The organism is Kribbella kalugense, from assembly GCF_004365875.1.
GTDB classification, from domain to species: Bacteria; Actinomycetota; Actinomycetes; order Propionibacteriales; family Kribbellaceae; genus Kribbella; species Kribbella kalugense.
In genome coordinates, this window is record NZ_SODF01000002.1 from 505,653 (window position 1) to 620,995 (window position 115,343).

Genomic DNA, 115,343 nt, shown 5'->3' on the forward strand with positions numbered 1-115,343 from the left:
AATCTTGCAGGACTGCAGAATTCCATCGGTGCGGTCACTGAGCGCGACGGACGAACTGCGGGAGTCGCAGGATGTTGTGGGGGTACGGCAGCGGCGCGTCGCCGGCCTCGGTCAACCGGCGTACCTGGTCGTCGTCGAGGCTCCAGCCGGACGCGCCCAGGTTGTCGGCGAGCTGCTCCGGGGTCCGTGCACCGATGATCGGCGCGGTCAGGCCCGGGCGCTGCATCACCCAGCGGAGCGCGACCTGGGCCGGCGTCTTACCGACCTCGCCCGCGACCGTCTGGAGCGCGTCGAGCACTCGCCAGGTCCGGTCGTTGTCGTGGGCATCCCAGTCCGCCTGGTTCGAACGCGATCCGGCCGGCGGACCGCCCTGGTCTTTGCGGTACTTGCCGGACAGCCATCCACCGGCCAGCGGGCTCCAGGCGATCACGCCGACACCCTCGTTCCGGCTGACCGGGATCAGGTCGAGCTCGGCGTCGCGGTCGAGCAGGTTGTAGAGCGGCTGCAGGCAGACGTACGGCTCGAGGCCGCGGTGGCGGGAGAGGTCGATCGCCTTCTGCAGTTGCCAGCCGGTCAGGTTGCTCGCGCCGATGAAGCGGACCTTTCCGCTGGTCACCAAGGTGTCGAGGGTGGTCAGCGTCTCTTCCAGCGGCGTCGCGTCGTCGTAGACGTGAATCTGGTACAGGTCGATGAAGTCGGTCTGCAGCCGTCGCAGGCTGTCCTCGACGCCGGCCATGATGTGCTTGCGCCCGGCTCCGCGGACCGGCAGTCCGGGCCCGGCTTCGCCGTACACCTTGGTGGCGATCACCAGGTCGTCGCGATTCTGGGTCTTCAGCCAGCTGCCGATGATCTCCTCGGAGACGCCGGCGGAGTACGTGTCGGCGGTGTCGATCATGGTCCCGCCGGCGGCGACGAACTCGTCCAGGATCCGGTGACCGGTCGACTCGTCGGTCTCACTGCCGAAGGTCATCGTGCCGAGGCACAGTTCGCTGACTTCCAGCCCGGTCCGACCGAGAAAGCGCTTGTCCATGGCGTCAAAGTACACGGCACGGGTGGCCCATTCATCCGATAAAATATAAGGAGCCTCCGAAGCGGATTTACGCGCTCGGAGGCTTTCTTGTATGCCGACACTTCTTTACCGGGCCGCCATCAAGAACCTCCGCGGCGCCGCCGTTCTCCCACTCAACCTGCTCCGCGAACAGCATCCCGATCTCTACGAACGTGAGGCCGCCAAGTACGTCGGTCGCCCGCAGGCGATGACCAATCCGGTGTACCCGCTCGACTGCACCTGGACCGATGTCGTCTTCCTGTCACCGGTCCACCCGGCCCCGATCTTCGACGCCATCCGCGAGTCCGGCCGGATCGGGCCGGGGGCGCTCGACTACTGGACCGTCGACGCCGACCTGCTCGATCCACGCCGTACCTGCATCCTGCTCAAGCGCTACGACCCGCAGTTCCGCCCGCAGCCGGCCGAGGACTTCATCGCGTTCAGCCCGGAGGCCGCGGCCGCGCTGTCCACACCGTCGGCGCAGGCGCTGCATCGGCTCCGCAATCTGAACGCCACCGAGCGCCTGCTCCCCTGGGCCGACATCCCGCACATCCTCCACCGCGGCCCGATTCCCCTCACGCTTTTCCGCGACTCCGACGGCCGCGCGCTCTAGGCACCCACGCGGGGACGGCTCGGCAGTACTCCTCGTACTGCCGGCCGTACCGCTCCCGCAGTACGGGCTCCTCGTAGAAGCGCACGAACGACGCCATCACAGCCCATGCGAGTACGCCGTACGCCAGCACTGCTGCGTCGAGAAAGACCAGCGCCTGGCCGAGGATCGCGGTCACCACACCGACGTACATCGGGTTGCGGACGAAGCGGTAGTCGCCGCCCACGACCAGCTCCTCGGTCGGCGCGATCGGCGCCGGCGTCCCCCGTCCTTCCCGCACGAAGCGCACAAAGGCCCGCAGTACGACGAATGCCCCGGCCGCCACGAGCACGAACCCCGGCCAGAACCGCGGCGCCGCCCACCCGCTCACCCACCACGGGAGCACCCCACCGACCACACACGGCGCCGCGAAGAAGAACGCCGTACTCCCCAGCACTGCCTTAAGCACGGTCGAGTCTCGCGATCACGCGGTCGGACAGGTCACAGAAGGTCTCGAGCTCGGCCGGGCTCAGGTCTGCGAACCAGTCGGCCACCGCGGCGTAATCACCCGCGTCACGCTCACGCCAGTACGCCGCGCTGTGATTCGTTGCTGATAGCAACTTTCGGCGGCGGTCAGTGGGATCCGGCTCGACCTGCAGCAACTCCTTGCGCTGCAGGGCCGCGACGATCTGCGCGACGTTCTGATGCGTGCTGCCCAGCGCGGCCGCAGCCTCGGCCAGGGACGGCTTCCCCATCGCCTTGACGACGGTGATCAACGCGGCCTGCTGGGTGGTGAGCCCGTCGGTGCGCAGCCGCTCGTCCATCTCGTTGCGCAGCTTCTGCGCGAGCATCAGCGTCGTCCGGAACGCCCGGATCGACGGCGCCAGCTCCGAACCCGCGCCGATCCCGAACAGCTTCTCGCTCTTGTTCCGTGGCGACATAGGCAATATATTACCTATCATTGTCGAAGGAGGCAACCATGATCTGCTTACTGCCGCACTGCGCCTACCTGTCCGAGACCTCCCGGATGCTCGAGCTGCACCGCGCCCTCACCGAGCTCGGCCTCGAGGTCCGCGTCGCCACCCACGGCGGCCCGCACGAACGCCTACTGGCCGAGGCAGGCATCGGGTACGACGTCCTCGGCCCGGGACTGTCGCCGGCCCGCGCGGCCGCCTTCGTCGGTTCGGCGGTCGGCCTCGGCGATCCCCGGCAGAGCATGTACGACGACGCCGAGATCCGCACGTACGTCGCGGCCGAGGCGGAGTACTTCCGGGCCAACGGGATCACCGTCGCGGTCACCGGATTTACCCTGACCACGTTGCTGTCCTCGCGATTGGCCGGCGTACAGGTGATCACGGAACACGCAGGCAGTTTCGTGCCGCCGGTCTTCGAGCATCGCCTCCTCCCGGCGCCGAGCCGGCCGGTGGATCCACGGTTGAAGCACGCACCGGACTGGCTCGCCCGGTTCCTCGTCAACAGGACTCCCAACCGCATCACGGCGTACTGCGGTGGCTTCAATCGCGTGGCCGCCGAGCTCGGCGTGGAAGGGATCCCGAGCCTGGCGGCACTCCTGCTCGGCGACCTCTCGTTGGTCCCGGAAGTCCCCGAAGTACTGGGCATCTCTTCTTCAGAGTTGGCTGCTTGGCAGCCCGGCAAGGGCTATCGGGCCGACTCGCGACTCAGTGCCGTCGGTCCGTTGTTCGCGCAGCTGGATCTGCCGATGCCGGTTGAGGTGCAGAGGTTCCTCGACCGGCCCGGCCCGACGATCTACCTCGCGATGACGTCGACACCACCCGACCGAGTCCGTTCGGCGATCGCGGACCTGAGCCGCCTCGACGTACGCATCCTGGTCGCCGGCACCATCCACGACCTCGGCGACCTGGCCTCCGACCGGATCCTGATCGAGGGCGTCCTACCCAGCCATCTGGTCATGCCGCAGGTCGACCTCGCTGTCACCACCGGCGGGCAGGGCAGCGTCCAAACCGCAATGGCAAGCGGTACGCCGCTCCTCGGCATCCCCCTGCACATCGAACAGGACCTCAACGTCGCCCTGGTCGAACGCCTCGGCGCCGCCCGCCGAGCCCGCCCCGGCACCCTCGCCGCCCTGGCCACCCGCATGCTCGACGACCCCGCCCACCGCGAAGCCGCCGAACGAATCCAAAAACTCTACGCAGCCGCAGACGGCCCCACCCAAGCCGCCACCACCATCGCCCGACAACTCACCGGGTGACCTGTCACACACGGTGTCACAGGGATCGGTGACCCGGCGTCTTGTGGTCGACCACTTCGCACAGAGGACGGAACGTCATCATGAGTAAGGTCTGGTTCGTCACGGGTTCGTCGCGCGGCCTCGGTCGCAGCTTCGTCGAAGCGGCGCTGGCACGCGGCGACAAGGTGGCCGCGACCGCCCGCAGTACCGAAAGCCTCGAGGACCTGGTCGTTGCCTACGGCAACGCAGTACTCCCGCTCGAGCTGGACGTGGCCGACAAGGCCGCCGTCTTCGAGACCGTCAACCGGGCGCAGGAGTACTTCGGTCGTCTCGACGTCATCGTGAACAACGCCGGCTACGCCCTGATCGGCGCGGTCGAAGAGCTGTCCGAGCAGCAACTGCGCGATCAGCTGGAAACCAACCTGTTCGGCGCGGTATGGGTGATCCAGGCCGCGCTGCCGCACCTGCGCGAGCAAGGCGGAGGACACATCATTCAGCTGTCGTCCGCCGCTGGTGTGGTCGCCATGCCGCTCGGCGCTGGGTACCACGTCTCCAAGTGGGCGCTCGAAGCCCTGAACGACTCCCTTGCCCAGGAGGTCGCCGACTTCGGCATCAAGGTGACAATCGTCGAGCCCGCCGGCTTCGCCACCAGGTCCGGCAAGAACCCGGACCCGCTCGCCAACGGCCACCTGGCCGAGCCCAACCCGGCGTACAACGGTCTCCGCGCGCGCCTGGCCACGATGATGGGCAACCAGCCCGCCGGCGACCCGGCCGCAGCGGCCCAGGCCCTACTCAAGATCGTCGACTCCGACAACCCACCGCTCCGAGTCCTCTTCGGCCTCGGCTTCTACCAGGTCCTCCAGCAGGTATACGCCGACCGCCTAAAAACCTGGTCCGACTGGCAAGACCTCTCCCTCGAAGCCCAAGGCAACCAACCCCAAGCCCCCCGCTAACCAGACCTGTTCGACTTTGTGCACCGGAGCCGCATGGTCAGCGCCCGCCGGTACGGCATTGGTGCACAAAGAGACACGAGCCGAGCCCTCCGCCTCGGCCGTCGGGAGTTTCGCCAGTTATCCACAACCAGCTGTCCTGAATCGCCTTAAAATTAAGGGGTTCTGGGTTTGAGAACTGTCGGTGGGGTGTCTACTGTTGTGGGTATGGAACTCCTGGGAGAGCGACCGGTGTGGTCGTTGAGCGGCGGCGAACTGCTGTCCGAGCTCGACGCACTGGACGCCGAGCTCGCCCAGCGAGAGTCTCGCCGACTGCAGGTGGTCGCGCGGATCGAGGAGAGCGGGTACGCCGAAGAGCTCGGTGCCCGCGACGCCGTCGAGCTGCTGTCGTTCCGCTACCGCCGCGACCGCGCCGAAGCCTGGCGCGACGTACGCCTGGCCCGAGCCCTCCCGAAGTACACAACTGTCGCCGACGGCCTAACCCACGGCATCCCAGTCGCGGCCGAAGACTCCACGGATGACGTCGGTGGGGTTCGGGTGATGCGTACGGCGCAGGCCGGTGTGATCGTGTCCGCGCTCGAACGAGTCCGCTCACGGGTCCCGGTCGAAGACCTCGACGTCGCCGAGCAGCAACTCGTGACGTTGGCCGGTCGCCTGTCACCGGCCGAGTTGCGCACCGCCGCCAAACAGATCTGCGACCTCCTCGACTCCGACGGCCCAGAACCCGACGAAAACAAGGCCTACGAACGCGAGAGCCTCACACTGTCGAACGCCGAGAACGGCGTGAAGTTCCGCGGCTACCTAGCCAACGAGAACGCCGAACTCCTCCGCTCCCTCACCTTCTCCGGCGCCCGCCCCCACAAAACCCCCACCGGCGACCTCGACCCCCGCCCCCGCGACAAACGCCAAGCCGACGCCCTCACCACAGCCCTCACCATCGCCGCCGCAGCCACCGACGCAGCCTTCACACCACCCACCGCGCGCCCTCCGCGCGCGGTGGATCCCGCAGACACCGCTGGTACGGCTGCCGGTGTCGACATGACTGCTCCGGTAGGCGAGAACAGGGCGGGTTGGGTGCCTGGGTTTGGGGCGAAGGCGAACATCACCGTCACCATCGATCTGAACGACCTGAAAGCCGCCACCGCCGACGCCACCGGCAATCTCGTGTACGGCGACCAACTGTCAGCAGCCGCGATCCGCCGACTCGCCTGCGACGCCAAGATCATCCCGCTGGTCCTGGGGTCGAACTCGCAACCGCTCGACGTCGGCCGCGCCGAACGCCTCGTCACCCGAGCGATGCGCCGCGCCCTGAACGCCCGCGACCGAGGCTGCGTCGTCTGCGGAGCCCCACCCGTCATGTGCGACGCCCACCACCTGACCTCCTGGATCGACGGCGGCCCAACAGCCATCTCGAACCTGGCCCTGGTCTGCCGTCGCCACCACACCGACCTCCACAACGGCCACTGGACCATCACCACCACCAACGGCCAGGTCCACGTCACCCGCCCCACCTGGGCCGACCCACCACCCCAACCCAGACCAACCCCATCAACTCACCTCCAGGCAACCCCTGCCCCGAGGCCGAACACCCGCGCCACCACAGACCCCGACCCACAGAGCCCACGTTCCAGCCCACGTCCCAGCCCGCGCTCCTGTCCGGATTCTGGTCGGCCTTCCAGTCGATGGTCGGCCGACGAACCGGCGATGCAGGAAGCCGCCCGCTTCGCCGTCTGGGGTGAGTCCGCCGACCTTCGCAGTACTCCCGTCGGCGATCCCTCGACCAATCCACCCTCGACAACGCCCCAGGACCCGGTGGTATCTGCGAGCGTCCGCGTTGGCCCCGGGTGAGGCGTGAGGGGCGAGGCGACCTACGCCCGTCGACCGCGGCCCGGTGGCGTCGGTCGGCGGCGAACTCGCCGCGAGCTCGCCGCAGGAACCCCGGGTGAGCGGTACGACGACCAGGACCCCAACCCCGTAGCTCGGTGCCTGGGACCGGCGGCGTCCTGGCGGTTTCGCCTGCCGGCGGTCGAACGCCGGTGACTCGTCGCACCGTTACGTCGCGAGCGTCTCTCGGTCGCGACCGTCTCTCCGTCTCTGGGGCGCAGTGTCTCTGGGGCGCGAGTGTCTCTCGGTCCCGAACGTCTCTCGGTCCCGAACGCCTCTCGGTCCCGAGTGTCTCGACCGCTGCGTCACTGTTTCGCGTGGTCGCCGCGAACAGCGGTGAGATCGTTTGCGGCGCGGGGGTTGAGCTGGACGCGGTGGTTACCAGGCAATGAGGCCGAGGCGGTCGATGAAGGTTCCAGTTGGGCCGTCGGGGTCCATCGTCGCTAGTTTGATGATGGAGTCGGTGCCTTCGGTGACTGTTAGTTGGCCGGTGTGGTTGTTCATGTCGGTGGCGGCGAAGGTGCGGTTGGCGACCTCTCCGGGAGTGACGGCGTTGAACTTGATGCCGGGGAGCGCCTGGGCGTACCGGACGGTGATCATGTTCAGGGCCGCCTTCGAGGAGCTGTAGGCGAGCTCGTGCATCTTCGAGACCGGCTGATCCGGATCGGTCACGACTGCGAACGAACCTCCCGCGCTAGACACCATCACCACCCGCGGATGATCCGCCGCCTGCAGCAGCGGCAGGAACGCGTGCGTGACCCGGATCGGTCCGTACACGTTGGCGTCGTACACAGGATGAATCTCCTCAACCGTCGCGTCCGCGGGCGCGACGGCGTGTCCTGGTGCGCCGGCGTTGTTGATCAACACGTCCAGCCGGTCGGTGTGCTCGCGGACGAGTCGCACGGCCGCCGCCACCGACTCGTCCGAGGTCACGTCCAGCGGGACCAGGACGACGTTCGCGCCGTCGGCTGCGAGCTTGTCGGCGGCTGCTTGTCCTCGGCCTTCATCGCGTGAGCCGAGGAAGACCGTCCAGCCCAGTTCGCCAAGCCGCCGGGCCGCTTCGTACCCGAGCCCCTTGTTCGCTCCGGTGATCAGTACTGACGTCTGCTCCGAGTTAGTCATGCCCATAAGAGGACCCGGACCTGCTCGCCTGTGACGTGTTGTGAACGACCTCACACCAAGGCACGCAGCCGGTGATTTGCAGACTTTAGTCGAAACCTTGCGCGTGAATGTCGGCGCTTGTACGGTCGGGCCACCCGGTCGCCGTACCTGCATGCCATCTGAGTACGAGCCGGGGAGCCGAGACCGCCCCCAACTTGGCAGGAGTACCCATGCACGGGATCAACCAGCTAGGCCGCGTGATCGCAGCGTCCGCGGCCGCGGCGATCGCGCTGACCGGCGCAGTATGTATGCCGTCTGCACAAGCCGCTCCCACCGCCACCACCGATGCCGGGGCGACGACGCCGTTCACCAGTTACGAGGGCGAGGCCGGCACGCTCGGCGGCGGCGCGACCGCCGTGTCGCTGACCGCCGCGCCAACGACGCAGTACTCGAGCGCGACCCTGGAAGCGTCCAGCCACGGCTACGCGCACCTGAGCGCGACCAATCAGTCCGTGCAATGGACGAACAACACCGGCCAGCCGATCAGCTACGTCAACCTGCGCGCCAGCATCCCGGACTCCCCGTCCGGCGGTGGGATCACCGCGACGCTGGACCTGTACGTCGACGGCACGTTCCGGCAGGCGCTGAACCTCAACTCCAAGCAGACCTGGGTCTACGAGGGCACCAGCTACAACACCAGCGACGACCAGAACCCGGCGGACGGCGGCGCCCGCGTCTTCTTCGACGAGTCGCACGCGTTCATCACCGGCACCCCGATCGCGGCCGGGAGCACGCTTCAGCTGAGAAAGGGTTCGACCAACACAGCGTCGTACTACGACATTGACGTGATCGATGTCGAGAACCCGCCGGCGCCGATCGCCCAGCCGGCCAACTCGATCTCCATCACCAGCTGCGGCGCGGTATCGGACCCCACTCCGACCAACGGCGCGGCCGACAGCCAGTCGGTGGACAGCCGGGCCGCGATCCAGAGCTGCATCGATCAGGCCCAGTCGCAGAACAAGGTCCTGTGGATCCCGCAGGGAATCTTTTATCTGAAGGGCACCGCCAACCTGCACGCGACCGGGATCACGATCGCCGGCGCCGGGCTTTGGTACAGCACCATCTACCGCGACGTGCCAGTCCCCAACAGCACTCCGCTCGGGGCCGTGTTCGACCTGACCTCGACCACCGTGCAGAACTTCCACATCGACGCCAACGCCATCAGCCGCAGCACCATCGGCGGCGACGGCGGGGCAATGGACACCACCGGTACGAACTGGATGGCCAACGGCATCTGGACGCAGCACACGATGTCCGGCTTCTGGGCGTCCGGCACCGGCGGCACCGTGCAGAACAGCCGGCTGACCTCGATCTGGGCCGACGGGATCAACGTCAACAACGTCTCGCTCAACGCGTCACACGGGGACAACCTGACGGTGACCAACAACTTCGTCCGCGGCACCGGCGACGACGCGATCGCGATCAACTCGGTCGCGTACAACACCAACGGCGACGGCTCCACGACTACCTACACGCCGATGTCGAACATCAAGGTCACCCACAACACGTCCATCACTCCGTGGGGCGGCAAGGGCATCGGGATCTACGGCGGCAGCGGTCACCTCGTGGACAGCAACTACATCAGCGACACGGCCCGCTACATCGGTCTGGGCGCCGGGCGGTTCGGCGTCAACGGCAGCGACCTCACGTCGGCGACGGTGTCGAACAACGTCGTCGTACGGTCAGGCGGCAACGCGTACAGCCAGGGTCAGCCCGCACTGCACGTCGGCAATGGCGGCGACGGCCAGAACACCGGCATCGTCAACAACGTCACCGTGACAGGCAACACCGTGTCCAACTCCCTGTACGACGCGATCGGCTTCTCCACGTCGACGAACACGCAACTGCAGAACAACACGATCACGTCGCCCGGCCGCAACGGGGTCGTGATCTCGCCGCCGTTCTACCCGGCGCCGACCGGGTCCGCGACGATCACCGGCAACAGCTTGACCGGTCTGAAGCCGGGCATGACGCCGTACGCCAACAACTCCAGCGGTTTCACGGCCTCGGAGAGCAACAACAGCTGGGATGGCACGACCACCCCGGAGGCGCCGTACGGCGGGACGCCCGCGGCGGTGCCCGGGACCGTCCAGGCGGAGAACTACGACACCGGCGGTCAAGGCGTCGCCTACAACGTCACCTCCGTCAACGGCAACGGCACCGCCTATCGCTCCGACGGCGTCGACCTCGAGTCGACCTCAGATACCGGCGGCGGCTACAACCTCGGCTGGACGAGTGGCGGGCAATGGTTCCGCTACACCGTGAACGCTGCCTCGGCCGGCACGTACACACTCAACCTGCGAATCGCGGCCCCCTCCGCGGTGACCGGCGCACTGCACCTGTCCAACGCATCGGGTGCGAACCTCAGCGGTGCGATCAACCTCCCGGCGACCGGCGGCTGGCAGACCTGGACCACAGTCACCGCCACCGTCACACTCCCGGCCGGCCAGCAGGTCCTGACTCTGAACCAGGACACCGGCGGCTGGAACCTCAACTCCCTGGACTTCGCCACGACCAGCGGCGGCACGAGCCCCATCGACTCGTCGGCCTGGTACGAGGTGATCAACCAGAACAGCGGAAAGTGCGCGGACGCCGCCAACTCCAGCACCGCCAACGCCACCGTCGTCCAGCAGTACACCTGCAGCGGATCCCTCAACCAGCAGTGGCAGTTCGTCTCGGTCGGCAACGGGTACTACGAGGTGCTGGGCCGCAACGGCGCCACCCAGAGGCAAGCCTGGGACGTCACCGGCGGCACCTCCGCCACCTCACCCGGCACCCCACTCCAGACCTGGGCCTACGCCAGCGCGACCAATCAGCAGTGGCAGGCGGTCGCCCAGACCGCCGGTAACTACACCTTGGTAGCCCGCAACAGCGGCCTCTGCCTCGGCGTCCCGAACTCCTCGACGAGCAACGGCACCCAACTCCAGGTCCTCACCTGCGACAGCACCCCCACTCAGTCCTTCCACCTCACCAAACAGGCCTGACACCGCCCTCGCGCCGTGATCTGGTTCACTTGAGTGGAGATACATAGCATTCCTATGTATATTTGTGAGTGTGATTGCCAGGGATCTGACTCAGCTCGGTGAAGAGTTGGTGGTTGCGTCGACGCGGTTGTCGCGACTGGCCACTCGGAACGCGAGTACGTTGCCGCACGCCGCGATGCGCGTGCTCGGCCGGCTCGACGAGCTGGGCCAGGCCCGGATCAGTGAGCTGGCCAAGGCCGACCGGTGTTCCCAGCCGACCATGTCCAACCTGGTGCAGCGGCTGGAGGAGCAGGGCTCGGTACGCCGAAGCACCGACCCGGCCGACTCCCGCGCCAGCCTGATCGCCCTCACCGACAAGGGTCTCGCCGAGTTGCGCGATGCGCGCCGGCAGGCCGGGACCGCGCTCGCGGCCCACCTCGGTCAGCTCCCCGCGTCCGACCTCACCACCTTGGAGGCCGCCGCCGCCATCATCCACAAACTCCTCACCCTCGAGCCTTTGGAGGACACGCCCCGGTGAGCAACTCGTCATTTCTCAAGCAACCCAAGTCCGTCTGGGCGGTCGCGTTCGCCTGCGTGATCGCGTTCATGGGCATCGGCCTGGTGGACCCCATCCTCAAGCCGATCGCCGAGCAGTTGCACGCGAGCCCGTCCCAGGTCTCGCTGCTGTTCACCAGCTACATGGCGGTCATCGGCGTCGCGATGCTGATCACCGGCGCGGTCTCGAGCCGGATCGGCGCCAAGCGCACCCTGCTGATCGGCCTGGCCATCATCGTCGTGTTCAGCGCATTGGCCGGCCTGTCCAACAGCATCGGCATGATCGTCGCCTTCCGGGCCGGCTGGGGTCTCGGCAACGCACTCTTCATCGCGACCGCGCTCGCCACCATCGTGAACTCGGCCTCCGGCTCGGTCGCCCAGGCGATCATCCTGTACGAGGCCGCTCTCGGTGTCGGCATCGCGGCCGGCCCCCTGGTCGGCGGTGAGCTCGGCACGATCTCCTGGCGCGGCCCGTTCTTCGGTGTCGCCGTACTGATGACGATCGCGCTCGCCGCGACCGCGTTCCTGCTGCCGGCTTCGCCGCCGGAAGCTCGTCGTACGTCGATCATCGAACCGCTGAAGGCACTCCGTCACCGGTCGCTAGCAACTGTCGCGGTCACCGCGCTGCTGTACAACTTCGGCTTCTTCACGCTGCTCGCGTTCACCCCGTTCCCGCTGGCGATGTCGGCGCGGCAGATCGGGCTGATCTTCTTCGGCTGGGGTCTGTGTCTCGCATTCAGCTCGGTGTTCGTGGCGCCGCGGCTGCAGCGCCGGTTCGGCACGCTGCCGGTTGCGATGACGGTGCTGCTGCTGTTCAGTGCGGACCTCGCGATGATGGGCCTGTTCGCGCACAACAAGGCGGTCCTCGCGACCGGCGTGGTCGTGGCCGGCCTGTTCCTCGGCATCAACAACACGCTGATCACCGAGGCTGTCATGGCAGCCGCTCCGGTCGAGCGCGGTACGGCGTCCGCGGCGTACTCCTTCGTGCGGTTCTCGGGTGGCGCGGTCGCTCCGTGGCTGGCCGGGAAGCTCGGTGAGGAGTTCAACATCCAGCTGCCGTTCTACGTCGGCGCCTTCGCGGTGCTGCTCGCGGTCGGCGTGCTGGCCACCGGCTGGAAGCCGCTGTCGCACCTGCGGGTCCCCGCGAACCACACCGAGGTCGAGGCCGAGGCGCTCACCGTCGCCGAGGCCTGATTGGTCTACCCGACCCGCCGGAGATCGATTTCTCCGGCGGGTCCTCGCGTTTAGGGTCAGTAAGTATGTGGCCCATTCTGCGCACTTACACCGGACGCAACCTCCGCCGGATCGCTCTGCCGCTCGGCGGCATCGGCACCGGAACGGTCAGCCTCGGCGGCCGTGGCAACCTCCGCGACTGGGAGATCGTGAACCGCCCGGCCAAAGGCTTCCACCCTGGTACGGCGTTCTTCGCGATCCGCACCGAATCTCCGGACGGCGCCGTGACGACTCGCGCCGTCGAAGGTCCCCTGGATCTGAGTGAGTACGAAGGTGCTCACGGGAGTGGCGCCCAGAACCACGGTCTGCCTCGGTTCCGCGAGGCGACCTTCGCCACCACCTATCCCTTTGCACGGCTTGAGCTCCGCGATGACGACGTACCGGTCGATGTTGCGCTGGAAGCCTTCAATCCCTTCGTCCCCACGGACGTCGAGGCGAGCTCGTGGCCGGTCGCGGTACTGCGCTTCGTGGTCACTAACCGCAGTGACCAGGCTTTGACTGTTTCGCTGGCCGGGGCGTTGGAGAACTTCATCGGCCGGGACGGAACCATTGATGTTGCTGCGGGCAACTACAACACGACGATGGACGGCGGCGTACTGCTGCGCAGTCGCGGTGTCGACCCCGGCGCGGAGCAGTACGGCTCGATCGCGCTCGCCGTACTCGATGGGCAGGACGTGACCCGCCGTACCGGCTGGGCCGATCGGACCTGGGGTGACAGCCTGCTCGACTTCTGGGACGACTTCACCGCGGACGGGCGCCTCGACGAACGCAGCAGCAAGTCCGAGACGCCGGTCGCCTCGGTCGCCGACCGCCGTACCGTGGCCGCGGGAGCGACCGAGTCCTTCACGTTCCTGCTCGCCTGGCACTTCCCGAACCGGCGCGCCTGGGAGAAATCCGATGTCGTCGGCAACCACTACACGACGCTCACCGACGATGCCTGGACCGCGCTCTGCCGGTTCGCGCCGCAGCTCGACGACCTGGAACGCCGTACCATCGCCTTCGTCACCGACTTCCTCGGCGCCGACCTACCGGACGTCGTCAAGGAGGCAGCACTCTTCAACCTCAGCACGCTGCGGACGCAGACCGTCTTCCGTACGCCGGACGGACGATTCTTCGGCTGGGAAGGCTGTTCCGATCACGTGGGCAGCTGCTTCGGGAGTTGCACGCATGTGTGGAACTACGAGCAGGCGACACCGTTCCTGTTCGGCGAGATCGCGCGGTCGTTGCGTGAGGTGGAGTTCGCCCACGCGACCGATGATCAAGGTCTGATGAGCTTCCGGGTCGGCCTACCGCTGGAGACGAGTGCCCGCGATTGGCGGGTCGCTGCGGCGGACGGTCAGCTTGGTTGCCTGGTGAAGCTATACCGCGATTGGCGACTCAGTGGGGACGACGAGTTGCTGCGTTCGTTGTGGCCGGCGGCTCGGCGGGCGCTGGAGTTCTGCTGGATCCCCGGTGGATGGGATGCGGACCGCGACGGCGTGATGGAGGGTTGCCAGCACAACACGATGGACGTCGAGTACTACGGCCCCAATCCGCAGATGCAGTCGTGGTACCTCGCCGCATTGCGAGCGTGCGAGGAGATGGCGACGTACCTCGGTGATGATCTGGCGGTTGAGTGCCGGAAGCTGTTCGAGTACGGCAGCGCGTGGATGGACGAGCAGCTGTTCAACGGCGAGTACTACCGGCACGAGATCCGGCCGCCGGCGTCCGCGGATGACGTGGCCGCCGGACTGCGCGAGACAATGGGCGCCGCCGATCCGACGCATCCGGTGCTGCAGTTGGGCGACGGCTGCCTTGTCGACCAGCTGGTCGGCCAGCACCTCGCTCGCCTGACACAGCTGGGCACGCTGCTCGACGAGGATCGGGTGGCCACCACACTGCGCAGCATCCTGGCCTACAACGGGCTGTCGGGATTCGCCGGGCACTTCAACCACATGCGCAGCTACGTACTCGGTGACGACGAGTCCGCAGTACTGATGTGCAGCTACCCGCGCGGCAACCGGCCCGAGCGCCCGTTCCCGTACTTCACCGAGGTGATGACCGGCTTCGAACACATCCTCGCGGTCGGCCTCATCACCGAACGCCTGGTCGACGAGGGCCTGCAGGTCATCACCAACATCCGCCAGCGGTACGACGGCGAACGCCGCAACCCGTACGACGAAGCCGAATGCGGTCACCACTACGCCCGAGCCATGGCGAGCTGGGGCGCGGTCATAGCGCTGACCGGCTTCGACTACAACGCTCACACCGGGGAAATGAGCTTCACCCCAACCCTCCCCGACACGCGACAGATCTTCTGGTCCACCGGCAACGCCTACGGCACCTTCAACACCGCCACCAACGAACTACAAGTCCGAGAAGGCCAACTCCACCTCACCAAACTCACCCTCAACGGCACCCAGATCCCGCTCTGACCATACCAAACGGTATGGTATGGTCAGCCGCATGGTGACTCGGGTGGAGTGGTTGGAGGCTGGGCTCGAGTTGCTGGCGACCGAGGGGGCGCCGGCGATCACGATCGAGCGGTTGACCGATCAGCTCGGCGTGACCAAAGGGTCGTATTACCACCACTTCGGGAGTGCGGGTGGTTTCAAGACCGCGCTCTTGGAGCACTTCGAGGCGCAGTACACGACGCGTCTGATCGACACCATCGAAGGCGAGACCGCCAAGCCGGAAGAGAAGCTCCAGCACCTGCTGCGGCTCGTGCTGGCCGACCCGGATGTTGCCGCGTTGGAGATCGCGGTGCGGGCGTGGGCTTTGCAGGATCCCGACGTACGGGCTGCGCAGGAGCGGGTGGACGAGGCACGTACGGCGTACCTGAAGGAGCTGTGCCGTGGGATCGGTGCGGACGTCGATCCGGATCGGTTCGCGCAGTTGCTGTATCTGATTCTGATCGGGGCCGAGCAGGTGCTCCCCTCGATCGACCGGGCGGAGCTGCGGGAGATCTACGACCTCACGCTCCGCCTCATCGACTAGGGAGCGGCAGATGCCGACCACATTGCACGAACTCGACGATCTGGTGCCCGTCGTGGACGAGATCGATGTGAAGACGGCGCGCGGCGAGGTGACGCTGCGGGAGTTCATCGCCGGCGCGCTGGGCCACAGTCCGTTGTGGGTCAAGGGATTGTTCGCCGTACGGATCGCTGTCGCGGCGGTGCTGCGGCTTGAGACCACCGGCATACCCGATACCCGCCGGCTGCGGCCGGAGACGGTCAGCTTCACGCCGGGCGAGAAGGACGCGTTCTTCACGGTCGTGCGCGGCGAAGAGGACCACTATCTGCTGCTGAAGGTCTCCGACAACCACCTGATCGGGTACCTCGCGTTCTTCACCGACAACGAGCACCCGGCCACGTTCAAGGTGGTCACCCTCGTGCAGTACCTGCGGCCGGCGGGCCGGTTCTACTACAACCTGATCCGCCCGTTCCATCACCTCGTCCTGCTCAGCATGTGCCGAGCCGGCGAGGCGTCGCGCGACAAGCGGTAAGCGCTGCCGCCGCCCCGACGACCACCAGCGCCGACGCGAAGATCAGCCCGAGCAATCGCCACGGGATCGCCAACGCAGCAAGGCCATAGGGACCCGCAGCGATGCCGGCCAGCGCGGCCGCAGCGACGAGAGACCCCAGCAGTACGCCGACAACAACAACGGTCGCGGACTCCACCAGGGCGACGGTCACGACCTGCCCGCGAGTCAACCCGGCCATTCGCGCGAGAGTGAACTCGCGACGCCGATCGGCAGTCGACATGACCACCGCGTTCACGACGGCAACGGCAGTGAAGATGCCGGCCAGGCCCATCAGCGCGGCGAAGAGCCCCGAGTTGCTCCGCTGCTGCACCTCGCCGCGGCCCTTTGCCCACTCCTCGACCGTCTGACCGTCCATCGTCGTACCGGGCGCCAGCTTGACCAGCGTCTCGGTCCGCCCACCGGCGGGTAGCAGGCTGCGTGGGATGAAGAAGTTCTCACTCACGTCGAGCGTTTCAGGCATGATCGCCACAACCTTGACCGCGATCCTTCTGTTGCCAAGCGCAACTTTCAACACAGACCCGAGCTTGTAGCCCTCCACTGCCATCCCGGGCGCGATCGCGATGGTCCGCCCGGTCAACCGGTCCAGCGAACCCTTCCGCGGCCGCAACTTGTGCGTCTGTTCGTACGCCGCCGGATCGATCCCGATCGCCTCCGAATACACCGTGTTCTTCCCCCGCGTGACGGCGATCGGTACGACGGTCTGCGTCGACGCGGCAACGATCCCAGGCCCCGGGCCGACCGCGTGATCGACGACGACATCAGCCGTGATCAATTGTTCCTGCTCGACACCGACTGCCTTCGCCAGCGAACCGAACGTTCCCCACAAACCGACGACCAGTCCGACCAGCACGATCAACGGCGCCGCGGTCGCCGCACTTCGCCGTACCGCATGCAAGACGCCGGCCCGGGCGAGGTCCGCAATCAAGTTGCCCCGGACAACCAACGTGGGAACGCGACCGACGAGCGGTACGACGACCGGACTCAGCTGGCTCAGCGCCACGGACCCGCTGATCATCACGACCAGCCCGATCGTCAACCCAGCAACGAGATCCCGCGCCGCCTGCGCCGCGATCACCAGCACCACCGTGCCAAACGCGGCCGACAGCCCCCAGAACCACCGCCACCCAGTCATCACCTGTCGCGCAGCCTGACCCTCGACGACTGCTTCGAGCGCGTTGACCCGCGACGCCCGCCAGGCCGCCGCGAGCACCCCGGCCAACGCAGTACTCACCCCGACGATCATCGCGGCCCACACCGCACCCTGGTCCCACGGCGCCGCGAACCAGCTCGGCAACATCCCCAGTTTGATCAGCAGCCATGACTGAGCCCAGGTCGCCAGCACCCCGAGCGGTACGCCGACCACGCTGCCCACCAGCCCGAGCAGTCCGGCCTCCGTCACCACCATCATGCACAAGTAGCCCCGCTGCGCCCCCACCAACCGCAGCAGCCCGAACTCCCGACGCCGCTGCACAGTCATGAAGCCGAACGTCGTAATGACGATGAACACGCTCAAGAAGACGGCCAGCATCACCGACATCCCGAGCAGCGTCGCAGCACCGACGTACCCTTCCCGCACCTGTGCCCGCTGGTACGCCGACATGCCGGCAGGCAGCGTGGGTCGGTCCGTCGCGGCGACCAGCTGCAGACCGGACTGCACCAGGCCGACGCCCAGCGCGACAGCGACCACCGCGCCGGCGAACAACTGCCACCTGGTCCGCAGCGCTCCGACAGACAACCTCAGCATGCGTCAAGCCAACCCGCTGGGACTCCAACGGGCTCTGGCCTCAGCACCCTGCCACAGGTAGCTCGCGCGCTACCTCACTGCTGCGAGCGGGCCGACAGCAGCAGGTTGACGGTGCTGTGGGTGGCGAGACCACCGAGCGCACCGAGAGCGCGGAAGGTCAGAGTCACGTCGACGACGGTAGGCGCGTCCAGGCGGACCCGGAACGCAGTCTCCTGGCGATGCTCACCGGTCAGCTCGTGAGCCGGCGGCTCGACTTCGAGCCCGCGGACCGGTTCGGCCTCGATAGCCAGCGGTCCGGTGACGAAGCCGTCGTTGACGACCGTTACGGCGAGCGTGTGCCATTCGCCCGGCTTCAAGGTGCCGATCGGGGCGCCGCTGCGGGCAACGTTCACCCGCGCCTCCGGGTTGATGGTCACCGCGAGCGGCGCGTCGGTCTCGACCGGTCCGCAACAGCCGACAGCAGGTGCGTGGTGAACCATCAGTCGACCTCACATTCGTCGAGCCTCGACAGGTAGATGGCCTGCGCCTCGTCGTACGCCTGCCGCGCGGCATCCCGCTCGGTCTCCCGCATGAAGCCTGACTTCGCCTTCCACAGTTGGTCGACGGAGTCATGCAGCCACTGGCCGCTGCGGCGAGAAGCCCGGATCGGCCGGCCGCCGACCTCGAGGAAGATCGGCTGGGTGTGCACGCTGCGCAGGATCCGTAGCGCGAGCCAGGACGAGCGCTCGACCGTCACGTCGAATGCGAGCTCCTGTTCGGTGCCATCGGCAACCACTTCCTGCGTCGCCACCACGACACCGTTCAGCACGACCTCCACCTCAACGGCTCGCGACGTACCGATCCGCGACCGCTCGAGGTGCCAGCCCACCGGCGCGCTGTACGCCGGACGGCCCGCCTGCGGCGCCGGTGGCTCCTCAGGCAGCCAGGCGGCGACGGTCGCGCTGACCCGCACCGAGCCGGGCGCGTCCAGAGACTGCTCCCGGCTGACGTCACCGTCGACCGCCAGATCGAACACGTGACTCCGGCCGTCACCGAAGTACGACGCACTCTCTCGCAGACCGCCGATCCAGGCTTCGATCGCCTGCGGACCGGTCGGCGGTTCGGCCAGTCGGACGTACGTACGGCCGACTCCAGGGCCCTCGTCGTACATGCAGGGGTAGTCGGTCTCGCCGAGCATGAGGGTGCGGTAGCCGACGCTGAGCAGGTGGTACCAGATGTTCAGCTCGGCCGCGGGCGCGAGTTGGGCGCCGCACTGGAAGTCAGCGGCACCGAGCGGTACGTCGACGATGATCTCGTTGGAGCCGATGCCCTGGAACGACGGCACGATGTAGTTGGGCAGTTCCTCGGTGCCGACAGCCAGACCGATTCCACAGTGCGCGTACCCGACCAGTGCGTTCTGTTCCTTGGCCCAGCGCAGTACCGGCAGGTTCCACGACGGCCAGTCCTCGATCAGCTTGGTGTCGGGATAGTCCTGGTCGGTGAGCCCGAGCAGGATCAGGTGACCGGAGTGACTCGACGGGAATCCGGACACCTCGACGTCGTACCGCAACGCGCTCTCGGCATCGCGATCCGTTGGACGCGGACTCCAAGTCATGCCCTGTGCGGCCTGCATCGCTGGGTACTCCAGGTCGGCCGGCGGGCTGATCGACTCCCCACTGAAGAACTGCTTCTGGTGGTAGTAGCAAGGCGCCCAGGTGAGCACGCTGCCGAGCCACAGGCCTTCGCCGCGGACGTGCCGGATCATCGTTTCCGGCGTGACGCCTTCGCTCGGGACGTTGTAGTGCGAGCAACCGCCGGCATGGATGTGCGGGTCGCCCGAGTAGTAGCCGTGGGCGGCCGGATCGACCCACCGGTCGAGGGTGATCGGAATCCGTTCCGTTCCCGCGTCGACATCGGTCTCCAACAGCACCGGCCGGTACTCCGGCCCGCGGATCGCGGAGACCTGGTAGCGCCCTTCGGGCAGCCGGATCATCTCGCCGGTCGCCCGGTAGACGTGCTCGTGGAAGAACATGTCCGGAGCGAGTCGCATCGCCTTCGAGGGGTACGAGCGTCCCTGGCCATCCTGGACCGTGATCGCGGCCATGCAGCTGCGTCCGTCCGGCTCCCGGATGTCGAGCTGGATCTCGCCTGCCGGTGCACAGTCGAAGTCGAACGAAGCGCCGTACTCGCGCAGCTCGAAGTTCGTCCGGAAGCCGGCGAGTCCCAGCGGCGACCGACTCAGACTCTGATGGTTGTGCTCGTCCGCGGCGAAGATCGTCAGCCCGCCCGGCCGGACGCCACCCTCGCGGCTGTACAGACTGATGACCCTGTACTCGACCTCGAGACCGGACAGGTCGCCGGCTGCGGCGATCTTCGTTTCCAGCCAGGCGTCCTTGATCCGCGGAACGATAGTGAGCGTGTCGGGCAACGCGATCCGGGCGGAGTGACTGTGGGAGTCGATCAAGCCGAACACACCACTGGGCGACGCGAACAGCCTGGCCTCGATCCGGTGCGGGTTGGCCACCCGTACGAGGAAGCTGCGCCAGCCATGCTGCACCAGTCGCGGCGGCGCCGCGCCCGGTGCAGACAGAGCTCTGCCCTGCTCGTCGATCGACACATCCACCAGAACGAATGGGCTCAACAGAGACTCGAGCTGGTCACGCCGCTCGGCCTGGCTCAGCGAGCTGTTCTCGAGCTTGGACAATTGAGAGACAACATCGGCGGGCAGCGGATCGCCGAGATCTTGCAGTTTTCGCACCCCGCGGATGGCGGACGCGAACAAGGGCTGCACTGCGGGCTCAGACACCGGGAACCTCCCTGATGGCGAGTAGCTCCGCGACCATACCCGGCGCCGTCTACCTCAGCACCTCTATTAACGCGGCAACGTCCGCCTGGTCCAGCTCGCGCACACCGGCCAGCGCCTGCATCAGCAAACCGTCGAGGGCCGCGACCAGCAGCCGCGCCCGCTGTGGATCCGCGGTGAACGTCCGGGCGATCTCCGTCAGCGGCTCAAGCCAGGCCCCGGCCGACTCGCGGAGCTCCGGCCGGCGAGCGGCGTACAAGTAGAGCTCGTAGAGCGCCAGCGTCCGGCCACGCCGCCGTACGACGCTGTGCTCGATCAACCGGGCCAGCTCGTCGGCTGGGCGGGCGCCGAGTTCGCTTCCCCGGCCATGGAGCTCGACGGCGAGATCCTCCGCGGCGGACCGGAGGGCGGCGACGAGGAGATCGTCGAGGGTCGGGAAGTGATAGGTGATCGAGGCGACCGAGACATCCGCGGCCGTGGCCACCGCACGATGGCTCACACCTGCGACTCCGTCGCGTTCGATCACGACCAGCGTCGCGGCCAGCAGTTCGCTCCGGCGCTGCTCACCGCGGACTCGACGGCCGTCGACACCCCGTCTGACCTGCATGAACAGCAAACTATCAGGACGTCTGTACGGATTGATTTTTCCTGCCGGAATCGCGGGATCGGCCGGATTTCCCGACTTAGGCTCGGATTTCGTGGCCCCCTCAGAATCCAACACAGCAGAATTCAGTACGGCGATGCGCCGCGCCCTCAAGCGCGCGGACGACGGCAAGACACTCGACCCGGTCGAGGCGGAGATCCTGCTCGGTGCGAGCGGCGATGCTCTGACCGCCTTGATGGCGACCGCCGCGCGCGTCCGCGACCAGGGTCTGGCGGACGCCGGCCGGTCCGGCATCATCACGTACTCGAAGAAGGTCTTCATCCCGCTGACCCGGCTGTGCCGGGATCGGTGCCACTACTGCACGTTCGCGACCACGCCGGGCCGGGTGCACGCGCCGTACCTCTCGCCGGACGAGGTGCTGGAGATCGCGCGGCAGGGGGCGGCGCTGGGTTGCAAGGAGGCGCTCTTCACGCTGGGCGATGCGCCGGAGGACCGGTGGGACGCGGCGCGGCAGTGGCTTGAGGAGGCCGGGTACGACAGCACGCTCGACTACGTGCGGGCGATGGCGATTCGGGTTCTCGAGGAGACGGGTCTGCTGCCGCACCTGAACCCGGGCGTGATGTCGTGGCAGGACCTGCAGCGGCTGAAGCCGGTCGCACCGAGCATGGGGATGATGCTCGAGACCACGTCGCGACGGCTGTTCGAGGAGAAGGGTCAGCCGCACTTCGGGTCGCCGGACAAGGACCCGGCGATTCGGCTGCGGGTGCTGGAGGATGCCGGGCGGTCGAACGTGCCGTTCACGACCGGGTTGCTGATCGGGATCGGCGAGAACTTGGTCGAGCGGGCGGACTCGATCTTCGCGTTGCGTCGCGTTGCTCGGCAGTACAACGGGATCCAGGAAGTCATCATCCAGGGGTTCCGGGTGAAGCCGGATACGGCGATGCGCAACGACGCCGACGTACCGCTGGACGAATGGCTCGCCGCGATCGCTGTCACCCGGATCGTGCTCGGGCCCCGGGTACGGGTTCAGGCGCCGCCGAACCTGGTTGACCTGGCCGAGTGTCGTGCGTTGCTGGACGCCGGTGTTGACGACTTCGGCGGGGTGTCGCCGCTGACTCCCGACCACGTGAACCCCGAACGGCCGTGGCCGCAGATCGACGATCTGGCCAAGGTGACGGCGGATGCCGGGTTCGTACTGCGCGAGCGGCTGACCGCGCATCCGGAGTACCTGCGTGAGCCCTGGCTGGACCCGCGGCTGATCTCGCACGTCGAGGCTTTGCTCGATCCTGCGACCGGGTTGGCTGATGAGAGTGCGATGCCGGCCGGGCTGCCGTGGCAGGAGCCGGATGGCGGCTGGGACAGCGTGGGTCGGACCGATCTGCATACCGCGATCGACACCGAGGGGCGACGTACCGAGACGCGGTCGGACTTCGACGCGGCGTACGGCGACTGGGACGTGCTGCGCGAAGACGTCGCGGCACGCCGGGCCGCTGAAGCGGCAGCCGCCGAAGGTGCAGCAGCTGCAGGCGACGCCCTGACTCCTCCCGGCGCCACCTCGCCCGAACGGATTTCGGCTGAGGTGAAGGCGGCGCTCGCCGCTGCCGAACGCGACCCCGCCGGGCTCTCCGACGCGCAGGCGCTGACCTTGATGACGGTCACCGGTCCGGCCCTCGACCAGCTGGCGCGGATCGCCGACAACTTGCGCAAGGCAACGGTCGGGGACGACGTCACCTACGTGGTGAACCGGAACATCAACTTCACCAACGTCTGCTACACCGGCTGCCGGTTCTGCGCGTTCGCCCAGCGCCGGACCGACGCCGACGCGTACTCGCTGTCGATGGACGAGGTCGGCCAGCGCGCCGAGGAAGCTTGGGTGATCGGCGCGACCGAGGTCTGCATGCAGGGCGGTATCCACCCCGACCTCCCGGGTACGGCGTACGCCGATCTCGTCCGCGCGGTCAAGGACCGGGTCCCGGAGATGCACGTCCACGCGTACTCGCCGATGGAGATCGTGAACGGCTCGGTCCGCACCGGCCTGTCGATCGAGGAGTTCCTGATCTCGGTAAAGGAAGCCGGGCTGGACAGCATCCCGGGCACCGCGGCCGAGATCCTCGACGACGACGTCCGCTGGATCCTCACCAAGGGAAAGTTGCCCACGGCAAGTTGGATCGAGGTGATCAGCACCGCGCACAAGGTCGGCCTGCCGTCCAGCTCGACGATGATGTACGGCCACGTGGACGCGCCGCACCACTGGGTACAGCACCTGCGGACGATCGCCGCCGTACAGGACCAGACCGGTGGGTTCACCGAGTTCGTGCTGCTGCCGTTCATCCACCAGAACTCGCCGATCTACCTGGCGGGAGTCGCCCGGCCGGGGCCGACGTACGACGAGAACCGTGCGGTGCACGCGATGTCGCGGATCATGCTGCACGGGCGGATCGACAACATCCAGTGCTCCTGGGTGAAGCTCGGCGTCGACGGGTGTGTGGCCGTCCTCAACGGCGGCGTCAACGACATCGGCGGCACGCTGATGGAGGAGACGATCAGCCGGATGGCCGGCTCCAAGCACGGCAGCCGCAAGTCGATCGCCGAACTCACCGCGATGGCGACCGCCGCCGGACGGCCGGCCAGACAGCGCACCACGACGTACGGCGACGTTCCGGCCCGCCCGTCGCTGGAACTCGCCTGATCACTCCCCGCAGCCGAGATCGACGGCCGGTAAGAGTCTTGACGAGTGGTTAGTTGTTGCAGAAGGCAACATCTGTACGGAAAGTGAGCGAAGGTCTACTAAGCGTTGCTTACTTCAAAGGCAATGCAAATGTTTGAACCGGACGATTCCCGGTAGTGCCACCCACATGACAACGTTCTCTTGTCGGCGACGGACGGGTCGCCGGCAACAGGGTCCAGGTGAACCCGACGTGCTCCCGTCCGCGACCGGAAATGTTCCTCCCCTGCCGGCCACGGAATGAGCTTCGGGCCCACCCTCCTTCGGGCCACTGCCCTCTCGGGGCAACAGCAGGACGCCGGCCGTGCCGGTCGGGCGTTGGTCGCCAGTGAGGTGGCGACCAACGTCCGGTGCGGTCGGCGTTTCTTTGTGGAGACTTCCCCGATGTACTGGTGCTGCTGGGGACCAGTACACCGGGGAAGTTCTACGTCTAGAGCCTTAGTACGTCTGCGGTCAGTACGGGTAGGTGTCGTCGCGGCGGGTCGGGTCGAGGTCCCAGAGCGAGAACTCGACGATCTTGTGGGACTCCTCGCCGCCGCCCGGGACCAGGCCGAACGACTCGTACTCCTTCGATCCCAGCCCGTCCAGGTAGCAGAGCAGCTCGAACGCGGACTGCGCGTCCTCGACGTCGTTTATCACCTCGTCGTGCAGTGCTTCATCCGGGGCCTCGGCCGCACGGCTCCGCACGTACTCCACGAAGGCCTCGGGGTCGGTCACCACATAGTCGTACCGCGCCTGGTAGCTGAGCCTGACTCCGTCCTCCGGCATCAACGGCTCCCCGAGCTCCTCGAGGTCGTCGAGACCACCGCCCTCGACGATCTCCCGGTAGTCCGCCGGGTCGTCGAAGTCGTCCGGCCCGAGGGGCAGGTCGTCCAGCTCGTCGGGGTCGTAGGAGTCGATCCCTAGGAAGATGTCGCCCCAGCCACGTTCGTGGACGGCGTCCGCGAGCGCCCGGGCCTGGACCCGGACGTTCTCGATCGCGCTGGTGGCCCGCAGGTCGTGCAGGTCCAGAGCGTCAGCCTGCTCCAGCAGCACCCGGGCGAGTTCTCGGGCGGCGTCGGCAGCCGACGCGGGTTCGATCGGCTCACTCATGCTGTGACGGTACAACCATCGGCACCTCCACTGCCGAGCCCGGTACTCCGAACGCGTCGACGAGCTCCACCGCCGCGGGCCGGACAGCCGCGCACAACTCGTTGACCAGCGCCGTGATCGCCTTCGACCGACCCGGCGACAACCGCCCGTGCTCGAGGTACCAGGCGCGCTCGGCCTCGATCGTCGCCAGCGCATGCAGGTCGTACAGGTCGTGCAGCCTGGCCCGGATCTCCTCCGGAGCATCCCGCACCGCCGCCTGGAACGCCTCGAGGACGACACGGTCCACATGCGCCCGACCGGCGGCGATCACGTGGTCCTGGCACCGGTTGAACACCTCGAACGGCTCATCGCCCGCATCGATCCCGGCCTTCAACCGCCGCGCGACTCCGGAAAGCATGTGCTCCTCCCGGAACCGCACCAGCCCCGAGTGATACGCGTCGTCCCGCAGTCCCGCATCCGGATCCGCGGCATCACTCCGATTCGGTACGACGTCCCGCAGCCGCTCGATCATCGGTCGCAGCGCGGTCTTCTCGACCGCGATCTCGACCGCCTGCGCCGCGACGAATCGCGCCGTACCGAGTGGGTCGAGCTTCCCGAACGACTCCCGGTAGTCCGTCAGCAGACCCTTCGCCACCAGCTGCAGCAGGACCGTGTTGTCACCCTCGAACGTGGTGAAGACGTCGGTGTCCGCCTTCAACGTGGCCAGCCGGTTCTCTGCCAGATAGCCGGCGCCACCGCACGCCTCACGGCACACCTGGATCGTCTCGGTCGCATGCCACGTCCCGAGCGCCTTCGTCCCGGCCGCCTGGGCCTCCAACGCCCGCCGGTCGTGCTCGTCACGATCGTCGTTGAAGACCCGTGCGAACTCCTCGACCAGCTCGGCCTGCGCGAAGTGCAACGCATACGTCCGGGCGAGCAACGGCAGCAACCGTCGCTGGTGCATCCGATAGTCGAGCAGCAGCGTCTCCTCGGAGCTCCCCGGCGCACCGAACTGTCGCCGCTGAGCGCCATACCTGATCGCGATGGTCAACGCCACCTTGCTCGCGTTGATCGCCGCGCCACCCACCGACACCCGACCCTGCACCAGCGTCCCGAGCATGGTGAAGAACCGGCGGTCCGGGCTCTCGATCGCGCTGGTGTAGTTGCCGTCAGCATCGACCTGGGCATACCTGTCAAGCAGCGCCTCGCGCGGCACCCGGACCTGGTCGAACACGATCCGCCCGTTGTCGACCCCATTGAGGCCGAGCTTGGGTCCGCAATCGGTCAGCGTCACGCCAGGCAGCGCCGTACCGTCCTCGGCCCGGATCGGCACCAGCAGGCAGTGCACCCCATGACTCTCCCCACCGACCACAAGTTGCGCGAACACCGCTGCCATCCGCCCATGCCGCGCCGCGTTGCCGATGTAGTCCTTGCGCGCGGCCGGCGTCGGCGTGTGTACGACGAACTCTCCCGTTGACTCGTCGTACGTCGCCGTCGTGCCGAGCGCCTGGACGTTGGACCCGTGACCGGTCTCGGTCATCGCGAAGCAGCCGAGCAGCCGTCCACTGACCGCATCCGCCAGATACCGCTCGTGGTGCCGCTCCGTCCCGAGATGCTGGATCGCGCCGGCGAACAGGCCGAACTGCACCCCCGCCTTGACCATCAACGAGAGGTCGCCGAACGCCAGCGTCTCGAACCCGGCGATGAACCCGCCGAGATCACCCTCACCGCCGTACTCCTTCGGATACCCGCGCGCGGGCAGCCCGTCCGCGGCCGACTCCAGCAGCAGCTCGAGCACCTTGTCGCGGTACTCGTCCCGCGGCAGGCGCACTGCCAGGTCGGCCATCTCCCCGTGCGCCGCCAACGCGGCCCGCACGACATCCCGCGCCGCCTTGTGCGGCCCGTCCAAGTAGTCCCGCATCCCCGATGTGCTCATGTCTTTAACTTATGCGGATTGCCCATCCCGATCCGTCAGCAATCCGTAACTGTGGAAAACCTGGCATCAATCCGCAGGTGCGGCAGTATGCTGTCTACCGTGCCGAACTTGCGGGTGAGTGAGGCGGCCGCGCTCCTGGGGGTCAGCGACGACACGGTTCGGCGCTGGATCGATCAGGGCCGGCTGCCGTCGAAGCAGGAGAACGGCCGGATGGCCGTTGACGGGCAAGCGCTCGCCACCTTCGCCCAGGAGCTGGCGGACACGCCGGAGCTGGGCCACACCACTGCCGCGTCCGCGCGCAACCGGATGCGGGGGATCGTCACCCGCGTGCTGAAGGACGGTGTGATGGCTCAGGTCGAGATGCAGGCCGGGCCGTTCCGCGTCGTGTCGCTGATGAGTCGTGAGGCCGCCGACGAGCTCGGTCTGGAGCCCGGTGTGGTGGCCGTCGCGTCGATCAAGTCCACCCATGTCGTCGTCGAAATACCGGAGGCCTGATGTTCCGCCGTACCGCGCTCGCCGCCCTCGCCGCTGTCGCCGCGCTGACCCTCGCCGGATGTGGTGACGACACCCCGGCCGCGTCGTCCTCGCCGTCGAGCAGCAGCTCCAGCAGCAGCACTCCGGCATTGAGCGGCAACATCAGCGTGTTCGCGGCGGCGTCGCTGACCGGGACGTTTACCCAGCTGGGCAAGGGCTTCGAGGCCGCGAACCCGGGCACGAAGGTGACCTTCAACTTCGCCGGCAGCTCGGCGCTCGCGCAGCAGATCAACCAGGGTGCGCCCGCGGACGTGTTCGCCTCGGCGGCGCCGAAGAACATGGACCAGGTGACGGACAAGGGCACTCCGACGAACTTCGTCAAGAACACGTTGGAGATCGCCGTACCGAAGGGCAACCCGGCCAAGATCACCGGCCTGAAGGACTTCGCGGACAAGAACAAGAAGATCGTGTTGTGCGCCGTCCAGGTGCCGTGCGGAGCGGCGGCCGACAAGGTGTTCAAGGCAACCGGCATCACCGCGCAGCCGGACAGCCTCGAGCAGGACGTGAAGGCCGCGCTCACCAAGGTCAGCCTGGGCGAGGCGGACGCGGCGCTCGTCTACAAGACCGACGTACTGTCCGCGAAGGACAAGGTCGAGGGGATCCAGTTCCCTGAGGCGAGCAAGGCGGTCAACGAGTACCCGATCGCCACGCTGACCAAGTCGAAGAATCCTGATCTGGCCAAGGCATTCGTCGACTACGTCCTGTCCGACAAGGGCAAGGCGGTCCTGAGCGCCGCGGGCTTCGACGCACCGTGAGTCGTCGTGGCAGGAGTACGAGCGGGCGACTGCCTCTCGTACTCCTGCTGCCTGCTCTGCTCGGACTGGCGTTCCTGCTCGTCCCACTGATCGGCCTGCTCGCTAAGGCGCCGTGGTCGACACTGCCGGGTCGCCTGTTCAGTGCGGATGTCTGGCAAGCACTGCGGCTGTCGCTGGTGTGCGCTACGTCTGCCACTGTGTTGTGCTTGCTGCTGGGTGTCCCGCTGGCGTGGTTGCTCGCACGAGGCGGGTTGCCGGGGCGGAGCCTCATCCGCGCGTTCGTGACGGTGCCTCTGGTGCTGCCGCCCGTAGTTGGTGGGGTTGCGCTCCTGCTGGTGCTCGGGCGACGCGGTCTGGTCGGTGAGCACCTCGATGCGTGGTTCGGCATCTCCTTGCCGTTCACAACTGCCGGTGTGATCGTGGCGGAGGCCTTTGTGGCTATGCCGTTCCTGGTGATCTCTGTGGAGGGTGCACTGCGTGCGGCTGACCCGCGGTACGAGGAGGCGGCAGCAACACTCGGTGCGGGACGCTGGCTGACGTTCCGGCGGGTGACGCTGCCGTCGATCGCGCCAGGGGTCGTTGCGGGGACAGTACTGTGCTGGGCGCGTGCATTGGGTGAGTTCGGCGCGACGATCACGTTCGCGGGCAACTTTCCCGGCCGCACGACGACTATGCCGCTGGCTGTCTATCTGGCGTTGGAGACCGATCCCGATGTGGCCGTCGTACTGAGTCTGGTGCTCCTGCTGGTGTCTGTCGTCGTACTGGCGTCTCTGCGCGAGCGCTGGATCAGTGGGCTGCGATGACTCTGTACGCCGACCTGCAGGTGAGCCGTGGTTCGTTCAACCTGTCCTTGGACCTGACTGTCGAGCCAGGTGAGGTCGTCGCCCTCCTCGGCCCTAATGGAGCCGGCAAGACCACTGCGCTCCGTGCGATCGCCGGACTGCTCGCCCTGAACGGCGGACGCATCGCACTGGACGGATCTGTCTGGGACGAACCCCCACGGACCTTTCGTACGCCGGACCGCCGGCCGATCGGCGTGGTCTTCCAGGACTACCTGCTCTTCAACCACCTCAGCTGTTTGGAGAACGTAGCCTTCGGACTCCGAGCCCGCGGCGTCGACAAACAGATTGCCCGATCGGAGGCCGCCCGCTGGCTCGAAACGGTCGGGTTGTCGGAGTACGCCCGTACTCGCCCTCGCGCCCTGTCCGGCGGCCAAGCCCAACGCGTCGCCCTGGCCCGCGCCCTCGCCACCGACCCCTCGCTCCTCCTGCTCGACGAGCCGCTCGCCGCACTCGACGCCAGCACCACCCTGCACGTACGGGCCGAACTCGGCCAACACCTCCAGCGCTTCGAAGGCCGCACCCTCCTGGTCACCCACGACCCACTAGACGCCATGGTCCTCGCCGACCGCATCGTCATCGTCGAAGACGGCCAGATCGTCCAAGAAGGCAAGCCCACAGAGGTAGCCCACCGCCCCCGCACCGACTACGTAGCCCAGCTGGTAGGCCTGAACCTCTACCAGGGCACAGCTTCAGGCACCACGGTCACACTGACCGAAGGCGGCACCATCACCCTCGCCGAGCCCACAACCGGGCCGGTCCACGTGGCCTTCCCACCAACCGCCGTCAGCCTCTACCCCACACCGCCATCCGGCAGCCCCCGCAACACGTGGCCGGCGGTCGTAACCGGCATCGAACAGCACGCCCACACAGTCAGAGTCCGCCTCGATGCCTCCCCCACCGGCCCCTCGACCCTCCTGGCCGACATAACCCCCGCCGCCGTAGCCGACCTCCACCTAACCCCCGGCCAACCCCTCCACACCACCCTCAAAGCCACCGAGGTCCACACCTACCCGGTGTGAGCCCGCTGCCCACGACACATCCACGACTGAGTTACGGGCCGTGACGTTGTTGTCGTGGATTGACATGTTGTTACGGGGGGATTCACGCTCAGGTTGCGCGGTCTGGTAACGAAGAGTGTTTAGTTACTCACTCGTAGTGTGTGGGTTCTTCATACGAGAGTGATGACATCGTGCACTACGCCTGGCCCTGGTGGGGCGCCCAAGATGTGGCGGGGCGCCACGAAAGGGGGTCGGACAGTCATGTACGAGAGTTACGAGTTCTACTGCCTTGCGGATCGGCGGTTCTACGAGACGCCGGCCAATCGTGGTGCCCAGCACCCGGACTTCGCGATCACTCAGCGGCCGGTGCTGACCGGGTGGCGGCATGTCCCCGGTGAGCAGTGGATGCACTACGCGCCGGACGATCTCCGGCTGCCGCAGCAGGGCTGGAAGATTCACGTCTCGGCGCGACTCCAGGATGTCCAGCGGACGCTCGAGGCGGTGTGGGAGTACTGCGTTCCGCGCGGCATCGCGTTCAAGTTCCTGCGCAACGAGGCCGTCCTGGTGATGGTCAACTCGAAGGCCGCTCCCCGTGGGTCGAGCGGCAAGCTGGTGACGATCTACCCGACCGACGACGCGCAGTGCGAGCTGATCCTCAAGGAGCTCAACGAGGTCCTCGCCGGCGTCGAAGGCCCTTATATCCTGAGCGATCTGCGGTACGCCGAGGGTCCGCTCTTCGTGCGGTACGGCGCCTTTGTCAGCAGGCACTGCCTGTCCCCGGCCGGCGAGCGGGTCCTCGCGATCGAGGATGCCCACGGCAACCTGGTGCCGGACCACCGCGGCCCGACGTTCGTCACGCCGCCGTGGGTGCCGCTGCCGGACTTCCTACAGCCGCATCTGGACGCGCGCAACGCGGTCACCACCAATGACCTCGCGTACACGATCGACGGCGTCATCCAGTTCTCCAACGGCGGCGGTGTGTACGTCGGCCACCACAACGAGACCGGTGACCGCGTCGTCCTCAAAGAAGGTCGCCCGTACGCCGGTCTCGACATGGCCGGCCGGGACGCGGTCACGCGGATCGCCCACGAGCGCGACATCCTCGAGCAGCTCGACGGCCTCGACGCCGTGCCGAAGCTGCACGACTATCTGCAACTGGGCGAGCACCACTTCCTCGTGCAGGAGCACATCGACTCGGTGTCGCTGCAGCGCGAGCTGGTACGCCGATATCCGCTGACGCACCCCGATGCGACCGAGGCGGACAAGGCGGCGTACGCCGAATGGGCGAGCGCGATGATTGCCAAGGTCGGCGAGGCAGTCGGGCAGCTGCACGAGCGTGGTGTCGTGTTCTGCGACCTGCACCCGGACAACTTGCTGCTCGGCGTGGACGGCGAGCTGACCCTGATCGACTTCGAGGTCGCGACCAAGGCCGAGGACCAGGCCCGCTCGACGCTCGCCCATCCCGGGTACGCAGCGCCGCAGGACCGGCAGGGCGTGGACGTCGACCGGTACGCGCTGGCCTGCATCGCGCTCGGCGTTTATGCGCCGCAGGCAACGATCTTGCTGAATCTCCATCCCGGCAAGGCGTTCCAGCTCGCGGACATGATCGCCGACACCTTCCCGGTGCCGCGCACCACGCTCGACGACGCTGTCAAGACGATCGTCGGTCCCGGCAAGACCCACGACCCGGACATGGTCGACCTGGCGCTGCCGGGCAAGGCGGAGTGGACCGAGGTCCGCGACGCGCTCACCAAGGCCATCGTCGCCAGCGCGACACCCGAACGCACCGACCGGCTGTTCCCCGGCGACATCGCCCAGTTCCGCGACGGCGGCGGCATTGACCTCGCGACCGGTGCTGCCGGTGTGCTCTACGCGCTGAGCAAGACCGGGTCCCGATTCCCGCAGTACGACGAATGGCTGCGCAAGCGGGCCGTGGACACCGAGACCGGACCGGGCCTGTACGACGGTCTGCACGGGGTCGCGCATGTCCTAGACGAGCTCGGTTACCAGCAGGACGCACTCGATCTGGTGGACCGTACGCTCGCAGACGACTGGAGCTCCCGCGAGCTCGGGCTGCACTCCGGTCTGGCCGGCATCGGTCTGAACCTCCTGCGCTTCGACACCGAGCCGGCGCTCCGGGCACAGGCGGTCCACGTACTCGACCTGGTCGCCGATCGCCTGCAGACCGACGTACCGGAGATCAGCGGCGGGCAACATGCACGAGCCGGGCTGATGTACGGATCCTCCGGGCCAGCGCTGCTGTTCCTCAACGCGTTCGAGCAGCTCGGCGACACCGGGCTGCTGGATCTGGCCGAGATCGCGATCCGGCAGGACCTGAAGCGGACCGTGCTCACCGAGGACGGGATGCGTCAGGTCAACCAGGGCTGGCGGACCCTGCCGTACCTCGAAGAAGGTTCGGCCGGCGTCGCACTGGTCCTGGAGCGCTACCTGCGGCACCGCCCGTCCGAAGAGCTCGCCGCGACGCTGCAGGAGCTGAAGCGAGTCACGCACTGCGATTACTACGTCCAGCCCGGCCTGTTCATGGGTCGCGCCGGCCTCGTCCTCACCGCCGCGGCACTCGGCGAGGACCAGGCGACGGTCGACGACCTGGTGCACGGCCTCGGCTGGCACGCGATGCCGTTCGAGGGCGGCCTCGCGTACCCGGGCAACCAGCTGCTCCGTCTTTCGATGGACCTGGCTACCGGATCGGCCGGCGTCCTGCTGGCTCTGGGCACGGCGCTGCACGACGCGCCGGTTGCCCTCCCGTTCCTCGGACCTCCCCAGTGGTCCGAGTCTCCATCCCGACGATCTGCACCGAAGGAGGTGTAAACACATGGCACTTCTCGACCTTCAGGGTCTCGAGACCCCGGGTTACGGCCACGGCGGCCACCACCACGGCGGCTCCACGCTGACCGTGCTGGGCTGCGCATCGCAGACCCCGAGCAACCTGAGCCTGCTGCTCTGCCACTGATACGGCACCTGTATTGCCAGGTAGTGAGGCCCTGGGTGGGCGGTGTGCTCACCCAGGGCCGACCTGTTTCCTCCCGGTGACCGACTCGCCTCGGTCGCCGGGTGGTAGCTCGGCGGCGGTGCGCTCGTTGTCTTGGTGGGACACAAGGAGAAGTGAGGTGATCTACTCCGTGCAGTCTTATCCATGCGCCGAGCGCCTGTCGCTCGTGGAGCAGGTGCACGGTCGTACCGTCGCTGACCCGTACCGCCGGCTCGAGGACCCCTCGGCCGCCGAGACGCAGCGATGGCAACAGACCCAAGACGAGCTTTGGCTGACGTACGCCAGTTCGCTGACGACCCGGTTCCGCTGGAAGAACCGTGTGCGGCAACTGTCCGACGTCAGCAGCATCTCCACCCCAGTCTGGCGAGGCGGCCGCTGCTTCACGCTCCGCCGCGACGCCGGCCAACACCCAGTTCTCTTCGTCGACGAGACTCCACTCCTCGACCCGAAGCGACTCGACCAGCTCGACCAGACCGGTCTGACCACGCTCGACGCCTGGCAGCCCTCGCCCGACGGCACCAAACTCGCGTTCCAGCTCTCCCGCGGCGGCGACGAGCGCTCGACCCTCAGCGTCCTCGACGTGACGACGGGCGAGCTGATCGACGGCCCACTCGACGGCTGCCGCTACTCCCCCGTCGCCTGGCTCCCGGATGGGAACGCGTTCTACTACGTGCGTTTCCGTCAGGTACGACGCCACGAGCTGGGCAACCCCGACGACACCACGATCCTAGCCAGCGAAGCGTCGTACGGTCTGGAGATCAGCGCCGACGGCCGCTGGCTGACGATCTGCACGACAAACGACCTGTGGTTCACGGACCTGACAACGGGCGAGCCGCCAACTCACCTCCCGCAAGACGCCACCACGATCATGTCGGTCGGCCCTGACGAGCGTTTGTACGTCGTCACCACACAGGACGCCCCCACCGGGCGGATCTGCATCGGCGACCCTGCCGAGCCGACCGTCTGGCAGGACTACATCCGGCCGGACGCGCCGCTGACCGGTCTCGCCATCCTCGACGACGTCGTCCTGGTCAGCACCGCGACCGAGATCACCGTGCACGACCGCGAGACGGGCCGCCTGCAAGGCACAGTCCAGTTGCCCGCCGCCGGGTCGGTCGGATCCTTGAGCGCAGATCAAAATCGAGCCTGGTTCACGTACGCCGACAGCGTGACCCCACCGACGGTCTACTGCTACGACCCGACTACGCGCCAGACAGCACCATGGCACCAGCAGCCCGGCACCAAGGCGGAGGTCGAGACTCACACACTGACTTGCAGCCCGGACGTCGAGCTGCGAGTGATCGGCAAACCCGGGCCGCGTCCCACGATTCTCTACGGGTACGGCGGGTTCGGGCAGTCGCTCACGCCGACGTACTCCGCGTTCGCGCTCGCCTGGGTCGAGGCCGGCGGCACGTTCGTCACCGCGACCGTCCGCGGCGACGCCACGCGTGGTGACGGACGAAGGCACAACAAGCAGAACGTCTTCGACGACTTCATCACCGCGGCCGAGCACCTGATCGCGGAAGGCTGGACCACCGCCGACCAACTCGCCATCTGCGGTGAGTCCAACGGCGGCCTCCTCGTCGCAGCTGCCCTCACGCAACGACCCGAGCTGTTCGCCGCCGCGGTCTGCTCGGCGCCGCTGACGGACATGGTCCGCTACGAGCTGTCGGGTCTCGGCGAGCGCTGGACGACCGAGTACGGGTCCGTGAAGGACCCCGACGACTTCCACACTCTGCTGTCCTACTCGCCGTACCACCGCGTCACCGAAGGCGTGAAGTACCCGGCCGTCCTGCTGACCGCCTTCGGGAACGACACCCGCGTGGATCCCCTGCACGCAAGGAAGATGTGCGCCGCGCTCCAGCACGCGACCGCGAGCCAACGGCCCGTGCTGCTGAGATTCGAGGCAGACGCAGGTCACACGACCGGCGGCATCAATCTCGCCGCGGACATGCTCGCGTTCCTCGCCGACCAGACAGGCCTGGACCGATGATCACCTTTGGCGAGGTGGCGAAACGGGGCCGTGGTTGGTTGCCGCTGATTGGGTTCAACGCGTTGATCGGTAGTGGGGTGACGCTCGCGCTGCCGACCATTCTGGGTCGCTCGGTCGACGCCATCGTGGCCGGTAGCGGCTACACCCGCTGGCTGATTGTCGCGGCCGCGCTGATCGGGCTCGGGATCGCGGCGAGCATCGTCGACGCGTTCGCCGGTGCAGCCTGTGTTGCGGAGACAACCGCCTGGTTGCGCCACCGCCTGGTCCGGCACGTGGTCCGCGGCGGCCCCGAAGGTACGCGCGACTTCGAGACCGGCGACCTGGTCACCCGGGTCTCGGCCAACGCCACCGACGCCGCCCAGGCCGGACCGGCCGCGGTGACAGCCATCGCCGCGATCGCGCCCCCGGTCGGCAGCCTCGTCCTTCTGGCGATCATCGACCCGTGGCTCGCCGCCGCGTTCTTCGGTGGCGTGCTGCTCGTCGTCCTAGTCCTCTGGACGTTCGCCAAGCGGACCGCCGACATCAGCCTCAACTACCAAGAGACCCAGGGTCGCATCGCCGCCCTCCTGTCCGAGTCACTCACCGGCATCCGCACGATCACCGCCGCCGGTACGACGGAACGCGAAGAGGGCCGCATACTCGGCCTGCTCCCCGAGCTGCACCGGCACGGCGTCGTCACCTGGCGGATCCTGGCTCGCTCCGGCGCCCAGGCCGCAGTCGTCGGCCCGCTCGTACTCGTCGCAGTCCTCGCCGTCGGCGGACTGCAGCTCGTCTCCGGCCGGATCACCGCCGGCGAGCTGTTCGCCGCCTCGCAGTACGCCGTCCTCGGCGCCGGACTCGGCAACCTGACCGGCGTCCTCGGCGAGCTCGCGCGCGCGAAGGCGGGCGTCCACCGGTCCGCCGAGGTGATCGCGATCGAGTCCATCCCTCACGGCACGTTGACGATCCCGGCCGGCCCCGGGCAGCTCAGCTTCGACGGGGTCAGCGTCATCGCCGACGGGAATGTCCTGCTGGACAACGTGAATCTCGACCTTCCCGGCGGCGTCACCGTTGCGGTCGTCGGCCCGAGCGGCGCCGGCAAGTCCGTACTCGCGGCGGTCGCGGCCCGACTGCGCGACCCCTCGACCGGCCAGGTCTCGCTGGACGGCGTACCGCTGCAGGCTGTGAGCCGGCATACGTTGCGGAGTGCGGTCGGCTGTGCGTTCGAGCGCCCGCAACTGGTCGGCCGGACCGTCGGCGAGGCGATCGATCCGCACGCGGTCAGCCCGGTCCGCACGCTGGCCGCAGCCCGCGCCACGCATGCCCACGACTTCGTCAGCCGACTGCCCGACGGCTACTTCACTTCGTTACGCAAGGCACCAATGTCCGGCGGCGAACGTCAGCGCCTCGGCCTCGCCCGGGCCTGGTCCGCCCGCCGTCTCCTGGTCCTCGACGACGCCACGTCGAGCCTCGACACGGCCACCGAACGCCAGATCACCCGCACCCTGACCGAGGACCGTCACCACCGCACCCGCCTCATTGTCACCCATCGCCCCGCGACCGCAGCCCGCGCCGACCTGGTCATCTGGCTCGACCACGGCCAGATCCGCGCCATCGCCCCGCACGCCGACCTCTGGCACAACCCGTCGTACCGAGACATCTTCGGATGAGGCGAGAGCTGTCGTACGGCGCCACCGCGCTGAAGAAGCGGGCCACGGTCAAGTTGATCGCGTGGTCCGTTCCGGAGATCCTGCCGACTGCGGTGTACGGGATCGCGGTGGCGCGAGCGACGGACAGCTTTCTCGGCGGGCACGCGTGGCAAGGGATCGCGTGGCTGGGCGGCCTGGTCGCGACGGCCTGTCTGGGCTCCGCCGGAGCGCGGCAGGTGTACGGCCGGCTCGGCGAACTGGTCGAGCCGGTCCGAGACGATCTGGTACGCCGGGTTGTCGGTGGCGCACTGCGATCCGGGGACGACGGTGCGGTCGCGCGGTTGAACCGGCAGGTGGAGATCGTCCGGGACACGTTCGCGGGGCTGGTCCTGGTGCTGCGGAGTTTCGCGGTCACGCTGTTCGGCGTACTGACCGGGTTGTTATCGCTGGCTCCGATCGTCGCGGCGTTCGTCGTACCGCCGTTCCTGGTGGGATTCGCGTTGTCGCTGGCAGTGTTGGGGATGGCAGCAGATCGGGTGCGCGCGTCGTTGACTGCCGACGAGGACCTGGCGGCGTCGGCGGGCATGGTGTTCGGCGGGGTGCGCGACGTCACCGCGGCCGGGACCGAGGAGTACGCCGAGTGGCTGGTCGGTCAGCCGATCGAGGCGCACGCGTCGGCAGAGCGTGCATTGGCAAAGGTGGCGGCGCTGCGGACGTTGTGCTTCGCGGTCGGCGGATGGCTGCCGCTGTTGATCCTGCTCGCGGCTGGGCCGTGGTTGGTCGGGCGTGGGGTGAGCACAGGCACGTTGCTCGGCGGGCTGACGTACGTGCTGATCGGCTTGCAGCCCGCGCTGAACACAGTAATGAACGCCCTGGGCGACAGCGGCCTGCGATACGTGATCACACTCGGGCGGATCCTCGATGCATCGACACGAGTTGAGCGGCCGCGGCGGATCGATGAGCTGAAGGGCTACCAGGTCCGGCTGCGCGGGCTGACGTTCGCCTATGGCCCGAAGGCCGATCCCGTGCTCGACAAGCTCGAGCTGACGATCCCCGAAGGTGAACACCTCGCCGTCGTCGGTCCGAGCGGCATCGGGAAGTCGACGTTGGCCGGTCTGATGTGCGGGATGCTGAGGCCGACCGGCGGTCGGCTGCTGCTCGGTGGATCACCACCGACCGAGGTGACGGTTGATCGGCTGGCCCGGACCCGGGTGCTGATTCCACAGGAGGCATACGTCTTCACCGGGACCGTGCGCGACAACCTCAACTATTTGTTGCCCGACGCAACAGACGACCAGCTCGAGCAGGCTGTGCACACGGTCGGCGCCGCGAAGCTGATCGACCAGATCGGCGGCCTGTACGCCGAGGTGAAGCCGGGTGAGCTGTCCGCCGGCGAGAAGCAGTTGATCGCGTTGGTGCGTGCGTACCTGTCCCCCGCGCCGCTCGTCGTACTCGACGAGGCGACCTGCTTCCTCGACCCCGAGGCCGAGCGGCAAGCCGAGGAAGCGTTCGCGAAACGTGACGGGACGCTCATCGTGATCGCGCACCGGATCAGCTCAGCTCTGCGTGCGCGCCGCATCCTCGTCCTGGACGGCAACCAGGCGACACTCGGCACCCACGCCAGTCTGATGCGCACGTCGCGCCTCTACCGCGACCTGCACGGCAGCTGGACGCCCAGCGCTCAGATCCAGCCTGCGTCCTGAGCCTTCCGGATCGCCTCGATCCGGCTACGGGAGCCGGTTTTCGCGAGGATCCGGGACAGGTAGTTGCGGACCGTCCCCGCGCTCAGACTGAGCGTTCGCGCGACCTCCTGCGCCGTCGCCCCGGTGGTGACCTGGCGCAGCACTTCGCACTCGCGATCGGTGAGCGGATTGTCACCCGCTTTCAGCGCAGCGACGGCGAGCCGTACGTCGACCACCGGCAAGCCCTTCGCTACGTCGCGCACTGCCTGCACGAGCTGGTCGGTCGTCGCGTCGGTCGCGATCAGACCGATCCGCGGCGCCTGCTTCACCAGCGCCAGACTGGTCGCCCCGATCGTCTCGTGATCGATCAGCACCAGCACGCCGCGGCCGACGAGCTTTCGGCAGAGCTCCTCGATCCGGATCCGGCCAGGCAGCTGTGGATCGAGCAGGAACACGTCCGGGCGCCGTCCCGCCACCTGCAGCACGTCCTCCGAGCGGTCCAGCTCGGCCACCAGGTCGAGATCGTTCTCCCTGGCGAGCACCGCAGCCAGTGCACCACGCACCAACGTCCCGCCATGGCCGAGAGCCACTCGGATCACCGCTTCTGCCCCCATCACATCTGTCGCCTCATCTGCGGGCCGCCGCGACAAAGCCGCGATAAACCAGCTGCCCGACAGCGGTGGCCCGTGCTTCGATCAACGAGTGAACGCGCCGGATGACACGCACGAATCAACGGTTTGTCCAGGCTGCCGCGCCGTACTTCCACGGTCAGACTGGCCGGAGACACCGAAGTACAACGCGACGCCGGAGTGTGCGGAGGTCGCCGGTGAGCTGCTCGGCTTCGAGGTCGAGAACCTGGCCCGGCTCGGGTACCTGCACCAGCTCCGGATCGACGCGTACGGCGGACAGCACGTTAACCCAGACGCTCCGCGAATCGGCCCGGTGTTCGCACTGAACGGTCTCTACATGTTCTTCGAACGCGGCTCCGGCAACCTCGACGTACGCACCGCCCACGGCATCATGGCGAACTCGTACGACGACTGGCCGCGGCTGGTCCCACCGGCTGAGGTCGGCGAGCTCACGGCGTACGACGTACTGACCGCAGGGACCGTGGACGACGTTGAGTCAGCCCTGCTCAAGTGGGCCCGCGAGGTGTGGGAATCGTGGCCGGACGAGGATCGTGAGCTGATCCGGAAACTCACCGTGGAACTGGTTCCGGAACGCTGTTTCGAGCGGTGATAAACCGATCGGTTCCGACCTCGGCCCGATCGGCGTGTCGAGCCGGAAACCGTTCTGTTGTTGGGGTTTCGGAACGTCAGACCCTGGAAAAAGTTCGGGGCAGATCGGGATCTGGACTTGCGTTTCCAGCGAACCTCGCACAGGATGACTCAGGTCGCGCCGTTACCGGGGCGTGACCATTCGGACGCTGTCCTGTGACCTGCTGTGGGGATGTGTCCGATTGCCCCTCCCCTCCCCTGCACGGGGGGCCTGGTGTGTCCCACCATGCCCAAGCTCACAAGGAGCACCTTTCAGATGTCCAAGGCTCGACATGCGCGCGCCTCGCGAAGTACTCGCCGGGTAGCCCGAACCCTCTCCATCGCCGGTCTGGGAGCCGGTATCACCGCAGCCGGCGCCGGAGCGGCGTTCGCGACCGACTACAACGTCAAGGCCGGTGACACCCTCTCCGAGATCGCGCAGGCCAACGGTGCCGACTGGCACGAGCTGGCCCGGATCAACCACCTGAAGGATCCGAACCTGATCCTGATCGGGCAGACGCTGACGCTCGACGGTGCGAAGAAGGCGGCTCCGGCTCGCAACGTCACGAAGAAGGCCGAGACCCGGAAGTCGGACACCAAGAAGTCCGAGCCGAAGAAGGCCAACCGCGACGTCCGGTCCAGCCGGTCCGAGGACCGCCCGAAGGCGAGCAGCGGCAAGGCGACCCTGAGCGGCGCCTGGGCCAAGGTCGCGAACTGCGAGTCCAGCGGCAACCCGCGCGCGGTGAACGGCGCCGGCTACTACGGCCTGTTCCAGTTCGACCTGCAGACCTGGCGCAGCGTCGGTGGCTCCGGCAACCCGACCCAGGCCTCCGCGGCCGAGCAGCTGATGCGCGCGAAGAAGCTCTACGCGCAGCGCGGCGCCTCCCCGTGGCCCGTCTGCGGCCGATTCCTCCGCTGACCCGGCACCACCCCTGGACGCTTCCTGCTCGTCGTTGGCGGGTAGGCGCAAACTCATCCGTAATCGCGATGAGCGGGAAGCACCAGAGGATCAGGTTCGGGTGATGACGAGCATCTCGTCGGCGCCGACCTGGAACTCGTAGGGGACCTTGCGGATCTCGCTGGTCACACCCTCGAGCGAGTCCAGCAACTCCGGCAGCCACGGGATCGGATCGCCGGCACCCTGCGTCACCAGCGGGAAGATCCGTACTTCGGCATTGCTGACCCGGATCAGTTCCCGCAGTGCGGCCGCGTGCCAGTCCCGGTCGTACTTGTCGGACCAGGTGAACAGCAGATGCGAGCAGAGCACCAGCTCGAACCGCCTGTCACCGAACGGCAAATCCGGCAGACCGGCAGCGACGTACCGCTGCGGTGCGGTCGTGATGTCTTGCAGAAACCGGTCGGCCGCCTCGATCCGATACTGGTCCTTCCGGTCCGGTGATCCGTACCAGGTCCAGACGAAGCTCCCCTGGTGCTCGTCGACGATCCCCGACGTCGCCGGCAGGCTCTGCCGGACGCTGTCCACGAGCTCGGGCGTCTCCAGCTCGTACGCCGGATCGACGGCGATCGCATCGACGCCGCGTTCGGCTGCCTCGGCGGTGAAGCTCGCGCCGCCCGCACAGCAGTCGAGGACGGAATCCGGGAGTTCCTTCAGGTCGAACATCGCTTCGTACTCGGCGTACGAGCGCGAGGTCACCAGCACGGTTCTACCTTTCGACGGTTCGCTTCCGCTGCAACCGACGGTCGAGACTGGTCGCCCCAGCCGCCAGAGCCAGGAAGAGTACCGCCACCAGGAGACAGTTCAGTAGCACCCGTCCGTAACCGTGCAGGCCGACGTCCACGAACGGGTACGGGTAGAACCCGACGAACTCGCCCCGGATCAGCGTGAACGCGAGCCACAACAGCGGGTACACGATCGACCAGCCGACGATCCTCCAACCGGTCAGATCGCGCGGTCCGAACAGCAGCCAGCCCAGCACGCCGACCACCGGAGCGACGGTGTGCAGCAGGAAGTTCGCCACCCACCCCCAGCCGTGGAAGTCAGCGTCCTGCGCGAGCACCGCGTGGTACACGATTCCTGTCACCGCGATACAGAGCACGCCGTTCAGCCGCAGCGTCTTGAACAGCGCGCCGCCGGATCGGTCCGGCTGCAGCGCCAGCATCAGCGCGGTCCCGCCGAGCAGCAGGTTCGACTGGATCGTGAAGTACGCGAACACGTTGAACACCCGCTCTGGGTTGTCCGGGTAGAACCCCTCATGCCCGTTGGCCGTCACGAAGAGCTGGATGACAATCCCGCACAACACCACCAGCCCGGTCATCGCAGCCCAGATCCGCCCAACCATCGTCATGCCGGAAATGTACGACGAGTAACCGCGCAAGCCCGGGAGGTCAGACGGACTGCTTCTCTCGCGGCGCACTCTTGCTGTCGCCGCCCAACGAGTAGCTGAACGAGACGATCGCGTCGATCACGAGCACGAGGGTCCAGGTCCCGGCCGGCGCGAGCACCGCGTCGTACCCACGGCCCGACAGCAGGCCGAGGCCGATCATGATGCCGACACCGACGACGTACGAGAGCAAGTGGCGGTACCAGCCGGCGCGCTCGTGACGAGCCCGCTCCGGACCCTTCTTCGGCAGCTTCGCCGGACGCGGCGCACCGCCCAGGTAATGCGCGGCCCACTTGTCCGCCCACTTCAGCGTCTGGTGACCGAAGCCGACGCTGACCCCGATGAAGATCGCGGCCAACGAGTGCTTGAACGCCGGCTCCGCACCGCGGTGGATGTCCAGCACGCTCGCGACCAGCATCACCACATCGACCAGCGGTACGGCGGCCAGCAGGACCAGACCGGCCTTCGGCAGCCGGAGCAGATAGCGGGTCACCATGCCGCCGGCGAGCAGAACCCAGAAGCCGATCTCACATCCGGCGATCACAGCGAGCAGCACAGTTGTTCACCCCTCCGAGGTTTTTCAGTACGACTGTGTTGTAAAACCAACGCTAACACAACCGTGCTAAAAAGGACCACATGCCGAAGATCGTCGACCACACCACTCGTCGCGAAGAGATCGCCGAGGCGCTGTGGCGAGTGGTCCGCCGGGACGGGATCCGGGCGGCCTCGGTTCGAACCATCGCCGCCGAGGCGGGCTGGTCGGCGGGCGCGGTCCGCTACTACTTCCCGGACCAGGACGGTCTGCTCAAGTTCGCGATGGACCTGGTCTCCCGCCGGGTGACCGAACGAGTCAGCGCGATCGAGCCCAAGGGCACCGTGCCGGCCATCGTGCTGCGCTACCTCGACGAGGTGCTCCCGCTGGACGCCGAGCGCCGCGCGGAGTTCGACGTCTGGCTGGCGTTCATGGCACAGGCCCGGGCCGAGTCCGGGGCCGGCACGTTGCAGGAGCACCTCGATACGGTGCACAACAGCCTGCGCCACCTCTGCGAGTCGCTGCTGCGTTCGCTCGCCGACGCGGGCGCACTGAAGGACGGTCTCGATCTGCGCAGCGAGGTCGAACGCTTGCACGCGTTGCTCGACGGCCTCGCACTACACGCGGCGATCCAGCCGGAACGCACGACGCCGACTCGGGTCCGGCAGCTGATGCGGCACCATCTGGGCACGCTGATGGCCGAAAACCCCTGACAAACTGGGGGTTTTCGAAGAAGAATCGCCGCGACCGGTTCAAACCCTTGCGCCACGTGGCACGATCACCGCATGGAGTCCGAGGGGGTGATCGTCGTCAGTGGAATCATGGCGGCGGGGAAGTCGTCGGTGTCCCAGATGCTGGCCGAAAGATTCCAGTACGGCGTGCATCTGCGCGGGGACGTTTTCCGCCGGATGATCGTCAGCGGACAAGCCTCGATGGCCGACGACGTGCTCGAGGCACAACGTCAACTTCAGCTGCGCTATCGGCTCGCCTGCATGGCCGCCGACCAGTACGCGAACGCCGGTTTCACCGTGGTTCTGCAGGACGTGGTGATCGGTGAGTTGCTGCGCGAGTTCATCGACGGCATCCAGACCAGACCGCGGTATCTCGTCGTACTGACGCCGCGACCCGAGGTGATCAGCGGCCGGCTCGGCGGGGCGCATCATCTGGTCGACGAGCTCGACTATGAGCTGCACGCGTTCAGTCCGCGGCGGGGGCTGTGGCTGGACAACTCGGACCTGTCGGTCGGCGAGACGGTCGACGCGATTCTCGGCCGGCTCGACGAGGCCAGCTTCGACTGATGGCGGGTCTTACTACCCGAAGGTAGTTTGAGTGGATGACCGTACGGCGGACCTCGTGCAACCTGTGTGAAGCAATCTGCGGCGTGCTCGTGACCGTCGAGAACGGCCGCGTCACCGACATCCGCGGCGACGAATCCGATCCGCTCTCCCGCGGTCACATCTGCCCGAAAGCGGTCGCGCTGCGTGATCTCCAGGAGGACCCCGACCGGCTGACCACGCCGGTACGACGGACTTCCGACGGCTGGGAGGAGATCGACTGGGACGCGGCGTACAAACTGGTCGTCGACAAGCTGACCGGCATCCAGAAGGAGCACGGGCGGAACTCGATCGGGGTCTACCTCGGCAACCCGAACGTGCACAGTCTTGGTGCACTCACGCACATGCCGACGATGGTCAGGCAGTTGCGGACCCGGAACAAGTTCAGCGCGACGTCGATCGACCAGTTGCCGCAGATGCTGTCGTCGTACCTGCTGTACGGGCATCAGTTGATGGTGGCGGTGCCGGATATCGACAGGACGTCGTACCTGCTGATCCTCGGGGCGAACCCGCTGGCGTCGAACGGGAGCATGATGACCGCGCCCGGATTCGGGCGGCGGTTGAAGGACGTGCGGAAGCGGGGCGGGAAGGTCGTCGTCATCGACCCGCGGCGGACCGAGACGGCGGCGGTGGCCGATGAGCATCACTTCGTCCGGCCGGGGACGGATGCGGCGTTCCTGCTCGCGTTGATCCATGAGGTGATCTCGCTAGGCGCTGCGCGGCCGGCCGAGTACATCGATGGGTTTGCGGCGGTCGAAGAAGCAGTGGAGGCGTGGACGCCGGAGCGGGCGGCGGCGATCACCGGGATCCCTGCGGACGTGATTCGGCGGGTGGCTGGCGAGTTTGCGACAGCCGACCGGGCGGCTTGTTACGGGCGGGTCGGGGTGTCGACGCAGCAGTTCGGGGCGATCTGCCAGTGGGCGATCCAGGTGCTGAACATCATCACCGGCAACCTCGATCGGCCCGGCGGCACGATGTTCCCGCGGCCGGCGGTGAACACGTTGCTCGGGATGGGTCGCGGGCATGTCGGGGTGTGGAAGAGCCGGGTGCGCGGGTTGCCGGAGTTCGGCGGTGAGCTGCCGGTGTCGACGCTGGCGGAGGAGATCCTGACGCCGGGCGACGGTCAGATCCGGGCGATGGTGACGGTGGCCGGCAACCCGGTGCTGTCGACGCCGAACGGGCGGAAGGTGGACGAGGCGCTCGGGTCGCTGGAGTTCATGGTCGCGATCGATCCGTACATCAACGAGACCACTCGGCACGCCGACGTGATCCTGCCGCCGGCGCCGCCGCTCGAGCGCGATCACTATGACGTGGTCTTCCACCAGCTCGCCGTACGGAACACGGCACGGTGGAACGACGCAGTACTGCCCAAGCCGGCGGACGCTCGGCACGACTGGGAGATCTTCCGCGATCTGGGGTTGGCGCTGGTACGGCGTACTCCGTGGAGCCGGCGCCGGGTCGAAGTGATGGCGCGACTGCGATTGTCGCCGCGACGAATCGTGGACGCCGGACTGCGGATCGGGCCGTATCGGTTGTCGGTAGCCAAGCTCCGGAAGTCGCCGGGCGGAATCGATCTCGGACCACTGCAGCCCGCCTTGCCTGGCGCGCTGCTGCACAAGTCGAAGCGGATCGACCTGGCGCAGCGGATGATCCTGGACGATCTGCCTCGACTCGATTCATTGGCCGCCGTTTCGGCTGACGAGCTTCTGTTGATCGGACGCCGGCATCTGCGGAGCAACAACTCCTGGATGCACAACTCCGCGCGACTGGTGAAGGGCAAGCCTCGCCATCAGCTGCTGATGCATCCGCACGACCTGGCCGAGCGTGCGCTCATCGACGGTCAGCTGGTCACGGTCACGTCAGCCGCCGGCGCTATCTCCGTAGAAGTTGCCTCCAGCAACGACATCATGCCCGGCGTGGTCAGCCTCCCGCACGGCTTCGGTCACAACCGCGCCGGCGCCCGCCTGACCATCGCCAACCAGGTCGCCGGCCAGAGCGCCAACGACATCACCGACGCCGGCCTGACCGACGCCGTAGCCGGCACCGCCGCAGTCAACGGCGTCCCGGTCACAGTCACAGCCTCCTGACCCCCGCACCCGGACGCCGATCCCCGCCCCCCGGACGCTGATCCCCGGCCCCGGACGTCTCAGGGGTCAACCCCGCACCTGGTCGGTTGCGGACCCGAAATCCGGTGGTGCAACCGACCAACTCAGGGGTTAACCCCTCAAACGGACAGTGGGTGGAGGGCCGGAGCTGTCGCGGATGATGAGGAGGGGGGTGGAGTAGAGGTGGGACTGCGGGGTTGCGCCGGCGAGGAGGTCGAGGAGGCGGTGGGTCACCTCGGCGCCGTAGCCGACGATGTTGTGGCTGAGGGCGGTGAGGGTCGGGTGGGTGATTCGGCAGAGGGCCGAGTCGTCCCAGGCGACCAGGGTGATGTCGTCGGGAGTGCGCAGGCCGAGGCCTTGGACGACGGACAGTCCGGCGACCGCCATCAGGTCGTTGTCGTAGATGATCGCGGTGGCGCGCGGGTTGCTGGTGAGTACGTCGCGGGTCGCGGTGGCGCCTTGGGTGGCGGAGTAATCGGTGTGGTGGGTGCTAGCGCTGAGGGCGAGCCGGCGGGTGGCGAGCTCGTAGGCCTGGTCGCGGATCCAGACATCGCCGAACTCGGGCGGACCAGCCACCCGCGCGACCACCCGGTGGCCGAGGGAGGCCACGTGATCGAGGGCCGCGTTCATCGCCGCGGCGCCGTCGGTCCAGGCGCACGGCATGCCATCGGCCAGCGCCGGGTCCCCGACCAGAACGGCCGGCAGACCGAGCTTCCGCAGTACCGGGATGCGTGGATCGGCGACCCGGAGGTCGACGACGATGACACCGTCGACCCGGCGCTCCGCGGCCCACTTCCGGTACGTCGCCAGCTCCTCGTCGAGATCGGCGACGACCTGGAGCGCCAACGCGTACGACTTCTCCCCGAGAACCGACTCGATCCCGCCGACGAAGCCCATGAAGTACGGCTCCTCGATCAGCGTCTGCGCGGTCCTGGCGAGTACCAGCCCGAACGTCTCGCTGCGCGCCGCGGACAGCTGACGAGCGGCCCGGTTCGGCACCCACTCCAGCTCGGCGGCGACTTTCAGCACCCTGGCCCGGGTCGCCTCAGACACTCCGGGCTGGTTGTTCAGGGCGTACGAGACCGCACCTTGGGAGACGCCACAGCGACGGGCGATCTCTTTGATGGTCACACGGGACACAACAACTCACTCCTCACGGGCGGCCGGACCGCTGACGGTCGGTCCGGAATCCCCCAGTGTGCGCCCGATCTCAACCCTCTGTCATCACCTGAGCACATAAAGTGACCGTTTGATCAAACCCACAATCGGGGGATGTTCTCTCAGGTGACCGACCAGTCGTTGGGCGGAGGGTGGTGTGGGCGGGGGCCGGTGGGATACGGTTGCCGTCGTTACTTAACCGGTTCGGCTTACCAGTCGGCGTGCAGCCCCAGGGCAGCGGGTGAAGCGCCGCCAACAAGGAGAAACCATGGTCGCAAAGGACCACCTGTCCCTCCAGTTGTACACGGTCCGGGGCAAGCTCGAGGAAGACTTCGACGGCACTCTGGCCCGCATCGCGGAGATCGGCTACACGCTGGTCGAGCCCTTCGGGGTGACCGCTTTCGCGGACCGTCTGGCCGAGGCGCTGCCCAAGCACGGACTCTCGGCCCCTACTACCCACGCCGGCCTGCTCCGTGAGGACAGCGCCCCGATCTACGCCGCCGCCAAGCGGCTCGGCATCACCACGGTGATCGACCCGCACACCGACCCGGCGCGCTGGCAGTCGGCCGACGAGATCAAGGTGATCGCGGACGGGCTGAACAAGGCAGCGGTCGAGGCCGCCGATCACGGCATCACGGTCGGCTACCACAACCACCAGTTCGAGCTGGAGTCGAAGATCGGCGGCGCGCACGGCCTGGAGATCCTGGCCGACAACCTGTCCGACGACGTGATCCTCGAGGTCGACACCTACTGGGCCGCGGTCGGCGGTGCCGACGTACCGGCGCTGCTGAAGAAGTTCGGTGACCGGGTCAAGGCGATCCACGTCAAGGACGGCGACGGCACGCTGAACAACAAGGCCCAGGTCGCGGTCGGCGACGGCGTCATCGCGGTCGCGGACATCCTGGCGGCGGCCCCGGCCGCGCTGCGGGTCGTCGAGCTGGACGACTTCACCGGTGAGATCCTCGACGCGGTCGCGGGCAGCTACAAGTTCCTGACCGGAGAGGGTGCGCCTGCATGAGCTCTGTAGGAGTAGGTGTGATCGGCGCCGGAGTCATCTCCGACGCCTACATCAAGAGTATGCAGAGCTTCCCGGACCTGAAGGTGGTCGCGATCGGCGACCTCCGGCCGGAAGCCGCCGAGGAGAAGGCCAAGCAGTACGGGATCGAGGCCCACGGCGGCCCCGAGGTCGTGCTCAACCACCCCGACGTAGAGATCGTGGTCAACCTGACCATCCCGATCGCGCACGTCGAGGTCGCTCTCGCAGCGGTTGCCGCAGGCAAGCATGTCTGGAGCGAGAAGCCGTTCTCGCTGGACCAGGACAGCGGCCTCAAGCTGCTGGCCACGGCACAGGACGCCGGGGTGCGGCTGGGTTGCGCGCCCGACACCATCCTAGGCCCGGGTCTGCAGGAGTCCCGTCGCATCATCGAGCGTGGTGACATCGGTACGCCGTTGACCGCGCTGACCCTGATGCAGTCGCCCGGCCCCGAGTCGTGGCACCCGAACCCGGCGTTCCTGTTCCAGGAAGGCGCCGGTCCACTGTGGGACATCGGCCCGTACTACCTGACCACGCTGGTCCAGCTCTTCGGTCCGGTCGCCGCGGTCGCGGGAATCGGGTCGAAGTCGAAGGAGAAGCGCACGATCGGCTCCGGTCCGCTGGCGGGGACCGACTTCGACGTGACCGTGCCGACGCATGTCAGCGCGATCGCGAAGTTCGAGTCGGGGCAGTCGTCGCAGAGCATCTTCAGCTTCGACTCGCCGTTGTCGCGGGCCGGGTTCGTCGAGATCACCGGTAGCGACGCGACCCTCGCCGTACCGGACCCGAACGGGTTCGACGGGGAGATCAAGATCCGTCGTCGCGGCGCCGACGACTGGGAGACCATCGCCGACACCAAGGCGGTCGCCCAGCGCGGTACCGGCGTACTGGAGATGGCGCGGGCGATCCGGGCCGACCGGCCGCACCGGGCCACCGGGGCGCTGGCGTTCCACATCGTCGATGTGATGGCGTCCATCACCGACTCGATCGACGCCGGCGCGTTCGTCGACGTGAAGAGCACGGTCGAGGTCGCGCCGATCCTGCCGGACGACTGGGACGTGACCGCAGCCACGCTATGACCAGCATCCTTCTCGATCCCCGGCGGACCGTCGTGTTCGCCGGGGACTCGGTCACCGACTGCGGCCGCCGTACCGACCCGGACGGGTTGGGCGACGGCTATGTGCGCAAGGTGTACGACGACCTCGGTGAACGCAGGCCGACGATCGTCAACGCCGGCATCAGTGGTCACCGGGCGGCCGATCTGGCCGCCCGGTGGTCCGCCGATGTGCTGGCCCACGACCCGTCGCTGGTGTCGATCCTGATCGGGATCAACGACACCTGGCGGCGGTACGACGAGAACGACCCGACGACTGCGGAGTCCTTCGAGGCGTCGTACCGCTCGATGCTCGATGCACTGAACTGCCCGGTAGTCCTGATGGAGCCGTTCCTGCTGCCGGTGAAGGACGGGCAGGACGAATGGCGCGAGGACCTCGACCCGAAGCTCGAGGTGGTCCGGAAGCTGGCCGTCGAGTACGGCGCGATTCTGGTCCCCACCGATGTCGAGCTGACCAAGCAGGCCGCGTCCGTCGGTGCGGCGACTCTTGCGGGCGACGGCGTACATCCGAGCGCTGCTGGACATCGTGCTCTCGCCGATCTGTGGCGACGCTACGTCCTGGACGACTGACTTCCACCGCTCCTCATGCTGCTGGGGAGCGGTGCTGTTCTACTAAACCGGTTCACCTCCTGGGAGCTTGACTGTGAAGACGACTGACCTCACCACCGACGGCGGCGCCGTCTGGACCGTCCGCGCCGTCGATGGGCCGGCACCCGACGGGCTGATCGGCCGGCCGGTGGCCGCGACCGTGCCGGGCGAGGTGCACACGGACCTGCTCGCGGCGGGCGAGATCCCGGATCCGTTCGACGGCGACAACGAGTCGAAGCTGCACTGGATCGGCCGGACTCGCTGGAGCTACCAGACCACGTTCAGCTGGGTTGCGGACGGCAATGACCGGCAGGAGCTGGTGGCCGAGGGTCTCGACACGGTCGCGACGGTGACGCTGAACGGGCGGGAGATCGGGCGGACGGCGAACCAGCATCGCTCGTACCGGTTCGACGTCACCGGCGTACTAGTTGCTGGGGACAACGAGCTGGTGGTCGAGTTCGAGGGGCCGGTGGCGGCGGCCGAGGCGGTGCGGGCGAAGGTCGGTAGCTGGCCGCACACCAACCTGCACCCGTACAACGAGCTACGGAAGATGGCGTCGAACTTCGGCTGGGACTGGGGACCGGACGTCGCGACGGCCGGCATCTGGCAGCCGATACGGATCGAGTCGTGGTCCGGCGTCCGCATCGACTCGGTCCGCCCGCTGGCGAGCGCCGACGGCGTGCTGAACACCTTCGTCTCGCTGGTCTGGTCCGACACCGCCTCGGAGTACGCCACCGTCACTGTGGAGGTCGGCGGTACGACGCAGTCCGCGAGTGTGAAGCCCGGGTGGGACACCGTTGCCATTAGCAACACAGTCCCGGAGGTGGACCTCTGGTGGCCGCGCGGGCACGGCGAGCAGCCCTTGTACGACGTGGTTGTGACGCTGACCGACGAGACGTGGACCGGGCGGGTCGGCTTCCGGGACATCAGTGTGAACGTTGCCCCGGACAACGACGGTACGCCGTTCCTGCTGTCCGTGAATGGCAAGCCGATCTACGTACGTGGCGCGAACTGGATCCCTGACGACGCGTTCGTGACCCGACTGAATGCCGAGACGTACCGGACCAGCATCCAGGACGCGGTCGACGCCGGCATGAATCTGCTCCGGGTCTGGGGCGGCGGGATCTACGAGAGCGACGACTTCTACAACGTCTGCGACGAGCTCGGAATCCTTGTCTGGCAGGACTTCCTGTTCGCCTGCGCGGCGTACTCGGAGGACGAGCCGCTGTGGAGTGAGGTCGAGGCCGAGGCGCGAGAGGCCGTTACACGGCTGAGTAAACACGCCAGCCTCGCAGTGTGGAACGGCAACAACGAGAACATCTGGGGGTACGTCGAGTGGAGCTGGCGGGTCCCGCTGGCCGGCCGGCCGTGGGGCGCGGGCTACTACCTCGACCTGCTGCCGAAGATCGTCGCCGAGCTCGACCCGCGGACGCCGTACTCCGCCGGTAGCCCGTACTCGTTCGACCAGTTCATCCACCCGAACGACGAGCGGCACGGGACCATGCACATCTGGGACGTCTGGAACCAGGTGGACTACTCGACGTACCGGAAGTACAAGCCTCGGTTCGTGTCCGAGTTCGGGTTCCAGGGACCGCCGGCCTGGTCGACGCTCACGTCGGTCGTGCATGACTCGCCGCTCGACCCATACGGCGAGCAGATGCTCGTGCACCAGAAGGCGCACGAAGGCAACCTCAAACTCGAGCGTGGTCTTGGCGAGCACTTGCCGGTCTGGAAGAACATCGATGACTGGCACTGGACGACGCAGCTGAACCAGGCGCGTGCCGTTGCCTACGGCATCGAGCACTTCCGTTCGCTCTTCCCTTTGAACACAGGTGCTGTGGTCTGGCAGCTGAACGACAACTGGCCGGTGGTGTCGTGGGCCGCGGTCGACGGGCACGGGATCCGGAAACCACTGTGGTTCGCCCTCAAGCGGGTGTACGCCGAACGTCTGCTGACCGTGCAGCCGCGGGAGGACGACCTGGTCGTTGCCGCGCACAACGACACGGACGAGACCTGGACGACCGAGGTGACGGTGACCCGACGGTCGACCGGCCGCGATGGTGAGGTCCTCGCCCGGGAGACGTTCACACTCGAGGTGCCGGCGCGGTCGGCGGTGACCAGCGGTCTGCCCGAGTCGGTCGCCGTCGCGTCGAAGCCGGCCTCGGAGTACGTCGAGGTACGGGGCGCCGACGGGGTTTCCGCCTTCTGGTACTTCGTCGAGGACACGTCATTGCAGCTGGACGGGGACGCCTTCAGCACCGAGGTCGCCGCGACTGCGGACGGATATGACGTGATCGTCACGGCGACCGCGCTCGCCAAGGACCTGGCTCTCTTCCCGGACCGGTTGGACGCGGCGGCGCGGGTGGACTCGTGCCTGGTCACGCTGTCCGCGGGCGAGAGCCACACCTTCCACGTCACGGGCGCGGGAGCTCCGGAGCAGGTCGGCGTACCGGTGCTGCGTTCGGCGAACGATCTGCTGAACTGATTTACGTCGAGACCTTGACTAAAGGCGGGGCGGGACCACTACTTAAGGGTGAAACCCCTTGGTCCCGCCCCACCTTGGAGGTCTTGCCGCCATGCGCCGAGCTCTTGCCGTTGCCCTGCTCAGTCTGACTGCTTTGTTGGTGGCACCAACCACCGCGTCGGCCGCCTTGCCGGTCTGTCAGCACTTCTACACCGGTCCGATCCCCGACCGGCCGGTCTCCGGCGGTCACGGCAACGGGACGACCGCACCGCCGTACGACGTCAGCGGCCGGCTGCCCGCGCCAGGCGGGATCGACGGTGGTCTCGGTGCGGACGGGAAGGTGACGTTCACGTTCAACCGGGTGCCTGGTGCGGCGGCGTACCGGGCGTTCCGGAACGGTCAGGCGTTGCAATGGATCAGTGACTGGGGTCAGCCGACGTTGCAGGTCACGGACGCCAGCCCCTGCGACGGCGCGCACTATCAGGTCTACGCGATGTCGACTGAGGACACTTCGGCGTCGTCGATCGGCCAGATCAGTACGTCGTACCGCTTGAACTCGTCCAACCGGTTGGCGGCGTACACGATGCCGATCGGGACCACGCTGAACTACCGCGTCTCGGCGTACAACGACGTCGCCCAGACCGCGCTGGGCTACAACGCCGGCACCGGCATCTGCGCCGTGGACGCCCGCATCATCCCGTGGGGCACCCGCCTCTACGTCCCCGGCTACGGCCACTGCTACGCCGCCGACATCGGCAGCTGGATCAAAGACGACATCGTCGACGTCTGGTTCCCGCCCGGCCCAGACGCCGACAACTGGGGCATCCAAAGGCTGACCCTGACCGTGGAGTGACCGGATGCGCTTCGCCGTACCGCTGACCGAGTCGGCCGAGTTACGACCGCTCGAACCGTGGCAGGCACCCGAGTTCCTCGCCCACGTGGACAAGGCCCGCGACGCGCTCGCGCCGAACCGGGTGGAGTGGCGGTGTGCTGCGGACAACGGGCGGAGTGGTGCGACGGCTGGGCGGCTTGGGATGGTGCTTGAGGGGACGTTGCGGCAGGCGTTCGTTCATCACGGGGTGCACGACGTGCAGGTGTGGGCGATGACTCGGGCTGACTGGGAGAGGCGACCCTGGGGGTAGGCATACTGGCGGATTGTGGTGGCTTACTGGGGGAAGCGCGTTGCGGTCGGGTTGTTGGTGCTGGTGACGGTTGTTGGGTGTGGTGATACCAAGCCGACGGCGGGTGTGGTCAGTGGTACGCCGCAGACTCGTGCGCCTGGTGGTCCGATTCGGACGGTTCGGCCGACCTTGGCGCCGGTGCGGGCCAGGCCGGGTGCGTCTGCCAACGTGAAGCTGATGCCGGTGCTGGATCACGGGCCGCGGGACAGGAAGCAGGTCGCGTTGACGTTCGACGCGGATCTGACCGCGTTGATGCGCAGGCGGCTGGTGTCCGGGAAGGTCAGGTCGTACTACAACAAACCCTTGATCGACGAGCTGCAAGCGATGCATGTCCCGGCGACCATGTTCCTGACGGGCATGTGGATGGAGCAGTATCCGGACGTCACCCGGCAGTTGGCCAAGGATCCGCTGTTCGAGCTCGGCACGCACACCCACGATCACCGCGGTTTCACCAAGCACTGCTACACGTTGGGCACAGTTCCCAAGCAGGACATGCTGGCAGATGTACGCCGGGCAATCGTCGAGCTGGATCAGTTCGATCCGCATGCGACGAGGTGGTTCCGGTTCCCCGGTGGTTGCTACGACGCGACTGCACTCCACGAGCTGGCGCCGGCCGGTGTGACCGCGGTCGGACTGGACGTGCCGGGCGCGGATGGGTTCGCCAAGTCGCCGCAGCCGGTCATCAAGCAGGTGCTCGACCACGTGCAGAACGGGTCGATCGTCGTCCTGCACATGCACGGTGGCGACAATGCGCCGTACACCGCGCAGGCCGTCGGTCCGATCGTGCGGGAGCTTCGCGCTCGCGGCTACAAGCTGGTCACCGTGACTCAGCTGGTCTCAAAGTAGCCGCCGCGCGGCGTCGAGCTCAGTGAGCGAATAGAGGTCCAGGGGTCCTTTCGCCGCGTGATGCAGCGACTGGTAGTCGAGATCGGTGGCCAGGCCCTCAGCGCCTTCGCAGCTGGTGAAGTACTCCTCGAGGAAGTCGGCCACCAGCGATCCTTCCGCCTTGGCCGAGTTCGTGATCAACAGCAGCCCGTCGACTCGGGGCGTAGCCGGTCGCAGTGACGGCTGCAGGTACGGCAGCGGCAGGAGCCGCCATCCTTCGCGCTGGTAGAAGCGAACCCGACGGGCCGGATCGCCGAACGGTCCGGGGAAGTGCTGGCGTGGATCGTCGATCTCCGCCAGGACCAGCCGGCCCTCCGCGGCCGGACTGGACGGCGCGACCGTCGCGAGCAGCTCCGAGCCGAGGCCATGGCTGCGCATGGAGTCGGCGACGACGATGTAGGCGACCAGCAGCACCCGGCCGTCGAGATACGGCTCGGTGATGATGCCCCCGACCGCGATACCGTCGTCGAGCAGCAGGGTCCCGTCGGCCCCCTCGCTGTCGCGCTCCGCCCGCAATTCGTCGTACGTCATCAGCTCGGCGGGCGGGAACATCGGAACCATCAGCTCCGCGTGGAATCGCGCCAGCGTCGCGTCGTCGACGTCTCGCAGCGCCAGCGTGGTCAGGCCGGGCGGTGACATAGGTCGATCCTGCGCCACCTTCGCGTTTCTGACTAGGGCGTGCCACTGGACGGTCGGTGACTCTGGGCGCATTCTTGATCAGGGGTTCACGCATGGCAGAAGGGTGCTGCCTCGTGGACAGGGGGGTAGGGGAACTGTGTTTGTGGTGCCACGATCGGCGATCGAGGCCGAAATTCTGAAAATCGACAACGCCCGACGGATCGGCATCCTGGCGGGGGTACCAGGCGCCGGAAAGACAACGGTTCTGGCGCATCTGCTGGCCAATCCGCGGGAGAATCACCAGCCGCTGCGGGTGTCGCTGGAGAACTACGATCCCGGACATCACGGCGAGCGGGGCCCGCGGGCATCCGTCGGCGCGGTCCAGGGCAGTTTCCAGCAGTACCGCGCATTGCTGGAGAAACTACTGGTCCACTTCGCGCCGGATACGGTCGACGACTTTCTGACCGAGGCGATGAGCGCCCGGAACAGCGAAGTCACGAATGCCAGGATCTCGACGCTCGAAGACAGCATGAAAGAGCTCTACAGTCCACTCCGGCCGAACGATCTGGCCGACGCCTGGCGAGCAGCGGCCGCGGTGATCGGAGAATGCTTCCTGCGGCACTGGAACGCCAGCGCCACCGGCACCGTCCGGTTGCTGCTGCTCGACAATGCGGACGCGATCGCGGATCAGGACATCGGCGACTGGTTCGGGACGCTGCTGCCGCAGCTCGAGAAGACGATCGTCGTGGCCACGCAGCAGCCGACGACCAGCATCATCGGTGACTCCTCCGACGACGTCCTGGCCGAACGGATCAAGCAGGCCGCCGCTCCGGATCTCCGGATCAGCGCGCTGAACAACTTCGAGCGGACCACCGTCATCGACGAACTGGCCCGCAAGGGTGTCCGGGGGCAGCTCGCGCAGCGGGTCTACGACCTCAGCGCGGGCCATCCGGCAACCTTGTCGCTCGTCTACGAGTTGCTCTGGGGTGAGCGCGCCGCCCGCCCGGACAATCCCGAGTCCCTGCTGCTCGATCTGCCGGAGCCGCAGAACGAACGGATCGCCGTACTCGTGGACCGCCTGGTCGAACAGTCCGGCCGGCCGATTCTGCGTACGGCGCTGTGGGCCGCCGCCGTACCGCGGACCTTCGACGCCGAGCTGATGCGGCACCTGCTCCGGGACGAGTCGCTGACCGCCCACGAACATGCCCAGGTGTTCGACGACCTCGGAAAGCTGTATCTGCTCGTCGAAGACGTTTCGGAGGACGAGCCGGACGGAGACTCGCGACACACGCTGCGGCTCCGGTCCTATATCCGAAACGCACTGCTGGACCGGATGACCAGGCTTCACAGCGACCTCTTCGCCGACCTGAATCGCAGCGCCGCGGAGTATTACCGAGAGCAGGTCCTGCAGTACACGTCATTGACGGCCGGGTACTCCGATGCGTCGGTCTACGAGGACACCATCTGGCAGGGCTACAAGCGGGAATGGCTTTATCACAACGGACTTGCCGTCACCAGCGCCGACAAAGAAGAGGCTCTGGTCGAGTTCGCCACCGTGTTCGCGGAGGCGCATTGGTGGTGGGCGAACTACATCCATTTCGACTTCTGCGACGAATTCCTCACCGATCTCGCCCAGCTCGCCGCACACCGCGGCGATCAACGAAACAAGAAGACCTATTGGCCGGAGCTCGGCGTTCTCTACCGTTCCTTGCGCCTGGTACTGCGGGAGTACCCGCCGCGCTCGATGAAGCCGGCCGACGCCGATTGGCAAGGTATCCGGGACGCGCTGACGATGGTCGGGAAGGTCTGCGGTCTCACCAAACGGACGGCCGCCTCACTCACCGACGGACAAAAGCGGCTGGCCGGTCTGCTGGCCCTGTTCACCGCGCACACCTGGCGTTACTCCTCGAACGAGGGACCGCAGGCAGATCAGTACTACGTCCAGGCCGCCGAGCTTCTCACCGATCCATGGGACGTCGCCTGGGTCGAGTACGAGCGCTCGGATCTGCATCTGGAGCGTGGCGAGCGGAGCACGGTCCAGAAACAATGGCAGGACGCAGTCGACTTCGCACAACCTGTGGCACCTCCCGAGTCCGAACCGGACGACGAACTGGTCAGCAACCTGCACCGAGTGCGGGCCGACTATTGCTGGACCGGCGGAGACTATCCGGCGGCCGCGGCGTCGTACGGCAAGGCCGTGCTGCACGCCTATCTCTTCCATCTCGCCGGCCCAGCGCCGGACGAGTACACGCTGCAGTTCTACGTGGACGTCCGCGCGCGGGCGCTGAGCCGACTGTTCGGACTGGATCCTGATCAGCGGGCGAAGGCGCTGGAGTACGCCGCGACGATGGCCAAGGCAATGCCCGTCGTGGTCAGCAACAACCCGTCCGCGGCTCAGGTCCTGCGATCGGAGCTCGAGAAGAACGACGTACTGACGGCGGCATCGGCGGACACGATCAGCCAACTGCTCGACAGCCAGCAACCGCTGCTGCTCGCGCACGAACTGTTCCCACGTGGCCCTCAGGTCGAGGAGCTGCACCTGCTCGAGTCCGACTTCAGCGTCGAGTGCGGACGGTACGTCGAGGCTGCCCGGCATACCAAGATCCTCACCGACCTCCGCAGTGAGCCGTGGACATGAGGAGGTCGATCCCGTCGGCCTGGCGGAAGGTCACGAACGCGATCTCGCGGTACCCGCTGGTCTGGATCCTGCTGCTCACCGTGCTGGTGATCATCGCGATCTGGCCGTTCCCGAGCCTGCTGATCCACGGTGAACGGCTGACCGAGGCCGACCGTCTGAAGGCGGTGGCCGACACCCGATCCGGTGTCATCGCCACCCTCACCGCACTCGCCGGGGCCGGTGGCCTGACCTACACGATCGCCACGTTCAGACTCGGTATCGCCGACCGTCTGATCCAGCGGTTCGAGAACGCGGCCAAACAGCTGGGCAACGCGAACGAGACGATCCGGTTGTCCGGTCTGCTGGCGATGGCGCAACTCGCGGACGAGTCCAGTCATCAGCGCCAGGCCTGTATCGACGTCATCTGTGCGCATGCGCGGCTCAGCTCGTCGCAGGAAAGCTCGGAGACGTCCCGGGCGGCGGCGCTCCGGGTGATCATCGACCATCTCCAGGCCGATGCGAGAGTCAGCTGGTCCGGCAGCGACTTCGACCTGTCGAACATCGTGGTCGTGGACGCCGACTTCAGCGGGCTCGTTCTCAGCGGCGGCTCTCTCAGCTTCGACTACGCGAAGTTCGCGGTCACGAGTCAGGACCGCACGCCGTGGCGGAAGGAGACCGTCTCGTTCGCCGGTACGACGTTCGACGGCACCGACGTCACGTTCCGCGCCGCGACCTTCGGGTCGGAGTGTCATGTGAAGTTCGACGATGCGGTGTTCGCGGACGGGCGGGTCTGCTTCGACCACGCACAGTTCGAGGCCGGAGAGGTCTCGTTCCACCAGGCGAGGTTCGAGCCCGGCTGCGCGGTCACCTTCAAGCATGCGACGATCCGCGACCAGGCCGAGCTGGTCTTCACGAACGCCGACATCACAGGCCCCGGGCTGTCGTTCGTGTCGACCGACTTCGCCGAGAACCGGAGTGGCGCCGGCAACGTGACCTTCGAGCAGGCGAAGTTCCACGGACGGATCAGGTTCGACAACGCGATCGTCGATCGCGTCATCGATCTGCGCAAGGTCGATTGGCAGGACGCGACGCTGTCCCTGGACACCACCCGGTTCAACTCCGGTCGGTTGGATCTTCGGGACGCCACCGGGACAGGTGCCACGATCTCGCTGGCCGGGGCGGTGGCGGGCGCCGGGCAGATCCTGCTCTCCGAGGAGTCGGCGCAGCTGTTCCGCACCACCGGTCACGATCGGCCGGCGGACTTCTTCGGGCAGGAGAGCTGGCTGCCGACCGCACAATCGATGCCGCAGGCAACATTCAACGGCGAGGCAGTCCAGCCTCCGACGAGGTGAACGCGATGGAGATCGTACTGTTCCACATCCGAACCAAGCCCGGCATCGACCAGGACGCCTACCAGAAGGCCTTCGAGCGGATGCTCGAGCTGGTCTCGGCGATGCCGGGATTCGCCGGGATCGAGGGCTTCGCCGGCGAGGACGGCAGCGAGCTGGCGGTCGCCCGGTTCGAGTCCCGCGAGGCCGTCGAGGCGTGGCGCGTGCAGGCCGAACACGTCGAGACCCAGGAGCGCGGCCGCACCGAGTTCTTCGACGGCTACGACATCACCATCGCCACCGCCTGGAAGCAGTACAGCTGGCCCTAGTGAACTTCCGACTCAGGACACTAAAGGTTCACGGCGACGTACTTGATCTCGAGGTACTCGTCGATGCCGACGGTGCCGCCCTCGCGGCCGAGGCCGGACTGCTTCACGCCGCCGAACGGCGCGGCCGGGTTGGAGACGATGCCCTGGTTGAGCCCGATCATCCCGGCCTCGAGCCGCTCGGACACCCTTAGCGCGCGGCTGAGGTTCTCGGTGAACAGGTAGGAGACCAGACCGAACTCGGTGTCGTTCGCCATCCGCACGGCCTCGTCCTCGGTCTCGAACGCGGTCAGCGGCGCGACCGGCCCGAAGATCTCCTCCTTCTGCAGCCGCGCACTCGCCGGTACGTCGGCCAGCACGGTCGGCTGGAAGAAGTACCCGTTGCCCTCAGCAACAGATCCGCCGGTCAGGGTCCGCGCGCCCTGCGCGATCGCGTCGGCGACCAGGTCCCGCACCTTGTCCCGCTGGGTCGCGTCGATCAACGGACCCACGTTGACGCCGTCCTCGGTACCCCGGCCGACCTTGAGCCCGGCCATCTGCTCGGTCAGCCGGGATGCGAACTCGTCCATCACCGACGACTGCACGTAGATCCGGTTGGCCGCCGTACAGGCCTCGCCGCCGTTGCGCATCTTGGCCAGCATCGCGCCCTCGACCGCCTTGTCCAGGTCGGCGTCCTCGAACACCAGCAGCGGTGCGTTCCCGCCGAGCTCCATGCTGGTCCGCAGTACCTGCTCGGCGGCCTGCTCGATCAGCTTCCGGCCGACCGGGGTCGATCCGGTGAAGGACAGTTTGCGCGCACGGCCGTCGCGGATCAGCGGTTCCATCACGCCGCCCGCGTCATGGGTGGTGACCACGTTGAGCACGCCGGCCGGGAGGCCGGCCTCGGTCATCAGTTCGGCCAGCTTGAGCATCGACAGCGGAGTCTGCGCGGCCGGCTTGATCACCATCGTGCAGCCGGCCGCGACCGCGGGACCGATCTTGCGGGCGCCCATCGCCGCCGGGAAGTTCCACGGCGTGATCAGCAGGCACGGCCCGACCGGCTGGCGCATCACCAGGAACCGGCCCGAGCCGTTCGGCGCGATCTGGTACCCGCCGTCGATCCGGACCGCTTCCTCCGCGAACCAGCGGAAGAACTCGGCCGCGTAGGCGATCTCGCCCTTCGACTCGGCCACCGGCTTGCCCATCTCGAGCGTCATCAGCAGCGCGAGGTCGTCGGCCCGCTCGGTCATCAGCTCATAGGTACGGCGCAGAATCTCGCCACGTTCACGTGGTGGCGTAGCGGCCCAGTCCGCCTGCGCGGCGACCGCAGCGTCCAGTGCCGCCTTGCCGTCGGCCGGGCTGGCGTCCGCCACGTCGCAGAGCGTCGTACCGGTGGAAGGGTCCTCGACAGCGAGGGTCTTGCCGCCCTCGGACGCCACCCACTTGCCTCCGATGAACAGCTCGGTCGGACAAGCTTCGACGACTTCCCGCTCTCGTGACATGGACCCGCCCTCTCGTCTGGTTCGCAGTACCCAGATTAGGCCGTGGCTATCAGAGGGGACGTGTGTCTGGGGACGGTACGGACGACGCGGGTGAGGCCGGCTGCGACGGTTCGGAGGATCGCTGAGCGGATGATTCCGTCGAAGGCGAGTGGGACGAGCATGACCTCGTCTGCCGTCGTACTCGCGACCAGTGCACCCAGCTCGGCCGCCACGGTCGCACGGGAGCCGACGACGTGACCTGGGTCGTCCAGCAGCCGTTCGGCGCGTCCACGCTCCCGTCCTGTGATCGGTTGTTCCAGTAGCGCCATCAGCTCGGCCGAGGTCATTCGTGGTCCCGCCGCGGCCAGCCGGGTCTTCACCCGCACGTACTCCGCGAATCGAACGACTGCCTCCTCCTCGGAGTCCGCCGCGACCACGCCGACCGTCACAGCGACGTACGGCTGCACCTTGGGCCCGGTGGGCTCGAAGTGATCCCGGTACGCCGCGACCGCAGCCGGCGTGACCGAAGCCGCACAGTGGTGCGACAGGAAGACAGGCAGTCCACGTACGGCGGCAGTCACCGCAGCGCCCGGGTGGTCGGCCAGTACGAAGACTGGTGGCGGCAGTCCGGCCAGTGACAGTCGTACGTCGCCCACCTGCGCCCGGCCCGGCGTACCGTCGCGAAGGAATCCGCACAGCTCGTCCAGCCGCTGCGGGAACGAGCCGCGCGCACCACCAGCGAGTGCAGCTGCAGTACTAGGTGCGACAGTGCGCTGCTCTCCCACGCCCAGGTCGATACGACTCGGGTACGCCGCTGCAAGCGCAGCGAACTGTTCAGCCACGACGAGCGGCTGGTGGTTGGTCAGTAGAAGCCCGCCGGCTCCCAAGCGGATCCGATCCGTCCGGGAAGCCAGGATCGCTGTGAGTACGGCCGGCGCCGCACCGCCGACGCCTCGGACACCGTGCTGTTCGGCCAGCCAGAACCGGCGGTACCCAAGGTCGTCGGCGGTCAGTGCCACCTCCGCTGTCTCCCGGAGAGCGGCCGCAGCCGACTGACCGGGCAGCTGCGGTACTACGTCCAGGACTGAGTGAGCCGAGACGGGCAATCCAGGAGCCAGAGGGGTGTGCACTCACCCACCGTGACAGCGGCTGTTCGGTTCACACATGGGGATTCGCCACCCAAGTTCCCACCGCCGTGCCCCCATCTGAACCGCCGCTACCGGCGACCGAAAATGGGGGTTCGGAGCCCTTGCCGGGCTTGGTTCCGCCCAGGCATCGTTCCGGTCGTGCCGCCAGGCCTTCCACCAAAGGTCACTCGGCCCGGTCCGCTGCCGCGGGGTGATCAAACCCTTGATCGTCACCCTGCGGCAGACACCGGTCGCTCCTAGCTCCGAGCCAAGAATATGGGGGCTGAGTACCCATGCCCGGGCACTGTCCCCGATGGCAGCCTGAGCCCGTGCTCAACTCAGCGGCCCGAACCAGCCAGTGCGACAACTGGTGGTCCGCCGGCGTGCGTCCGCACGAGCTGACCCACTCCGCGCCCGCCTGGGCCGAGTACGTCGAGCGCAGTACCTCCCTCCCACCGAGCGCGCCTGCCGCCGGTCGAGGCCCTGCAGGGACCGGTGTCACCGGCGGCTACACGTCAGGTGGGGCGGCCGGGACGGCGGATGGGTCCGGCACGGACTGGCGGCAGGCGCTTATCCGTTGCCTGGAACCGCTGCTGGACTCGGCCCGCCGGGACCTGGCCGCGGCCGGGCACAGCGGCGTACTCGCCGAGCAGTTCCTGCAGCGGCTCGGACTCCGCCTGGTGAAGCTGGCCGCGCGGACGCTGGTCCTCGAGCTGGCCCGGTCGCGGGACCGCGGCGAGCTGGCCGGCGATACCCCGTCGGAGCGTTTTCTCGACTTCACCCACCGGCTCGTCGGAGGGAGCGAACTGGCGGAGTTCCTGGCCGCGTACCCAGTGCTGGCCCGGGTCCTGGGCGAGTCGTGCCGACAGGGCGTCGAGGGTCACCTCGAGCTGTTGGCGCGACTCGCTGAGGACCGTGAGTCACTCGTCGCCGAGCTGCTGGACGGCCGGGACCCTGGTGCGCTGACCGCGATCGACCCCGGTGGCGATCCCCACCGGGGCGGGCGGTGCGCCGCGATCCTCACCTTCGCGAACGGACAGCGCCTGGTCTACAAGCCCCGTTCGCTCGAGCTCCACCAGCACTTCAACGCCTTCGTGGACTGGCTGAACGCCAAGACCGCGCTCGACATCCGCACCGTCCGCCTGCTCACCCGGGACGGCTACGGCTGGCTCGGGTACGTCGTCCACGAGCCCTGCGCGGACCTGGCCGGAGTACGCCGGTTCTACCAGCGGCAGGGCGCTCTGCTGGCGCTGCTGTACGTCCTCGACGGCACCGACATGCACTTCGAGAACCTGATCGCCGCCGGTGACCAGCCGGTGCTGGTGGACGTCGAGACGCTGTTCCACCCCAGTCACCTGCCGGTGACCGCGTCCGGCCAGGATCCGGCGTACCGCGCGCTCCTCGGTTCGGTGTACCGCACTGCTCTGCTTCCGCTCCTGGTGTCGAGTGAGTACGGGGTTGCGGACGTGTCCGGGCTCGGTGGTGACGCCGGCTCGACGGCGCCGATGAGCGTGGCCGACTGGGCGGATGCAGGACTGGACTCGATGCACCTGGTCAGGCGACCGGGGCGGTCGGACAGTGCGGCCAACCGGCCGACGCTCGACGGAGTGATGATCGAGCCGCGGGAACACGAGATCGCTGTACTCACAGGGTTCCGGGCCGCGTATGAGGCGATTGCCCGGCACCGTGACGAGTTCCTCGGACCGGAGGGCCTGCTGGCGCAGTGTGCGTCGGACCAACTCCGCTTCGTGCCCCGCAGCACGAGTCTCTACAAGGGTCTGCTGGACGAGTCGACTCATCCGGACGCACTGCGTGACGCGGCCGGCCGGAGTCAACTCCTTGACCTGTTGTGGGATGCGGACGAATCGCTGCACGCGATCGTGCCGTACGAGCTGGCCGATCTGTGGGCGGGCGACGTACCGCTGTTCACCGCCAGGCCGGACAGCCGGGACGTGTGGGCATCCGACGGGACCCAGATCGCCGACGTGCTGGCCACCGACGGGCTTGGCGCGGTGGAGGCGAAGATCGCGGGCCTCAGTGATGTGGACGAGCATCGACAGGCCTGGCTGATCTCCGCGTCCCTCGCTACCAGGCCGGAGCCGATCAAGCACGTCAGCACTGCCGCGCGGCGCCACCTCGGCACGACCGACGCGGACCCCGATCAACTGCTGGCCGCGGCTGCTGACATCGCCGACGAGCTCGTCGCACAGGTGATCAGTGAACCCAGCGGTGCGGCCAACTGGCTCGGTCTGGAGTTGCTCGACGACCAGCACTGGGCTGTGCGACCCATGGGCGCCGGACTCTCCAGCGGCTACATCGGTACGGCGCTCTTCCTCGCACAGGTCGGCGTACTCACCGGTGCGGACAGGTACTGCGAGCTGGCCCGCGACGCGATCCGTCCGATCCCGCAGCTGCTCGAAGTCCTGGCCGGAGACCTGGAGTCCACCCAACTGGTCGGGCCTGGTTTCCACGGGCTCGGCGGGATCAGCTACGGCCTCAGCCGGCTGTCCACGCTCCTTGATGACTCCGACCTCACCAACTGGCTGGCATCGTCGCTGCAGCTCACCGAGCAGCTGGTGCCAGACCTCACCAAGTTCCCGTCGTACGTCGAAGGCGCGGCGGGCGGGCTGGCCGCAATGCAAGCAATAGCAGGCATTCCGGCCGCCGACCGGCTGGCCGAGCGGTACGCCGATCACCTGGTCGACACGGTCGAGAGCGGCCTCCGTGGCCGAGTAGCAGCGGACCACGGCTTCGCTCACGGCTTCCAGGGAATCGCGTGGTCGCTCGGACAGTACGGCGTACCTGGTGACCGGTACACCGACGCGGCCCGAGCCGCGGCCGATCTCGATCGGCGCAACGCTCCGGCCGGCCACGGCTGGTGCTCCGGTGATGCCGGGACCGCACTGGCCCGGGCGTCGGCCGGTGTACCCGCGGACCTCGACAGCTACCTGAGGGACGCAGCAGAACGTCCGGTGCTCGCCGATCTGAGTCTGTGTCACGGCGAGCTCGGCGCGGTGGAGTCACTCCTGTGGCTCGCCGGACGCGAGCACCCGACCACAGAGGTGGTACGGCGACGCCGTACCGGGCTGGTGCTCGCCGCAGTACAGCAGTACGGGCCGCAATGCGGCACACCCCGAGCCGTTCCGTCTCCAGGCCTGCTGACCGGTCTGGCAGGGATCGGCTACGGACTACTCCGCCTTGCGTTTCCCCAACGGATTCCTTCCGTGCTGCTGCTCCAACCAACCGCCGGGTCGAGGTGTGGCACAGCACCGGAGCCCACTGTGTGACAAGGGGTTACAGCATGACCGCCCAGCACCACGATGTTCAGCACGGAACTCCGGCAGACGAGCAGTACGCGGCGCCGGACCGCACCGACCAGCTCGGCCCGATCGCGTTGCCGAAGTGGCACAAGGTCGCCGCCCGCGCGATGGCCCTCGCCGGGGTTGTCGGCATCAGCACCATGGCCGCAGCCGTGATGGCTCCCAGCGGCCTCCCGTGGGTTGTCGGCGGATGAGCCACCCGCGGACACCAGCGAACGTTTGACGAAGTGGCCGGCCGTTCGCCTGGAGCGGCCGGCCACGAGTCGAGTGCCTGCGCCGGCAACCATCAGTCGTTACAGTTGGCAACCATGCAGACCCGTTCGCCTACGGTGGTCGGCAGAGACCGTGAGATCGACAGCCTTCACCGCCTGCTGGCCGGAGCCCGCAGCGGTCACGGTGGTGCGATCTTTCTGGTCGGCGAGCCCGGGATCGGCAAGAGCCGGCTGGCCGCGACGGCCACCACCCAGGCTCTCGACACCGGCCTGGCGATGCTGCGCGGAAGGGTCGGGGCGATCGGCACGATGGTCGCCTTCCGCCCGTTCACCGAGGCACTGCTCTCGTTGATCCGGCGCGGCGAGATGCCCACGACAGAAGGGCTCGGGCCGTACCGGCACGTGCTCGGCCGGCTGATCCCGGACTGGGACGACGGCACCGCACACGACACCGCTGCGTCACCAGTCGTACTCGGAGAGGCAGTGCTGCGGCTCCTCGCGCTGGTGGGCCGGGACCGCGGCTGTCTGCTGGTGCTCGAGGACCTGCACGGCTCCGACCCGGAGACGCTGGCCGTGATCGAGTACCTGCTCGACAACCTGGAGGACCAGCCGATCGCTCTGGTGGCGACACTGCGATCCGAGACGTGCGCGGCGTACGACCTGGCACGGCTGTCGGCGCAGCGCGGTTCTGCCGAACTGGACGAGCTGCAATCGCTGGGGCGGAGTGAGGTCGCCGAGCTCGCCGCGGGTTGCCTGGAGGTTCCGGTCGACAGCGTGCCGGAGCAGTTGGCCGACCAGCTGTGGCGCGGCAGCGCGGGAGTCCCTTTCATCGTTGAGGAACTGCTGCAGGAGGCGAACCGCAGCGGACAGCTGGTGTCCGGTCCGGACGGCAGCGTGCAGGTGGTCGACGACCTGCAGACGACCGTCCCGCCCGCGGTGGTGCGCAGTATCGGCAGCCGTACCGCACAGCTCGGGCAGGAGTCGCGGGACATCCTTGTGCTGGCGGCCGTGATCGGCCACCGGTTCCCACTGAGCGTCGTCCGCGAAGCCACCGGAACGGACGAACGGACGCTATTGGCAACGCTCCGGGCCGGCCTCGCCGCCCAGCTGGTCGGTCCGGACGAGCCGGCGCCGGACTGGTACGCGTTCCGGCATCCGCTGACCGCCGAGTCGTTGCTCGCCGGCCTGACGCCGACCGAACGCGCCACCTTGGCCCGGCGCTGCGCGGACGCCGTCGAGGTGCTGCATCCCGGACTGCCCGGCGAGTGGTGCCCGATGGTCGCAGAGCTCGCCGAGGCCGGCGGTGACACCGTCCGCGCCGGCCGGCTGTTCGCGCTGGCCGGACGACGATCGTTCGACGACGGCTCGACCGGGTCGGCGGCGAACCTACTGGACCGCGCGAACACCTTGCTGGCAGCCGATCCCGACATCGGCCACCGGGCCGACGTGCTCGGTGCCCTGCTGCTCGCACTCAGCGCGACCGGAGGCTTCGAGCATCTGGCCGTCCACGCCGCGACCGTCGACGAACTGGCCGACCGCAATCTCGACAGCCGCAAGGTCGCCGCGCTGCACGTCCAGCTCGCGAACGCGGAGATGGTGGCCGGCCGCTGGTCGGCCGCGCTCCAGCATGTCGCGACCGCCCGGTCGCTGCTCGGCAGCGACGCCGGCGACGCCGACCTCGCGCCGATCGACGTGGTCGCCGCCAACCTCGAGTTCGCCCGGACGAGTCCGGGCCGGCTGAAGGCCGCTACCGAGCTGGCCACCCGCGCCGCCGCGGCGGCCGAACGCGCCGAGCTGCCCGAGGTGGCCTGCGAAGCCCTGCAGCTGCTGGGCATTCTGGCCCGCGAGCACGATCTCGACTCCTCGATCGACTACTTCCATCGGGCCCGGCAGATCGCCGAGGACCACGGGATGACGCTCCAGCGGGTCGTCTCGCACATCCTCCAGGCGGTCAGCGTCTACCTCGCCGACGGCAGCATCGTCGAGCTGGAGCGGTCCCGGCAGCAGGCCGTTCGGATCGGCGCCATCACGCTGGTGTACGACGTGGACGGCATGCTCGGCCAGCAGCTGATCCTGCGGTCGGAGTACGCGCGGGCCGCCGAGATCATCGACGAATGCGTCGGGGTCACCCGGCGGCTGCGGCTGGGCCGGTCGGCGACGTTCTTCCTGGCCACCAAGGCGATCCTGGAGGCGCACCAGGGCCGCAGGTCCGCGATGGAGGCGACACTGGCCGAGGCCGCGAACTGGGGCGGCGAGCGGGCGTCGTACGAGCTGCCGTACTCCTACGGCCTGGCCCGGACCATCTGCGCGCTGCTGGAGGAGAACCGCGAGCTGGCCGACTCCGAGCTGGCGCAGGCGCTCGCGTACGACGCACAGAACCCGACCACGTTCCACCTCTCCGGGAAGAACGGTCTGGCGTTGCTGCTCGGCGTACTGTCCGGACGCAACGGTTGGGCCCATTTCGAGGCGGTCACCGCGACCGCTGCGAGTGGGATGCGGTGGAACAAGCAGTTCGTGCAGTTCGCAGAGGCCGTGCTGCTCGGCCGGGACGGTCAGGTCGAGGCAGCCAACGCCAAGGTGCGGGAGGCTACGGAGACCGCAGTGCTGTTCCCGCTGGCGCGGCACCTCGGTCTGCGCTTGATTGCCGAGCCTGCCTACGCCGACGGCTGGGGTGATCCGGTCGCGTGGTTGCGGCTGGCCGAGGACTACTTCCACACCGCGGGCATCCCGGCCGTGGCGAGTGCTTGCCGCGGTCTGATGCGTCAGCTCGGTGCGACCGTCTCTCAGCGCCGGAACGGATCTGAGCTGGTTCCGGCGTACCTGCGGCAGCTGGGGATCACCACCCGGGAGTACGAGGTCTGCCGGCTCTTGGTGGACCGGATCGGGAACAAGTCGATCGCGTCCCGGCTGCACATCTCGCCGAGGACGGTCGAGAAACACGTGGCCAGTCTGATGACCAAGACCCAGCAACCGGACCGGGAGGCACTGAGCAGTTTCGCCCGAACGGTTTTTCCGGACTGAACAGCTCCGATTCCGGGCAGCGATGCGTGTGCTGGGGCATCTGACACCGGTTCGGTGATAGTTGTCGACTCACGCACCGGAATCCGCCAGCCGACGCGCAATTGATCAGTATTTACGAACGCTCGCTATCTATACTGTGCGAGTGGCAAGCAAGGGGTCGGACATGAGCAAGGGAACGGTCGGCGGCGGCGGTACGACGATGCTGCGGCGGATCAATGTCGCCTCGGTCCTGGACGCGGTCCGCCGATCCGCGCCGGCACCGCTGCGGGTCGCCGAGCTGGTCGAGCGGACCGGTCTGGCCAGGCCGACCGTCGCCCAGGCCGTCGACGAGCTGCTCGACGCCGGCTGGCTGCAGCAGCACGGCCCGGACTCCGCGGACCGTTCACTCGGCCGCCCGGCGATCCGAGTCTCACTGCGTGGCCGGGCCGCACCGGTCCTCGGTCTGGACGTCGGCCCGCACCGGGTGACCGTCGGTGTCTCCGACCTGGCCGGTCGCAAGCTGTCGCTGGTACGGCGCTCTGGCCCCGGCTGGACCGCACAAGAGCTGCTCGGCGTCATCGGTGAGGTGATCACCGAGGCGCTGGCCGAGGCCGAGGTGCCGGCCGAGGACGTTGCGGCCGTGGTCGCCGCGAGCCCCGGCATCGTCGACGAGCACACCGGACGGGTCCAGCTGGTCCCGTCCGTGCCGGGCTGGTCAGCGATCGACCTGATCAAGCACGTCCGCGGCCTGCTCGACTGCCCGGTCATGCTGGACAACGACGCCAACCTGGCCGCGCTGGCGATCGCCGCCGCCCGGGGTGGCACCGGCACGCTGCTGGCGGTCCAGTGGGGCGAGCGGCTCGGTGCCGGCATCGTCATCGACGGCCGGCTGCACCGTGGCACCGGAGCGGCCGGTGAGATCGGCTTCATCGCCACTGGTCCGGATGACGTGATCAACCCCGAGGACAGCCGCGGACCGCTGGAGCGAGCGGTCGGCTCGGAAGCGATCGCCGCACTGGGTCGTCAGGCTGCCCTGGATCACCCGGAGTCGCGCCTCGCCGAGCTGGGCGGAGACCAGCTGGACACCGCGGACGTATTCGCCGCCGCGGCCGAACGTGATCCCGTGGCGCAGGCCGTCGTACAGCAGGTCGCTCGTGCGTTCGCCCGCGCGCTGGCTCCCTCAATACTGGTTCTGGACCCGACAGCAGTGGTGATCGGTGGCGGTGTCGCCCGTGCTGGCGCCGTCCTGCTGGATGCCATCTCCGACCAGCTGCGGCTGCTGACGCTCAACCACCCCAAGCTGGAGCTGTCCGCGCTGGCTGAGGACGCTGTGGTGACTGGTGCGATGCGGATGGCGTTGGACGAGGTGTGGCAGCGCAAGCTCCCCACCCCGGCGATGACCAGCACTACCTAGTTAGTAGCGGCCGCGATCGCGTCTGGTCGGTCGAGGTGGACGAGGTGTGCGGAGTCCGGCAGCACCTCGACAGTCCCGTCGAGTACATCGGCCAATCGGCGCTGACCCGCCAGCCAGCGGTTCGCGGTGAAGCGTGAGCTGCCGCCGGTCGCCACCAGCAACACGGTCGGCGCGATCTCACCGACCGGTACCGCGGTCAGCTTGCCCACCTCCGCGGCCAGCTCCCAGCTGCTCGCCAACTCGTCCCAGAACAGCAGCCAGGACGACTGCCCGCCGTACCGGGTCCTGGCGGTTGCCTTCGACAACGGGTCTCGCTTCGTGATGCTGCCGATCCGGACACTCAGCCACCGCACCGCCGGACCATAGAGCTGCGGTACGCCGATCCGCCCGAGGAACCGCACCACCGCCCGAATGGCCCGATCACCCCGTGCCCCTGGGTAGAACGCCCGCCAGCCGGTCTCCGAGGTCAGACTCGTGTCGACCAGCACCAGCCGGGTCACCTCGAGCGGCCGGGTCAACGCCCACCGCAGCACGGCCAGCCCACCGATCGAGTGACCGATCAGTCCGATCTCCGCATCGGGCGGTACGTCGGCCGCCGCCCGCAGCGCGTCCACTTCGGACGTGATCGGCGTACGCCACGGATCGATGACGCGGACGTCCTCTTCCGGCAACAGCTCGACCACCCGGGCGAACTCCTCCGGAGTCTCGGCCAGGCCGGGCACCACGATCCAGATCACGGTCATCGAGACAAAGCTTGCCTCAGACCTGGTAACAAAGTCCCCAACATTACGCAGAAAAGGACCGTCGAGACCCGCTGCAGGATGCCCGGTGCAACCACCTCGGCACCGCTCAGCGTCTCGTAGGCGACCACTGACCCGAGCCAGACCTGCGTGACCACGACCCCAGCGGACAGCGAGGCGACCACCTTGCTGAACCACGGACCGCGCCACAGTGCCAAGACCGCGAAGACACCCATGGCGATGGTTCCGGCGCCCGCGATCGTCGAGGTCGCCTCGTGCAGGACGAGTGCTGCACCTGCCTGGCCGCTCCCCTCCGAGTTCTGGCACGCCACGCTCGCCGACGGCGCGCAGTCCATCGGTGAGAACGAGTCGAAGACGGTCCCGACGGCGAAGGTCGCCGTACTGATCAGCAACCCCGCCACCAGACGGCGTCCGCGAGCCGCCTGACGGACCAGCAGGACCGCGACCAGGGTCAGCACGCTGCTGGAGAGGTCCATCGCTCGCGCGTACAGACTGGTCGCCTGGTCCCGCGCGCCGAGCTCGCTGAGGAACGAGGTCCGGACGTCCAGCGGGAAGCCGGCCGCTGCCTCCAGCAACAGGCTGCAGTAGAGCACGCCGGCGGCAATCATCAGGTTGCGGGCCAGGCGATACGGTACGGCGACCATGCTCGTCAGCGTGGCATGTCAACCAAAGTATTGGCTGTAGCGTCAGCTGTAGTGTTTGGGGTAGTGCTAGGTCGACCGAAGTCTCAGCGAACTAATGGGATGATCGGCTGGTGCGGTCGGAACAAACAGCAGTGATACCGGTGTGGCAGCACCGTGCGGCGGTCTGGGTGGGCCGCGTCGTCGTGCTCGCCTCGGTCTGGTCGTTCCTCGCCATTCCGCTGCACGTCGGTGCGCCGATCTTCGTCAAGCACGTGGACATGGCGTTCGACTTCGTCGGCATCCCGGCCGGGCACACGATCTTCTCCGCCGTCTACCTCGCGGTCGTCGGCAGCGCCTTGCTGCGCGGTAAGAGAGCCGCGCTGCTCTGGGTGCTGTGGGTCTTCGAGGCGCTGTGGCTGTTCGGCCTGACCGGGTACATCGCGTTCAGCACCGTCCGGTTGAGCAGCCCCGGGAGCGCCGACCTGCTGTCCGACCTCGACCGCACCACAGTGCAGGACCTCGAGTGGGCCATCGTCCAGTGGTTCGTGGTCGCCGCACTGATCGTGCTGCTGTGGAAGATCCGCGGCGCGTTCCCGGCCCGGCTCGCGGTCGGCACCCGCCGGCTCGCGGTCGGCGCGCTGGTATTCGGCATGCTGATCTCGATCGCGGTCAGTGTCACGCTGACGCAGATCTTCCCGCGGACGCTGAGCGGTCAGCGGCAGAAGGTCGGCTGGGCGATCATCGCCGCCCTCGGTCAGTCCCGCAGCAAGATGGGCGGCCACGAAGGGCACGGCTGGATCGGCCTGTCGGTCGGCGCGATCTCGGCGGCCTCGCTGGTGATCGCGTTCTGGATCTTCCTCCGCTCGGTCCAGCGGGTCCGGTACCTGACCCAGCCGGAGGAGCTCGAGGTACGACGGCTCCTGTTGCTGCACGGCGAGCGGGACTCGCTCGGGTACTTCGCCACCCGCCGGGACAAGGCGGTCGTGTTCGCCCCGGGCAACGACGCCGCGATCGCGTACCGCGTGGTGAACGGCGTCAGCCTGGCCAGCGGCGATCCACTCGGCGACCCGGTCGCCTGGCCAGCCGCGATCCAGCGCTGGCTCGCCGAAGCCCGAACATACGGCTGGTCCCCGGCGGTCCTGTCGGCGAGCGAGGAGGCTGCGCAGGCGTACGTCGACGCCGGCCTGCGCGCGTTGTCGATGGGTGACGAGGCGATCATCGACGTTGCGGACTTCACCCTTGAGGGCCGGACGATGCGACCGGTCCGGCAGGCGGTGACCCGCGTACAGCGGGCCGGGTACCACGCGGAGGTCGTGCGGCACGGGGACCTGTCGCCGGACGCGTTGGCGAACTACGTGCACCTGGCCGAGAAGTGGCGCGGTGCGCGGACCGAGCGTGGGTTCTCGATGGCGCTCGGGCGGCTCGGTGATCCGGCCGACGCGCGGTGCGTGATGGTGATCGCGCGGGACTCGGACGGCGTCGTACGCGGACTGCTGTCGTTCGTGCCGTGGGGTGTGCGGGGCGTCTCGCTCGACGTGATGCGGCGCGATCCGGAGTCCGCGAACGGCTTGATGGAGTTCATGGTGACCTCGTTGATCGAGGCGTCCGGCGATCTCGGCGTACACCGGATCTCGCTGAACTTCGCGATGTTCCGGGAGATCTTCAGCGACGCCGAGCGGGTCGGCGCCGGTCCGGTACTGCGCCTGACGAACGCGTTGCTCACAGGGGCCTCCCGCTTCTGGCAACTGGAGAGTCTGTATCAGTCGAACGAGAAGTATCTGCCACGCTGGTCGCCGCGGTTGATGTGTTACTCGCGGGGTGCGTCGCTCGCGCAGGTGGTGCTGGCGGCCGGTACTGCCGAAGGCTTCCTGCCGGCGCCGCGGCCGTGGACCCGGGTCGACAGCGTCGAGGCGGCCGAGCGGCACGCGATCAGGGCGGCGGACGGACGGGCGTTCGCGGCGGCCGTACGCGAGCAGGAACAGGAGCTGCTGCGGCCGGCCTTGCCGGAGCGGAAGCTGACCGAACAGGAGCAGATCCGGCGGGCCAAGCTGACCGAGCTCGTTGCTGCCGGCATCGATCCCTACCCGGTGAGTGTGCCGCGGACGGAGACGCTGGAGCGGGTGCGGGAGCTGTACCCGAACCTTCCGCCCGATCACCACACCGATCACCTGGTGTCCGTGACCGGCCGGGTGACCCGGATGCGGAACCATGGCGGGCTCTCGTTCGCGCAACTGCAGGACGGGCTGACCCAGTTGCAGGTGATGTTCACGGCCGAGGCGTGTGGCGACGTACCGCTGGAGCAGTGGCGGCGCTTGGTCGACATCGGCGACCATGTCAGCGTGACCGGCGAGGTCGTAACGAGCCGCCGAGGTGAGCTGTCGATCGCGGCGACGTCGTGGGTGATGGCGGCCAAGTGCCTGCATCCGTTGCCGGACAAGCGGAAGGGGTTCACCGACCCCGAGGCCCGGGTCCGGCAGCGGCATATCGACCTGGTGATGAACCCGGACTCGCTGCGGATGATGCAGCACCGCAGTGCCGCCGTACGGGCCCTGCGCAACGGTTTCGAGTCGCGTGGGTTCATCGAGGTGGAGACGCCGATGCTGCAGGCGGTGCACGGCGGGGCGAACGCGCGGCCGTTCATCACGCACATCAACGCCTACGACACCGAGCTGTTTCTGCGAATCGCGCCGGAGCTGTTCCTGAAGCGGCTCAGCGTCGGCGGGATGGGCAAGATCTTCGAGCTGAACCGGAACTTCCGCAACGAGGGCGCCGACGCGACCCACAACCCGGAGTTCACCTCGGTCGAGGCCTACCAGCCATACGCCGACTATCACGTGATGCGGGAGCTCACCCGCGAGCTGCTGATCGAGGCCGCGACAGCGGTCTTCGGCAAGCCGGTGGTCTGCCGGGGCGACGAGGAGATCGACATCTCCGGCGAGTGGCCGGTGGTCACGGTCCACGACGCGGTCGGTTACGCCGCCGGGGCGACGCTCGATGTGGACACGCCCGTCGAGCGACTGCGGGAGCTCTGCGCGGAGCACGGCGTACACACGACGTTCGAGATGTCCGCCGGCGAGCTGGTGCTGGAGCTGTACGACGAGCTGGTCGAGCCGAACACCTCGTTCCCGACGTTCTACACCGACTTCCCGCTGGAGACCTCGCCGCTGACCCGGACCCACCGCTCCGAGCCGCGGCTCGCCGAGCGCTGGGATCTGGTTGCCTTCGGCGCCGAGATCGGTACGGCGTACTCCGAGCTGGTCGACCCGGTCGAGCAGCGCCGCCGGCTCACCGAGCAGTCGCTGAAGGCCGCGGCCGGCGACCCGGAGGCGATGTCGCTGGACGAGGATTTCCTCTCCGCGCTCGAGTACGCGATGCCGCCGAGCGGCGGTCTGGGCATCGGCGTGGACCGGGTGATGATGATGCTGACCGGCCAGAACATCCGCAGCACGTTGGCGTTCCCGTTCGTTCGTCCCGCTGCTAGGGACTGACAGGTACTCTTGCTGCTTCAGGGGTGAGGACCTGGGGGGTAGGGGAATGAGGCGCTGGGCTGCGCTCTGCGTAGGGGTGTGTTTGGTGACGGGCTGTGGTGCAAAGGCGGACTCTTCGTCGGGCCCCGTGGCACCGTCGCCCAGTAGTGCTGCGCCGGCGCCGGCGTCCTCGGTTCCGGCAGCGGGACCCTTGGGTACGGCGGCGTACCAGGCCGAACTGACCCGGATCGACCAGGCGCTGGCCGGACCGGCGTCGCGGCTGACGCGGGTACGCACGGCCGAAGGTCTGAGTGATGCCATGAACACGCTGGCGGAAGCACTCAACACGGTCGCGGTGCGGCTGGCCGCACTCAAGGTGACGTCGCGACTGGATGCCGGGCATTCGTTGCTGCAGGTGCGGATCGGTGTGGCTGCCACCCAGCTGACCGGACTGGCCGACGAGACCGAGGACGACGCGCGGTGCGGCGGGGTCGCCTACACCTCACAGAACGTGCAGCGTCAGCTGCGCACCAACCTCAGCTCCGCACTCGTGCTCCTCCAACAGCTGAAGCTGACCTTCGGCAAGACGCTGCCCAACCCCGGTCCGGCGCCTGCGCAAAAACCTCCGGACAACGGCGACATCCTGGTACGGCGAGGTCCGAACGGAACCGGACAGGTCAAGATCACCAACGGCACGGCGAAGGACGTCGCCGTCTCGATCGTCACCGACGGTCAGCCACCGAGCAGCCCACAGGTGATGGTGTACATCCAGGCGACCAAGGCGACTACCGTGAAGCAGATCGGCGGCGCGTACCACCTCTACTTCAAGAGCGGCTCCGAGTGGGACCCTGACCGGCGCAAGTTCCGCTCGGGCTGCACGTTCAAGAAGTTCGCCCAAACCTTCGGACGCAACCAGGGCTGGCAGGTGAACCTCAAACCCATGGCCACCGGCAACGCCACCACCACCGAGGTAGAGGCCTACTAGAGCCCGAGCGTGTCCAGGAGACCACCAAGGAGACCACCTAGGAGGCCCGGGTGGTCTGGGTCGCTGGGAGTCGTGGGTGGCGCGGTGGGGGTTGCGCTGGTTGGGGGCGGGGTTGCCGGCGGGACCGTGGTCGGCGGCTTGGTCGGGGCGGTGGTGGGGACCGTGGTCCGCTCGGTCGGCGGTGCGGTCGGGATCGTCCGGGGCTTCTCGGTCACACCGGGCGTCCTGGGCGCGCTCGTCTCGACGATCTCTGGGGTCGGCGTGCCCTGGGTGAGCATCGGGTACGACGAGGTGGTGGTGACACCGACCGGCGGCTGGGTCTCGCCGGGCTTGGTTGCTGTCGGCAACTGAGCCGGTACGGCGGTGGTCGGCGTCGTACCCACTGACGGCGTCGTGGTGCGCGGGGCCGCCGGGACGTTCTGCGTCGGTCGGCCGGGCTCCAGGCCTGCGACCGGGTTGGCCGGCCGCGGACCACGGCCCTCGATGGCGAGGCCGATCAGCACCAGGCAGCCGAGCAGCAGGATTCCTGCGCCGGCGGCGGCCTGGCGGCGACGCCTCGGGTTCTGCCAGGGCGAGCGGCGGGAAGCCGCGGCAGAGATCGGTTTCACAGTGCCCGCAGATTATCGGCCCAAGAGTCGATTCAAACAGCCCTTGGAAGAAATTCCACGAAAGTACTTCACATTCTAGTAATTCAGAACATTTACGCGACCGTAGGAATGCGGTGTGTTAGCTGACCGCTCAGGTCAACGCCTGGAGACCGATGACGGAGAGCAGGCGGAGCTTCTCGGCGGCCTCGGTGTTGGGCGCGGCCGTGTACACGACGATGCGCAGATCGCTGCCCGGGACCGCGAGCACGTCGCAGTCGATGGTGAAATCGCCGACCTCGGGATGCCGGATGAGCTTGCGCTCGGTCTGGTGGAAACCGACGACCGGCTGATCCCACAGTTGCGCGAAGTCGTCGTACCGGGTGCGCAGCTCGTCGATCAACCCGCTGAGATCCGCGTCGTGCGGGTAGCGCGCGAGCGACGCGCGCAGATCCGTCACCATCGCGATCCGGAAGTCCCGCTGCTGCTCCGGTGTCTGGACCACGCGATCGCCGGGCGCCACGAAGTGCCGGTAGATGATGTTGCGCCACCACCCGCGCCACTGCGACGAATCGCCGATCATGGCAGCGAACAGCGGATTCCAGGTGATCATCGTCCAGGCGGCGTCGCACACGCACAACGGTGCGCCGTCCAACTGGTCCACGATCCGCTGCACACCGGGCGGGATGTACGCCGAGATCCGTCCGGGCGAGGGCTCGACCTCGCCCGCGAGTACGAACAAATGGTTGCGCTCGGCATCGGACAGCCGGAGCGCCCGGGCCAGCGCGGTCAGTACCTGAGCGGACGGCGAGTCCGACCGGCCCTGCTCGAGCCGGACGATGTAGTCGACCGACAACCCGGCGAGGTGGGCCAACTCCTCACGCCGCAGCCCCGGCGCGCGCCGCTGACCGCCCGCGGGCAGCCCGACCTCCTCGGGCCGCACGCGATCCCGCCACGCGTGCAGCGTCCTGCCGAGCTCACCCATATCCCCAGTATTCCGCGCCCGGTCCGTATCAGCCTGGTACTGCCAATCCCTAGGACATCGCGGGTACTACCTGCTCACCAGTCATGACTGGAGAGTGAAGGCATGACCACGACACTCATCACTGGAGCGAACAGAGGCCTCGGTTACGAGACCGCCCGCCGGCTGATCGAGGCCGGACACACCGTCTACATCGGTGCCCGCGACCCGGAGCGAGGCAAGCAGGCCGCCGCCGACCTCGGCGCGCACTACCTGACCTTGGACGTCACGAGCGACGAGTCCGTCGACGCGGCCGCCGAGCAGTTCGCGGCTGAGGCCGGCCAGCTCGACGTACTGATCAACAACGCGGGCATCCCGGGACCGCGTAAGGACGTCCGGGACTTGACCGCGGACGACTTCCACCAGGTGTTCGACCTGAACGTGTACGGCCCGGTGCGGATGATCCGCCGATTCCTGCCGCTGCTCGAGCGCAGCGACAATCCTGTCGTCGTGAACGTGTCCAGCGGGCTCGGCTCGATCGCGACCTCCGTCGACCCGGCGGCGCACTCGGACGTCGTACCCGTCTGGGTGCCAGCTCCGGCGTACGGCGCCTCCAAGGCAGCGCTCAACATGCTGACCGTGCAGTACGCGCGCCAACTGCCGGACCTGCGGATCAACACCGTCGACCCCGGCTACACCGCAACCGACTTCAACGGCCGAACCGGCTACCAGACCGTCGAGGAAGGCGCAGAGATCATCGTCCGCCTCGCCACCATCACCCCCGACGGCCCAACCGCCGAATACCTAAGCCTGCACGGCACCGTCCCCTGGTAAGGACCGAGGAAATCCAACTGGCTACTAATCTCCAGCGTGCCCCTGTCGACCGCCCGGGGCAACGATGCCGTTGATGAGTACGTCCGCGACCGCCTCGGCGTGGGCCTGGATCTGGGCCTGGTTCGGCCGGACCGGCGCCCCGAGCAGCATCGCCTCGACCGGCCGGGAGTACGGCGCTCCGCCGCCGGCCACCAGCAGGAAGTGCAAGGTCGCGTACGGAATCGGACGGATCCGTCCGGTCTCGACCAGGCGCGCCAGCAACTGCTCGACGCCCGGACGCAGCGGGCTGACGAAACGCTCGAACACGAACCGCACCCGCGGGCTGTCGATCGCGCCCTCATGCTCCATGATCCGCTGCACCTGCGGGTGCGCGGCGGTGAACAGCACCTGCCGGATGATCCCCTCGCGCAGCGCTTCGAGGTCATCGACGGCCGGAGTATGAGCGACCTGCTCCCACGACCGCTCGACCTCGGTCAGGGCATGCTCAATGGCCGCGAACCACAGCCCTTCCTTCGACCCGAAGCGCGCGGTCAGCAACGCATGGCTCACTCCCAACCGCCGGCTGAGCTCCCGCACCGACGTGCCGTCGTACCCGTTCTCGGCAAAAGCCTCGAGCGCCCCCGACAACAGCCTCGCCACGTCGAGTTCTTGGCCGGCGCGCGGACGACCCCGCCCACGCACAGGAGGTGTCGTCATCCGCCCGCCTTCCGGTCACCGGAAATGTCCAGCTGACCAATTATTTTAGGCCAGCTAGCACTCGATGACGTTGACGGCGAGCCCGCCGCGGGAGGTCTCCTTGTACTTGATCTTCATGTCGGCGCCGGTTTCGCGCATGGTCTTGATGACCTTGTCGAGGGTGACGACGTGGACGCCGTCGCCGTGCATGGCCATCCGGGTCGCGTTGATCGCCTTCACCGAGGCCATCGCGTTCCGCTCGATGCACGGGATCTGCACCAGGCCGCCGACCGGGTCGCAGGTCAGGCCGAGGTTGTGCTCCATCGCGATCTCGGCCGCGTTCTCGACCTGTTGCGGCGTACCGCCGAGGACCTCGCACAGACCGGCCGCGGCCATCGAACAGGCGGACCCGACCTCGCCCTGGCAGCCGACCTCGGCGCCGGAGATCGACGCGTTCTCCTTGTAGAGCACGCCGATCGCCCCGGCCGTCAACAGGAACCGGACCGCTCCGTCGTCGGTCGCACCCGGTACGAAGCGCCGGTAGTAGTGCAGTACGGCGGGAATGATGCCGGCGGCACCATTCGTCGGCGCGGTGACGATCCGGCCGCCGGAGGCGTTCTGCTCGTTGACCGCGAGCGCGAACAGGTTGACCCAGTCCATCACCTTCAGCGGGTCCACCGACCACGGATCGTCGCTCAGCCGACGGTGCAACGCGTGCGCCCGGCGCGGCACCTTCAGCCCGCCCGGCAGGATGCCCTCGGTCTCGCAGCCTTCGCGGACGCAGTCCTGCATGACCTGCCAGATCCGCAGCAGCCCGTCGCGGATCTCGTCCTCGGTCCGCCAGGCGAGCTCGTTCGCGAGCATCACCTCGCTGATCGACAGCTGCGACTCGCGACACCGCTCGAGCAGCTCGGCGCCGGTGGTGAACGGGTACTTCAGCGGGGTCGTGTCCAGCACGATCCGGTCCCCGGCGGCCGCGTTCTCGTCGACGACGAATCCTCCGCCGACCGAGTAGTACGTGCGCTCCCGCAGTACTGCGCCGGCTGCGTCGAGCGCGACGAACATCATCCCGTTCGGGTGGTACGGGAGCGCCTTGCGGCGATGCATCACCAGGTCGGTGTTCTCGTCGAACGCGATCTCGTGCTCGCCCGCCAGCACGAGCCGGCCGCGCTCGCGGATCGTCTCGACCCGGGCGTCGACCGAGTGGGTGGCAACGGTCTCCGGGTCGGCGCCCTCGAGGCCGAGCAGGACCGCCTTGTTGCTGCCGTGGCCGTGTCCGGTCGCCCCGAGCGAACCGAAGAGCTGGGACTGGACGGTCGCCGTCGCGGCCAGCAGACCGTCAGCGGCGAGGCCGAGTGCGAAGGTGCGGGCGGCGCGCATCGGTCCCACGGTGTGTGAGCTCGACGGGCCGATCCCGATACTGAACAGGTCGAAGACGCTGATCGCCATCGTGTGGAGGTTCCTTCCGGTCGCCGTTGACCGATTGGTGTCCTCCCCGCTCTGTTGGACCCGACGTCCTCCAGAGATGCCTCACCCGCGCGGTGAAGGTGCCTGAGAGATTCTTGGGGAGAGTTGCTCCTACGGCGCCCAGGTCACGCCTGGGGCTCTCCCGCACGGGTTCATGCGGCTGTTGAATTGAGTGACGGTCTGGACGGTACGGCGGTCTTCGGTACGCCGTCAATCCGGCCACCCCGAACGTCCCCCACGCTTCGATCGGGGTTCACGCGGGGCTCGTCCCTGATGCCCTCAGCAAGCGATTGCCGAAGGATCGAGGACATGACGTTCATCCAACGCGCCCTCACCGGCGCTGTAGTTCTCGGCGTCGCCTCCGCCGGAATCACCACCATCCCCGCATCGGCGACCACTCCGCGAGTGCACTGGACCGACTGCAAACCGGAGGGCAAGGACGACCCCGCCAAGGTGAAGGGCTCGCAGTGCGCGACGCTCCGCCTGCCGGTCGACTGGCGCGACCCCGGTGGACCCACGTTCGACCTCGCGATCGCCCGGCGTACGGCGAAGGTCCCGAGCGAACGCGTGGGCGTTCTGGTCTTCGGCCCGGGTGGTCCCGGCGACTCCGGCGTCGACCGGATCAAGACCGGGATGAGCCGGTTCAGCGCGAACCTGCAGGACCGCTTCGACATCGTCAGCTTCGACCCGCGTGGCATCGCGCGCAGCAACCCGGTGCAGTGCTCGGCCGCTCTGCTCGCCAAGCAGCCGTCGCCGATCATCACCAGCAACGCCGACTTCCGCGCGACGATCAGCTACAACCGGCAGCTCGCCGCGGACTGCCGCGAGAACACCGGCCCGCTGTACGACCACATCGACACCTGGCAGACGGTGCGCGACGTCGACGCGGTACGCCGGGCGCTCGGTGAGTCCACGATCTCGTTCCACGGCAGCTCGTACGGCACGGTGCTCGGGGCGCAGTACGCCGAGACGTACCCGCAGCGGGTTCGCGCGATGGTGCTGGAGAGTGTGAGCGACCACAGTTCGCCGTCGACCCGGGCCTTCCTCGACGACCAGGCGTCCGCGTCGCAGGACTCGTTCGACGAGTTCGTGAAGTGGTGCGACGCGACGGCGAGCTGTTCGCTGCACGGTCGCGATATCCACGCCCTGTGGGCCGATCTGCTCGCGCGTTCGGCGGATCCGTTCAAGCTGAGCTTCACGGTGTTCAGGATGCTCTACGACCCGAAGTGGTCCGCGCTCGCCGACATGCTGGAAGAGCAGGCCACTGCGTCAACTGAGGCGACGCCGACCGGACTGGCGCCGAATCCGCTGGCTGTGTTCTGCCAGGACTGGAACCTTCCGGTCAAGGACTACCGCGAGTACGCCGCCCACCTGCAGCGGCTCGCGCGCAACAACCCGGACATGCGCTACCCCGGTCAGCTGATGGCGGTCTCGATGTGTCTCGGTGCACCGAAGGCGAACAACCCGCAGCACGTGCTGAAGGTCCGCGGGCTGAAGACGCCGGTGCTGCTCGCCAACGCGATCCACGACCCGGCGACCGGCTACAACTGGGCACAGAGTGTCCAGCGTCAGCTCGGCCGGTCCGGCGTACTGCTGACGTACGAAGGCTGGGGACACGGCAGCTACAACAGCAGCCCGTGCATGCAGAGCACGATCGACAACTACCTGATCGCGCGCAACGTGCCGGAGCGTGGCAGCAGCTGTGCCGCAGTACCACCAGTCGGCTGACTCAGACCGGTACGCCGGTGATGTCGAGAACGCGGTCGAGGTGGTCGCCACGGACCAGCCGGCCGGACATCAGCCGGAGCTCGGCGCAGGCAGTCTGTAGCGCCTGCGTCTGCGTCCGGCAGTTGTCGACGTACCAGAACGGGTCGTCGGGCTGCGGATCGTCGGCGTCGTCGATGTCGGCGTACCAGCGCCGGTTTCCGCAGTGAACTACACGCACCTTGAGATTCATGCTGACTACTCCCCGTACCCGGGGATCCTGGGTCCCCCCTGGCCCCAGCCGGGGCCGCCTCGGCCTGGCGCGTGGTTCGCGGCCCCCCACAGCCACGCGCCGGGCCGAGTGCGACCCTCCCCCGCTCTGTACATCGTGCGGCAGGCGGGAATGTTACTGCTTGTGACGGGGTAACTTTGCGCTAGCGGGAGTCACCAAGGTGTGAGCGGGTCCACTGCTCCAGCCCGTCGGTAGTGATCGGCAGATCCTCGGTCAGAATCTCCAGCCGGTCCGGGTGTACGACGACGTTGTCCTCGATCCGGATGCCGATGCCGCGCAGCTCCGGCGGCACGGTCTCGTCGTTCGGGTGGAAGTACAGCCCGGGCTCGACCGCGAGCGCCATACCGGCCTCGATGGTGCCGGCGAAGTACGCCTCCGGCCGGGACGCGTCACAGTCGTGTACGTCGAGGCCGATGTAGTGACCGGTCCCGCAGACGATGTACCGGCGGTGCTGCTGACCGTCCGGGCCCAGCAGCTCGTCGAGCGACGCCTCGAGCACACCCCAGTCCCGCAGCCCTTCGGCCAACACCCGCAGCGCCTCGTACTGGAAGGCGCGGTACGGCGCTCCGACCTTGACGGCCTCGAGTGACGCGAGCTGCGCCTTGTGCACCAGGTCATGCACCTGCCGCTGCGCCGCGGTGTACTCACCGCTCGCCGGGAACGTCCGGGTCACGTCGGCGGTGTACAAGGTGCGGGTCTCGACGCCGGCGTCGAGCAGGATCACGTCGCCCTCGTTCACCGCGCCGTCGTTGCGGACCCAGTGCAGCACCGGCGCGTGGTTGCCAGCAGCAACGATCGAGGCGTACCCGACGCCGTTGCCCGCGGTCCGCGCCCGCCGGTCGAAGGTGCCCTGCAGCCAGCGCTCACCGCCACCACGGATCGCCTCCGGCAGCTCGCGGGCCACGTCGCCGAACGCGAGCACGCTGGCCGCGACCGCCTCGCGCAGCTGGTCGAGCTCCCAGTCGTCCTTGATCCGGCGGAGCTCGGCGAGCGTCTGCCGGAGTGCGTTGCCGTCGGTGGGCGACGTCCGTACCAAGGCGTCCAGCATCGGCTCCACACCGGGGACCGACAGCATGAACGGGACCGCGCCACGGACCGCCGCCGGCAGTTCCTCGATCGGGCGGCAGGCGATCTGCAGCGCGTCCGACCAGTCCTTCAGCCCCGGCACCGGACCGATCCACAACTCGCCGTCGCGCGCGTTCGCGAAGAAGTCCGCCTCGTCCGGCCCGGCGGTCTCACGCAGATACAGCGTCGCGTCGCCGTCTCCAGAGATCACCAGTACGGCGCCCTCGGCCTGGCAACCGGTCAGCCAGACGAAGTCGCTGTCGGCGCGGAACTGGTAGTCGGTGTCGTTCGACCGGACCGGCGCCCGGCCGGCCGCGAGCGCGATCCGCCGTCCTGGCAGCGCCGCGGCGAGCTTCCGCCGATGCGCCGCGGCCGCTTCGGCGAGCCCCTCCGGCACCGAGACGGAGCGGTCCACCTGCCCCCAGCCACGCGAGATGAAGTCCCGGAACCCCTTGGCGTCGATGGGGCGGTACGACTTCGGCGTCTGGTCGGCCCGGGCGTCATCGGTCATGAGCTGTGCTCCCCTTTGCAACTGACGGTTTCACTCATCAACTCAGGTTTCTGTCGGGGTTCGCAAGCCCTTATCCGGCTATCGCGCGCGGAAGGCCGCGAGGATGGCTTGCTCGGAGTGGAGCAGGTACTCGTAGAGGTCGGTCGCGGCCTCGTCGTACTTGCGAGCCTCGAGGAGCTCGAACAGCGCGCGGTTCCGCTCGATGTAGGGCTCATGTAGTTCGCGTGGCGTCGCGATCACGTGGAAAAGGAGTCGTAGCTCCGCGAGCAGTCGACCCGTCATCGCGTCCATTCGCGAGCTGTCGGCCAGACCGATCAGGTGCTGATGGAAGCGCATGTTCGCCGTACCGACCGCCGGCCATCGGTCCGCGCGAGCGGCTGCCTCGGCGGCCTCGACGTCGTCCTGCAGCGGCTCCAGGCGGCTCGCCGGCAGTTCCGGGTCGCGGTCGGCAAGACCGCGGACAACGTCCACCTCGAGGACCCGGCGGAGCCGGTACAGGTCGACCACGTCATGCTCGTCCAGCTCCGGTACGAACACTCCACGGTGCAGCTTGTAGACCAGCAGCCCTTCGTGAGTCAGCAGCCGGAAGGCCTCGCGCAACGTGTTCCGGCTGACCTCCAGGACCTCGGTCAGCTCGACTTCGGAGAGCTGGGCGCCGGGCGGCAGCGCACCTTCGGTAATACTGCGGCGCAGGATGTCCGCGGCCCGCTCGGCCGAGCTGCTGCGGTCCAGTCGCGCGACGTCGGCCGCGACGGTCCGCAGCCAGGCCTGCCGTTCGGTCTCGCCCCCACCCGTACTCATCTCCGCATCATCCCGCACCGGAGGGACGAGGAAAAGTAGAACAAGCCTCTTGCAGGATTGTTGAACAATCCTTACGCTCAAGTGCATGGATCTCAACGCGGATCTGGGTGAAGGATTCGGTTCCTGGTCGGTGGGTGACGACTCGGCGCTGCTCGACGTCGTGACGAGCGCGAACGTGGCCTGCGGGTTCCACGCCGGCGATCCGTCGATCATGCGGCGGGTGACGGCCGAGGCGGTCGAGCGCGGGGTCGCGATCGGGGCGCATGTCGGGTACGCCGACAAGGCGGGCTTCGGACGGCGATTCGTGGACATCGAGCCAGCCGCGCTGCGGGACGAGGTGGTCTACCAGATCGGTGCGCTGGACGCGTTCGCCCGGATCGCTGGTGATCGGGTGCGGTACGTGAAGCCGCACGGCGCGCTGTACAACACGATCGGCCACCATCGCGAGCAGGCCGCCGCGGTTGTCGCGGCGGTTGCGGAGTACGACAAGTCGCTTCCGGTGCTGGGGCTGCCTGGCTCTGCCTGGCTCGAGCTCGCGGCCGAGGCCGGTTTGTCCGCAGTACATGAGGCCTTTGCGGACCGTGCGTACACACCCTCTGGGACTTTGGTGTCGCGGCGCGAGGCCGGTTCCGTGCTGCACGATGCGGACGAGATCGCGGCCCGGTGTACGGCGATGGCGACCGGGCAGCCGATTCAGGACAACGCGGGTGGCTCGTTGGTGGTCGAGCCGGCGTCGATCTGCGTGCACGGCGACACCCCGGGCGCGGTCGACATCGCTCGGCGGGTGCGTGGTGCGTTGGAGGGAGCGGGCGTCATGTTGAGCCCGTTCACCGGCTGATGCGGATCCTCCCGGCGGGTGATCGGGCGCTGCTGGTCGAGCTCGACGATCTCGACGAGGTGATCGGGTACTACACCGCGCTCGCCGCGGATCCGCCGGCGGATGTGATCGACATCGTCCCGGCCGCGCGCACCGTGCTGGTCACCACAACCGGCGACCTCGCCACCTTGTCGCGAACCCTGCACGATCTGACTCCCTCCGCCGACAGCCGGACAACCGGCGATCTCATCCACATCCCGGTGATCTACGACGGTGCCGACCTGGGTGACGTCGCCGACCTCCTCGGCTGTAGCAAGGACGACGTGATCGGCCGCCACACCGCCGACGAGTGGACCGTCGCCTTCTGCGGCTTCGCCCCGGGATTCGGCTACCTGACGTCGGCCGGCGACTGGAACATCCCTCGCCGGTCATCACCCCGGACGAAGGTCCCCACCGGCGCGGTCGCGTTGGCCGGCGAGTTCAGCGGCGTCTACCCGCGCGAGTCCCCCGGTGGATGGCAGTTGATCGGCCGCACCACGGCGAAGATCTTCGACCAGGAACGCGATCCGGCCGCACTGTTCCATCCCGGCCGTAGGGTCCGATTCGTCGACGCGGGTCGTGGATGAGCAGCCTGACCGTTCTCGAACCGGGGCCGTTGGCAACGATCCAGGACCGCGGACGAGCCGGCCAGGCAGCGCTCGGCGTACCGACCTCGGGGGCTTGCGACAGGGCGGCGTACGAGCTGGCGAATCGGTTGGTCGGCAATGCCGCCGGGGCTGCGGCGATCGAGGTGACGTTCGGCGGACTGGTCGTGCACGCCGACGTCGACCTCGTCGTCGCGATCACCGGCGCCCCGTGCACCGGCGTGCCTTTGAATGCTCCCGCCACGCTGCGGGCGGGACAACTGCTGCACCTCGGTGCACCGCTCACGGGTCTGCGGACGTACGTCGCCATCCGCGGCGGCGTCGACGTACCGCCGGTCCTCGGCTCGCGCTCCACCGACCTGCTGTCCGGTCTCGGTCCTTCGCCGCTCGTCGCGAGCCAGACGGTTCCGATCGGTCGGCCGGTTGAGCCGATGCCTGGGGTCGATCTCGCTCCGGTCGCACATCCAGCCGGCGGCCAGGTCGTACTGCGGGTGACGCCGGGACCACGGCGGGACTGGTTCACCGATGCCGGATGGCAGGCCCTCGTCTCGCAGACCTACCAGGTCAGCAGCAATAGCAACCGCGTCGGCGTACGCCTCGACGGCACGCCCTTGGAACGCGCGCGGTCCGGCGAGCTGGCCAGCGAGGGCATGGCCCGCGGCGCCATCCAGATCCCACCCTCCGGCACCCCCGTCATCTTCCTGGCCGACCACCCCGTCACCGGCGGCTACCCAGTCATCGCGTACGTCGCCGACGCCGACCTGGACGCCTGCGCGCAGGTGCGGCCCGGCCAGCCGGTCCGTCTACTCGGTCTGTAGCGACTGACCGGTCGCCTGGAAGCGGCGGAGGTACTCGGTCGGCGTGATGCTGAGATGTCGGGCGAAGGCGCGGCGTAGGGTTTCGTCGCTGCCCAGGCCGCTGAGTCGGGCTGCTTTGGTGATGCTGTGGCCGTCGAGCAACAGCTGCTGCGCCCGGTCGAGTCGCACTCGCTCGACCCAGCGGCCCGGCGTGGTGCGGAACTCAGTCCGGAACAAGCGGGTCAGGTGCCGCGGACTGACCGCTGCGGATGCCGCGAGCTTCGGCAGGGTGTGGTCGCCCGCGGGATCCGCTACGACGGTTTCGGTCACCATCCGCAGCGGATCGCTGCGGGCCGGCGGCGTCTCCAGCGCGACCGAGAACTGCGACTGTCCGCCGGGCCGTTGCAGGAAGACCACCAGCTCGCGGGCGGTTGCCCGGGCCAGAGCGGCGCCGTAGTCGGCCTCGACGAGTGCGAGCGCGAGGTCGATGCCCGCGCTGATGCCGGCCGACGTCACGTAGCGCCCGTCGGTGATGTGCAGCGCGTCGGACTCGACGATCACCTTGGGGTACTGCCGTGCCATCGCGGCCGCATGCCGCCAGTGCGTCGTCGCCCGCCGTCCGTCGAGGAACCCGAGCTCTGCGAGGACAAACGCCCCGCTGCACACCGACGCAACCCGGCTCGCCCGCTCCGCGGCGGTTGCTGTCACACGCAGGAGCTCATCCGGCATGCCATCGACGAGCTGATCAGCTCCGGCCACCACAACCGTGTCGACCGGGCCGACCTCTGCCGCGGCGATCACCCCGGCCAGCACCAGACCCGACGACGTCGTCACCTGGCCTTTAGAGGCCGAGACCAGGAGCGTTTCGTAGCACCCTTTCCGGATCTGATTCGCCTGGTGCAGGACCTCGAGCGGCCCGCTCACGTCGAGCAGCGTCACGCCGTCGTACACGACGAAGGCGACCCGGTGTGTCCGAATCTGTGGTTCATCTGGCGATAGGGACATGGCGCCAGCGTAGCTCTCGCCGCGAGCCTGGAGCCATGACCGAAACCATCGCCGGGGTGAGCATCCCGGACAGCAAGCTCGCTCAGGAAGCAACCGAACTAGTGCGGGCGGCCGCGTCGCCACTTCTCTTCGACCACTCGCGCCGCGTCTACCTGTTCGGCGCCCTCCGCGGCTCGGGCCTCGGGCTCACCTTCGACGCCGAACTGCTGTACGTCGGGGCGATGTTCCACGACCTCGGTCTGACCGAGCGCTACCGCCGTACCGATCAGCGTTTCGAGATCGACGGCGCGGACGAGGCTCGGCGGTTCCTCGTCGGGCACGGCATCACGGGCGACGCCGCCGACCGGGTCTGGACCGCGATCGCCTTGCACACCACGCCGGAGATCCCGCTCCACCTGCCCGCCGAGATCGCGCTCGTCACCCGGGGCGTCGAGCTCGACGTCCTCGGCCTCGGGTACGACGCCATCTCCGAAGACCAGCGCACCGCCGTCACCGACGCCCATCCCCGCCCCGACTTCAAGAACCGGATCCTCGCGGCCTTCACCGAGGGCATCGAGCAGCGCCCGTCGACAACGTTCGGCAACGTGAAGTCCGACGTACTCGAACACTTCGTCCCCGGTTTCCACCACACCGACTTCGTCGACGTCATCAAGAACTCGCCCTGGCCCGAGTAGGACCTTGCTTGTCCGGGGACGGTGGACGGGTAAGGATGTGCGGTATGACGGAGAGTTCCGGAGCTCCAGGTATCGACAGCGCTGTCCCCCCGAGCGGCACCGGCTGCGTCGAGTGCCTGGCAGTCGACGGTTGGTGGTTCCACCTCCGCCGGTGCGCCGAGTGCGGTCACATCGGCTGCTGTGACTCCTCCCCCGCCCAGCACGCTTCCGCCCACGCGGCCGAGTCCGGGCACCCGATCGTCCGCAGCTTCGAGCCGGGCGAGGACTGGTTCTGGCACTACGGCGAGTCGGAGTACTACAACGGCCCCGAGCTCGCCCCACCAACCTCCCGCCCCGAAACCCAACCGGTCCCCGGCGGGAACGTCCCAGCAGACTGGCAGACCAAGCTCCACCGCTGAGCCGGGCCAGTGGCCGACGTGTCCGGCGATATCGTCGTCGGTGACTCCACCGCGCCTTTCGTCGTCTCGCGGCCGTACCTGAACTTCCGGATCAGCGGCGGCGACTACGAATACAAGACCTGCTTGAACGTCGTTGTGAACGGACGGATCGTCCGCACCGAGACGGGCCGTGCGACCGAACTGCCGCACGCAGCGTCCTTCGATCTGACGGAGTGGCTCGGCCAGGAGGCGTACCTGGAGATCGTCGAGGAGGCCGGTTATATCCGCGTGAGCGACGTCGTGCTCAGCTCGACACCGAGCGTCGTCACGGCTCGGTCCCCGTTGTACCAGGAAGCGCTGCGTCCGCAGCTCCACTTCACCGCCCGGCAGTGGGCGATGCACCGGCTGAACCCGGTCGAGCGTGAGGAGGGCTGGCTCAACGACCTGAACGGGCTGGTCTTCCACGACGGCGAGTACCACCTGTTCGCCCAGCGCTGGAACAAGTGCTGGATCCATGCCGTCAGCAACGACCTTCTGCACTGGACCGAATTGGAGCCGGCGTTCTTCGAGGAGTCCCTCGACACCGGCGTACAGTCGGGCAGCTGCGTGGTCGACCACGACAACACCTCGGGCCTCGGCGAGCCCGGCGCCGAACCGCCGATGGTCGCCTTCTGGTCGCGCAACGACAACCGCTCGCAGTGCGTCTCGTACAGCCTGGACCGCGGACGGACCTGGGCGCACTACGCCGGCAACCCGATCATGGACCTGCCGGAGCGCGATCCGATGGTGTTCCGCGATCACCGGCGGTCCCAGTGGGTGATGGTGCTGTACGGCGACGACCGCTACCACCTGCTGCGCTCAGACGACCTGTTGCACTGGGAGTCGCTGGACAGCTCGATCTCGAACAGCTTCGAGTGTCCGGACTTCTTCGAGCTCGGGGTGGCCGGCTCGGACCAGTCTCGTTGGGTGCTGGTCCGCGGCGACGGGCGGTACTCGATCGGCAGTTTCGACGGCCGGACCTTCGTCGAGGAGACCGGGCAGTTGCAGGTCGACGGCGGGCCGCACTTCTACGCGACCCAGAGCTGGGCGGCCGGCAGCACGGCGGAGCCCCGGCGGATCCAGGTCGCGTGGATGCGCGGCGGCCGGTACCCGAACATGCCGTTCAACCAGCAGGTGAGCCTTCCCTGCGAACTCTCCTTGCACCGCACCGATGACGGTCTGCGGATGTACCGCACGCCGGTGCCCGAACTGGAGAGCCTGGCCCGAAGTCGTCACAGCTGGTCCACCCGCGTGCTGGTTGCAGGCAGTCCGTGGCGGATCGGTACGGCGTGGCCGTTGCTCCGGATCACCTGTGCCGTCACCCTCGCGCCGGAGGGCGAACTGGCGCTCGACATCTGCGGTACGCGCGTCACGGTGACGTCGGACCGCATCGCCGTACTAGATGGCGAACAGCCGACGATCACCGCGCTCACCAAGCTCGACGTCGTCGTCGACACGACCTCCGTCGAGGTCATCGCGAACGACGGCGAGGCCTCGTTGACGGCCTGTGTCCAGCCGGGTCACTACGACCTGACACTCACCGCTTCAGTCGCCGACTGCACAGTCGGCGATCTCGAAGTCGTCGAACTCGATTCGATCTGGCCGTCCGTCTAGAGCACGAAGCCGGTCGGGAACGGGTCGTCGGGGTCCAGTAGGTAGTTGGCGGTACCGGTGATCCAGGCTCGGCCGGTGACTGTGGGGATTACGGCGGGGTACGGGCCGACGGTGGTTTCTTCGATCAGGCGGCCGGTGAAGCGGGTGCCGATGAACGATTCGTTGACGAAGTCGGTGTCGAGGGCGAGATTGCCGCGGGCGTGCAGCTGGGCCATCCGGGCCGAGGTGCCGGTGCCACACGGCGACCGATCGAACCAACCGGGGTGGATCGCCATCGCGTTGCGGGAGTCGGCGCCGTTCTCGCCAGGTGCGGTGAACTGGACGTGCTTACATCCATTGATGCCCGGGTCGAGTGGATGCACCGGACGATCCGCGGCGTTGATCGCGTCCATGATGTCCAGGCCGGCTTGCAGGATCCGGTCCTTCTCGGCGCGGTCGAACGGGATGCCGAGCTGCTCCAACGGCAGGATCGCGTAGAAGTTCCCGCCGTACGCCAGGTCGTAGGTCACCGTTCCCAACCCCGGGACCTGCACCGAGGCGTCCAGTACATGGCTGTACGACGGCACGTTGCGCAACGTCACGTGCTCCGCGCGACCGTTGCTCACAGCAACATCGACGACGACCAGGCCGGCCGGGGTGTCCAGGCGGACCTGGGTCACCGGCTCGGTCACCTCGACCATGCCAGACTCGACCAGCACGGTCGCGACGCCGATCGTGCCGTGGCCGCACATCGGCAGCAACCCGGAGACCTCGATGTACAGCACACCCCAGTCCGCGTCGGACCGGGTCGGCGGCTGCAGGATCGCGCCACTCATCGCGGCGTGACCACGCGGCTCGTTCATCAGGAACAACCGCAGGTCGTCCAGGTGCTTCTCGAAGTACTCGCGCCGCTCCGCCATTGTCGCGCCCGGGACGACGCCGACCCCGCCGGTGACGACGCGGGTCGGCATGCCCTCGGTGTGCGAGTCGATCGCGGTGATCGTCCGGACGGACCTCATGCCAGGGACTCCACTGCTTTCTTCATGTCCTGCTCCAGTTGCGCGACGTGCTCGGGGACGAGTGGCCCCCGCGGCGGTCGGCACGGTCCGCCGAACCGTCCGACGTAGTCCATGCCGTACTTGATCGCCTGGACGAACTCGGTCCGCGAGTCCCACCGGAACGCCGCGACCAGCGGCTCGTACAACGCCCGGGCCTCTTCCAGCTTGCCCTGCACGGCGAGGTCGTACAAACGGACCGATTCCTTCGGGAACACGTTCGGGAAGCCGGCGAACCAGCCGGTCGCACCCATCAGCAGCGCCTCGAGCGTCAGGTCGTCCGCGCCCGCGATCACCGCCAGGTCCGGCGCGAGCTCGCGGATCTCCAGGATCCGGCGGACATCACCAGAGAACTCCTTCACCGCAACAATGTTCTCGATCTCGGCGATCTCGGCGAGCAGGTCCGGGGTCAGGTCGACCTTCGTGTCGATCGGGTTGTTGTAGACCATCACCGGCAGTCCGGCCTTCGCGACCTCGGTGAAGTGGTTGATCACCTCGCCACGGTTCGCCCGGTACATCGTCGGCGGCAGGCAGAGCACGCCGTCCGCGCCGTCCTCGGCAGCCTTCTCCGCCCAGGCTCGCGCCTGATGCGAACCGACCCCGTGGACACCGACGACCACGACACCGTCGTCACCGACCGCCTCGATCGCGGTCCTCGCCACCGCGCGGCGCTCGTCGTCGGTGAGCGACGAGTACTCGCCCAGCGAACCGTTCGGCCCGACACCGCGGCAGCCGTTGTCGACCAGCCAGCGGCAGTGCTCGGCGTACTTGTCCAGGTCTGGACGCAACCCCGCCGGCGCCGACGCATCCTCGGCGTACGGCAGTGCGGTCGCGACGATCACGCCGTCCAACTTCTCGCTCATAAATTCTCCTCAGCTTGAGCTAGATCCCGCAGCCTCACTGGTACGGCGATCGGTCGTTTCATGCTTGGTTTCGGTACGTCGCCCGGCCCGGCCAGCAACGCGGCGACGTTGCGCGAGCAAACTCGCCCCTGACACATCCCCAGCCCCGCCCGACTGCTCAACTTCAACGCCCGCCCGTCCCCCAGCCCACGATCCCCGGCAGCCGCCTCAATCTCTCCCCGGGTGACTTCCTCACACCGACAGACAACCGTCTCCGCATCACTCCAGCTCTTCCAGCCATCCCGCACGGGATACGCACGCCCCAGAGCCCCCGCAAACCGCCGCCCCCGAACAACAGCCGCCCGAACACCATCCTCCAGAGAAGCTGAGTGTGTGCCGAGGGCGTGGTGGGCTGCGGCGAGGCCTGCGAGGGTGCCTTCGGCGGTGGAGAGGGCGGCGCCGCCGATGCCGGTTAGTTCGCCGGCGGCGTAGATGCCGGGGGTGGTGGTCTGTTGGTTGGCGTCCACGGCTACCGCTGGGCCGCCGTCGGGGCCGGTGGTGATTGCGGCACGGGCGGAGACGGCAAGCTCGAGGTTGGCGGTGAATCCGAAGCCTACGCAGACGGCATCTGCGTCGACGCGGCGTTCACTGCCGGGGATGGGCCGCCACGCAGAGTCGAGGCGAGCGACGGTGACGGCTTCGACGTGACACATGCCGTGCGCGGCGATCACAGTCGAGCCGTGGCGGAGCGGAACGCGGTGTCGCGCGAGCAGAGCGCCGTACCCGACGGCTTCACGAAGCTTGCCGGGGGCAACCAACGGATCGGTCGCCCAACCCTTGCGAACTGTTGTCAGCGAGTTGGCCTCGAGCAGCTCGACGACGTGTGCGCCGACTCCGATCAGGGACTCAGCGACAGGAAGCAGGAACGGTCCGGTGCCCGCGACCAGGACGCGTCGCCCGATCGCGATGCGTTGTCCTTTGGCGAGAGCTTGGGCCGCACCGGCCGTGTAGACACCGGGCAGATCCCAACCAGGGAAGGGAAGAACGCGGTCGTACGCACCGGTCGCCAGCACCACAGCCCCGGCATCGATCGGGAACGGCTGCCGACCGGCCGCGTCCGCCGGACCCTGCTGCGCCCACAGGCGAAGGTCCTCGATCGCCCAGATCGATGTCTCCGGGAGGTACGTGATCCGCGGGTGACTGGTCAGGCGATCCCGCTGGTCCGCGAACGTCCGCCATTCGTGCTGAATGCGCTCCGGACGACGAGCGGCGAACTCCGCCGGAAGCTGCCGGTTGTACTGACCGCCAACAGACCGCCCGTTGTCGACGAGCAGCACCTCAGCTCCAGCATCCGCCGCAGCCAGCGCAGCCGCGACCCCCGCCGGACCCGCACCCACAACGACCACCTCGGAAGCACGCGCCCGGCCCGCCGAGCCGACCCGCTGGTCCCGGCCGGCGTTCGGAGACTGCACCGCTGTGGCTTCAGGAGGTGAGGTAGCAGGTAGGACGGCGCCGGTTTGGGTTGTGATGGCGTCGCCGTTGGTGATTGTGCGTTGGCAGGCGCGTACGTCGGCGAGACCGTTGATCGTGACCAGACAGTCCTGGCAGGCGCCGATGCCGCAGAAGGTCCCCCGGGGACGGTTGTGGACGCGAGTGGTCCGCCAGGTGTCGCGACCGTTGGCAAGCAGTACGGCGGCCACCGTCTGACCGGTATGAGCCGTGACCGGGTGCCCGTCGACGCTGACGTCCACAGCAGGCGGCGTACCAACCCCAGCCGGATCGCCCGAGCGCGGGCGTAAATAAGCAGTCATCGCGCGATCACCGCCGGGCGGTCGACTCGGAAGGGTGATGGGTCCAAATGCGGGGCGAGGCCGAGGAACAGCTCCGTGATCAGACGGCCCGTCGCAGGCGCGAGCCCGATGCCGGCGCCTTCGTGACCGGTGGCGTGCCACAACCCGAGCACCCGTGGATCCGCACCGATGACCGGCAAATGATCCGGTGCGTACGGACGGAATCCGCCGTACGCACGCATCACCGGCACATCGCCCAGGAACGGGAACAAGCCGACTGCCTTCCGCGCGAGCTCCCGCAGCACCCGCACGCGGACCGCGTCGTCGAACCCGACTCGCTCCCGACTGGACCCGATCAACACCGTCCCAGCCCGAGTCGACTCGACCACCGTGGACGTCTGCAGTTCCGCGTCGCCACTCCCGACCGCGCCGACGTAGTCCGCGTCATACACCTTGTGGCGCACGCACTCCGGCAGCGGCGCAGTCACCAAAACCATCCCCCGCCGCGGCAGCACCTCGATCGGCGCACCCGCCGCTGCACCGAACGCACCGGCCCACGGCCCGCACGCATTCAGCACCGCACCACACGCGATGTCACCGTCCGACGTATCCACGCCGACCACCCGCCCACGGGACTGCCGCACGCCGATCGCGTTGACGCCGGACCGCACCTCACCACCACGCTCGCGAACCATCGCCAGCAAAGCCGTCGCCGCCAACACAGGTTGGACCTGCGCGTCATCCGGATAGTGCACCCCGACCGTCACCCGTGGCGTGATCAGCGGCTCGAGGTCGAACACCTCAGCCGGCGTGATCACCCGCGCCACGACCCCAGCCTCACGCTGCTTCACCGCGAACGCGGTCAACGGCTCCGGATCCCCGGTCGCCACCACGACGCCGCCCTTGGCCTCCCACTCCACGTCGGCCACCCGCTCCGACAACCGCCCGCGGACGACGTCCCACTCCGCACGCGAGGCGATCGCCAGGTCGAGCTCCGGCCCCGGCTCCTTGTCCGAGACGAGCACATTGCCCTCGCCGGACGCCGTCGTACCCGCGGCCGGACCGTCGCGGTCGATCACCAGCACCCGCACCCCGGCCGCCGACAACGCGTCCGCGCACGCTGCCCCGACCATGCCCGCGCCGACCACCACGACGTCGGGTGTCACGGACCGGTGCATGACGGCGCTCCTCGATGGTCGTTCGCTAAAATGAACGATATCGAGAGTACGCGCGATTCCGGCGACCGGTCAATGCACTCAACCGGCCCTCTCCCGGAACTCTTCCGGAACTATCCCGGCAGATGCGGTCCACCAGCGGCCGTCGGGTACACATCCGGCGGATACTCGAGCAGCAGCACCGACCGCACCGGCCCGTCCACCGCCTCATAGCCGTGTGCCCCGGCCGCCCGGAAGGCCAGGTAGTCGCCCGGCCCCAGTTCCTCCGTCTGCCCGTGTGTATTGATGCGCAGGCGACCAGCCAGGACGATGTGGTGCTCGGTCCCGGGATGACCGTCGGAGTGCTGTACGGCGTCCGGCCGGATCTCCTGGTTGTAGATCTCGAACAGCCCACCCGGGTGCTCCAGCCGCCGGAGCATCCGCAGGTCGATCGCGTCACCGGACAGTACGTCGACGTCCGCGGACCGCACGAGCACCACGTCGGCGGCCCGCGTCTCGGCCAGCAGAGCCGACACCGGTACACCGAGAGCGTTCGACAAACTGAACACTGTCTCGATCGTGGGGTTGCCCGCACCGGACTCGAGCTGCGACAGCGTCCCCTTCGCGATCCCGGACCGGCGAGCCAGCTCGGACAGCGAGATGCCCTGCTCGTCCCGCCGCGCCCGCAGGTTCGTCCCAAGCAGCTTTCCCGCACCCATCGTCACAGCCCGGAGCATGCCATATTCAATGGCCGCGCCTCCGGCACGGCGGGTCCCGGGGCCTTGGCTCCCGTCCTTCCCTCGTCGCTCCGGTCGCGTCGCTCCCTGCGCTCCTCAGTCCAGGACGGGAGGCCCCGTGACCAATCACGGGATGATGCCGCGTCTGCGCAGGTCGGCGAAGATCTCGTAGAACATCTGCTCGGTCTCGACGTACTCGTGGAAGCCGGCTCGCCGGGACTTCGATGCGTCGGCGAAGAAGTCGTAGTCCCAGCCGAACACGAAGTCCGCGAACGGCCATGACGACATCTCCTCGAACGATGTCGCGGCCAGCCCGTGGGTGGCCTGCATCTCCTTCCACAGCGGCTCCTTGTCCGCCATCACGTCCTGCAACGACATCTGCAACGGCGGCGCCGCCTCCAGCCCGAACCAAGCGGCCAGCCGCGGCCACAACTCGTTCCAGCGGAACAGGTCGCCGTTCGTGATGTTGAACGCCTGGTTCGCCGCCGCCGGCGCGGTCGCCGCCCATACCGTTGCCTTCGCCAACAATCCCGCATCGGTCAGCTCGAGCAGCGCGTCGTACGCACCAGGCTTGCCAGGAAACCTCAGCGGTACGCCGAGTTCCTTCGAAATCGACGCGTACACAGCAATCGCCACCGCCAGATTCATCGGGTTCCCCAACGCGGCGCCACCAACCACGGACGGCCGCAAGGCCGACCACGTCCACGCCTTGCCCTGCTGACGATCCTCCAGGAACCGTTGCTGGTCGACGTTGAACTCAGGCGGCAGGTGCGGCGGATCATCCTCCCGCGCCGGCGTCTTGAACGGCCCAAGATGTGCGCCGTAAACCTTGTAGCCCTGCATCAGACTGACGTGCTGCAGCCCACCCGCGACCGGTTCGATCGCGTCGACCACGTTCACCAGCATGGCCAGATTCGGCGCGACCAGCTCGGCCCAGGTCGGCCGGTCCTGGTACGCGACGTAGAACACGTGCGTCACCTCAGTCAGCCCGGACAACTGCCTCCGAGTGTCGTCCGGATCGAGCAGATCCACAGCGACGTGGCGAACCCGGCCAGGTACATCGACCCCGCCGCGACGGGACAGCCCGATCACCCGCCAATCCGGCAGTGACGCCAGATGCTCGACCAGATTCGTCCCGATCACTCCGCGAGCACCCACGACCAGCGCGACTTTGTCCATGCAGACAGCCTTGCCGACCTGCGGAGATAAATCCAAGGCACAGTTTTCACCGACGCCATAAACTCAGCTCATGGCAACCCTTCGGCAGCTCGAGTACTTCGTCACGGTGGTGGACCAGGCCTCGTTCACCAAGGCCGCCGAGATCATGCACGTCACGCAGCCGGCCCTCTCCCACCAGATCCGATCCCTCGAACGCTCCGCCGGCGGCCCGCTCCTGGAGCGACTGCCCCGCACCATCCGGCTCACCCCGACCGGACGCGCCATGCTCCCGCACGCCCGCGCTGCCCTCGCCGACGCCGAGCGTGCACGCTGTGCAGCGAGACAAGCCGCCGGACTCGAGGTCGGCGAGTTGCAGATCGCCACGCTCTACTCGATCACCCTCGGCGTGCTGCCCAAGGCTCTTCGCCGCTGGCGGCAGACCCACCCCGACGTCGGCATCCGACTCTTCGAGCACCGCCACACCGACGAGCTGATCGAGGCGATGTACGCCGGAGAAGCCGACCTGGCCGTCGGCCCGGAGCCGGCGAACTGGACCGGAGTCAGCCGCACGATCGGCACCGAGGAGCTAGTCGTCGTGGTCGCCTCGGACGATCCCGCCGCTACCGGCGACACCGTGAAGCTGCAAGACCTCGCCGACCGCGCCTGGGTCCACTACGCACCGGGCCACGGACTCGCCGACGTGCTCGACCGCGCGTGCGCGCAAGCGGGCTTCGAGCCGCGGATCGCCGTACGCACCGAACAGACCGCTGCCGCGCCGGCTCTTGCCGCCGCTGGTCTCGGACCCGCTCTGGTCCCCGACAACATTCTCGACAACGTCCTGCCGCGAGGCGGCCACATCCTCCGCCCGGATCCACCCGTCTGCCGCACGCTCACGGCGTACACCCGCGGCGAACCCGACCCGCTGGCAGCAGCGTTCATCGACCTCCTCGTTTGGGGTGATCATCCCGCGGGCACGCGGAGGTGATGGCTGACGAAGAATCGGACGGCACTGTCCTCCTTGCCGGTACGGCGAACCTGGCGATAGCGATCGCCAAGATCGTCGCCGGCCTGCTGTCCGGATCCACCGCGCTGCTCGCCGAGGCCGCGCACTCCGTCGCCGACACGCTCAACCAGGTCTTCCTGCTGGCCGCCCTGCACCGCAGCCGGAAACCAGCCGACAGCCGGCACCCGTTCGGGTACGGGATGGAGCGGTACTTCTGGTCGCTGCTGGCCGCGGTCAGCATCCTGGTCCTCGGCGCCGGGTTCTCGATCACCGAGGGACTGCGCTCGATCTTCGCTCCAGAGCCGATCGCGGCGCTCGCGGTGATCTACTCGGTGCTCGGGCTCTCGTTCGTCTTCGAGGGGAGTTCCTTGCTTCGCGCGATGCTGCAGATCCGCCGGGAGGCCCGCGAAGCCGGCGTACCGCTGCTCACCCAGCTGCGTGGCGCCGAGCCGGCGGTGAAGACCGTGGCCTTCGAGGACTCGGCCGCGCTGATCGGACTGCTGATCGCGGCCGCCGGCGTGACGCTGTCGGTCATTACCGGCAAGCACTTCTGGGACGGCGCCGCGTCGATCGTGATCGGCCTGCTCCTGATCATCGTCGCGTTCACCCTCGGCCGGGACAACAAGACCATGCTGATAGGCCGCGCCCTACCGGCCGACACCCAGCGCGAACTGCGTGAGCTGATCGCAAGCGCCCCAGGCATCGACGCAGTACTCGAGCTGCTCACCCTTCAGCTGGCGCCGGACCAGGTCCTGGTTGTCGCGACCGTCGACCTGGACGACTCCGAGACCACTGGCGCTGCTGTCGAACAGCTCGCCGAGAAGATCGACGTACGAGTGCGTGAGGCGTTCCCGATGGTCCGGCACCTCTATCTCGACCCGACTCCCGCGGAGGGGCGCGTCAACGCTGGTCGTGACCCCAGTTCGCCACGATGACGGCGATCGGTGGCAGTACGGCGGCGACCGCGCTCATCCCGATCGCAGCCGGTATCGAGAACAGTCGTACGACGAACCACGCCAGGCCGATCAGCGTCAGGCAGCTGCCCATCAGCCAGTAGTAGGCCTTCCGGTTGTCCCACCCGCGGGCCATGTCAGACCGTCAACGGGAGCTTCCCCAGCGCGTTCACCAGTGGGGAGAGCTCGGGTAGATCGGCAGCCTTCTGCAGTGCAGACGTCAGTACGGCGTCGTGGGTCGGCTGGGCCTGGTCCAGTAGGTCGCGGCCGGCCTCGGTGACCTCGGTGTAGATGCCACGCCGGTCGGTCGGGCACAGATACCGCTCCAGCAGCTTGCGGTCCTCCAGCCGGTTCACCAGGCGGGTAGTAGCTGACTGGCTGAGCACCACAGCGTTGGACAGCTGGTTCATCCGCAGGTGGTAGTCGTCCTGCCGCGCCAGCACGTCCAGCACGCTGTACTCACTCACGGACAGGCCGTGCTGCTTCTGCAGCGCGCGCTCCAGCTCGTCCTCGATCCGGGCGTGCAGTGCCGCCAGAGTGCGCCACCCCTGCGCCCGCGCCTCCGCGGCGTCATCCGGTAGTCCCACGACACCTCCACTTGAACTTCACCCTTGCATGCGCAATCATAGCGCTTGTGCAATAGCCCGCGTCTGCAACTATCGCGCACGCCGGTAACAGTCATAAGACTACATTCGGAGGAGCTTCATGCCAGCGGCTCTGCTCGCGCTCGCCATCGGTGCGTTCGGGATCGGTACCACCGAGTTCGTCATCATGGGCCTGTTGCCCGAGGTCGCCACCGACTTCGGCGTCAGCATCCCGTCCGCCGGCCTGCTCATCTCGGGCTACGCGCTCGGCGTCGTGGTCGGCGCGCCGCTGCTGACCGCGATCGGCTCCAAGGTCTCGCGTAAGACCGTGCTGATCGCACTGATGGGCGTCTTCATCGTCGGCAACGTGCTGTCCGCGCTCGCTCCGACGTACGGCGTTCTGATGACCGGACGGATCGTGGCCGCGCTGTCCCACGGGGCGTTCTTCGGAGTCGGCTCGGTTGTCGCGGCGTCGCTGGTGCCGAAGGCGAAGCAGGCGAGTGCGATCGCGATGATGTTCACCGGACTGACGGTGGCCAACGTGCTCGGCGTACCGGGCGGGACCGCGCTCGGACAGCACTTCGGCTGGCGGTCGACGTTCTGGGCCGTGACGGCGCTCGGTGTGGTCGGGTTGCTCGGCATCGTGTTCCTGGTGCCGCGGCAGGGCGTTGCGGAAGGGCCGGGGCTGCGCAGTGAGCTGGCTGTGTTCAAGAACGTGCAGGTGTGGCTGGCGCTCGCGATGACTGCGCTCGGCTTCGCTGGAGTGTTCGCGTCGTTCACCTACATCGCACCGATGATGACCGAGGTCGCAGGCTTCTCCGCCGGCGCGGTGACCTGGCTGCTGGTGCTGTTCGGCGGCGGCCTGGTCGTCGGCAACCTGCTGGGCGGTAAGGCGGCGGACCGGTCGCTGATGCCGAGTCTGTACCTCATTTTGACGCTGCTGGCCGCCGTACTGGTCGTCTTCGTCTTCACTGCACACGGCAAGGTCCTGTCCGCGGTGACCATCGCGGCGTTCGGTGCGGCCGGGTTCGCGACTGTGGCTCCGCTGCAGAAGCGCGTGATGGACAAGGCGAAGGGCGCACCGGCGCTGGCGTCCGCGGCTAACATCGCCGCCTTCAACCTGGGCAACGCAGCCGGTGCGTACCTCGGTGGGCTGACCATCGAGCACGGTCTCGGCTACACCGCACCCAACTGGGTCGGCGCTGCCCTCGCCGTCTCCGGCCTGGCCGTCGCCCTCCTCTCCGGGCTCCTGGACAGCCGGCCCAAGTCAGTGCGTCAGGTAGAACCGAGCGACGGACTGGAACGACTTCTTCGGTAGCCAGCGGTACGGCGACGCTGGATCGGTGTCGTCGTACCGGAGGACCTTGCACAGACTGAACGCGGCCATGTCCTCGTCGTGCGGGCGGTCGTGCGGACGGTGTGGTGCGTCCGGTGAGATGAACGTGTACGGCGACGCACCGAGGAAGCCCTCGTCCGTGAACACGTCCAGCATGTTCGCCAAGTGGTCAGCCTGCTCCTGCTCGTTGCGCACGTACTGCGGTGGGATGACCGGGACGTCACCGCTGTAGTCGACGATGTCCCACCCCATCCCGCCCAGCTCGGCCGCACCGGTGAACGTGCAGCAACCGAACTCCAGGATCAGGATCGGCTTGCCCCACCGGCGGAACGGCGCCAGCTCCATGGTGTGGTCCGCACGGTTGGCGTGGTACGAGTAGTAGTCCAGCCCGACGATGTCGAAGATCGACCAGTCCACCTGCTCCAGATCGGATGCAGCGCCGTACGTGATCCGGCCATGGAAGTTGCTGCGGGCAACCTTCGCCATCTTCGCGGTGAACGCGCGGAACTTCCGCTGCAGCTCCGCCATGTCGAAGTCGCCCTTGGTCAGGTACTCGACCCGCTCGTAGAAGGTCGCCCCCGGCACGATCCCCGGCGTGAACAGCATGAACTCACACCCCACGACCAGGATCACCTCCTGACCGAACCGCCGTCGCAGCCGCTCCGCCTCGACCGCGACCTTGCGCAGCTTCTCCAGCTCCGCCGCCTGCGGCTCGTCGAACGACCGCGGCTGGATCGACACCATCAGACCGTCCTCGAGCGCAGCGGTCGCGGTGTCGACCAGACGCCGTACGTCGCTGCCGTAGATGCTGACCCAGTTCGCATGCAACCGGTGCCGGATGGCGTGGAGCTCGCCGCGCATGGTGCTGTTCCGCCAGCGCGCCCGGCTGTCCTCGTCGGCGGGACCGCCGCCGGTGTCGTACGCGACGCCCTTCAACGCGAGCCTCCGTGGACTCGCGTACGCCGTACTGCCGATGCCGGCCGTGGTGATCAGCCCGAAGGCGGCGGCGCGGCGGAGGAACTGGGCCCGGTTGATTGCGCTCATGGTCTCGAGTGTTCGCGGGTAGGGCGCCTCGGTCGTCGTACCGAGGTCTCTGGGTGCCCGACTTTGGATGGTGAAACAGTGTCTTCGGATCTGACACACTGTTTTAGTGCGAGAAGCGGATCGACGGACGGCGCTGGGATCGGTGTGGTTGCGGGACGAGCCGGAGCCGACGCGGGCGCGGCTGAGCCGGGAGGACATCGTCAGGACGGCGATCCAGGTCCTGGACCGGGAAGGCCTGGACACGTTCTCGATGCGGAGGATGGCGGCCGAGCTGGGCGCCGCCGCGACGTCCGCGCTGTACTGGCGGATCGCGAACAAGGACGATCTGCTCGAGCTCGTGGTCGACGAGATCTTCGCTCTCTCGCCGGCCCCTGAAGGTGGTGATTGGCGGGACCAGGTCACGGTCGTCGTCCAGGCGGCGTACCACGCGTTGTGGGAACACCCGTGGGCCGCGCGGCTGCTCGCCTCGCACGCCGGTCTCGGTCCGAACTACGACGCACTCACCAACCGGGTGCAGGGCATCCTCGACTCGGCCGGCTTCAAGGGCACCCACCTGGACTCGGCGGTGTCCGCGATCTTCCACTACCTGATCGGCGCCGCAGTGACCGACTCTGCCTGGCTGTCGGTGGTACGCCGCAGTGGACTGAACGACTCCCGCTGGGCAACCGAGTCGGCTGACCGCATGGGCGTCGGCGCCACCCACCTGGCCGCCTACCTCAACCGTCAGAGTCAGGCAGGCCCGGAGGCACGATTCGCCTCCGGGCTCCGAGTCATCCTGATCGGCCTACGCCCGCGCCAACTGTCCTAAAGATCCGCGAAGGCTGAGGCCGGGTTTTCGAAGGCGTCGGCGACGAAGCGGAGGAAGGCGGCTGCGGTGCCGCCGTCGCAGACGCGATGGTCGAAGACGAGGGACAGTTGGGTGAGCTTGCGGACTGCGATCTCGCCGTCGACCACCCACGGGCGGTCGATGATCCGGCCGACGCCGAGGATCGCGACCTGTGGGTGGTTGATGATCGCCGCGCTGCCGTCGACACCGAAGCTGCCGTAGTTGTTCAGCGTGAACGTCCCGGACGTCAGCTCCTGCTGAGTCAGTCGCCCGTCGCGTGCCGATCCGGTCAGTCGGCGGATCTCGGCGTCCAGTCCGCGGGTGGTGAGTGCGTGTGCTCCGGCGACGGCCGGTACGACGAGACCGCGGTCCGTCTGCGCCGCGAGGCCGAGGTTGACGCCGTCGTACTGGACGAGTTCCTCGCGCTCGGTGTCGACGTACCCGTTGAGCTCTGGGTACTTGAGCAGTCCGGCGACTACGAAGCGCGCCATCAGGGCGAGCAGCCCCGGTCCGGGATCCGTTGCCGTTCGCAACGATTCGCGGAGGTCGAGCAGCGCGGTCGCGTCGACGTCCACCCAGGTGGTCGCCTCCGGGATCTCGGCCCGGCTGCGGGTCAACGTCGCGACCACGGCCTTGCGGAACCCGCTCATCGGCGTACGCCGCAACTCCGGAAGTCCAGTCCGCGAGGAAGTCTGAACCGCGGCCGGCTGTACTCGGGCCGGCTCCCGCTCGGTCTGGGTCGTGGGCTCGGGCTGCAGCCGGCGGGCGATCGCCAGTTCGACGTCCCGGCGGACGATCAGTCCGTCCGGGCCCGATCCGGCCAGCTCCCGCAGATCGACCTCGGCGTCCCGCGCCAACCGCCGTACCAGCGGCGAGATCACCAACGGCACCCGCCTTTGCGGAGCTTTTTCAGCAGTATCCGGCAGCAATGTTCCGGAAACCGACCGCGGCTTCCGACGACGCACGGTCGACGAGACCTCGGTCGTCCCGTAGCCAACCAGAACGTTGCCCGACCCGGCGCGCTCCTCCTCGCGGTACGCCTCCCCAGCCGGATCGGCGACCGTGATCAGCGGCTTGCCGACCGGGATCGTCGTCCCGGGCTCGCCATGGAGCTCCTCGATGACACCGGCGTACGGCGAGGGCAGCTCGACGATCGACTTCGCCGTCTCGACCTCCGCGACCGGGGTGTCGACGGCAACCACATCACCGACCTTCACCAGCCAGCGGACAACCTCGGCCTCGGTCAGTCCCTCACCGAGGTCGGGGAGAAGGAACGTATTCACGAGTCCTCCCACTGCAGGTCGTCGACCGCGTCGAGGATCCGGTCGACGCTCGGCAGCTGGTACTTCTCCAGCTTCGGCGGCGGGAACGGAATGTCGAACGCCGTCACCCGCCGAACGGGTGCGGCCAACGAATGGAAGCACTTTTCGGTGACCCGGGCAACGATCTCCGAAGACACGCTCGCGAACCCGGTCGCCTCCGCGACCACGACAGCCCTGCCGGTACGCCGTACCGCAGCGCACACCGTCTCGTCGTCGAACGGAACCACCGACCGCAGATCCACCACAGTCAGCTGCCGTCCCTCGGCCGCCGCGACCTCGGCCGCCTCCAGCGCGACCGGAACGGCCGGCCCGTACGCGATCAGAGTCGCGTCCGCGCCTTCCCGCCGTACGACGGCAGTCCCGATGCCGGGCTGCTCCTCGGTGAGATCGACCTCTTCCTTGGCCCAGTAGAGCTTCTTCGGCTCCATGAACACGACCGGGTCCGGGAACTCGATTGCCTTGCGCAACAACCCGTACGCGTCCGCGACCGTCGCCGGCGTGACCACGGTCAGGCCTGGCGTGTGCGCGTAGTAGCTCTCCGACGAGTCGCTGTGGTGCTCGACGCCACCGATGCCGCCGCCGTACGGAATGCGGATGACCATCGGCAGCGCGACCCGGCCACGGGTCCGGTTGCGCATCTTCGCGACGTGCGAGACGACCTGCTCGAACGCCGGGTACCCGAACGCGTCGAACTGCATCTCGACGACCGGGCGCATCCCGTTCATCGCCATCCCGACCGCCACGCCGACGATGCCGGCCTCGGCCAATGGGGTGTCGAAGCAACGATTCTCGCCGAACTCCGCGGTCAGCCCGTCGGTGATCCGGAAGACACCGCCCAGCGCGCCGACGTCCTCGCCGAACATCACCACACTGTCGTCCGCCTGCATCGCGTCCCGCAACGCCTGGTTGAGCGCCTGGGCCATCGAGATCTTCATGTGCGTCATGGCGTCAGGCTTCCTCTCGCGCCAGCTCGTCGCGCAGGAACGCTGCCTGCTCGCGCGTCTGCTGGGTCTGCTCCGCGTACAGATAGGCGAACAGGTCCGCCGGATCCACCTCGGGCTCCGGCATCAGACCCTCGCGAAGTTGAGCGGAGACCTGCACAGCCTGAGCCTCCGCGTTCTCCTTCACCTCGCTGGACAGCCAGCCCTCATGCTCGAGGTACGTCGTGAGCCGCTGAATCGGATCGCGGTCAAGCCACGGCGTGACCTCGTCGTCCTCGCGGTAACGGGTCGCGTCGTCGGCGTTGGTGTGCGCCTGAACGCGGTAGGTGTGCGCCTCGATCAGCTGTGGGCCTTCGCCTGCGCGAGCCTTCTCCACAGCCTGTCCGAGTACGGCGAGGAGACCGGCGAGATCGTTGCCATCGGCCCGTTCGCCGGGAACGCCGTACCCGATGCCCTTGTGCGCCAGCGACGGCGCGGCGCTCTGCTTGGCGAGCGGAACCGAGATCGCGTACTCGTTGTTCTGCACGAAGAACACGACCGGCGCGTGGAACACCGCCGCGAAGTTCAGCGCCTCGTGGAAGTCACCCTCGCTCGTCCCGCCGTCGCCGACGAGCGCCATCACCACCGTGTCCTCGCCCTTCAGCCGGGCCGCGTGCGCGACGCCGACCGCGTGCGGCAGTTGGGTCGCGAGGGGAGTGGATTGCGGCGCGACCTTGTGCTCGTACGGGTCGTAGCCCGAATGCCAGTCGCCGCGAAGCAGCGTCAGCGTCTCGATCGGGTCGACGCCGCGGCTGACGATCGAGACCGAGTCGCGGTACGTCGGGAACAGCCAGTCGCCCTCGCGCAGCACCATCGACGCGGCGACCTGGCAGGCCTCCTGACCGAAGGACGACGGATAGACCGCGAGCCGGCCCTGGCGGACCAGAGCACTCGCCTGGTCGTTGAACCGGCGCCCCCGGACCAACTGTGCGTAGCCGTCGAGTAGGGCAGCCTTAGTGGGCAGCCGGTACGACGAATGGTCACGCGGTACGCCGTTCTGATCGATCAGACAGACGGGTTCCGCAGACGGGAGCAGTCGCTCCTCGACGGTAGTCATGGACCCTCCAGCGCAGGAGACGGACGGTAGCCACATCGTCGTCCCTCCTGGCCAAGTTGTTCTATAGCTGGAAGAATTGAGAGACGTTTGGCGTGCAGCTGAGGCTGAGGAGGTCGCACTATGTCCGACGAGGTGATCGTCCACCGGGCCGGTCCTGGACAGATTGTCGTCGCTCCTGCGCTGGACGACATCGATCAGAAGATCATCGAGGCGCTCGGACGCGACGGACGGCTGTCGATCCGGGCCCTCGCCGACGAAGTGCACATCTCCCGCGCCAACGCCTACGCCCGGGTCGAACGCCTCACGAACACCGGGGTGATCACCGGATTCACAGTCACCGTCGACCCACTGAAGCTCGGCCTCGCAACCTCGGCGTACGTCACGCTCAGTCTCCGGCAAAGCTCGTGGCGGACCCTCCGCAAGCAACTTCAGGCGATCCCCGAGATCAAGCACATGGCCCTGGTCGGCGGCGACTTCGACGCCATCCTCCTGGTCCGAGCCGCCGACAACGAAGGCCTCCGCCGCCTCGTCCTGGAAAAACTCCAAGCCATCCCCGAAGTCCTAGCCACCCGCACAGCCCTCATCTTCGAAGACGTAGGAACCCTCTAACAGCCGCAGGAGCGGCGCAGGATCAGGTCTGTTGGGAAGGTCAGGGCTTCTACTGATTCTTCGCCTTCGATCAGGCGGCGGACTGCTTCTCGGGCAAGGGCTTCGAGGGGTTGGCGGATGACGGTTAGGGGCGGCCAGGCGTACTCGGTTTCGGGGGTGCCGTCGAAGGCTGCGATGGCGACGTCTTCGGGGACTCGTAGGCCGGACTCGTGGAGGGCTCGCAATACGCCGATCGCCTGAAGATCGGAGCTCGCGAAGATCGCGGTGGGGCGGGCCGGCAGCAGACTCTGCGCGGCCAGATACCCACCTTCGCGGGAGAAGGTAGTGCGGGCGATCGGCCCCTCGGGCAGACCAGCGGCCTCGAGCGCGTCACGCCAGCCGAGCTCGCGCTCCGAATGACCGTCGCCGCCAACCACCAGGTCGATAGTGCGATGACCATGACCGATCAGGTGCTCGACGCCCTGCCGCGCCCCCTCCCGGTACGCCGGCCGGACCGAGCTGATCGTCGGCAGCACCCGGTTGAGCGCGATCGCCGGCACCTCGGCGTCGGTCAGGTCCGGATCCTCGGTCGGCGCGACCAGGAGCAGTCCACTCACCTGACGGGCGAGCAGTTCGGCGATCTTGGCCCGCTCGGTCGCCGGATCCCCGTCCGCGCTCGTCTGCAGTACGACGTACCCACGCGACGCGGCCGCCTTGTCGATCGCCTTCGCGAGTTCGGCGAACAACGGGTTCCCGCCGTCGGGCGTGATCAGCCCGAACGTCCGCGTCGTCCCCATCCGCAGCGCCCGCGCGGTCGCGTTCGGCCGGTATCCGAGCACGCGGATCGCCTCGAGCACCCGGTTGCGGGTCTCCGGCGCGACCTTCCGCGGGCCTTCGTTGACCACGTAGCTGACCACGGCCGTGCTCACCCCGGCGTACTCCGCCACGTCGTTGCGCGTGACCGGTTCCTTCGGCATGCAGTGATGGTACGACGGTTGACCGCTGCGGAAAGCGATTGCTAGCGTGGTCGATCTACACGAGTAGAAGGAGTCCGTCGTGGCTAGACGCTATGCAGTCGCCGGAACCGGATCGCGGGCGCAGTCGTACATCCGCGCCATGTTTCAGGGACACCCCGAGGAAGCCCAGCTCGTCGCCCTGCTCGACCCGAACCCGGGCCGGCTCGCGTTCCACCAGCGGCTGGTGACGGAGCTCGGTGGTCCGGAGCTTCCGCAGTACGGCGCCGACGACCTGGAGCGAATGGTCAAGGAGCAGTCCGTCGACCGGGTGGTCGTGACCAGCCCCGACTACACGCACGCGTCGGTGGTGTCGCGGCTGCTGCGGGCCGGTGCGGACGTGATCGTCGAGAAGCCGCTCACGATCAACGCCGAGGGGACCCGGCAGATCGTCGACGCGATGAATGAGTCCGGCAAGTCCGTCGTCGTCACGTTCAACTACCGCTACTCGCCGCGGAACAGCGCGCTCCGGCAGTTGATCGCGGACGGCGAGATCGGGCAGGTGACCAGCGTCGAGTTCCAGTGGGTGCTCGACACCCGGCACGGCGCGGACTACTTCCGCCGCTGGCACCGCGAGAAGAAGAACTCGGGTGGTCTGCTGGTGCACAAGGCGTCCCACCACTTCGACCTGGTGAACTGGTGGATCGCCTCCTCGCCGACGCGGGTCTTCGCATCCGGCGGACTGTCGTTCTACGGCTCCGACAACGCGGCGGCCCGCGGGCTCGGCGCACGTCCGGCCCGCGGCACGATCGATGGTTCGGCCAACGATCCGTGGCTGCTCGACCTGCGGACGGACGAGACCAACCGGCAGTTGTACTACGAGAACGAGAAGTACGATGGATATCTGCGGGACCAGGACGTGTTCGGTCCGGGCATCACGATCGAGGACAACATGTCCGTCATCGCGGAGTACGCGAACGGGGCTCGGATGAGCTACTCGCTCAACGCGCACTCGCCGTGGGAGGGGTACCGCGTCTCGGTCAACGGCACCCTCGGCCGCGCTGAGCTGGAAGTGGTCGAACGGGCTGCGGTCGTCGACGACCAGATCGACCCGAGCTACCCGTCCGCCCGGGTGATCGCCGGAGACGTTCGTACCAACGGAGAGCGACTGGTCCTGCAGAAACACTGGGCCACCGCCGTCGAGGTCGATATCCCGCGCGGCGAAGGCGGCCACGGTGGCGGCGACCGCCTCCTCTACACCGACCTCTTCGTCGGTCCCGGGAACGATCCCCTGGCCCGCGCCGCCAACGTCCACGACGGAGTCCGAGCCGTAGCCGTAGGCATCGCCGCCAACCAATCGCTGTCCACCGGCAACCCCATCACGATCACCGACCTCGAGCTAGGCGCCTGGTCCTAGTCCCTCCTCGCCGACATCGGTGTTAGGCCGGTGTCGGCGAGGATTCGGTGGATGGTCGTCTCGAGGGTGCTGGTTTGGTCAATGACCGTTTCGCGGGGGTGGCCCAGGAGGTCGCGCGGGTGATACCAGTCCGCCATGTCGGCCGCCGTGAACTCTGACGCCTTGTCGCGGGTCGCGTGCCGGCGGACAGTCTCCTCGAACGGGATGTCCAAGTAGTAGAAGTACGCCGGACCTTCGTAGGAGTCGGCCAGCTCCGCGAGCATCTCGCCGTACCGGATCGTCGGCATGATCCCCTCCACCACGGCGTGGTACCCGCGGTCGAGGGCGTGCCGCGCGATCTGGCCGATCATCGCGATGTTCGCGCCGTCGGGCTGGTCCAGCTCCTTGAAGATGATCCGCCGGACGTAGTCCTGCTCGATCCAGGCGACCCCACGGCCGTACGCGGCCCGGATCCCTTGCACGATGGAGCTCTTGCCCGATCCGGAGTTCCCTCTGATGACGATGAGTCGCGGATCCACGCAGCTATTAGTACCAGTTGACTCAGGCCGCTTGCCGTTTGGCGTCGCGTTGCCGGCGGAACCAGATGGCGAGCGCGATACAGGGCACCACCAGGCCGCCGATGCCCAGCACGAGGAAGTCCCACTCGGCGTTGATGTGGTCGACCAACCAGCCGAAGTTCTGCCCGAAGAACCCGGTCAGGAAGGTCAGTGGCAGGAAGACAGTGGCCAGCTTGGTGAGCTGTTCCATCGACGCGTTCTGCCGGACGCTGATCTTGGTCTGCTCGACGCCGATCACCGCCATGTTCGCCTCCAGGACGGTCGCGAGCAGGTCACGCTGGGCGGCGACTTCCTCGTTCACCAGGACCAGGTGGTCGTGTACGTCGCGGAAGTACGGCAGGAGGGCGGTGTCGCGGGCGCCACGCTCGATCGTCGCGAGTACGGCGAGCAGCGGGTGCACGGCCCGGTAGAAGTCGGTGACCTCCCGGCGGAGGAAGTAGATCTGCTCGGTCGGCGCGACCGAACCGGCGAACACCGTCTGCTCGACCCGCTCGATGTCGCGTTCGAGCTCGGCGACGACGGGACCGTAGCTGTCCACGACCTGGTCGAGAATCGCCCAGAGCACCGAGCTGGTGCCGCACTCCAGCAACTCGGGCCGCTGCTCGAGTCGGATCCGCGCTCCGTGCAGGTCGCTGGCCACACCTTGACGGACCGTGATGACGAACGATGGCCCGACGAAGACACTCACCTCGCCGAAGTCCACTTCCTTGCGCTCGTCGTCGTACCGGGCGGTGCGGAGGATGACCAGTTCGACGTCCCCGGCGTACGGCTCGACCTTGGGCCGGAGGTGGAAGGTCTGCGCGTCCTCGACGGCCAGCTCGTGCAGGCCGAAACTCTCTCTCGCCTGGGCGAGTTCCTCGACGGTGGGGTCGTACATGCCCAGCCAGACGAACCCACCCTGCTGGCAGTGGGTGGCAGCATCCTCGACCGACATCGCCTCGACGTGCTGGCGGCGTCCGTCCCGGTAGTACGCGCAGTCAACGATCATGGTGGCCTCCTCCCCCGATCGTCGTACCGGAAGGCGATAGGAAATAGGGTTAGGCGGGAAAGCGGTGGTGAACATCCGTGAGGAGATCCCGTGGGACTGCCAGTCGTACTGATGCCCGGACCGATGCACCCGGCGGTCGCCGATGGCCTGGCGGACCACTGTGAACTGATCCGGCTCTGGGAAGAGAGCGACCCCGACGCCGTACTCACGGAGCGCCGGGACGAGATCGTTGCCGTCGCCACCGGTGGTACGACGATCGACGGGCCGTTCCTCGACGACCTCCCCGCCGTACGTCTGGTCGCCAGCTTCGGTGTCGGCTACGACCGCATCGACGCGACCGCTGCCGCCGCGCGTGGCGTCGTGGTCACGAACACACCTGGCGTCCTGGACGACGAGGTCGCCGACACCGCACTCGGTCTGCTGCTGATGACGGTTCGCGAACTGGGGCGGGCCGAGCAGTACCTCCGCGAAGGCAAGTGGGCCGGCGGTCGCCCGTACCCGTTGACTCCCGCAACGTTGCACGGCCGCCGGATGGGCATCCTCGGCCTCGGCCGCATCGGCCAGGCGATCGCCGACCGGGCCCAGCCCTTCGGCGTCTCCGTTGCCTACCACAACCGCCACCCGAAGGACGTCGACTACCAGTACTACTCGTCGCTGACCGAAATGGCCGCGGACGTAGACGTCCTAATGATCGTGATACCCGGCGGCGACAGCACGCGGCATCTGGTCGACGCTTCAGTCCTTAAGGCGCTCGGCCCCGACGGCATCCTCATCAACGTGGCCCGCGGCACGGTCGTCGACGAGCAGGCCCTGGTCGACGCCTTGCGCACCAACACGATCCTGTCCGCCGGCCTCGACGTCTTCGAACACGAACCCAAGGTCCACCCCGACCTCCTCACCCTCCCCAACGCCGTCCTCCTCCCCCACGTCGGCTCCGCCACCATCCCCACCCGCACCGCCATGGCCAACCTGGTAGTCAACAACATCCGCCACTGGCTGACGGACGGCACCGCCCTCACCCCAGTCCCCGAATCCGCCGACCTGGTGTAGCCCCCAGGCGAGCGGTGCACGCTTATCGCGCGACGACAGCCGGGCCGGCGCAGGCCGATGAGGCGACTGTGGTGGCGAGGACCGCGATCGCGAGACTGTGGCGGCCGGGATGTGTGCGGCTGAGCTTGGTGTGTCGGGCCGCCGTTAGCATCTGCGGCATGGCGACGCGGCTTGTTCAGATCAATATGAAGGCTCGGGACGACTCCGTGCTGGGCGGGTTCTGGGCGGAGGCGCTCGGCTGGAATGTCTCCAGCGAGGGACCCGGCGTGACCAACCTCGAGCCCGAGGGCTTCGTCTACCCCGACCCCGTCGCCGTTTGCCTCGACCTCGTCGTCTCTCCGGAGCCCAAGACGGTGAAGAACCGCGTCCACGTCGACCTCGCCACCACCTCGGCGGCCCATCAGGCGGAACTGGTCACGCGCCTCAAGGATCTCGGCGCAACACCCGCCGACGTAGGCCAGGGCGACGTCCCCTGGACGGTCATGGCCGACCCGGAGGGCAACGAGTTCTGCGTGCTGGACCCGCTCGACCAAGACACCGGACCGATCGCCGCGGTGGTGGTCGACTGCGCGGATCCGCGAGCCATGGCCCGCTTTTGGGGCGAGGCCACGGACTGGACTCTGGACACGGTGACCGACGACAACGCCGTACTGCGCTCCGCCAAGGGCGTCGGCCCATGCCTGAAGTTCGTCCGCACACCCGACGTGAAGACCGTCTGGAACCGAGTCCATCTCGACCTCCGCCCGTACCCAGGTGACGACGTACAGACAGAGGCGGCCAGACTGCGGACCCTCGGCGCCACCGCTATCGACGTCGATGTCCCGTGGACGGTCCTCGCGGACCCGGAAGGCAACGAGTTCTGCCTCCTCACCCCAGCCTGACCCGAACCAGCCCGGATATCCGTTTGCGTGGTCGCGGGTGGTGCAGCAAAGTCCAGGTGCGTGGATGATGCCGAGCTGGACCTGCTGCTGAGGAACGAGCGGTACCCGCGGTCTGGTGGGTACTCGGGGCGGTGGATGGTTGACGGTGGGATGGGGCCTAATCCTGTCTGGCAGGCGGAGGCGTTGGCCGAGTGCATGCGGCTCGAGCCTGGTATGCGGGTGCTCGACATGGGGTGTGGCACCGCGCTGAGCTCGATCTTCCTGGCCAAGGAGTTCGGGGTTGAGGTGTGGGCGACCGACCTGTGGGTCAAGCCCGACGAGAACCTGCGCCGCGTGGTCGAGGCGCAGGTTGAAGACCTGATTCACCCGATCCACGCGGAAGCCCATACCCTGCCGTTCGCGGAGGAGTTCTTCGACGCGTTGATCAGCATCGGCGCGTACCACTACTTCGGCACCGACGACCTCTATCTCGGCTACTACTCGCGGTTCGTGAAGCGCGGCGGTCAGCTTGGCATCAGTCAGCCCGGTCTTGCCGAGGAGTACGAGGCGCTTCCGCCACCGCATCTCGCGCCGTACTGGAAGTGGGACTTCTGCGCCTGGCACAGCCCTGACTGGTGGCGGCGGCACTGGGAGAAGACCGGCCTGGTTACCGTCGAGGTCGCGGACCGGCTGCCCGACGGGTGGCGAGACTGGCTGCAGTGGAACGAAGCATGCGACCAGGACAGCGGTACGCCGGGACGCGAAGAAGCCCAGATGCTCCAAGCCGACGCCGGCCAAACCCTCGGCCTCACCCGACTCACCGCCCACCGCAACCCCTGAATCCAAGGGGCTGCGGACGTCCACGCCATCACACTGCAGTGTTTGGGAGCCCGCCAGGCGAAGCCGTCGTCGCCTGGACCCCAGTTGTGATGGCCTGGCGGTACGTCGGCCTGCAGGACGCGAAGCGGGTCGAGTTCTGGATCGAGCCTGACCAGAGCCGGCCGGTACGCCGTACCGCCGGGGCGATGGTCGTTGGTCGTCGCGCCGATGACCGACAGCGGGCCGATGCGGTCGGCGCCGCTGGAGATCGTCGTTACGGCGTAAAACTCAGCGGGTCAGGAAGATCTCCTCGCCCAGGTGGGACAGTTTGGCCGGGTTGCGGACGGAGTACATGCCGGCGATCAGGCCGTTGTCCACGTGCAGGACGGTGACGGTGTCGATCTCGGCTCCGAAGCGGAGGATGAGGGCGGGTTGGCCGTTGATCTGGGTCACCTCGAGGGAAGCGTCCGCCAGGCGGGTGATGGCCATGGCCAGGAGACGGCCTACCTTCTCGGCGCCTACGACCGGGCGTGGGAGGGCTTGGACAACGCCGCCGCCGTCGCCCAGGAAGACCACGTCGGGGGCGAGGATGTCCACCAAGCCTTGTAGGTCGCCGGTGTTCACCGCGCGCTGAAACGCGGCCAGCGCGTTGCGGGTCTGGTCGGAGGAGACGACGCCGCGGGGGCGGCGGGCTGCCACGTGGGAGCGGGCCCGGTGGGCGATCTGGCGGACCGCGTCCGGCTTCTTGTCGACGGCTTCGGCAATCTCGTCGTACTCGAGGCCGAAGACCTCGCGGAGGACGAAGACGGCGCGTTCGGTCGGTTTGAGGGTCTCGAGGACCAGCATCATCGCCATCGAGACGCTGTCCGCGAGTTCGACGTCGTCGGCGACGTCCGGGGCGGTCAGCAGCGGTTCGGGCAGCCACGGTCCGACGTACGACTCCCTGCGGCGGCCGAGGGTGCGAAGGCGTTGCAGGGCCTGCCGGCTGGCGATCCGGACCAGGTACGCGCGGTGGTCCAGCACCGTGTCGAGGTCGACGCCGACCCAGCGCAGCCAGGTCTCCTGGAGCACGTCCTCGGCGTCCGCGGCCGAGCCGAGGAGTTCGTAGGCGACGGTGAAGAGGAGGTTGCGATGGGCAACGAAAGACTCGGTGGCTTTGTCGGTACCGGTCATGGCTGGGCTCCTTGTACGCGCGGGTCTCACCACCAGATGCCGGTCACCGGACATCTGTGACACCTCGTTCAGTATGGCGCTCGTCACGTTCTGGGACCGTCACGGCAGTGGCGCCGGCGGCATCTCGTGGTCATCCAGTAGATCTCACGAAGAGGACGAAGACGATGGAACCCCGTATCGACATGATGCAGAGCGAGTTCGGCGCCAAGGTCGCAAAGCGGCTCTTCGCGGTACACGGCCTGCTGCAGCAGACGTCGCTGCCGCACGCGACGCAGGACCTGGTGATGCTTCGGGCCAGCCAGATCAACGGCTGTGGCCACTGCATCGACATCCACTCGAAAGAGGCCGCAGCCGCGGGCGAGACCACTACTCGCATCAACCTGGTCGCCGGGTGGAGGCACTCGACGGTGTTCACCGAGGAGGAGCAGGCCGCCCTGGCGCTGACCGAGGAGGCCACCCGCCTGGCGGACGCGTCCGAGGGCGTCTCCGACGAGACCTGGTCCCGAGCGGCGAAGTACTACGACGAGGACCAGCTCATCGCGCTGGTGACACTGATCGCGATGATCAACGCGACCAACCGGATGGCCG

At 67.8% G+C, this 115,343-nt stretch carries 103 protein-coding genes and 1 riboswitch (1 of these 104 only partly in view); of the genes, 59 read left to right on the forward strand and 44 right to left on the reverse strand.

Annotated features, from left to right (window positions below; translation table 11 throughout):
• Positions 1-34: 34 nt before the first annotated feature.
• Positions 35-1,030 carry an aldo/keto reductase gene (locus tag EV650_RS20050; protein ID WP_134120578.1) on the reverse strand — a complete coding sequence of 332 codons (996 nt, stop codon included), beginning with the start codon at positions 1,028-1,030 and terminating at the stop codon, positions 35-37.
• Positions 1,031-1,121: 91 nt separating this feature from the next.
• Here EV650_RS20050 and EV650_RS20055 point away from each other — a divergent pair, with 91 nt between their 5' ends.
• Positions 1,122-1,661 (forward strand): hypothetical protein, encoded by a 540-nt coding sequence (locus EV650_RS20055; RefSeq protein ID WP_134120579.1) that lies wholly within the window; start codon positions 1,122-1,124, stop codon positions 1,659-1,661.
• Here EV650_RS20055 and EV650_RS20060 read toward each other — a convergent pair.
• Both EV650_RS20060 and EV650_RS20065 read right to left on the reverse strand, forming a co-directional pair.
• Entirely contained in the window at positions 1,624-2,106 is a 483-nt protein-coding gene (locus tag EV650_RS20060) for a methyltransferase family protein (RefSeq protein ID WP_134120580.1), read from the reverse strand. The genes EV650_RS20055 and EV650_RS20060 overlap by 38 nt on opposite strands.
• Entirely contained in the window at positions 2,099-2,578 is a 480-nt protein-coding gene (locus EV650_RS20065) for a MarR family winged helix-turn-helix transcriptional regulator (RefSeq protein WP_166678222.1), read from the reverse strand. The genes EV650_RS20060 and EV650_RS20065 overlap by 8 nt, the downstream gene beginning before the upstream one ends.
• A gap of 38 nt (positions 2,579-2,616) precedes the next feature.
• On the opposite strand from EV650_RS20065, the gene EV650_RS20070 reads away from it, so the two are divergent.
• From EV650_RS20070 to EV650_RS20080, 3 genes are all read left to right on the forward strand, one after another.
• Positions 2,617-3,867 carry a glycosyltransferase gene (locus EV650_RS20070; protein ID WP_134120582.1) on the forward strand — a complete coding sequence of 417 codons (1,251 nt, stop codon included), beginning with the start codon at positions 2,617-2,619 and terminating at the stop codon, positions 3,865-3,867.
• An 80-nt stretch (positions 3,868-3,947) separates the two neighbouring features.
• Positions 3,948-4,799 carry an SDR family NAD(P)-dependent oxidoreductase gene (locus EV650_RS20075; RefSeq protein ID WP_134120583.1) on the forward strand — a complete coding sequence of 284 codons (852 nt, stop codon included), beginning with the start codon at positions 3,948-3,950 and terminating at the stop codon, positions 4,797-4,799.
• 204 nt (positions 4,800-5,003) lie between these two features.
• Positions 5,004-6,644, forward strand: a complete 1,641-nt coding sequence (locus EV650_RS20080) for an HNH endonuclease signature motif containing protein (protein ID WP_134120584.1) — start codon at positions 5,004-5,006, stop codon at positions 6,642-6,644.
• Between the two features lie 414 nt (positions 6,645-7,058).
• Here EV650_RS20080 and EV650_RS20085 read toward each other — a convergent pair whose 3' ends face one another.
• The gene (locus EV650_RS20085; protein ID WP_134120585.1) at positions 7,059-7,802 is read right to left on the reverse strand and encodes an SDR family oxidoreductase; all 744 of its coding nucleotides are present in this window, start codon (positions 7,800-7,802) and stop codon (positions 7,059-7,061) included.
• Positions 7,803-8,011: 209 nt separating this feature from the next.
• Between EV650_RS20085 and EV650_RS20090 the strand changes: the two genes are divergently transcribed.
• From EV650_RS20090 to EV650_RS20115, 6 genes are all read left to right on the forward strand, one after another.
• Positions 8,012-10,825, forward strand: a complete 2,814-nt coding sequence (locus EV650_RS20090) for an RICIN domain-containing protein (RefSeq protein WP_166678223.1) — start codon at positions 8,012-8,014, stop codon at positions 10,823-10,825.
• A 70-nt stretch (positions 10,826-10,895) separates the two neighbouring features.
• On the forward strand, positions 10,896-11,342 hold the full coding sequence (locus tag EV650_RS20095) for a MarR family winged helix-turn-helix transcriptional regulator (RefSeq protein ID WP_134120587.1): 447 nt from the start codon (positions 10,896-10,898) through the stop codon (positions 11,340-11,342).
• A complete protein-coding gene (locus tag EV650_RS20100; RefSeq protein ID WP_238174338.1) occupies positions 11,339-12,553 on the forward strand; it encodes an MFS transporter in 1,215 nt (404 codons plus the stop codon). The genes EV650_RS20095 and EV650_RS20100 overlap by 4 nt, the downstream gene beginning before the upstream one ends.
• 65 nt (positions 12,554-12,618) lie before the next feature.
• Positions 12,619-15,006, forward strand: coding sequence for a GH116 family glycosyl-hydrolase (locus EV650_RS20105; protein ID WP_134120588.1), 2,388 nt, complete (start codon positions 12,619-12,621; stop codon positions 15,004-15,006).
• A 31-nt stretch (positions 15,007-15,037) separates the two neighbouring features.
• The gene (locus EV650_RS20110) at positions 15,038-15,568 is read left to right on the forward strand and encodes a TetR/AcrR family transcriptional regulator (protein ID WP_134120589.1); all 531 of its coding nucleotides are present in this window, start codon (positions 15,038-15,040) and stop codon (positions 15,566-15,568) included.
• A 10-nt stretch (positions 15,569-15,578) separates the two neighbouring features.
• Positions 15,579-16,076 (forward strand): DUF2867 domain-containing protein, encoded by a 498-nt coding sequence (locus EV650_RS20115; RefSeq protein WP_134120590.1) that lies wholly within the window; start codon positions 15,579-15,581, stop codon positions 16,074-16,076.
• Here EV650_RS20115 and EV650_RS20120 read toward each other — a convergent pair.
• The 4 genes from EV650_RS20120 to EV650_RS20135 form a co-directional block, all read right to left on the reverse strand.
• Complete coding sequence (locus tag EV650_RS20120) at positions 16,033-17,859, reverse strand: ABC transporter permease (protein WP_134120591.1); 1,827 nt, start codon at positions 17,857-17,859, stop codon at positions 16,033-16,035. The two genes, EV650_RS20115 and EV650_RS20120, sit on opposite strands and share 44 nt — an antisense overlap.
• Positions 17,860-17,933: 74 nt before the next feature.
• Entirely contained in the window at positions 17,934-18,338 is a 405-nt protein-coding gene (locus EV650_RS20125; protein WP_134120592.1) for a hypothetical protein, read from the reverse strand.
• Positions 18,338-20,644 (reverse strand): CehA/McbA family metallohydrolase, encoded by a 2,307-nt coding sequence (locus EV650_RS20130; RefSeq protein WP_134120593.1) that lies wholly within the window; start codon positions 20,642-20,644, stop codon positions 18,338-18,340. The genes EV650_RS20125 and EV650_RS20130 overlap by 1 nt, the downstream gene beginning before the upstream one ends.
• 49 nt (positions 20,645-20,693) lie before the next feature.
• Positions 20,694-21,248: a TetR/AcrR family transcriptional regulator gene (locus EV650_RS20135; RefSeq protein WP_134120594.1), complete on the reverse strand. Its 555-nt coding sequence runs from the start codon at positions 21,246-21,248 to the stop codon at positions 20,694-20,696.
• 91 nt (positions 21,249-21,339) lie between these two features.
• Here EV650_RS20135 and EV650_RS20140 point away from each other — a divergent pair, with 91 nt between their 5' ends.
• Positions 21,340-23,934 (forward strand): bifunctional FO biosynthesis protein CofGH, encoded by a 2,595-nt coding sequence (locus tag EV650_RS20140; protein WP_202874780.1) that lies wholly within the window; start codon positions 21,340-21,342, stop codon positions 23,932-23,934.
• Positions 23,935-24,423: 489 nt separating this feature from the next.
• Here EV650_RS20140 and EV650_RS20145 read toward each other — a convergent pair whose 3' ends face one another.
• Together EV650_RS20145 and EV650_RS20150 are read right to left on the reverse strand one after the other, a co-directional pair.
• Positions 24,424-25,062 carry a hypothetical protein gene (locus EV650_RS20145; protein WP_134120595.1) on the reverse strand — a complete coding sequence of 213 codons (639 nt, stop codon included), beginning with the start codon at positions 25,060-25,062 and terminating at the stop codon, positions 24,424-24,426.
• Entirely contained in the window at positions 25,055-26,977 is a 1,923-nt protein-coding gene (locus EV650_RS20150) for an acyl-CoA dehydrogenase family protein (protein WP_134120596.1), read from the reverse strand. Before EV650_RS20150 ends, EV650_RS20145 begins: the two co-directional genes overlap by 8 nt.
• A 99-nt stretch (positions 26,978-27,076) precedes the next feature.
• On the opposite strand from EV650_RS20150, the gene EV650_RS20155 reads away from it, so the two are divergent.
• The 9 genes from EV650_RS20155 (at position 27,077) to EV650_RS20195 (ending at position 38,440) form a co-directional block, all read left to right on the forward strand.
• Positions 27,077-27,472 (forward strand): TOBE domain-containing protein, encoded by a 396-nt coding sequence (locus EV650_RS20155; protein ID WP_134120597.1) that lies wholly within the window; start codon positions 27,077-27,079, stop codon positions 27,470-27,472.
• On the forward strand, positions 27,472-28,266 hold the full coding sequence (gene modA / locus EV650_RS20160) for a molybdate ABC transporter substrate-binding protein (protein ID WP_134120598.1): 795 nt from the start codon (positions 27,472-27,474) through the stop codon (positions 28,264-28,266). Before EV650_RS20155 ends, modA begins: the two co-directional genes overlap by 1 nt.
• A complete protein-coding gene (gene modB, locus EV650_RS20165; RefSeq protein WP_134120599.1) occupies positions 28,263-29,069 on the forward strand; it encodes a molybdate ABC transporter permease subunit in 807 nt (268 codons plus the stop codon). The genes modA and modB overlap by 4 nt, the downstream gene beginning before the upstream one ends.
• Positions 29,066-30,127 carry an ABC transporter ATP-binding protein gene (locus tag EV650_RS20170; RefSeq protein WP_134120600.1) on the forward strand — a complete coding sequence of 354 codons (1,062 nt, stop codon included), beginning with the start codon at positions 29,066-29,068 and terminating at the stop codon, positions 30,125-30,127. Before modB ends, EV650_RS20170 begins: the two co-directional genes overlap by 4 nt.
• 240 nt (positions 30,128-30,367) lie before the next feature.
• The gene (lanKC, locus tag EV650_RS20175; RefSeq protein ID WP_134120601.1) at positions 30,368-32,935 is read left to right on the forward strand and encodes a class III lanthionine synthetase LanKC; all 2,568 of its coding nucleotides are present in this window, start codon (positions 30,368-30,370) and stop codon (positions 32,933-32,935) included.
• A gap of 4 nt (positions 32,936-32,939) precedes the next feature.
• On the forward strand, positions 32,940-33,077 hold the full coding sequence (locus tag EV650_RS20180; RefSeq protein WP_130387812.1) for a SapB/AmfS family lanthipeptide: 138 nt from the start codon (positions 32,940-32,942) through the stop codon (positions 33,075-33,077).
• A 157-nt stretch (positions 33,078-33,234) separates the two neighbouring features.
• Positions 33,235-35,109: a prolyl oligopeptidase family serine peptidase gene (locus EV650_RS20185; RefSeq protein ID WP_202874781.1), complete on the forward strand. Its 1,875-nt coding sequence runs from the start codon at positions 33,235-33,237 to the stop codon at positions 35,107-35,109.
• A gap of 14 nt (positions 35,110-35,123) precedes the next feature.
• Positions 35,124-36,758, forward strand: a complete 1,635-nt coding sequence (locus EV650_RS20190) for an ABC transporter ATP-binding protein (protein ID WP_238174340.1) — start codon at positions 35,124-35,126, stop codon at positions 36,756-36,758.
• Positions 36,755-38,440 (forward strand): ABC transporter ATP-binding protein, encoded by a 1,686-nt coding sequence (locus EV650_RS20195; RefSeq protein ID WP_134120603.1) that lies wholly within the window; start codon positions 36,755-36,757, stop codon positions 38,438-38,440. The genes EV650_RS20190 and EV650_RS20195 overlap by 4 nt, the downstream gene beginning before the upstream one ends.
• Here EV650_RS20195 and EV650_RS20200 read toward each other — a convergent pair.
• A complete protein-coding gene (locus EV650_RS20200) occupies positions 38,419-39,018 on the reverse strand; it encodes a response regulator transcription factor (protein WP_238174341.1) in 600 nt (199 codons plus the stop codon). The two genes, EV650_RS20195 and EV650_RS20200, sit on opposite strands and share 22 nt — an antisense overlap.
• 103 nt (positions 39,019-39,121) lie before the next feature.
• On the opposite strand from EV650_RS20200, the gene EV650_RS20205 reads away from it, so the two are divergent.
• Both EV650_RS20205 and EV650_RS20210 read left to right on the forward strand, forming a co-directional pair.
• Positions 39,122-39,658, forward strand: coding sequence for a DUF5946 family protein (locus EV650_RS20205; RefSeq protein WP_134120605.1), 537 nt, complete (start codon positions 39,122-39,124; stop codon positions 39,656-39,658).
• 294 nt (positions 39,659-39,952) lie between these two features.
• On the forward strand, positions 39,953-40,594 hold the full coding sequence (locus EV650_RS20210) for a transglycosylase family protein (protein WP_134120606.1): 642 nt from the start codon (positions 39,953-39,955) through the stop codon (positions 40,592-40,594).
• 90 nt (positions 40,595-40,684) lie between these two features.
• Here the strand turns inward: EV650_RS20210 and EV650_RS20215 are convergent, their stop codons facing one another.
• The 3 genes from EV650_RS20215 to EV650_RS20225 are packed head-to-tail and all read right to left on the reverse strand — an operon-like array spanning position 40,685 to position 42,573.
• A complete protein-coding gene (locus tag EV650_RS20215) occupies positions 40,685-41,335 on the reverse strand; it encodes a class I SAM-dependent methyltransferase (RefSeq protein WP_134120607.1) in 651 nt (216 codons plus the stop codon).
• 4 nt (positions 41,336-41,339) lie between these two features.
• The gene (locus EV650_RS20220) at positions 41,340-41,981 is read right to left on the reverse strand and encodes a Pr6Pr family membrane protein (protein ID WP_134120608.1); all 642 of its coding nucleotides are present in this window, start codon (positions 41,979-41,981) and stop codon (positions 41,340-41,342) included.
• A 40-nt stretch (positions 41,982-42,021) separates the two neighbouring features.
• Positions 42,022-42,573: a 2TM domain-containing protein gene (locus EV650_RS20225; RefSeq protein ID WP_134120609.1), complete on the reverse strand. Its 552-nt coding sequence runs from the start codon at positions 42,571-42,573 to the stop codon at positions 42,022-42,024.
• 80 nt (positions 42,574-42,653) lie between these two features.
• Between EV650_RS20225 and EV650_RS20230 the strand changes: the two genes are divergently transcribed.
• From EV650_RS20230 to EV650_RS20240, 3 genes are all read left to right on the forward strand, one after another.
• Positions 42,654-43,262: a TetR/AcrR family transcriptional regulator gene (locus tag EV650_RS20230; RefSeq protein WP_134120610.1), complete on the forward strand. Its 609-nt coding sequence runs from the start codon at positions 42,654-42,656 to the stop codon at positions 43,260-43,262.
• 72 nt (positions 43,263-43,334) lie between these two features.
• On the forward strand, positions 43,335-43,847 hold the full coding sequence (locus EV650_RS20235) for an AAA family ATPase (protein WP_134120611.1): 513 nt from the start codon (positions 43,335-43,337) through the stop codon (positions 43,845-43,847).
• Between the two features lie 35 nt (positions 43,848-43,882).
• Positions 43,883-45,970 carry a molybdopterin-dependent oxidoreductase gene (locus tag EV650_RS20240; protein ID WP_134120612.1) on the forward strand — a complete coding sequence of 696 codons (2,088 nt, stop codon included), beginning with the start codon at positions 43,883-43,885 and terminating at the stop codon, positions 45,968-45,970.
• Between the two features lie 129 nt (positions 45,971-46,099).
• Here the strand turns inward: EV650_RS20240 and EV650_RS20245 are convergent, their stop codons facing one another.
• Complete coding sequence (locus tag EV650_RS20245; protein WP_134120613.1) at positions 46,100-47,128, reverse strand: LacI family DNA-binding transcriptional regulator; 1,029 nt, start codon at positions 47,126-47,128, stop codon at positions 46,100-46,102.
• A 286-nt stretch (positions 47,129-47,414) separates the two neighbouring features.
• On the opposite strand from EV650_RS20245, the gene EV650_RS20250 reads away from it, so the two are divergent.
• The 7 genes from EV650_RS20250 to EV650_RS20280 all read left to right on the forward strand — a co-directional run bounded on the left by EV650_RS20250 (position 47,415) and on the right by EV650_RS20280 (position 54,372).
• Entirely contained in the window at positions 47,415-48,164 is a 750-nt protein-coding gene (locus EV650_RS20250; protein ID WP_134120614.1) for a sugar phosphate isomerase/epimerase family protein, read from the forward strand.
• Positions 48,161-49,258 carry a Gfo/Idh/MocA family protein gene (locus tag EV650_RS20255; protein ID WP_134120615.1) on the forward strand — a complete coding sequence of 366 codons (1,098 nt, stop codon included), beginning with the start codon at positions 48,161-48,163 and terminating at the stop codon, positions 49,256-49,258. Before EV650_RS20250 ends, EV650_RS20255 begins: the two co-directional genes overlap by 4 nt.
• Entirely contained in the window at positions 49,255-49,863 is a 609-nt protein-coding gene (locus EV650_RS20260; RefSeq protein WP_134120616.1) for an SGNH/GDSL hydrolase family protein, read from the forward strand. Before EV650_RS20255 ends, EV650_RS20260 begins: the two co-directional genes overlap by 4 nt.
• A gap of 73 nt (positions 49,864-49,936) precedes the next feature.
• Complete coding sequence (locus EV650_RS20265) at positions 49,937-52,366, forward strand: glycoside hydrolase family 2 protein (protein ID WP_166678224.1); 2,430 nt, start codon at positions 49,937-49,939, stop codon at positions 52,364-52,366.
• A 91-nt stretch (positions 52,367-52,457) separates the two neighbouring features.
• On the forward strand, positions 52,458-53,198 hold the full coding sequence (locus EV650_RS20270) for a 3D domain-containing protein (RefSeq protein ID WP_134120618.1): 741 nt from the start codon (positions 52,458-52,460) through the stop codon (positions 53,196-53,198).
• Between the two features lie 4 nt (positions 53,199-53,202).
• Complete coding sequence (locus tag EV650_RS20275) at positions 53,203-53,487, forward strand: GNAT family N-acetyltransferase (RefSeq protein ID WP_134120619.1); 285 nt, start codon at positions 53,203-53,205, stop codon at positions 53,485-53,487.
• 15 nt (positions 53,488-53,502) lie between these two features.
• Positions 53,503-54,372 (forward strand): polysaccharide deacetylase family protein, encoded by an 870-nt coding sequence (locus EV650_RS20280; protein ID WP_238174342.1) that lies wholly within the window; start codon positions 53,503-53,505, stop codon positions 54,370-54,372.
• On the opposite strand, the gene EV650_RS20285 is transcribed toward EV650_RS20280, so the two are convergent.
• On the reverse strand, positions 54,364-55,050 hold the full coding sequence (locus EV650_RS20285) for a GNAT family N-acetyltransferase (protein ID WP_134120620.1): 687 nt from the start codon (positions 55,048-55,050) through the stop codon (positions 54,364-54,366). The genes EV650_RS20280 and EV650_RS20285 overlap by 9 nt on opposite strands.
• A 145-nt stretch (positions 55,051-55,195) precedes the next feature.
• On the opposite strand from EV650_RS20285, the gene EV650_RS20290 reads away from it, so the two are divergent.
• Genes EV650_RS20290 through EV650_RS20300 form a run of 3 tightly spaced genes read left to right on the forward strand, consistent with a single transcriptional unit; the run spans position 55,196 to position 59,303 of the window.
• The gene (locus tag EV650_RS20290) at positions 55,196-57,667 is read left to right on the forward strand and encodes an ATP-binding protein (RefSeq protein ID WP_134120621.1); all 2,472 of its coding nucleotides are present in this window, start codon (positions 55,196-55,198) and stop codon (positions 57,665-57,667) included.
• The gene (locus EV650_RS20295; protein WP_134120622.1) at positions 57,664-58,998 is read left to right on the forward strand and encodes a hypothetical protein; all 1,335 of its coding nucleotides are present in this window, start codon (positions 57,664-57,666) and stop codon (positions 58,996-58,998) included. The genes EV650_RS20290 and EV650_RS20295 overlap by 4 nt, the downstream gene beginning before the upstream one ends.
• 5 nt (positions 58,999-59,003) lie before the next feature.
• Entirely contained in the window at positions 59,004-59,303 is a 300-nt protein-coding gene (locus EV650_RS20300; RefSeq protein ID WP_134120623.1) for an antibiotic biosynthesis monooxygenase family protein, read from the forward strand.
• A gap of 20 nt (positions 59,304-59,323) precedes the next feature.
• On the opposite strand, the gene EV650_RS20305 is transcribed toward EV650_RS20300, so the two are convergent.
• Both EV650_RS20305 and EV650_RS20310 read right to left on the reverse strand, forming a co-directional pair.
• Positions 59,324-60,781: an NAD-dependent succinate-semialdehyde dehydrogenase gene (locus EV650_RS20305; protein WP_134120624.1), complete on the reverse strand. Its 1,458-nt coding sequence runs from the start codon at positions 60,779-60,781 to the stop codon at positions 59,324-59,326.
• A gap of 35 nt (positions 60,782-60,816) precedes the next feature.
• Entirely contained in the window at positions 60,817-61,890 is a 1,074-nt protein-coding gene (locus tag EV650_RS20310; protein WP_134120625.1) for an MsnO8 family LLM class oxidoreductase, read from the reverse strand.
• 326 nt (positions 61,891-62,216) lie between these two features.
• Here EV650_RS20310 and EV650_RS20315 point away from each other — a divergent pair, with 326 nt between their 5' ends.
• From EV650_RS20315 to EV650_RS20330, 4 genes are all read left to right on the forward strand, one after another.
• Positions 62,217-65,174: a type 2 lanthipeptide synthetase LanM family protein gene (locus EV650_RS20315; protein WP_134120626.1), complete on the forward strand. Its 2,958-nt coding sequence runs from the start codon at positions 62,217-62,219 to the stop codon at positions 65,172-65,174.
• Positions 65,175-65,188: 14 nt separating this feature from the next.
• Positions 65,189-65,401, forward strand: coding sequence for a hypothetical protein (locus EV650_RS20320; RefSeq protein ID WP_134120627.1), 213 nt, complete (start codon positions 65,189-65,191; stop codon positions 65,399-65,401).
• A 114-nt stretch (positions 65,402-65,515) separates the two neighbouring features.
• Complete coding sequence (locus tag EV650_RS20325; protein ID WP_134120628.1) at positions 65,516-68,440, forward strand: AAA family ATPase; 2,925 nt, start codon at positions 65,516-65,518, stop codon at positions 68,438-68,440.
• A gap of 163 nt (positions 68,441-68,603) precedes the next feature.
• Positions 68,604-69,833 carry an ROK family transcriptional regulator gene (locus tag EV650_RS20330; protein ID WP_238174343.1) on the forward strand — a complete coding sequence of 410 codons (1,230 nt, stop codon included), beginning with the start codon at positions 68,604-68,606 and terminating at the stop codon, positions 69,831-69,833.
• On the opposite strand, the gene EV650_RS20335 is transcribed toward EV650_RS20330, so the two are convergent.
• Positions 69,830-70,576: an alpha/beta fold hydrolase gene (locus tag EV650_RS20335; protein WP_134120630.1), complete on the reverse strand. Its 747-nt coding sequence runs from the start codon at positions 70,574-70,576 to the stop codon at positions 69,830-69,832. The genes EV650_RS20330 and EV650_RS20335 overlap by 4 nt on opposite strands.
• A complete protein-coding gene (locus EV650_RS20340) occupies positions 70,573-71,238 on the reverse strand; it encodes a DUF998 domain-containing protein (protein WP_134120631.1) in 666 nt (221 codons plus the stop codon). The genes EV650_RS20335 and EV650_RS20340 overlap by 4 nt, the downstream gene beginning before the upstream one ends.
• Positions 71,239-71,378: 140 nt before the next feature.
• On the opposite strand from EV650_RS20340, the gene lysX reads away from it, so the two are divergent.
• Both lysX and EV650_RS20350 read left to right on the forward strand, forming a co-directional pair.
• Positions 71,379-74,705 (forward strand): bifunctional lysylphosphatidylglycerol synthetase/lysine--tRNA ligase LysX, encoded by a 3,327-nt coding sequence (gene lysX / locus EV650_RS20345; protein WP_238174344.1) that lies wholly within the window; start codon positions 71,379-71,381, stop codon positions 74,703-74,705.
• Between the two features lie 127 nt (positions 74,706-74,832).
• Positions 74,833-75,669, forward strand: a complete 837-nt coding sequence (locus tag EV650_RS20350) for a hypothetical protein (protein WP_134120633.1) — start codon at positions 74,833-74,835, stop codon at positions 75,667-75,669.
• On the opposite strand, the gene EV650_RS20355 is transcribed toward EV650_RS20350, so the two are convergent.
• Both EV650_RS20355 and EV650_RS20360 read right to left on the reverse strand, forming a co-directional pair.
• The gene (locus EV650_RS20355; RefSeq protein ID WP_134120634.1) at positions 75,666-76,277 is read right to left on the reverse strand and encodes a hypothetical protein; all 612 of its coding nucleotides are present in this window, start codon (positions 76,275-76,277) and stop codon (positions 75,666-75,668) included. The genes EV650_RS20350 and EV650_RS20355 overlap by 4 nt on opposite strands.
• A 130-nt stretch (positions 76,278-76,407) precedes the next feature.
• Complete coding sequence (locus EV650_RS20360) at positions 76,408-77,238, reverse strand: helix-turn-helix transcriptional regulator (RefSeq protein WP_134120635.1); 831 nt, start codon at positions 77,236-77,238, stop codon at positions 76,408-76,410.
• Positions 77,239-77,340: 102 nt separating this feature from the next.
• Here EV650_RS20360 and EV650_RS20365 point away from each other — a divergent pair, with 102 nt between their 5' ends.
• Positions 77,341-78,048 carry an SDR family NAD(P)-dependent oxidoreductase gene (locus tag EV650_RS20365; RefSeq protein WP_134120636.1) on the forward strand — a complete coding sequence of 236 codons (708 nt, stop codon included), beginning with the start codon at positions 77,341-77,343 and terminating at the stop codon, positions 78,046-78,048.
• A 24-nt stretch (positions 78,049-78,072) separates the two neighbouring features.
• Here the strand turns inward: EV650_RS20365 and EV650_RS20370 are convergent, their stop codons facing one another.
• Complete coding sequence (locus tag EV650_RS20370) at positions 78,073-78,744, reverse strand: TetR/AcrR family transcriptional regulator (protein ID WP_134120637.1); 672 nt, start codon at positions 78,742-78,744, stop codon at positions 78,073-78,075.
• A gap of 54 nt (positions 78,745-78,798) precedes the next feature.
• Positions 78,799-80,172 carry an L-serine ammonia-lyase gene (locus EV650_RS20375; RefSeq protein ID WP_134120638.1) on the reverse strand — a complete coding sequence of 458 codons (1,374 nt, stop codon included), beginning with the start codon at positions 80,170-80,172 and terminating at the stop codon, positions 78,799-78,801.
• A gap of 80 nt (positions 80,173-80,252) precedes the next feature.
• Positions 80,253-80,345, reverse strand: a riboswitch (glycine riboswitch).
• 154 nt (positions 80,346-80,499) lie between these two features.
• Between EV650_RS20375 and EV650_RS20380 the strand changes: the two genes are divergently transcribed.
• On the forward strand, positions 80,500-81,918 hold the full coding sequence (locus tag EV650_RS20380) for an alpha/beta fold hydrolase (protein ID WP_134120639.1): 1,419 nt from the start codon (positions 80,500-80,502) through the stop codon (positions 81,916-81,918).
• A 1-nt stretch (position 81,919) separates the two neighbouring features.
• Here EV650_RS20380 and EV650_RS20385 read toward each other — a convergent pair whose 3' ends face one another.
• The 3 genes from EV650_RS20385 to EV650_RS20395 all read right to left on the reverse strand — a co-directional run bounded on the left by EV650_RS20385 (position 81,920) and on the right by EV650_RS20395 (position 84,563).
• Complete coding sequence (locus EV650_RS20385; protein WP_134120640.1) at positions 81,920-82,147, reverse strand: hypothetical protein; 228 nt, start codon at positions 82,145-82,147, stop codon at positions 81,920-81,922.
• A 181-nt stretch (positions 82,148-82,328) separates the two neighbouring features.
• Positions 82,329-83,762, reverse strand: coding sequence for an aminopeptidase P family protein (locus EV650_RS20390; RefSeq protein ID WP_134120641.1), 1,434 nt, complete (start codon positions 83,760-83,762; stop codon positions 82,329-82,331).
• A 78-nt stretch (positions 83,763-83,840) separates the two neighbouring features.
• Positions 83,841-84,563: a GntR family transcriptional regulator gene (locus EV650_RS20395; RefSeq protein ID WP_134120642.1), complete on the reverse strand. Its 723-nt coding sequence runs from the start codon at positions 84,561-84,563 to the stop codon at positions 83,841-83,843.
• Positions 84,564-84,648: 85 nt separating this feature from the next.
• On the opposite strand from EV650_RS20395, the gene EV650_RS20400 reads away from it, so the two are divergent.
• Genes EV650_RS20400 through EV650_RS20410 form a run of 3 tightly spaced genes read left to right on the forward strand, consistent with a single transcriptional unit; the run spans position 84,649 to position 86,842 of the window.
• Positions 84,649-85,401: a LamB/YcsF family protein gene (locus tag EV650_RS20400; protein ID WP_134120643.1), complete on the forward strand. Its 753-nt coding sequence runs from the start codon at positions 84,649-84,651 to the stop codon at positions 85,399-85,401.
• On the forward strand, positions 85,401-86,006 hold the full coding sequence (locus EV650_RS20405) for a 5-oxoprolinase subunit B family protein (RefSeq protein ID WP_134120644.1): 606 nt from the start codon (positions 85,401-85,403) through the stop codon (positions 86,004-86,006). Before EV650_RS20400 ends, EV650_RS20405 begins: the two co-directional genes overlap by 1 nt.
• Entirely contained in the window at positions 86,003-86,842 is an 840-nt protein-coding gene (locus EV650_RS20410; protein ID WP_134120645.1) for a 5-oxoprolinase subunit C family protein, read from the forward strand. The genes EV650_RS20405 and EV650_RS20410 overlap by 4 nt, the downstream gene beginning before the upstream one ends.
• Here the strand turns inward: EV650_RS20410 and EV650_RS20415 are convergent.
• Positions 86,828-87,826 (reverse strand): GlxA family transcriptional regulator, encoded by a 999-nt coding sequence (locus EV650_RS20415; protein ID WP_134120646.1) that lies wholly within the window; start codon positions 87,824-87,826, stop codon positions 86,828-86,830. The two genes, EV650_RS20410 and EV650_RS20415, sit on opposite strands and share 15 nt — an antisense overlap.
• Positions 87,827-87,861: 35 nt before the next feature.
• Between EV650_RS20415 and EV650_RS20420 the strand changes: the two genes are divergently transcribed.
• The 3 genes from EV650_RS20420 to EV650_RS20430 are packed head-to-tail and all read left to right on the forward strand — an operon-like array spanning position 87,862 to position 90,530.
• Entirely contained in the window at positions 87,862-88,500 is a 639-nt protein-coding gene (locus EV650_RS20420; protein WP_134120647.1) for an HD domain-containing protein, read from the forward strand.
• 44 nt (positions 88,501-88,544) lie between these two features.
• Positions 88,545-88,898 carry a UBP-type zinc finger domain-containing protein gene (locus EV650_RS20425; RefSeq protein ID WP_134120648.1) on the forward strand — a complete coding sequence of 118 codons (354 nt, stop codon included), beginning with the start codon at positions 88,545-88,547 and terminating at the stop codon, positions 88,896-88,898.
• A 9-nt stretch (positions 88,899-88,907) separates the two neighbouring features.
• Complete coding sequence (locus tag EV650_RS20430) at positions 88,908-90,530, forward strand: glycoside hydrolase family 32 protein (RefSeq protein ID WP_166678225.1); 1,623 nt, start codon at positions 88,908-88,910, stop codon at positions 90,528-90,530.
• Here EV650_RS20430 and EV650_RS20435 read toward each other — a convergent pair.
• From EV650_RS20435 to EV650_RS20460, 6 genes are all read right to left on the reverse strand, one after another.
• Positions 90,527-91,528 (reverse strand): proline racemase family protein, encoded by a 1,002-nt coding sequence (locus EV650_RS20435; protein ID WP_134120650.1) that lies wholly within the window; start codon positions 91,526-91,528, stop codon positions 90,527-90,529. The two genes, EV650_RS20430 and EV650_RS20435, sit on opposite strands and share 4 nt — an antisense overlap.
• The gene (locus EV650_RS20440) at positions 91,525-92,427 is read right to left on the reverse strand and encodes a dihydrodipicolinate synthase family protein (protein WP_134120651.1); all 903 of its coding nucleotides are present in this window, start codon (positions 92,425-92,427) and stop codon (positions 91,525-91,527) included. Before EV650_RS20440 ends, EV650_RS20435 begins: the two co-directional genes overlap by 4 nt.
• Positions 92,424-94,217, reverse strand: a complete 1,794-nt coding sequence (locus EV650_RS20445) for an FAD-dependent oxidoreductase (RefSeq protein ID WP_134120652.1) — start codon at positions 94,215-94,217, stop codon at positions 92,424-92,426. Before EV650_RS20445 ends, EV650_RS20440 begins: the two co-directional genes overlap by 4 nt.
• Positions 94,214-95,374, reverse strand: a complete 1,161-nt coding sequence (locus tag EV650_RS20450; protein WP_202874782.1) for an NAD(P)/FAD-dependent oxidoreductase — start codon at positions 95,372-95,374, stop codon at positions 94,214-94,216. Before EV650_RS20450 ends, EV650_RS20445 begins: the two co-directional genes overlap by 4 nt.
• 110 nt (positions 95,375-95,484) lie before the next feature.
• The gene (locus EV650_RS20455) at positions 95,485-96,069 is read right to left on the reverse strand and encodes a helix-turn-helix domain-containing protein (RefSeq protein ID WP_238174569.1); all 585 of its coding nucleotides are present in this window, start codon (positions 96,067-96,069) and stop codon (positions 95,485-95,487) included.
• Positions 96,070-96,213: 144 nt separating this feature from the next.
• Positions 96,214-97,266 carry an SDR family oxidoreductase gene (locus EV650_RS20460; RefSeq protein ID WP_134120654.1) on the reverse strand — a complete coding sequence of 351 codons (1,053 nt, stop codon included), beginning with the start codon at positions 97,264-97,266 and terminating at the stop codon, positions 96,214-96,216.
• A 70-nt stretch (positions 97,267-97,336) separates the two neighbouring features.
• Between EV650_RS20460 and EV650_RS20465 the strand changes: the two genes are divergently transcribed.
• Positions 97,337-98,230 (forward strand): LysR family transcriptional regulator, encoded by an 894-nt coding sequence (locus EV650_RS20465; protein ID WP_134120655.1) that lies wholly within the window; start codon positions 97,337-97,339, stop codon positions 98,228-98,230.
• The gene (locus tag EV650_RS20470; protein WP_134120656.1) at positions 98,230-99,183 is read left to right on the forward strand and encodes a cation diffusion facilitator family transporter; all 954 of its coding nucleotides are present in this window, start codon (positions 98,230-98,232) and stop codon (positions 99,181-99,183) included. The genes EV650_RS20465 and EV650_RS20470 overlap by 1 nt, the downstream gene beginning before the upstream one ends.
• On the opposite strand, the gene EV650_RS20475 is transcribed toward EV650_RS20470, so the two are convergent.
• Both EV650_RS20475 and EV650_RS20480 read right to left on the reverse strand, forming a co-directional pair.
• Positions 99,149-99,337, reverse strand: coding sequence for a DUF3099 domain-containing protein (locus EV650_RS20475; RefSeq protein WP_134120657.1), 189 nt, complete (start codon positions 99,335-99,337; stop codon positions 99,149-99,151). The two genes, EV650_RS20470 and EV650_RS20475, sit on opposite strands and share 35 nt — an antisense overlap.
• A 1-nt stretch (position 99,338) precedes the next feature.
• Positions 99,339-99,788 carry a MarR family winged helix-turn-helix transcriptional regulator gene (locus tag EV650_RS20480; protein WP_134120658.1) on the reverse strand — a complete coding sequence of 150 codons (450 nt, stop codon included), beginning with the start codon at positions 99,786-99,788 and terminating at the stop codon, positions 99,339-99,341.
• Positions 99,789-99,906: 118 nt separating this feature from the next.
• Here EV650_RS20480 and EV650_RS20485 point away from each other — a divergent pair, with 118 nt between their 5' ends.
• Positions 99,907-101,103 carry an MFS transporter gene (locus EV650_RS20485; RefSeq protein WP_134120659.1) on the forward strand — a complete coding sequence of 399 codons (1,197 nt, stop codon included), beginning with the start codon at positions 99,907-99,909 and terminating at the stop codon, positions 101,101-101,103.
• Here the strand turns inward: EV650_RS20485 and EV650_RS20490 are convergent.
• Positions 101,053-102,165, reverse strand: a complete 1,113-nt coding sequence (locus EV650_RS20490; RefSeq protein WP_134120660.1) for a glycoside hydrolase family 113 protein — start codon at positions 102,163-102,165, stop codon at positions 101,053-101,055. The genes EV650_RS20485 and EV650_RS20490 overlap by 51 nt on opposite strands.
• Positions 102,166-102,271: 106 nt before the next feature.
• On the opposite strand from EV650_RS20490, the gene EV650_RS20495 reads away from it, so the two are divergent.
• On the forward strand, positions 102,272-102,973 hold the full coding sequence (locus tag EV650_RS20495) for a TetR/AcrR family transcriptional regulator (protein WP_134120661.1): 702 nt from the start codon (positions 102,272-102,274) through the stop codon (positions 102,971-102,973).
• Here EV650_RS20495 and EV650_RS20500 read toward each other — a convergent pair.
• Genes EV650_RS20500 through EV650_RS20510 form a run of 3 tightly spaced genes read right to left on the reverse strand, consistent with a single transcriptional unit; the run spans position 102,970 to position 106,350 of the window.
• Positions 102,970-104,274, reverse strand: a complete 1,305-nt coding sequence (locus EV650_RS20500) for a dihydrolipoamide acetyltransferase family protein (protein WP_134120662.1) — start codon at positions 104,272-104,274, stop codon at positions 102,970-102,972. The genes EV650_RS20495 and EV650_RS20500 overlap by 4 nt on opposite strands.
• Positions 104,271-105,257 carry an alpha-ketoacid dehydrogenase subunit beta gene (locus EV650_RS20505; protein ID WP_134120663.1) on the reverse strand — a complete coding sequence of 329 codons (987 nt, stop codon included), beginning with the start codon at positions 105,255-105,257 and terminating at the stop codon, positions 104,271-104,273. The genes EV650_RS20500 and EV650_RS20505 overlap by 4 nt, the downstream gene beginning before the upstream one ends.
• A 4-nt stretch (positions 105,258-105,261) precedes the next feature.
• Positions 105,262-106,350 carry a thiamine pyrophosphate-dependent dehydrogenase E1 component subunit alpha gene (locus tag EV650_RS20510; protein ID WP_134120664.1) on the reverse strand — a complete coding sequence of 363 codons (1,089 nt, stop codon included), beginning with the start codon at positions 106,348-106,350 and terminating at the stop codon, positions 105,262-105,264.
• Positions 106,351-106,470: 120 nt separating this feature from the next.
• Between EV650_RS20510 and EV650_RS20515 the strand changes: the two genes are divergently transcribed.
• The gene (locus EV650_RS20515) at positions 106,471-106,959 is read left to right on the forward strand and encodes an Lrp/AsnC family transcriptional regulator (RefSeq protein WP_134120665.1); all 489 of its coding nucleotides are present in this window, start codon (positions 106,471-106,473) and stop codon (positions 106,957-106,959) included.
• On the opposite strand, the gene EV650_RS20520 is transcribed toward EV650_RS20515, so the two are convergent.
• On the reverse strand, positions 106,956-107,915 hold the full coding sequence (locus EV650_RS20520; protein WP_134120666.1) for a LacI family DNA-binding transcriptional regulator: 960 nt from the start codon (positions 107,913-107,915) through the stop codon (positions 106,956-106,958). The genes EV650_RS20515 and EV650_RS20520 overlap by 4 nt on opposite strands.
• 79 nt (positions 107,916-107,994) lie before the next feature.
• On the opposite strand from EV650_RS20520, the gene EV650_RS20525 reads away from it, so the two are divergent.
• Complete coding sequence (locus EV650_RS20525) at positions 107,995-109,308, forward strand: Gfo/Idh/MocA family protein (RefSeq protein WP_238174345.1); 1,314 nt, start codon at positions 107,995-107,997, stop codon at positions 109,306-109,308.
• Here EV650_RS20525 and EV650_RS20530 read toward each other — a convergent pair.
• Both EV650_RS20530 and EV650_RS20535 read right to left on the reverse strand, forming a co-directional pair.
• Positions 109,305-109,826 (reverse strand): kinase, encoded by a 522-nt coding sequence (locus EV650_RS20530; protein WP_202874783.1) that lies wholly within the window; start codon positions 109,824-109,826, stop codon positions 109,305-109,307. The two genes, EV650_RS20525 and EV650_RS20530, sit on opposite strands and share 4 nt — an antisense overlap.
• 22 nt (positions 109,827-109,848) lie before the next feature.
• Complete coding sequence (locus EV650_RS20535) at positions 109,849-110,853, reverse strand: magnesium and cobalt transport protein CorA (RefSeq protein ID WP_134120667.1); 1,005 nt, start codon at positions 110,851-110,853, stop codon at positions 109,849-109,851.
• Positions 110,854-110,943: 90 nt separating this feature from the next.
• Here EV650_RS20535 and EV650_RS20540 point away from each other — a divergent pair, with 90 nt between their 5' ends.
• The 3 genes from EV650_RS20540 (at position 110,944) to EV650_RS20550 (ending at position 113,603) form a co-directional block, all read left to right on the forward strand.
• Entirely contained in the window at positions 110,944-111,903 is a 960-nt protein-coding gene (locus tag EV650_RS20540) for a 2-hydroxyacid dehydrogenase (protein ID WP_238174346.1), read from the forward strand.
• A gap of 158 nt (positions 111,904-112,061) precedes the next feature.
• Entirely contained in the window at positions 112,062-112,784 is a 723-nt protein-coding gene (locus tag EV650_RS41100; RefSeq protein ID WP_134120668.1) for a VOC family protein, read from the forward strand.
• 60 nt (positions 112,785-112,844) lie between these two features.
• Positions 112,845-113,603 carry an SAM-dependent methyltransferase gene (locus EV650_RS20550; RefSeq protein WP_202874784.1) on the forward strand — a complete coding sequence of 253 codons (759 nt, stop codon included), beginning with the start codon at positions 112,845-112,847 and terminating at the stop codon, positions 113,601-113,603.
• Positions 113,604-113,870: 267 nt separating this feature from the next.
• Here EV650_RS20550 and EV650_RS20555 read toward each other — a convergent pair whose 3' ends face one another.
• Positions 113,871-114,755, reverse strand: a complete 885-nt coding sequence (locus tag EV650_RS20555; RefSeq protein ID WP_134120669.1) for an RNA polymerase sigma-70 factor — start codon at positions 114,753-114,755, stop codon at positions 113,871-113,873.
• Between the two features lie 164 nt (positions 114,756-114,919).
• Between EV650_RS20555 and EV650_RS20560 the strand changes: the two genes are divergently transcribed.
• On the forward strand, positions 114,920-115,343 hold the 5' portion of the coding sequence (locus EV650_RS20560) for a carboxymuconolactone decarboxylase family protein (protein ID WP_134120670.1). 65 nt of this gene lie beyond the right edge of the window; 424 of the gene's 489 nt are visible here — the first part of the coding sequence; it begins with the start codon at positions 114,920-114,922; the stop codon falls past the right edge of the window.

Bases quoted from the DNA above. Each gene is read 5' to 3' on its own strand.
- EV650_RS20050 (WP_134120578.1), bottom strand. From the start codon at position 1,030: ATGGACAAGCGCTTTCTCGGTCGGACCGGGCTGGAAGTCAGCGAACTG.
- EV650_RS20055 (WP_134120579.1), top strand. From the start codon at position 1,122: ATGCCGACACTTCTTTACCGGGCCGCCATCAAGAACCTCCGCGGCGCC.
- EV650_RS20065 (WP_166678222.1), bottom strand. From the start codon at position 2,578: ATGTCGCCACGGAACAAGAGCGAGAAGCTGTTCGGGATCGGCGCGGGT.
- EV650_RS20070 (WP_134120582.1), top strand. From the start codon at position 2,617: ATGATCTGCTTACTGCCGCACTGCGCCTACCTGTCCGAGACCTCCCGG.
- EV650_RS20075 (WP_134120583.1), top strand. From the start codon at position 3,948: ATGAGTAAGGTCTGGTTCGTCACGGGTTCGTCGCGCGGCCTCGGTCGC.
- EV650_RS20080 (WP_134120584.1), top strand. From the start codon at position 5,004: ATGGAACTCCTGGGAGAGCGACCGGTGTGGTCGTTGAGCGGCGGCGAA.
- EV650_RS20085 (WP_134120585.1), bottom strand. From the start codon at position 7,802: ATGACTAACTCGGAGCAGACGTCAGTACTGATCACCGGAGCGAACAAG.
- EV650_RS20090 (WP_166678223.1), top strand. From the start codon at position 8,012: ATGCACGGGATCAACCAGCTAGGCCGCGTGATCGCAGCGTCCGCGGCC.
- EV650_RS20105 (WP_134120588.1), top strand. From the start codon at position 12,619: ATGTGGCCCATTCTGCGCACTTACACCGGACGCAACCTCCGCCGGATC.
- EV650_RS20110 (WP_134120589.1), top strand. From the start codon at position 15,038: ATGGTGACTCGGGTGGAGTGGTTGGAGGCTGGGCTCGAGTTGCTGGCG.
- EV650_RS20115 (WP_134120590.1), top strand. From the start codon at position 15,579: ATGCCGACCACATTGCACGAACTCGACGATCTGGTGCCCGTCGTGGAC.
- EV650_RS20120 (WP_134120591.1), bottom strand. From the start codon at position 17,859: ATGCTGAGGTTGTCTGTCGGAGCGCTGCGGACCAGGTGGCAGTTGTTC.
- EV650_RS20125 (WP_134120592.1), bottom strand. From the start codon at position 18,338: ATGGTTCACCACGCACCTGCTGTCGGCTGTTGCGGACCGGTCGAGACC.
- EV650_RS20135 (WP_134120594.1), bottom strand. From the start codon at position 21,248: ATGCAGGTCAGACGGGGTGTCGACGGCCGTCGAGTCCGCGGTGAGCAG.
- EV650_RS20145 (WP_134120595.1), bottom strand. From the start codon at position 25,062: ATGAGTGAGCCGATCGAACCCGCGTCGGCTGCCGACGCCGCCCGAGAA.
- EV650_RS20150 (WP_134120596.1), bottom strand. From the start codon at position 26,977: ATGAGCACATCGGGGATGCGGGACTACTTGGACGGGCCGCACAAGGCG.
- modA (WP_134120598.1), top strand. From the start codon at position 27,472: ATGTTCCGCCGTACCGCGCTCGCCGCCCTCGCCGCTGTCGCCGCGCTG.
- EV650_RS20170 (WP_134120600.1), top strand. From the start codon at position 29,066: ATGACTCTGTACGCCGACCTGCAGGTGAGCCGTGGTTCGTTCAACCTG.
- lanKC (WP_134120601.1), top strand. From the start codon at position 30,368: ATGTACGAGAGTTACGAGTTCTACTGCCTTGCGGATCGGCGGTTCTAC.
- EV650_RS20180 (WP_130387812.1), top strand. From the start codon at position 32,940: ATGGCACTTCTCGACCTTCAGGGTCTCGAGACCCCGGGTTACGGCCAC.
- EV650_RS20195 (WP_134120603.1), top strand. From the start codon at position 36,755: ATGAGGCGAGAGCTGTCGTACGGCGCCACCGCGCTGAAGAAGCGGGCC.
- EV650_RS20210 (WP_134120606.1), top strand. From the start codon at position 39,953: ATGTCCAAGGCTCGACATGCGCGCGCCTCGCGAAGTACTCGCCGGGTA.
- EV650_RS20220 (WP_134120608.1), bottom strand. From the start codon at position 41,981: ATGACGATGGTTGGGCGGATCTGGGCTGCGATGACCGGGCTGGTGGTG.
- EV650_RS20230 (WP_134120610.1), top strand. From the start codon at position 42,654: ATGCCGAAGATCGTCGACCACACCACTCGTCGCGAAGAGATCGCCGAG.
- EV650_RS20235 (WP_134120611.1), top strand. From the start codon at position 43,335: ATGGAGTCCGAGGGGGTGATCGTCGTCAGTGGAATCATGGCGGCGGGG.
- EV650_RS20240 (WP_134120612.1), top strand. From the start codon at position 43,883: ATGACCGTACGGCGGACCTCGTGCAACCTGTGTGAAGCAATCTGCGGC.
- EV650_RS20250 (WP_134120614.1), top strand. From the start codon at position 47,415: ATGGTCGCAAAGGACCACCTGTCCCTCCAGTTGTACACGGTCCGGGGC.
- EV650_RS20255 (WP_134120615.1), top strand. From the start codon at position 48,161: ATGAGCTCTGTAGGAGTAGGTGTGATCGGCGCCGGAGTCATCTCCGAC.
- EV650_RS20260 (WP_134120616.1), top strand. From the start codon at position 49,255: ATGACCAGCATCCTTCTCGATCCCCGGCGGACCGTCGTGTTCGCCGGG.
- EV650_RS20270 (WP_134120618.1), top strand. From the start codon at position 52,458: ATGCGCCGAGCTCTTGCCGTTGCCCTGCTCAGTCTGACTGCTTTGTTG.
- EV650_RS20275 (WP_134120619.1), top strand. From the start codon at position 53,203: ATGCGCTTCGCCGTACCGCTGACCGAGTCGGCCGAGTTACGACCGCTC.
- EV650_RS20285 (WP_134120620.1), bottom strand. From the start codon at position 55,050: ATGTCACCGCCCGGCCTGACCACGCTGGCGCTGCGAGACGTCGACGAC.
- EV650_RS20295 (WP_134120622.1), top strand. From the start codon at position 57,664: ATGAGGAGGTCGATCCCGTCGGCCTGGCGGAAGGTCACGAACGCGATC.
- EV650_RS20300 (WP_134120623.1), top strand. From the start codon at position 59,004: ATGGAGATCGTACTGTTCCACATCCGAACCAAGCCCGGCATCGACCAG.
- EV650_RS20305 (WP_134120624.1), bottom strand. From the start codon at position 60,781: ATGTCACGAGAGCGGGAAGTCGTCGAAGCTTGTCCGACCGAGCTGTTC.
- EV650_RS20320 (WP_134120627.1), top strand. From the start codon at position 65,189: ATGACCGCCCAGCACCACGATGTTCAGCACGGAACTCCGGCAGACGAG.
- EV650_RS20325 (WP_134120628.1), top strand. From the start codon at position 65,516: ATGCAGACCCGTTCGCCTACGGTGGTCGGCAGAGACCGTGAGATCGAC.
- EV650_RS20330 (WP_238174343.1), top strand. From the start codon at position 68,604: ATGAGCAAGGGAACGGTCGGCGGCGGCGGTACGACGATGCTGCGGCGG.
- EV650_RS20335 (WP_134120630.1), bottom strand. From the start codon at position 70,576: ATGACCGTGATCTGGATCGTGGTGCCCGGCCTGGCCGAGACTCCGGAG.
- EV650_RS20340 (WP_134120631.1), bottom strand. From the start codon at position 71,238: ATGGTCGCCGTACCGTATCGCCTGGCCCGCAACCTGATGATTGCCGCC.
- EV650_RS20360 (WP_134120635.1), bottom strand. From the start codon at position 77,238: ATGGGTGAGCTCGGCAGGACGCTGCACGCGTGGCGGGATCGCGTGCGG.
- EV650_RS20365 (WP_134120636.1), top strand. From the start codon at position 77,341: ATGACCACGACACTCATCACTGGAGCGAACAGAGGCCTCGGTTACGAG.
- EV650_RS20370 (WP_134120637.1), bottom strand. From the start codon at position 78,744: ATGACGACACCTCCTGTGCGTGGGCGGGGTCGTCCGCGCGCCGGCCAA.
- EV650_RS20375 (WP_134120638.1), bottom strand. From the start codon at position 80,172: ATGGCGATCAGCGTCTTCGACCTGTTCAGTATCGGGATCGGCCCGTCG.
- EV650_RS20380 (WP_134120639.1), top strand. From the start codon at position 80,500: ATGACGTTCATCCAACGCGCCCTCACCGGCGCTGTAGTTCTCGGCGTC.
- EV650_RS20385 (WP_134120640.1), bottom strand. From the start codon at position 82,147: ATGAATCTCAAGGTGCGTGTAGTTCACTGCGGAAACCGGCGCTGGTAC.
- EV650_RS20390 (WP_134120641.1), bottom strand. From the start codon at position 83,762: ATGACCGATGACGCCCGGGCCGACCAGACGCCGAAGTCGTACCGCCCC.
- EV650_RS20395 (WP_134120642.1), bottom strand. From the start codon at position 84,563: ATGAGTACGGGTGGGGGCGAGACCGAACGGCAGGCCTGGCTGCGGACC.
- EV650_RS20400 (WP_134120643.1), top strand. From the start codon at position 84,649: ATGGATCTCAACGCGGATCTGGGTGAAGGATTCGGTTCCTGGTCGGTG.
- EV650_RS20405 (WP_134120644.1), top strand. From the start codon at position 85,401: ATGCGGATCCTCCCGGCGGGTGATCGGGCGCTGCTGGTCGAGCTCGAC.
- EV650_RS20410 (WP_134120645.1), top strand. From the start codon at position 86,003: ATGAGCAGCCTGACCGTTCTCGAACCGGGGCCGTTGGCAACGATCCAG.
- EV650_RS20415 (WP_134120646.1), bottom strand. From the start codon at position 87,826: ATGTCCCTATCGCCAGATGAACCACAGATTCGGACACACCGGGTCGCC.
- EV650_RS20420 (WP_134120647.1), top strand. From the start codon at position 87,862: ATGACCGAAACCATCGCCGGGGTGAGCATCCCGGACAGCAAGCTCGCT.
- EV650_RS20425 (WP_134120648.1), top strand. From the start codon at position 88,545: ATGACGGAGAGTTCCGGAGCTCCAGGTATCGACAGCGCTGTCCCCCCG.
- EV650_RS20435 (WP_134120650.1), bottom strand. From the start codon at position 91,528: ATGAGGTCCGTCCGGACGATCACCGCGATCGACTCGCACACCGAGGGC.
- EV650_RS20440 (WP_134120651.1), bottom strand. From the start codon at position 92,427: ATGAGCGAGAAGTTGGACGGCGTGATCGTCGCGACCGCACTGCCGTAC.
- EV650_RS20445 (WP_134120652.1), bottom strand. From the start codon at position 94,217: ATGACTGCTTATTTACGCCCGCGCTCGGGCGATCCGGCTGGGGTTGGT.
- EV650_RS20450 (WP_202874782.1), bottom strand. From the start codon at position 95,374: ATGCACCGGTCCGTGACACCCGACGTCGTGGTGGTCGGCGCGGGCATG.
- EV650_RS20455 (WP_238174569.1), bottom strand. From the start codon at position 96,069: ATGGGTGCGGGAAAGCTGCTTGGGACGAACCTGCGGGCGCGGCGGGAC.
- EV650_RS20460 (WP_134120654.1), bottom strand. From the start codon at position 97,266: ATGGACAAAGTCGCGCTGGTCGTGGGTGCTCGCGGAGTGATCGGGACG.
- EV650_RS20465 (WP_134120655.1), top strand. From the start codon at position 97,337: ATGGCAACCCTTCGGCAGCTCGAGTACTTCGTCACGGTGGTGGACCAG.
- EV650_RS20470 (WP_134120656.1), top strand. From the start codon at position 98,230: ATGGCTGACGAAGAATCGGACGGCACTGTCCTCCTTGCCGGTACGGCG.
- EV650_RS20475 (WP_134120657.1), bottom strand. From the start codon at position 99,337: ATGGCCCGCGGGTGGGACAACCGGAAGGCCTACTACTGGCTGATGGGC.
- EV650_RS20485 (WP_134120659.1), top strand. From the start codon at position 99,907: ATGCCAGCGGCTCTGCTCGCGCTCGCCATCGGTGCGTTCGGGATCGGT.
- EV650_RS20490 (WP_134120660.1), bottom strand. From the start codon at position 102,165: ATGAGCGCAATCAACCGGGCCCAGTTCCTCCGCCGCGCCGCCGCCTTC.
- EV650_RS20505 (WP_134120663.1), bottom strand. From the start codon at position 105,257: ATGACGCACATGAAGATCTCGATGGCCCAGGCGCTCAACCAGGCGTTG.
- EV650_RS20510 (WP_134120664.1), bottom strand. From the start codon at position 106,350: ATGACTACCGTCGAGGAGCGACTGCTCCCGTCTGCGGAACCCGTCTGT.
- EV650_RS20515 (WP_134120665.1), top strand. From the start codon at position 106,471: ATGTCCGACGAGGTGATCGTCCACCGGGCCGGTCCTGGACAGATTGTC.
- EV650_RS20520 (WP_134120666.1), bottom strand. From the start codon at position 107,915: ATGCCGAAGGAACCGGTCACGCGCAACGACGTGGCGGAGTACGCCGGG.
- EV650_RS20535 (WP_134120667.1), bottom strand. From the start codon at position 110,853: ATGATCGTTGACTGCGCGTACTACCGGGACGGACGCCGCCAGCACGTC.
- EV650_RS41100 (WP_134120668.1), top strand. From the start codon at position 112,062: ATGGCGACGCGGCTTGTTCAGATCAATATGAAGGCTCGGGACGACTCC.
- EV650_RS20555 (WP_134120669.1), bottom strand. From the start codon at position 114,755: ATGACCGGTACCGACAAAGCCACCGAGTCTTTCGTTGCCCATCGCAAC.